This window comes from Pseudomonas sp. W2Oct36, from assembly GCF_041060465.1.
In the GTDB taxonomy this organism is placed as follows: Bacteria; Pseudomonadota; Gammaproteobacteria; order Pseudomonadales; family Pseudomonadaceae; genus Aquipseudomonas; species Aquipseudomonas graminis_B.
The window spans coordinates 1-115,343 of the sequence record NZ_JAUERW010000004.1; the positions used below are offsets into that span (position 1 = coordinate 1).

General features: G+C 62.1%; 90 protein-coding genes, 3 tRNA genes and 1 pseudogene (1 of these 94 running past the window's edge). 30 read left to right on the top strand and 64 right to left on the bottom strand.

The window, feature by feature from the left end; all coding sequences use genetic code 11:
• Positions 1-338 precede the first annotated feature (338 nt).
• From QWI18_RS07795 to QWI18_RS07830, 8 genes are all read right to left on the bottom strand, one after another.
• Positions 339-3,914, bottom strand: coding sequence for a glycosyltransferase (locus QWI18_RS07795; protein ID WP_369318565.1), 3,576 nt, complete (start codon positions 3,912-3,914; stop codon positions 339-341).
• Positions 3,915-4,034: 120 nt separating this feature from the next.
• Positions 4,035-5,624 (bottom strand): flagellar hook-associated protein 3, encoded by a 1,590-nt coding sequence (locus QWI18_RS07800; RefSeq protein ID WP_369318566.1) that lies wholly within the window; start codon positions 5,622-5,624, stop codon positions 4,035-4,037.
• 13 nt (positions 5,625-5,637) lie between these two features.
• Entirely contained in the window at positions 5,638-7,680 is a 2,043-nt protein-coding gene (gene flgK / locus QWI18_RS07805) for a flagellar hook-associated protein FlgK (protein WP_369318567.1), read from the bottom strand.
• A gap of 10 nt (positions 7,681-7,690) precedes the next feature.
• Positions 7,691-9,004 (bottom strand): flagellar assembly peptidoglycan hydrolase FlgJ, encoded by a 1,314-nt coding sequence (gene flgJ / locus QWI18_RS07810; RefSeq protein ID WP_369318568.1) that lies wholly within the window; start codon positions 9,002-9,004, stop codon positions 7,691-7,693.
• 11 nt (positions 9,005-9,015) lie between these two features.
• Entirely contained in the window at positions 9,016-10,125 is a 1,110-nt protein-coding gene (locus QWI18_RS07815; protein WP_065987268.1) for a flagellar basal body P-ring protein FlgI, read from the bottom strand.
• Positions 10,126-10,138: 13 nt separating this feature from the next.
• Positions 10,139-10,852, bottom strand: a complete 714-nt coding sequence (flgH, locus tag QWI18_RS07820) for a flagellar basal body L-ring protein FlgH (protein ID WP_065987267.1) — start codon at positions 10,850-10,852, stop codon at positions 10,139-10,141.
• Positions 10,853-10,949: 97 nt separating this feature from the next.
• Complete coding sequence (flgG, locus tag QWI18_RS07825; RefSeq protein ID WP_065987266.1) at positions 10,950-11,738, bottom strand: flagellar basal-body rod protein FlgG; 789 nt, start codon at positions 11,736-11,738, stop codon at positions 10,950-10,952.
• A 47-nt stretch (positions 11,739-11,785) separates the two neighbouring features.
• Positions 11,786-12,526: a flagellar basal body rod protein FlgF gene (locus QWI18_RS07830; protein WP_065987265.1), complete on the bottom strand. Its 741-nt coding sequence runs from the start codon at positions 12,524-12,526 to the stop codon at positions 11,786-11,788.
• Between the two features lie 271 nt (positions 12,527-12,797).
• Between QWI18_RS07830 and QWI18_RS07835 the strand changes: the two genes are divergently transcribed.
• Positions 12,798-12,977 carry a hypothetical protein gene (locus tag QWI18_RS07835; protein WP_065987264.1) on the top strand — a complete coding sequence of 60 codons (180 nt, stop codon included), beginning with the start codon at positions 12,798-12,800 and terminating at the stop codon, positions 12,975-12,977.
• Positions 12,978-13,349: 372 nt separating this feature from the next.
• Here QWI18_RS07835 and QWI18_RS07840 read toward each other — a convergent pair whose 3' ends face one another.
• The 7 genes from QWI18_RS07840 to QWI18_RS07870 all read right to left on the bottom strand — a co-directional run bounded on the left by QWI18_RS07840 (position 13,350) and on the right by QWI18_RS07870 (position 21,325).
• The gene (locus tag QWI18_RS07840) at positions 13,350-15,086 is read right to left on the bottom strand and encodes a flagellar hook protein FlgE (protein WP_369318569.1); all 1,737 of its coding nucleotides are present in this window, start codon (positions 15,084-15,086) and stop codon (positions 13,350-13,352) included.
• A gap of 255 nt (positions 15,087-15,341) precedes the next feature.
• Entirely contained in the window at positions 15,342-16,676 is a 1,335-nt protein-coding gene (flgE, locus tag QWI18_RS07845) for a flagellar hook protein FlgE (protein ID WP_065987262.1), read from the bottom strand.
• Positions 16,677-16,704: 28 nt separating this feature from the next.
• Positions 16,705-17,430 carry a flagellar hook assembly protein FlgD gene (locus QWI18_RS07850; RefSeq protein ID WP_065987261.1) on the bottom strand — a complete coding sequence of 242 codons (726 nt, stop codon included), beginning with the start codon at positions 17,428-17,430 and terminating at the stop codon, positions 16,705-16,707.
• 15 nt (positions 17,431-17,445) lie between these two features.
• A complete protein-coding gene (gene flgC, locus QWI18_RS07855; protein ID WP_065987260.1) occupies positions 17,446-17,889 on the bottom strand; it encodes a flagellar basal body rod protein FlgC in 444 nt (147 codons plus the stop codon).
• A 3-nt stretch (positions 17,890-17,892) separates the two neighbouring features.
• Entirely contained in the window at positions 17,893-18,300 is a 408-nt protein-coding gene (gene flgB, locus QWI18_RS07860) for a flagellar basal body rod protein FlgB (protein WP_065987259.1), read from the bottom strand.
• Positions 18,301-19,520: 1,220 nt separating this feature from the next.
• Entirely contained in the window at positions 19,521-20,348 is an 828-nt protein-coding gene (gene cheR, locus QWI18_RS07865; protein WP_065987257.1) for a protein-glutamate O-methyltransferase CheR, read from the bottom strand.
• A gap of 44 nt (positions 20,349-20,392) precedes the next feature.
• Positions 20,393-21,325, bottom strand: a complete 933-nt coding sequence (locus QWI18_RS07870) for a chemotaxis protein CheV (RefSeq protein WP_065987256.1) — start codon at positions 21,323-21,325, stop codon at positions 20,393-20,395.
• A 73-nt stretch (positions 21,326-21,398) separates the two neighbouring features.
• Here QWI18_RS07870 and flgA point away from each other — a divergent pair, with 73 nt between their 5' ends.
• The 4 genes from flgA to QWI18_RS07890 all read left to right on the top strand — a co-directional run bounded on the left by flgA (position 21,399) and on the right by QWI18_RS07890 (position 23,989).
• A complete protein-coding gene (gene flgA, locus QWI18_RS07875; protein WP_369318570.1) occupies positions 21,399-22,160 on the top strand; it encodes a flagellar basal body P-ring formation chaperone FlgA in 762 nt (253 codons plus the stop codon).
• A gap of 170 nt (positions 22,161-22,330) precedes the next feature.
• Complete coding sequence (flgM, locus tag QWI18_RS07880; protein ID WP_065987255.1) at positions 22,331-22,648, top strand: flagellar biosynthesis anti-sigma factor FlgM; 318 nt, start codon at positions 22,331-22,333, stop codon at positions 22,646-22,648.
• A 50-nt stretch (positions 22,649-22,698) separates the two neighbouring features.
• Positions 22,699-23,166 carry a flagella synthesis protein FlgN gene (locus QWI18_RS07885; RefSeq protein ID WP_065987254.1) on the top strand — a complete coding sequence of 156 codons (468 nt, stop codon included), beginning with the start codon at positions 22,699-22,701 and terminating at the stop codon, positions 23,164-23,166.
• 82 nt (positions 23,167-23,248) lie between these two features.
• A complete protein-coding gene (locus QWI18_RS07890; RefSeq protein ID WP_141695117.1) occupies positions 23,249-23,989 on the top strand; it encodes a flagellar brake protein in 741 nt (246 codons plus the stop codon).
• A gap of 250 nt (positions 23,990-24,239) precedes the next feature.
• On the opposite strand, the gene QWI18_RS07895 is transcribed toward QWI18_RS07890, so the two are convergent.
• Together QWI18_RS07895 and QWI18_RS07900 are read right to left on the bottom strand one after the other, a co-directional pair.
• Positions 24,240-25,718 (bottom strand): MFS transporter, encoded by a 1,479-nt coding sequence (locus QWI18_RS07895; RefSeq protein WP_369318571.1) that lies wholly within the window; start codon positions 25,716-25,718, stop codon positions 24,240-24,242.
• Between the two features lie 54 nt (positions 25,719-25,772).
• Positions 25,773-27,014 (bottom strand): glutamine synthetase family protein, encoded by a 1,242-nt coding sequence (locus QWI18_RS07900; RefSeq protein WP_369318695.1) that lies wholly within the window; start codon positions 27,012-27,014, stop codon positions 25,773-25,775.
• A 354-nt stretch (positions 27,015-27,368) separates the two neighbouring features.
• On the opposite strand from QWI18_RS07900, the gene vioA reads away from it, so the two are divergent.
• A complete protein-coding gene (gene vioA / locus QWI18_RS07905) occupies positions 27,369-28,487 on the top strand; it encodes a dTDP-4-amino-4,6-dideoxy-D-glucose aminotransferase VioA (protein ID WP_369318572.1) in 1,119 nt (372 codons plus the stop codon).
• 77 nt (positions 28,488-28,564) lie between these two features.
• Positions 28,565-32,095 carry a glycosyltransferase gene (locus tag QWI18_RS07910; RefSeq protein ID WP_369318573.1) on the top strand — a complete coding sequence of 1,177 codons (3,531 nt, stop codon included), beginning with the start codon at positions 28,565-28,567 and terminating at the stop codon, positions 32,093-32,095.
• A gap of 78 nt (positions 32,096-32,173) precedes the next feature.
• On the opposite strand, the gene QWI18_RS07915 is transcribed toward QWI18_RS07910, so the two are convergent.
• From QWI18_RS07915 to QWI18_RS07955, 9 genes are all read right to left on the bottom strand, one after another.
• On the bottom strand, positions 32,174-33,193 hold the full coding sequence (locus tag QWI18_RS07915; RefSeq protein WP_369318574.1) for a ketoacyl-ACP synthase III: 1,020 nt from the start codon (positions 33,191-33,193) through the stop codon (positions 32,174-32,176).
• A gap of 7 nt (positions 33,194-33,200) precedes the next feature.
• On the bottom strand, positions 33,201-33,842 hold the full coding sequence (locus QWI18_RS07920) for an acetyltransferase (protein ID WP_369318575.1): 642 nt from the start codon (positions 33,840-33,842) through the stop codon (positions 33,201-33,203).
• Positions 33,839-34,600 (bottom strand): SDR family oxidoreductase, encoded by a 762-nt coding sequence (locus QWI18_RS07925; RefSeq protein ID WP_192130010.1) that lies wholly within the window; start codon positions 34,598-34,600, stop codon positions 33,839-33,841. The genes QWI18_RS07920 and QWI18_RS07925 overlap by 4 nt, the downstream gene beginning before the upstream one ends.
• Positions 34,601-35,704, bottom strand: coding sequence for a 3-oxoacyl-ACP synthase III family protein (locus QWI18_RS07930; RefSeq protein WP_192130009.1), 1,104 nt, complete (start codon positions 35,702-35,704; stop codon positions 34,601-34,603).
• Entirely contained in the window at positions 35,701-36,771 is a 1,071-nt protein-coding gene (locus QWI18_RS07935) for an aromatic ring-hydroxylating dioxygenase subunit alpha (RefSeq protein ID WP_296311666.1), read from the bottom strand. Before QWI18_RS07935 ends, QWI18_RS07930 begins: the two co-directional genes overlap by 4 nt.
• A 112-nt stretch (positions 36,772-36,883) precedes the next feature.
• Positions 36,884-37,090: an acyl carrier protein gene (locus tag QWI18_RS07940; protein WP_065987337.1), complete on the bottom strand. Its 207-nt coding sequence runs from the start codon at positions 37,088-37,090 to the stop codon at positions 36,884-36,886.
• Between the two features lie 376 nt (positions 37,091-37,466).
• The gene (locus tag QWI18_RS07945) at positions 37,467-38,177 is read right to left on the bottom strand and encodes a class I SAM-dependent methyltransferase (protein ID WP_369318576.1); all 711 of its coding nucleotides are present in this window, start codon (positions 38,175-38,177) and stop codon (positions 37,467-37,469) included.
• A gap of 134 nt (positions 38,178-38,311) precedes the next feature.
• Positions 38,312-39,211, bottom strand: coding sequence for a phytanoyl-CoA dioxygenase family protein (locus tag QWI18_RS07950; protein ID WP_369318577.1), 900 nt, complete (start codon positions 39,209-39,211; stop codon positions 38,312-38,314).
• Positions 39,157-39,735, bottom strand: coding sequence for a methyltransferase domain-containing protein (locus tag QWI18_RS07955; RefSeq protein ID WP_192130006.1), 579 nt, complete (start codon positions 39,733-39,735; stop codon positions 39,157-39,159). The genes QWI18_RS07950 and QWI18_RS07955 overlap by 55 nt, the downstream gene beginning before the upstream one ends.
• 354 nt (positions 39,736-40,089) lie before the next feature.
• On the opposite strand from QWI18_RS07955, the gene QWI18_RS07960 reads away from it, so the two are divergent.
• The gene (locus QWI18_RS07960; RefSeq protein WP_369318578.1) at positions 40,090-43,653 is read left to right on the top strand and encodes a glycosyltransferase; all 3,564 of its coding nucleotides are present in this window, start codon (positions 40,090-40,092) and stop codon (positions 43,651-43,653) included.
• Positions 43,654-43,680: 27 nt separating this feature from the next.
• Here QWI18_RS07960 and QWI18_RS07965 read toward each other — a convergent pair whose 3' ends face one another.
• Complete coding sequence (locus tag QWI18_RS07965; protein WP_369318579.1) at positions 43,681-44,697, bottom strand: AraC family transcriptional regulator; 1,017 nt, start codon at positions 44,695-44,697, stop codon at positions 43,681-43,683.
• Positions 44,698-44,885: 188 nt separating this feature from the next.
• Here QWI18_RS07965 and QWI18_RS07970 point away from each other — a divergent pair, with 188 nt between their 5' ends.
• Both QWI18_RS07970 and QWI18_RS07975 read left to right on the top strand, forming a co-directional pair.
• Positions 44,886-46,070 (top strand): acetyl-CoA C-acyltransferase family protein, encoded by a 1,185-nt coding sequence (locus QWI18_RS07970; RefSeq protein ID WP_369318580.1) that lies wholly within the window; start codon positions 44,886-44,888, stop codon positions 46,068-46,070.
• Positions 46,071-46,082: 12 nt separating this feature from the next.
• Positions 46,083-46,934: a 3-hydroxybutyryl-CoA dehydrogenase gene (locus QWI18_RS07975; RefSeq protein WP_369318581.1), complete on the top strand. Its 852-nt coding sequence runs from the start codon at positions 46,083-46,085 to the stop codon at positions 46,932-46,934.
• A gap of 256 nt (positions 46,935-47,190) precedes the next feature.
• Here QWI18_RS07975 and QWI18_RS07980 read toward each other — a convergent pair whose 3' ends face one another.
• From QWI18_RS07980 to gabT, 6 genes are all read right to left on the bottom strand, one after another.
• Positions 47,191-49,572, bottom strand: coding sequence for an RND family transporter (locus QWI18_RS07980; RefSeq protein ID WP_192130001.1), 2,382 nt, complete (start codon positions 49,570-49,572; stop codon positions 47,191-47,193).
• 26 nt (positions 49,573-49,598) lie between these two features.
• Positions 49,599-50,564, bottom strand: coding sequence for a YCF48-related protein (locus QWI18_RS07985; protein WP_296311210.1), 966 nt, complete (start codon positions 50,562-50,564; stop codon positions 49,599-49,601).
• A gap of 477 nt (positions 50,565-51,041) precedes the next feature.
• The gene (locus QWI18_RS07990; RefSeq protein WP_369318582.1) at positions 51,042-51,998 is read right to left on the bottom strand and encodes an omptin family outer membrane protease; all 957 of its coding nucleotides are present in this window, start codon (positions 51,996-51,998) and stop codon (positions 51,042-51,044) included.
• Positions 51,999-52,175: 177 nt separating this feature from the next.
• On the bottom strand, positions 52,176-52,664 hold the full coding sequence (locus tag QWI18_RS07995; protein ID WP_003174918.1) for an Lrp/AsnC family transcriptional regulator: 489 nt from the start codon (positions 52,662-52,664) through the stop codon (positions 52,176-52,178).
• 44 nt (positions 52,665-52,708) lie between these two features.
• Positions 52,709-53,353: a 2-haloalkanoic acid dehalogenase gene (locus tag QWI18_RS08000; RefSeq protein ID WP_065987331.1), complete on the bottom strand. Its 645-nt coding sequence runs from the start codon at positions 53,351-53,353 to the stop codon at positions 52,709-52,711.
• Between the two features lie 61 nt (positions 53,354-53,414).
• Positions 53,415-54,719 carry a 4-aminobutyrate--2-oxoglutarate transaminase gene (gene gabT / locus QWI18_RS08005; protein ID WP_192129998.1) on the bottom strand — a complete coding sequence of 435 codons (1,305 nt, stop codon included), beginning with the start codon at positions 54,717-54,719 and terminating at the stop codon, positions 53,415-53,417.
• Positions 54,720-54,934: 215 nt separating this feature from the next.
• On the opposite strand from gabT, the gene QWI18_RS08010 reads away from it, so the two are divergent.
• The 4 genes from QWI18_RS08010 (at position 54,935) to QWI18_RS08025 (ending at position 58,267) form a co-directional block, all read left to right on the top strand.
• A complete protein-coding gene (locus tag QWI18_RS08010; protein ID WP_369318583.1) occupies positions 54,935-55,861 on the top strand; it encodes a 2-hydroxyacid dehydrogenase in 927 nt (308 codons plus the stop codon).
• A 708-nt stretch (positions 55,862-56,569) separates the two neighbouring features.
• On the top strand, positions 56,570-57,703 hold the full coding sequence (locus tag QWI18_RS08015) for a colicin E3/pyocin S6 family cytotoxin (protein ID WP_369318584.1): 1,134 nt from the start codon (positions 56,570-56,572) through the stop codon (positions 57,701-57,703).
• A 7-nt stretch (positions 57,704-57,710) separates the two neighbouring features.
• Complete coding sequence (locus QWI18_RS08020; RefSeq protein ID WP_065987231.1) at positions 57,711-57,950, top strand: pyocin S6 family toxin immunity protein; 240 nt, start codon at positions 57,711-57,713, stop codon at positions 57,948-57,950.
• A 59-nt stretch (positions 57,951-58,009) separates the two neighbouring features.
• Entirely contained in the window at positions 58,010-58,267 is a 258-nt protein-coding gene (locus tag QWI18_RS08025) for a pyocin S6 family toxin immunity protein (protein WP_192129995.1), read from the top strand.
• A 634-nt stretch (positions 58,268-58,901) separates the two neighbouring features.
• On the opposite strand, the gene QWI18_RS08030 is transcribed toward QWI18_RS08025, so the two are convergent.
• The 12 genes from QWI18_RS08030 to QWI18_RS08085 form a co-directional block, all read right to left on the bottom strand.
• Entirely contained in the window at positions 58,902-59,984 is a 1,083-nt protein-coding gene (locus QWI18_RS08030; protein ID WP_369318585.1) for a tartrate dehydrogenase, read from the bottom strand.
• A 20-nt stretch (positions 59,985-60,004) separates the two neighbouring features.
• On the bottom strand, positions 60,005-61,465 hold the full coding sequence (locus QWI18_RS08035; RefSeq protein ID WP_296309987.1) for an NAD-dependent succinate-semialdehyde dehydrogenase: 1,461 nt from the start codon (positions 61,463-61,465) through the stop codon (positions 60,005-60,007).
• Positions 61,466-61,582: 117 nt separating this feature from the next.
• Entirely contained in the window at positions 61,583-62,752 is a 1,170-nt protein-coding gene (argE, locus tag QWI18_RS08040; RefSeq protein ID WP_296309985.1) for an acetylornithine deacetylase, read from the bottom strand.
• Positions 62,749-63,903 carry an FAD-binding oxidoreductase gene (locus QWI18_RS08045; RefSeq protein ID WP_192135814.1) on the bottom strand — a complete coding sequence of 385 codons (1,155 nt, stop codon included), beginning with the start codon at positions 63,901-63,903 and terminating at the stop codon, positions 62,749-62,751. The genes argE and QWI18_RS08045 overlap by 4 nt, the downstream gene beginning before the upstream one ends.
• Entirely contained in the window at positions 63,900-65,291 is a 1,392-nt protein-coding gene (locus QWI18_RS08050; RefSeq protein ID WP_296309982.1) for an NAD(P)/FAD-dependent oxidoreductase, read from the bottom strand. Before QWI18_RS08050 ends, QWI18_RS08045 begins: the two co-directional genes overlap by 4 nt.
• Positions 65,273-65,581 carry a (2Fe-2S)-binding protein gene (locus QWI18_RS08055; protein WP_369318586.1) on the bottom strand — a complete coding sequence of 103 codons (309 nt, stop codon included), beginning with the start codon at positions 65,579-65,581 and terminating at the stop codon, positions 65,273-65,275. The genes QWI18_RS08050 and QWI18_RS08055 overlap by 19 nt, the downstream gene beginning before the upstream one ends.
• Entirely contained in the window at positions 65,578-67,419 is a 1,842-nt protein-coding gene (locus QWI18_RS08060; RefSeq protein WP_369318587.1) for an ABC transporter ATP-binding protein, read from the bottom strand. The genes QWI18_RS08055 and QWI18_RS08060 overlap by 4 nt, the downstream gene beginning before the upstream one ends.
• Position 67,420: 1 nt before the next feature.
• Positions 67,421-68,296 carry an ABC transporter permease gene (locus QWI18_RS08065; protein ID WP_065987221.1) on the bottom strand — a complete coding sequence of 292 codons (876 nt, stop codon included), beginning with the start codon at positions 68,294-68,296 and terminating at the stop codon, positions 67,421-67,423.
• Positions 68,293-69,249, bottom strand: a complete 957-nt coding sequence (locus QWI18_RS08070; protein ID WP_065987220.1) for an ABC transporter permease — start codon at positions 69,247-69,249, stop codon at positions 68,293-68,295. Before QWI18_RS08070 ends, QWI18_RS08065 begins: the two co-directional genes overlap by 4 nt.
• 12 nt (positions 69,250-69,261) lie before the next feature.
• Positions 69,262-70,899 (bottom strand): ABC transporter substrate-binding protein, encoded by a 1,638-nt coding sequence (locus QWI18_RS08075; protein ID WP_296309972.1) that lies wholly within the window; start codon positions 70,897-70,899, stop codon positions 69,262-69,264.
• A 106-nt stretch (positions 70,900-71,005) separates the two neighbouring features.
• On the bottom strand, positions 71,006-72,280 hold the full coding sequence (locus QWI18_RS08080) for an FAD-binding oxidoreductase (protein WP_192135804.1): 1,275 nt from the start codon (positions 72,278-72,280) through the stop codon (positions 71,006-71,008).
• A gap of 43 nt (positions 72,281-72,323) precedes the next feature.
• Entirely contained in the window at positions 72,324-72,992 is a 669-nt protein-coding gene (locus QWI18_RS08085; protein ID WP_369318588.1) for a haloacid dehalogenase type II, read from the bottom strand.
• A 520-nt stretch (positions 72,993-73,512) separates the two neighbouring features.
• On the opposite strand from QWI18_RS08085, the gene QWI18_RS08090 reads away from it, so the two are divergent.
• Positions 73,513-74,364, top strand: coding sequence for a GNAT family N-acetyltransferase (locus QWI18_RS08090; RefSeq protein WP_369318589.1), 852 nt, complete (start codon positions 73,513-73,515; stop codon positions 74,362-74,364).
• A gap of 21 nt (positions 74,365-74,385) precedes the next feature.
• Positions 74,386-75,099 (top strand): cupin domain-containing protein, encoded by a 714-nt coding sequence (locus QWI18_RS08095; protein WP_369318590.1) that lies wholly within the window; start codon positions 74,386-74,388, stop codon positions 75,097-75,099.
• Positions 75,100-75,741: 642 nt separating this feature from the next.
• Here the strand turns inward: QWI18_RS08095 and QWI18_RS08100 are convergent.
• Positions 75,742-76,626 carry a LysR family transcriptional regulator gene (locus QWI18_RS08100; RefSeq protein ID WP_369318591.1) on the bottom strand — a complete coding sequence of 295 codons (885 nt, stop codon included), beginning with the start codon at positions 76,624-76,626 and terminating at the stop codon, positions 75,742-75,744.
• A 95-nt stretch (positions 76,627-76,721) separates the two neighbouring features.
• Between QWI18_RS08100 and QWI18_RS08105 the strand changes: the two genes are divergently transcribed.
• The 5 genes from QWI18_RS08105 to QWI18_RS08125 all read left to right on the top strand — a co-directional run bounded on the left by QWI18_RS08105 (position 76,722) and on the right by QWI18_RS08125 (position 82,530).
• Positions 76,722-77,867 carry a DSD1 family PLP-dependent enzyme gene (locus QWI18_RS08105; protein ID WP_192135796.1) on the top strand — a complete coding sequence of 382 codons (1,146 nt, stop codon included), beginning with the start codon at positions 76,722-76,724 and terminating at the stop codon, positions 77,865-77,867.
• Positions 77,857-78,291, top strand: coding sequence for a RidA family protein (locus QWI18_RS08110; protein WP_369318592.1), 435 nt, complete (start codon positions 77,857-77,859; stop codon positions 78,289-78,291). The genes QWI18_RS08105 and QWI18_RS08110 overlap by 11 nt, the downstream gene beginning before the upstream one ends.
• The gene (locus tag QWI18_RS08115) at positions 78,288-79,469 is read left to right on the top strand and encodes an FAD-binding oxidoreductase (protein WP_065986151.1); all 1,182 of its coding nucleotides are present in this window, start codon (positions 78,288-78,290) and stop codon (positions 79,467-79,469) included. The genes QWI18_RS08110 and QWI18_RS08115 overlap by 4 nt, the downstream gene beginning before the upstream one ends.
• Positions 79,466-80,311 (top strand): GNAT family N-acetyltransferase, encoded by an 846-nt coding sequence (locus QWI18_RS08120; RefSeq protein WP_369318593.1) that lies wholly within the window; start codon positions 79,466-79,468, stop codon positions 80,309-80,311. Before QWI18_RS08115 ends, QWI18_RS08120 begins: the two co-directional genes overlap by 4 nt.
• A gap of 755 nt (positions 80,312-81,066) precedes the next feature.
• Positions 81,067-82,530: an aldehyde dehydrogenase family protein gene (locus QWI18_RS08125; protein WP_369318594.1), complete on the top strand. Its 1,464-nt coding sequence runs from the start codon at positions 81,067-81,069 to the stop codon at positions 82,528-82,530.
• Between the two features lie 238 nt (positions 82,531-82,768).
• Here the strand turns inward: QWI18_RS08125 and pepN are convergent, their stop codons facing one another.
• The 6 genes from pepN to QWI18_RS08155 are packed head-to-tail and all read right to left on the bottom strand — an operon-like array spanning position 82,769 to position 89,342.
• On the bottom strand, positions 82,769-85,465 hold the full coding sequence (gene pepN / locus QWI18_RS08130; RefSeq protein WP_369318595.1) for an aminopeptidase N: 2,697 nt from the start codon (positions 85,463-85,465) through the stop codon (positions 82,769-82,771).
• Between the two features lie 29 nt (positions 85,466-85,494).
• On the bottom strand, positions 85,495-86,325 hold the full coding sequence (locus QWI18_RS08135) for a DUF2797 domain-containing protein (RefSeq protein ID WP_192135784.1): 831 nt from the start codon (positions 86,323-86,325) through the stop codon (positions 85,495-85,497).
• Complete coding sequence (locus QWI18_RS08140) at positions 86,322-86,582, bottom strand: YeaC family protein (protein ID WP_074888021.1); 261 nt, start codon at positions 86,580-86,582, stop codon at positions 86,322-86,324. Before QWI18_RS08140 ends, QWI18_RS08135 begins: the two co-directional genes overlap by 4 nt.
• A 29-nt stretch (positions 86,583-86,611) precedes the next feature.
• Positions 86,612-87,484: a rhomboid family intramembrane serine protease gene (locus tag QWI18_RS08145; protein ID WP_296308699.1), complete on the bottom strand. Its 873-nt coding sequence runs from the start codon at positions 87,482-87,484 to the stop codon at positions 86,612-86,614.
• Positions 87,481-88,452 carry a metallophosphoesterase gene (locus tag QWI18_RS08150; RefSeq protein WP_192135774.1) on the bottom strand — a complete coding sequence of 324 codons (972 nt, stop codon included), beginning with the start codon at positions 88,450-88,452 and terminating at the stop codon, positions 87,481-87,483. Before QWI18_RS08150 ends, QWI18_RS08145 begins: the two co-directional genes overlap by 4 nt.
• Positions 88,452-89,342 (bottom strand): NAD(+) kinase, encoded by an 891-nt coding sequence (locus QWI18_RS08155; protein WP_037011709.1) that lies wholly within the window; start codon positions 89,340-89,342, stop codon positions 88,452-88,454. Before QWI18_RS08155 ends, QWI18_RS08150 begins: the two co-directional genes overlap by 1 nt.
• A 187-nt stretch (positions 89,343-89,529) precedes the next feature.
• On the opposite strand from QWI18_RS08155, the gene QWI18_RS08160 reads away from it, so the two are divergent.
• Complete coding sequence (locus QWI18_RS08160) at positions 89,530-90,516, top strand: DUF1853 family protein (RefSeq protein ID WP_369318596.1); 987 nt, start codon at positions 89,530-89,532, stop codon at positions 90,514-90,516.
• Here the strand turns inward: QWI18_RS08160 and QWI18_RS08165 are convergent.
• From QWI18_RS08165 to QWI18_RS08180, 4 genes are all read right to left on the bottom strand, one after another.
• Positions 90,479-91,762 (bottom strand): arsenical efflux pump membrane protein ArsB, encoded by a 1,284-nt coding sequence (locus tag QWI18_RS08165; RefSeq protein WP_192135770.1) that lies wholly within the window; start codon positions 91,760-91,762, stop codon positions 90,479-90,481. The genes QWI18_RS08160 and QWI18_RS08165 overlap by 38 nt on opposite strands.
• Complete coding sequence (locus tag QWI18_RS08170; protein ID WP_369318696.1) at positions 91,756-92,907, bottom strand: MFS transporter; 1,152 nt, start codon at positions 92,905-92,907, stop codon at positions 91,756-91,758. The genes QWI18_RS08165 and QWI18_RS08170 overlap by 7 nt, the downstream gene beginning before the upstream one ends.
• 372 nt (positions 92,908-93,279) lie before the next feature.
• Positions 93,280-94,620 carry an MFS transporter gene (locus QWI18_RS08175; RefSeq protein WP_065986141.1) on the bottom strand — a complete coding sequence of 447 codons (1,341 nt, stop codon included), beginning with the start codon at positions 94,618-94,620 and terminating at the stop codon, positions 93,280-93,282.
• A gap of 149 nt (positions 94,621-94,769) precedes the next feature.
• A complete protein-coding gene (locus QWI18_RS08180) occupies positions 94,770-95,786 on the bottom strand; it encodes a 1-aminocyclopropane-1-carboxylate deaminase/D-cysteine desulfhydrase (protein ID WP_369318597.1) in 1,017 nt (338 codons plus the stop codon).
• Positions 95,787-96,025: 239 nt separating this feature from the next.
• On the opposite strand from QWI18_RS08180, the pseudogene QWI18_RS08185 reads away from it, so the two are divergent.
• The 4 genes and pseudogenes from QWI18_RS08185 to QWI18_RS08200 all read left to right on the top strand — a co-directional run.
• Positions 96,026-98,341 (top strand): annotated as a pseudogene (locus QWI18_RS08185) (type VI secretion system Vgr family protein); the annotation flags it as partial.
• 162 nt (positions 98,342-98,503) lie between these two features.
• Positions 98,504-100,054, top strand: a complete 1,551-nt coding sequence (locus QWI18_RS08190; protein ID WP_369318697.1) for a DUF2235 domain-containing protein — start codon at positions 98,504-98,506, stop codon at positions 100,052-100,054.
• A 17-nt stretch (positions 100,055-100,071) separates the two neighbouring features.
• Complete coding sequence (locus QWI18_RS08195; RefSeq protein WP_369318698.1) at positions 100,072-100,689, top strand: DUF2931 family protein; 618 nt, start codon at positions 100,072-100,074, stop codon at positions 100,687-100,689.
• Positions 100,690-100,786: 97 nt separating this feature from the next.
• Complete coding sequence (locus QWI18_RS08200) at positions 100,787-101,425, top strand: DUF2931 family protein (protein WP_369318598.1); 639 nt, start codon at positions 100,787-100,789, stop codon at positions 101,423-101,425.
• Positions 101,426-101,520: 95 nt separating this feature from the next.
• Here the strand turns inward: QWI18_RS08200 and QWI18_RS08205 are convergent, their stop codons facing one another.
• Entirely contained in the window at positions 101,521-103,560 is a 2,040-nt protein-coding gene (locus tag QWI18_RS08205) for an FAD-dependent oxidoreductase (protein WP_369318599.1), read from the bottom strand.
• A 287-nt stretch (positions 103,561-103,847) separates the two neighbouring features.
• Between QWI18_RS08205 and QWI18_RS08210 the strand changes: the two genes are divergently transcribed.
• The 4 genes from QWI18_RS08210 (at position 103,848) to ilvA (ending at position 110,057) form a co-directional block, all read left to right on the top strand.
• Positions 103,848-105,488 (top strand): methyl-accepting chemotaxis protein, encoded by a 1,641-nt coding sequence (locus tag QWI18_RS08210; RefSeq protein WP_192135752.1) that lies wholly within the window; start codon positions 103,848-103,850, stop codon positions 105,486-105,488.
• 211 nt (positions 105,489-105,699) lie between these two features.
• On the top strand, positions 105,700-106,851 hold the full coding sequence (locus tag QWI18_RS08215) for a carbon-nitrogen hydrolase family protein (protein WP_296310953.1): 1,152 nt from the start codon (positions 105,700-105,702) through the stop codon (positions 106,849-106,851).
• A 3-nt stretch (positions 106,852-106,854) separates the two neighbouring features.
• Positions 106,855-107,895, top strand: coding sequence for an AraC family transcriptional regulator (locus QWI18_RS08220; RefSeq protein WP_369318600.1), 1,041 nt, complete (start codon positions 106,855-106,857; stop codon positions 107,893-107,895).
• A 608-nt stretch (positions 107,896-108,503) separates the two neighbouring features.
• Positions 108,504-110,057, top strand: a complete 1,554-nt coding sequence (ilvA, locus tag QWI18_RS08225; RefSeq protein WP_369318601.1) for a threonine ammonia-lyase, biosynthetic — start codon at positions 108,504-108,506, stop codon at positions 110,055-110,057.
• Between the two features lie 219 nt (positions 110,058-110,276).
• Here ilvA and QWI18_RS08230 read toward each other — a convergent pair whose 3' ends face one another.
• From QWI18_RS08230 to purF, 7 genes are all read right to left on the bottom strand, one after another.
• Positions 110,277-111,155, bottom strand: coding sequence for a DUF2242 domain-containing protein (locus QWI18_RS08230; protein WP_369318602.1), 879 nt, complete (start codon positions 111,153-111,155; stop codon positions 110,277-110,279).
• 261 nt (positions 111,156-111,416) lie between these two features.
• The gene (locus QWI18_RS08235; RefSeq protein WP_192135746.1) at positions 111,417-112,682 is read right to left on the bottom strand and encodes a 3-phosphoshikimate 1-carboxyvinyltransferase; all 1,266 of its coding nucleotides are present in this window, start codon (positions 112,680-112,682) and stop codon (positions 111,417-111,419) included.
• Between the two features lie 196 nt (positions 112,683-112,878).
• Positions 112,879-112,955, bottom strand: a tRNA-Asp gene (locus QWI18_RS08240).
• Between the two features lie 122 nt (positions 112,956-113,077).
• Positions 113,078-113,154, bottom strand: a tRNA-Asp gene (locus QWI18_RS08245).
• Between the two features lie 74 nt (positions 113,155-113,228).
• A tRNA-Val gene (locus QWI18_RS08250) sits at positions 113,229-113,304 on the bottom strand.
• A gap of 162 nt (positions 113,305-113,466) precedes the next feature.
• Complete coding sequence (locus QWI18_RS08255) at positions 113,467-114,678, bottom strand: O-succinylhomoserine sulfhydrylase (protein ID WP_065986404.1); 1,212 nt, start codon at positions 114,676-114,678, stop codon at positions 113,467-113,469.
• Positions 114,679-114,699: 21 nt separating this feature from the next.
• Positions 114,700-115,343, bottom strand: the 3' end of a protein-coding gene (gene purF, locus QWI18_RS08260) for an amidophosphoribosyltransferase (RefSeq protein WP_065986403.1). Its footprint extends 865 nt past the window's final position; only the last 644 of its 1,509 coding nucleotides appear in the window; its start codon lies off the right edge, out of view — the gene reads right to left on this strand; its stop codon occupies positions 114,700-114,702.

Below are 115,343 nucleotides of genomic sequence, written 5' to 3' on the forward strand. Positions count from 1 at the left end.
GCCGGGAAGACGTCAGGCGTCACGCCGCAGGATTGAGGGTGCACATGCCGGCCTCTTCCCGGCTGAAGCCGGTCCTACATTCACGCCGCGTCCCGTCAGTGGGATTGGGGTGAACGCGGGTAGGACCGGCTTTAGCCGGGAAGACGTCAGGCGTCACGCCGCAGGATTGAGGGTGCACATGCCGGCCTCTTCCCGGCTGAAGCCGGTCCTACATTCACGCCGCGTATCGTCAGTAGGACCGGCTTTAGCCGGGAAGACGTCATTCGTCACACCGCAGGGTTGAGGGTGCACATGCTCGCCTCTTCCCGGCTGAAGCCGGTCCCACTAAAACAGCGCGGCTAATCCGCCAGCCAGCCGTTGACCCAGTGCTGAAGGTTGTCGCCGCGCAGGACGTAGTCGCGCATGACCACTTCTTTCAGCTCATCGCCCATGCGGTAGCTGGCGTCGGGGTCGGCCAGGTGCATGCGGATCGCTTCGAGCCATTCGGCGGTGCTGTTGGTCATAACACGAGTACATGGCAGGTAGCCGTCGTAGGCCCGGGTGTCGGTGCAGATCACCGGGTAGCCGCAGGCGCCGTATTCCAGCAGGCGCAGGTTGCTTTTGCAGTCGTTGAAAATGTGGTGTTCCAGCGGCGCCAGCGCGAGGTCAAGGTTCAACGCCGCCAGTTTTGCCGGATAGGCCAGCAAGCCCACGGACGGATGGAACTCGTGCACGTACGGGCGCAACGACTCGGGGCACATGCCGAAGAACACCCACTCGACCTGATCGGCGAGCTCGCGCACGACCTCGGCGATGATCTCCAGATCCCCGGCATGGCTGGTCCCGCCGCCCCAACCGACCCGAGGCTTTTTCGAAGTGCGGCGCTGGCTGCGCAGGCCGGTCCAGAGTTGCGACGCCAGCATGTTCGGCACCACGCGGATGTCGTGGTGCATCCCCGACAGTGCATCGGCCAGCGTCACCGTCGAAACCACCACCCGATCACAGAGGCTGGTGCCCAGACGCACCATCGCTTCCATGTTCGATGGCATGCTGCGCAGATGGCCGTTCTTTTTCGGCACGCTGATCACGTAGTCGTCCAGCTCGTAGATGCGCCGGGCGTTGGAGTACGCCTTGAGGCTGGCGACCTGATCGATGGAATTCTGGCTGTAGCGGCACTGAACGATGATCACGTCCGGCGACTGACGCTCCAGCTCGATGATCGACGGCAGGTCGTAGCTCATCCGTCCGCCGATTCGGCCGTCGGCCTCCAGCTCCAGAAACGGCTGGGACACGCGGTAGTGACCCACCGCCGTGCTGTTGACCGGGATCGCCAGCACATTGGGCAAACGTCGCGATGAATAAGGGTTCCAGCCTTTTTTAAGGCCGGGTTCCAGGCTGTAGAACGAACCGGTCAGGCGCAGGTTGGGGTTGTAGGCCGGGTCACGGGCGAGGATCGGCAGCCAGCGTTTGTAGAAGGCGTGTTGATCGTCGACCTGGGATTGTTTATCGCGGACCTGTTCCGCCGGTGTCGAGGCGCCGATCGCCAACACCGCACGGGGTGCCCAGACCACCAGATGACCGGACTCCCGCACGCGCAGGCAGAAATCCACTTCGCTCAGGCTGCCGCTGAACTCATCGCCGTTCAGGCCGCCGAGCTGCTCGAACAACGCGCGCCGCACCAGCAGACAGTGCCCGCCCACCGCACTCAGGTCCTGGGCCGCCTGCAACCGCAGCAGATGACCGGGCGCGTGCAGTGGCTCGCCAAAAAACGCAGGGCCGGCCGGGCCGTGGTAACCCAGAATCAGCCCGGCCTGGAGAATGTAGCCTTCGGGGGTGAACAGCTTGGCGCCGACCACGCCCACTTCTTCGCGCCGCCCGTGATTGACCAGTTCGCCCAGCCACGCGGAGTCGGCGACCACCGCATACACACTGAGCATCAGCAAGTGCTCGCCCCGGGCATGGCCAGCGGCGAAGTTGCGCACATCGGCGCCATTGCCCTGCCCTTCGTAATGCAGGACGCGCAGGGTGTCGCCACCGATCTGCTGCATGTCCGCCAGCCAGGACCGAGCCTCCGGCTGTTGACTGGCGCAGTCGACGATCAGCACTTCGAAATGATCGTAAGGGGTCTTCGACAGCAGCGACTCGACGCAGCGCTGCAACGCCGCCAACTGGTCCTGATGGACGATGATGATCGAGACGAGCGGACGCGCGTCACTCAGGTATTCCACGTGATTGAGCCACTGCCCTTCCACCTCGTGCAGCTGATGAGCAATGCCCATGCGCTGCAGATGTGCGCGGAGCACCGGGGCGTTTTGCGCCATGACCTCATCCAGCGCCAGCCACGCCTGAAACGGGAACTGCGACTCGACGAGGATTTCCGAAACGTGCTGAACCACCACGCCGTGGGCTTCAGTCAGGCGCCAAATGGCGTCATGGGGCGCGAGTTCGCCGTAGGCCGAATCGAAACCGCCGAGCCTGACCAGCGCATCGATCTGAAACGCCAGAACGCGACCGACGTAGGGATAACTGCGCAGCAGGTCGAGGTTGAAGTCAGGCCGGAACACCGGCTCGGCCGATTCGCCTTCATGCAACGCGCCTTCGTCGCCGTACAGGCACAGCACGTCAGGCGAGTGGGCCGCGCGTTCGGCAAGGATCAGCAACGCACAATCGGTCAGCCGATCCCCCGCCCGCAGCAAGTAACACCAGTCGCCCCGCTCAAGCTGGGGCAACGGGTCATTGAGTTGCGCCAGCCAGTCGGGCTGCAGCGGCAAGGTGAACACGCGGCCGTCGAGCACGGGCGTCTCGCAGGCGCTGGACAGCACCAGGGTCAGTTCGGCGGCATACAACTGTGCGTCGAGACTGCCAAGGGTCATGGCGACTCCGGCGGCACTGGCATGCTCGTCGAGCACCACCGCCACCATCTTCGGCTGCGACGGCCAGGTGGCGACGTTATCCGCCACGCGCAGCCGATCGGCGCCAAACAGGGTTCGGAAGCTCAGCCACTGCTGGTACAGCTCGGCAAAACTTTCGCTGTCGGTGCCGACTCGCCACGGCAAGGAGGCCTGTCGGTCACCGAGCATGCGGCTGAGGGGCAGCTCTTGCCAGACGCGAGGCTGCACCAGCGCCTCGGTCAGCGGCACAAAGCGCACCCAGCCATATTCGGGGGCGTCTTCGCCGGTCCGCGCCTTGAGCATCTTGCCCAGCCATTGCCGCTCGTCGCTGATCAGGTCCCTGACCCACTGCTGGCGGCTCAAACGGTCCGGGTGCAAACGTTCGGCGCTGAGAACATCGTTGAGCATGACCATGTTGCCGCGCTTGAGCAGGCACACGTAGAGCACGAAATCCACCAGCGCGGTGAAGCCCTCGCCGACTTCCCTGAGCGCCGGCAGAATCACCTGCACGTCGCTGCGGCGCATCAGTGAGCTGCTGAATCCGCCGAGAAAGTTGGTGGGCGAGATATCGAACACCGAGAGCAGGTCGGCGCCGTAGAACACCGAACTGGACTCGGCGAGCGGCGCGTTCTCGATGCGCACCGGCAACTGAACGTCCTGGGGGTCGCAGAAATAACGCTGGGCCAGCACCAGGCTGACGTCGTCATGTTCCACCAGAATGCTCGCCTGACGCGCGACGGCCGCCGGAAACAGCCGATCGTCGTCGCAGAAAAATTTGATGAACTCACCCTGCGCTTCCTGCAGGCACATCAGCAAATTGCCGACGAAGCCCTGACGCTTGGGGTTGCGCACATAACGCAGCGTGACCGCGCTTGAGTCGAGGTATTTTTCGACCGTGCGCTGGATCTCGTCGGTCGCGCTGTCGTCGCAGACCACCACTTCAAGGGGCCGATAGGTCTGGGCCAGGGCGTCCAGCAGGGCTCGCTGGAAAAAGCGCGGGTTGTAGGCGGGAATGACGAGGCTGACGAGGGGAGCTGAATTCACGGGCGGGACTCACGAGCGGCGCCGCACCCCGGGGAGAGGATCGGCATAACCGCTGACAATACGGTTGACGCTCAACGGTGGCGACACCTGTTGGTCAGGTGTCGCGCGCCGCTGGGCCGATTACAGCTTGCTGAACAGGTTCAGCGCGGACAGTTGGGTGAACACCAGCTGCGAGGCTTGCAGCATGGTTTTCTGCAGGGTCAGACGGGCGATGGCATCGACCGGGTCGGACGCGGTGATCGTGCCCGATTCGGTGGTGCCGTTGTCGATCATGGTCTGGTTGGTCACGCTCTGATCGGTCGCGGTCTTGGCCCGGGCACCGCCTTCGCTGGTGGCATTGATGATCTGCTCGGCCGCACTTTTCAGGTTACCGATGGTGGAGGTCATCGTGGCCTGCAGTTTCTGCTGGGCAATCGGGTCGCCATCGACCTTGCCGTTGAGCGCCGTGATGACCTTGGACAAGGTGTTCAGCACGTTCTGGCTTTGCTGGGTCGAAGACTGCGCGGTGAACTGGTCACCTGCCGCCATCGCCGGCGGCGTGCCGCTGAAGGTGAAGGTCACGCCGGAGGCCGTCGCCGTGTTACCGCTCAGCGTGCCGGTGGACACCGCTTTGCTGGTCGCCGGGTCATAGGGCGCTGCGTACAGATTGAAGTTGGTGGCATCCGTGAAGCGCACGACAGCGCCGCCCGACGGGAAGGTTTTGTCGAACGCGGCCTGATCGGTCACCAACGAGCTGGTGATCACATCGGTCGAGGTGTTCGCCGGCAGACGCGAAGTGCTCACGGTGCTGGGGGAAACACCCAGCTGGAAGGTGTGATCCTTGACGGCCGCGTCGGCGGCGCTGGTGCTTGCGTACTGATCTTTGGTCAGGTTGATGTTCAGGTTCAGTTCCAGGCCCCGGAAGGTGATGGCCTGGTTCGCCGAATTGGTGGACGCAAACTTGCCGGCAGCCGACGCCTCACCTGTCACATCCTGGTTGTTCTTGTCCAGTATGGTATAGGCCGTGCTGCTGGTGAAGGAGATCTTGTAGGGCTGGCCGGCGGTGAAACTGGTGTCGTAGGTGGCGGCATTGCTGACGCTGCCGCCGGACAACGAGATCACGCCGTCATCCGCGCCAGCGACCAGGGTCGTTGAGGTGCGCGTGGTGTTGGTCGCTTGTTCGAATGCATCCCAGCCGGTGGTGTTGCTGGCCATGGAGATGCCGGTGCCAACGGCCAGCAGGTTGCGCGTCTGGTCGCCCTGATAGCTGTAGGTGCCGTCGGAGCTGACGGCGTATGGCGCGGTGGTGCCCTTGGACCCGGAGAACAGGTAGGTACCGTCGGCGTCCTGGCTGTTCATCAGGCCGAGAATTTGCCCCTGCAACTCCTTGAGCTCGGAGGCGTTGGCCTGGCGGTCCTTGTCGGTGAACGAGGTGTTCGCCGCCCCCAGTACCAGCTCTTGCGCGCGCTGAATCGCCGAGGTGATCGACGTCAACGCCGTCTCGGTCTGCACGACGGTGGTATTGATCGTGTCGATGTTGGATTTGTACTGATTGAGCATCGTGCCCTGCTGCTGCAACTGCAGCACACGGCCCGCGCCGACCGGATCATCGCCGGCCGTGTTGAGCTTGACCTGGCTGGCCACTTCGTCACCGGTTTTGGTGACGTTGGCGTAACTGCGCGAGTAGTTCGTGGCGCTGGTTTCGTAAAACTGGGTCGTTGAGATACGCATGGATTACGATTCCTTAAAGACTGTTGATCAGCGTGCTGAAAATGGCTTGAGCAGCTTTGATGATCTGCGACGAAGCGGTGTAGTACTGCTGATACTTGACCAGGTTGGCGGCTTCTTCATCCAGCGAAACACCGGAAACGCTGTCGCGCGCACTCTTGGCCTGGGTAAGGACGGCGGTGGTGGCCGTCGAATCATTCTTGCCCTGCGCCGCCTTGCTGCCGACGGTGGTAATCATGTTGGCGTTGGCGCCGCTCAGGCTCATGCCCGTGCCATTGCCGGCTGCGCTGTCGAGGGTCTGTTTGGTCTGCAGGGTACCGACCGAGGTCGCGTTGCGGTTGTCCAGAGACCCGGCGCCGGTCATGGCGATGCTGTAGGTGTCGCCACTGTTGGCCGAGCCGGCGAGGGTCATGCCGAACTTGAACGACTGCGCAGCGCCCGACGAGTCGGTGTAACCCACTTCCAGACTGATGTCGTTGGACTGGCCTGGAACAATTGAACCCTTGATCGCATTACCGGATTTGTCTTTGACCTCCGCGCCCTGTGCATCGACCAGCGAATAGCTCTGAGCACCATTGGTGACATCGCCCATGAGCAAACGCATCGGCGTCGAGGCCGTCAGCGCGTTACGCAGATCGGCCGTCGCGGTCGGGTTGTAGATGTCGGCCTGGGTCGACAAGACAGGCTGGGTGAGCGTGCCCGAGCCTTTGCTCACAATGGAGCTGCCGGTCAGCGGACTGGCCGAGGCGATGGCTTTCGGGTCGGTCATCACCACCTTGATACCGTCGGCACCGGTCTTGGTCGGGCTGATCTTGAAGCTGTCACCCTCGGTGGAGGTGCCATTGAATTTCAGCGAGAAGCCGTCGATGACCGGCGCAGTGGTGGCGCTGGTGTTGTACGAACCCATGTCCCTGCCGTCCGGCAGACGCTTGACGCTGTACTGGCCGCTGGCATCGGTGAAGGTCACCTGGTAATCATTGGTCTGCAGCGCGGCGCTGTTGGCAATGGACACCGCGAAGTTGCCCGAAGACTGATCGTTGGTGGTGTTGGCAAGGCTGCGCTGGCTGGTCAGGCTCGGGTCATTGACGCTGATAAACAGGTTGCTGCCGAAGTTGCCGTTGGCGTCCACACCCTGGTTGAGCTGGCTGTTGATCTGGTCGGAAGCGACCACCGCCAGACGGCCCAGCTCGCTGGCGGCCGGCTGCAGCACGTCGCTGCGATAACGCAGCAACCCGCCAAGCGAGCCACCGGTTACCACGCTGGAGACATCAACTTCGTTGTTCTGATATTTCAGTTTCAGCGCATACACGCTGGGGTCGCTGTCACTGGGCGCGGCGCTCAGGGTATTGGCGGTGGTGCCGGTGACCAGCGGCTGGCCGGTGCCGATGTACACGTCATAGCTGCCGTTGTTTTCAACGACCTTGGCGCCGACCAGTTCATTGAGCTGACGTACCGCCTCGGTCCGCGAATCGAGCAGCGTGTTGGGCTGACCGCCGGAAGCCTGGGTCTCGGTGATCTGCTTGTTGAGGACGGCAATGGACGACGCCAGTGCATTCACCTGCCCTGTTGCCGTGGTCAGCTGGGTATTGATGCTGGCGTTCTGGTCCTTCATCTGCGCCGAGATGGTGTTGAACTGACCGGCCAACGCCGATGCACTGGTCAGAAATGTCGTGCGCGCAGCCGTGTCAGTCGGCCCGGACGCCAGAGCGCTCAGGTCAGTGAAGAACTTCGCCAGCACGGTGCTCACGCCGGTCGAGCTGTCCGACAGCATCGAGTCGAGCTTGCTGGCCTGGCTCAGGTACGCGGTGGCGTCGGCGTTGAGCGATGTGCTGGTCTGCAATTGGTTATCGAGGTAGCCGTTGTAGATGCGGCGCACGTCGGACAACGTCGTACCGGTGCCGATGAAACCGACGCCGATGTTCTGCTGAGCCCCGGCGGCGGTCATCACTTGCTGACGCGAGTAGCCCTGCGTGTCGACGTTGGCAGTGTTGTTGCCGATCGTCGTCAATGCTGCGCTGCTGGCGGTGAGTCCCGAAAGCCCGATTGAGATCAGTGACATGGTTCAAACCTTATAAAGTCGTGGAAGAGCCCGAGGCGGATGCGTAGGTCTGGTAACTCTTCATCTGTTTCGCTATCTGAGAAATCTTGCTGGCATAAGACGGGTCGGTTGCGTAGCCGGCCTTCTGCAGCTCTTTCACAAACTGTTCCGGGTTATCGGCGGATTTCAGGGTTTCTTGATAGCGATTGTTGTTCTGCAGGAAGCTCACCAGGTCGTGGAAGCTGCTGGCGTACGAGTCGTAGGCGCGGAAGTCCGCGGTTTCCTTGACCATCTGGCCGTCGCGGAACTCGCTGGTGATCGCACGGGCTTCCGGCCCTTTCCAGCCGCCCTGTGCCTTGATGCCGAACAGGTTGTGGCTGCTGCCGCCATCGGACTGACGCATGATCGATTTGCCCCAGCCGGTTTCCAGCGCCGCCTGGGCCACCAGCACGCTCGGATCGACACCGATGCGCGCAGCGGCGTCCTTGGCCAGCGGCATCATCGTGGCGACGAAGTCATCACGGTTGGCGAATGCACTCTTGCCCGGCGCGAGCGGCGTCTGCACGCGGCTGCGCACATAAGCGTCGGCGTCGGCGGCGTACTGCGGCCCGACCGTCCAGTCGCCATTTTCCTTGGAACCTGCGCTTTTCGCGGCGGCCACGGCATTGGAGACGGCAATGCGGTTCTTCAGTGTGGTAGCGCTGGTGCTCGCGTCCTGGCCGGCGGCGGTGGCGGTGGCGGTGTTCGGGACGATGCCGGCCATGATGCGGTCGCTGAGTTTGCTCGGCAGCGACAGGCGACGGGAATTGAGCGCCGCCACGTCGCTATGCACGGTACCGTCGCCGGCCTCCGGCGCGGTCACCGAACGGGTGGCCCACAGCGGACGCTGGGCAATGCGCGTGGCCAGGCCGGCCTGTGCAGGCGCGTCGGCTTTGCCGTCGGCCTTCGCCTCCGTTTTGCCGCCGGCGACAAGCCCGGTGCTGGCCGGCGCAATTTCGGCGCCTTTGTTTTTCGACAGCTGACGCATGAGCACGTCCTGCAGACCAATACCGCCACCCTCGCGTGACATGCTCACCGACAGTTGCTGGTCGTACATGTCCTGATACTGCCGCGTCGCCGCGGTGTTCATCGGGTTGTCCTTGGCCAGCACTTCGTTGGCCGAACGCATGGCCTTGAGCATCTGGCTGACGAACAGCGACTCGAATTCCTGCGCGACTTTCTTGAGGTTGCCCTCGCTGTCGCGATCACCGGTTTTCATGGCAGTCAGACGGTTGAGGTCGGTATACGCCCCTGAATCACCTGAACCTGCCTTTGAGACAGTCGTGCCGCCGCTTGGAATGCTCATGAGTCTGCCTCTTAAATCACGATCAGGTCGGCTTGCAACGCGCCAGCCTGTTTCAGTGCTTCGAGAATCGCCATCAAGTCGCCTGGCGCTGCGCCCACCTGGTTAACCGCGCGGACAATTTCATCCAGCGTGGTGCCCGGACCGAACTTGAACATCGGGTGCATTTCCTGCTGGGCGTTGATCTTCGAGCGCGGGACCACAGCGGTCTGGCCGTTGGAGAACGCGCCCGGCTGGCTGACCACCGGATCTTCAGTGATGGTCACGGTCAGGCTGCCGTGGGTGACGGCTGCCGGCGAGACCTTGACGTTCTGGCCGATAACGATGGTGCCGGTCCGCGAGTTGATGATGACTTTGGCGGAGGTCTGGCCCGGATCGATTTCCAGGTTTTCCAGCACCGACAGGTAATCAACACGCTGGTTGGGGTCCAGCGGCGCGGTCACCCGCACAGAGCCGCCGTCCAGCGCTTGAGCGACGCCAGGGCCGAGCATGTCGTTGATCTTGTCGACGATGCGCTTGGCGGTGGTGAAGTCGTTGCGATTGAGGTTCAGGGTCAGCGAGTTGCCCTGGTTGAAGCCACTCGGCACGGCACGTTCAACCGATGCGCCGCCCGGGATACGGCCGGAAGACGGAACGTTGACGGTGATCTTCGAACCGTCGCGGCCTTCGGCATCAAAGCCGCCGACCACCAGGTTGCCCTGGGCCACGGCATAGACGTTGCCGTCGATACCCTTCATCGGGGTCATCAACAGGGCACCGCCGCGCAGGCTTTTCGAGTTACCGATGGACGACACGGTGATGTCGATCTGCTGGCCCGGCTTGGCGAACGGCGGCAGGTCGGCGTACACGGCCACGGCCGCGACGTTTTTCAGCTGCACGGTGCCAGAACCTGACGGCACCTTGATGCCGAACTGCGAGAGCATGTTGTTGAAGGTCTGCAGGGTGAACGGCGTCTGGGTGGTCTGGTCACCCGTGCCGTTGAGCCCCACCACCAGACCGTAACCGATCAACTGGTTGGTCCGTACGCCGGAAATGCTGGCGATGTCCTTCAGGCGCTCGGCGTGGGCGCCCAGTGCGGTGGTGAACAGCAGCGCTGCCGCTATCAGTTGCTTGAACGTGATCATGGCTATCCCGCTATCAGAAAGGGAACAACGGGCTGAGGAAGAATCGGTCGAACCAGCCTGGCTGACTGGAATCGGCAAACGCGCCTGTACCGGAATAAGTGATGCGTGCATCGGCGATACGGGTCGACGACACGGTGTTGTCGGTGGCGATGTCGTCGGCGCGAATCAGGCCGGCGATGCGCACCAGTTCGTCACCGGTGTTCAGGGTCATCCACTTCTCGCCGCGCACCAGCAAAATGCCGTTAGGCATGACGTCAGCGACTGTCACGGTGATCGAGCCGGTCAGGCTGTTGCTCTGCGCGGCCTTGCCGTCGCCCTTGGTGGCGCGGTCGCCGGTGTAGCCGGCGTCCAGGCTGAGATTGCCGCCACCGACCGGGTTGTTGGTGCTGACGCCAGCGCCAAACAGCGAGGTCAGACCAAGGCTGGTTTTACTGGTCTTGCTGATCCCGGAGCTGGCGGCTTTGCTGGCGGCCATCTTCTCGGAGAGCGTGATGGTGATGATGTCGCCGACCCGATAAGCCTTGCGATCGCCATACAGGTTTTGCTCGAAACCGGCCTGATAAATCGATCCGTTGCTGGCCGCTGAAGGCAGCGGCGTGCGCGGCAACACCGGCGCGTAATAAGGGTCATTGGGTTTGGCCGCAGGCGCAACGCAGCCGGTCAGCAGCGCGATACCGCACACAGGAGCTGCCAACAGGGAAAGCCGCAATACAGAGAGCCGTTTCATGACACTTAAAACCTCGCGGTGTAGCAGGCGTTTTTCAGGCGCCCCTCGTAATTGATCAGGTGTTTCACAGCAGGACATCAGGCGTTTCAAGAGCGGCTTACAGGTTCTGGGTCACGTACTGGAGCATCGAGTCAGCGGTCGAGATCACTTTGGAGTTCATCTCGTAGGCACGCTGGGTGGTGATCATGTTCACCAGCTCTTCAACGGTGCTGACGTTGGAGTTTTCCAGGGTGTTCTGCTTGACCACGCCCAGACCGTTGAGGCCCGGAGTACCGACCTGCGGAGCGCCGCTGGAAGCGGTTTCCAGATACAGGTTGCCGCCCTGGGATTGCAGGCCGGCCGGGTTGATGAAGTCGGCGGTCTGCACGTTGCCGATGATCTGTGGGGTCGCGGTGTTGGCCGAGGTGGTGATCGACACGGTACCGTCTTCACCAACGGTGAAGGTCTGCGAGTCTTGCGGCACGACGATCGCCGGCTCCAGCGCGTAGCCGTTGGCGGTCACGATCTGGCCGTTGCTGTCCAAGTGAAACGTACCGTCGCGGGTGTACGCCAAGGTGCCGTCAGGCTGACGGATCTGGAAGAAACCGCGGCCGTTGACCGCCATGTCCAGCGGCTGGTTGGTGGTCTGGAGGCTGCCGGCGGTGAAGTTTTTCTGGGTGCCGACGATGCGCACACCGGTACCCAGTTGCAGGCCCGATGGCAGCTCGCTGTCCTGAGTGGACTGGGCGCCTGGCTGACGCTTGATCTGGTAGAGCAAGTCCTGGAATTCCGCGCGGTCGCTTTTGAAACCGGTGGTCGAAACGTTGGCCAGGTTGTTGGAAATGGTCGTCAGGTTGGTGTCCTGGGCGGCCAGACCGGTTTTAGCAACATAGAGTGCCGGAAGCATGTTTGAATCTCCTCGAGCGCCTGTTTATCGGCGCAAGCTGTCAGTCATTAGCCCATTTGCAAGACGCGAGCCATCGACTCGTCATCCTGCTCGGCGGTCTTCATCATCTTGATGTGCAGTTCGAATTGGCGGGACAGCGCCAGCACCGAGGTCATCTCGTCAACGGCGTTTACGTTGCTGGCCTGCAGAAACCCGGACTCGACCTGGACGTCTGCATCGGCCTGGGCCGGCCTGCCGCTCTTGGTGTGCATGAGACCGTCAGGGCCTTTTTCCATGGTGGTCTGGTCGCCCTTGACCAGCTTGATGCGGTCAATCTGGGCCATGACCTGCGGGCTCTCACCCAGCGAACGAACGCTGATGGTGCCGTCGGCGCCGATCTCGATCTGCTGCTGCGGAGGCACGGCAATCGGCCCGCTGTTGCCCATGACCGGCAAACCATTGCCATCACGCAACACGCCGAGGGCGTCGATGTTCATGCTGGAGGTGCGGGTGTAGGCTTCACCGCCGTCGGCTGTCTGCACCGCCATCCAGCCATTGCCTTTGACGGCGACGTCCAGATCACGACCGGTGTCGACCATCGCGCCCTGGCTGAAGTCGGTCCCGGGACGTTCGCTCATGGCGTACGCCCGGGACGGGTTGACCTCGCCGAACACGGGCATTGAGCGCGCCTGCTCGAGGTCGCGCTGAAACCCGTTGGTCGAAACGTTCGCCAGGTTGTTGGCATGGGCCTTTTGGGCGATGGCGTTTTCCGACGCTCCGCTCATGGCCACGTATAGCAACTTGTCCACAGTCTTCCTCCTCCGACAGACGCTTGCCGCCTGTAGCTGTACTGAACAGGTCATAGCAATAATCGAACCAGTTTTTCAGCGGTGATACAAAGCGTTGATTCTTCAATGATTCCGGCCGGATTTGTCGGACTGGGATCCGGTTTGAGCCGCTGCGCGACAGCGGACCGCCGGTTTCCTGCAAATCGACGGCAGCGAGCGCCAGAAAACTCTCCATGGGGTGCGAAACTTGCAGCGTTTTGTGAATTCGCTTCAGTCACTACGGAAAACCGTCATGGGTCTGCGCACCGCCCTGCTCCTTACATTGATTGCCTGCTCGTTTGCCGCCTGGGCGGCGCCGGCACCTTATTTCCTCTGGCAAGGCGCCCACCGCACGGTCTGCGCCCAGACCAGTCCCGGCGAAGGCTGGACGCGGATCAGCGCCGCGTATGTGAAGTCGGATTGCTCGATTTGAGTTGTTTCGTTTGGACCGTGACGGACTGATCGTCTGACACGCCGCCTTCCCGGCTAAAGCCGGTCCTACGTTCGCGTTCACACGCAATCTCACAGACTGCGCACAGCTTTTGTAGGACCGGCTTCAGCCGGGAAGAGGCCGGCTGGGCTGCCGGGATTGATTGTGGGAGTGAGCTTGCTCGCGAAGGCGGTTTGTCTGTGATGAATCAACCGCCCGACACGCCGCCTTCCCGGCTAAAGCCGGTCCTACGTTAGCGTTCACACCCAATCTCACTGATTGCGCACAGCTTTTGTAGGACCGGCTTCAGCCGGGAAGAGGCCGGTGAGGCTGCCGAGGTTCATTCCAACATCGTGATTTTCGGCGGGCGCGCAATCAGGTCGCGCGTATCAACGTCTGCATCAGTTCCGCCTCCGTCGACAGGGTTTTCGAGTTCGCCTGATAAGCCGTCTGCGCCTGGATCAGCTCGACCAGCTCATTGGTCAACGTGACATTGGAGCCTTCCAGCGAGTGCCCGATGACACTGCCCAAGGTGCCGACACCCGGCATGTCGTAATTGGCCACGCCAGAGGCCAGGGTTTCGACCCAGCGCGTGTCGCTCACCGGCTGCAGCCCCTGGTTGTTGGCGAAGCTGGCGAGCATGACCTGACCGACATTGCGGTGCAGGCCATTGCTGAAGCCGATCATCAGCATGCCGCTCTTGTCGATCGTCAGCTGGTTCGCCTGCCCTGCCGTGTGGCCATCGATCACGATGTTGCTGCTGCCGGTGGCGGCGTTGTGCTGACTGAGCTTGTTGAAGTCCATGACAATGCCGTCGGCATTTCCCACGGCGCCATTCGCGCCCCAACGCCCGCCCGGCTTGTTGCCGTCCAGCGGTTTGGCCGGCACCCAGCCTTCGAGGGTCAGGGTGTTGTTGGCGGCGGTCAGCCATTGACTGCCGATCAGCGATTGCAGCGAGCCGCCGGAGTCGAACAGCATGCTCGCCGTCGAGAGCGCTGTGCTGGTCGGGTCCTGCGGGTTGCGCCCGTCAATCAGCGTATGCATCTTCCAGCTGTTGCTGCCGTCTTTGACAAAATACTGGGTCATTTCGTGGCGCATGCCGAGGCTGTCGAACACGCCATAGGTGGACGCCTTGGTGTAGGTGGTGATGTCCGCAGGATTGAAGGTCGGCACGGGCCGCGGCATGAGCGGATCGGCCGGGTCGAGCACGGGCAGGCCGCCGTCCAGCAACGGCAGTGAGATCGGTCCTGGAGACGGCGCGGGGCTTGCGGTCCAGGTGCCGTTGACGTTCACCGCCGGGCGCCATGTCTGCAGGGACAACTCGGTGTCGGAAATCATCTTCACCGCCGCCGTCGGGCCGGTGAGCGAAAGCCTCCCCGCCGCAGACACCTGCAAACCGATCTCCAGCGGCGCGGTGCTGGTCGGGTCCAGCGGATTGACGCCGTCAACGAGAATGTACGACGTCCAGTTGTCGTCTTCAGTCTTGACGAAGTACTGCTTGAGCTCGTGATCCGTTGGCGGAACACCGGCGTCCTGAATCAGCCGCCCGGTAACCCGCGTGTAGGTAGTCGGGTCGCCAGGGTCGAAGCGCGGAATGGCGCCAAGTGACGCCGACGCCGCGTTCAGGTTGAGGGTCTGCTCCATCTTGCCCGTGGCCTTGGGCGACATGTCGGCCGCGTCGATCTTCAGATCCGTACGAACGCCGCTGATCACCTCCCCGGCGTCTGTCACCCCGTAGCCTTGCAAGCGGCTGCCGTGGGCGTCGACGACAAAATTCTGCGCATCCTTGATGAACGCCCCGGACCGGCCGTAACTGATGGAACCGGCGTCACTCATGACAAAAAAACCGCTGCCCTGAATGCGCATGTCGAGCGCCCTGCCCTCGCTGGTGATGACCCCGCCGGGCGCAAAATTCTGCGAAACGTTGGCCACTTGCACCCCATCCCCCGAGGCCGTGCGGCTGCCGCCGAGCATAGAGGAGGAATAGACCGCCGAGAACTCGGCGCGAGAGGATTTAAAACCGGAGGTGTGGACGTTGGCGATGTTGTTGCCGGCCACTTCCATGCGCTTGTGCGCTGCGTGCAAACCTGAAACCGCTGTGTTGAATGACATGAACACTCCCTGAGTCGTTGTTCAACGACACGCTCGTCGATGCATCGAGATCGCGGGCAAAGGAATGCAATCGAACGGGCCGCATAAACGGCGCCGCTCAATGGCATTTATTTGTCAGCGAACTTGATTCTCGCAAAGACGACAGTAGGAAGTTTCCAGTTGTAGAGTGGGATGGCTCTCGATATTTGCGTCAAACAAAACCATAAAAAAAGCCCCTCAGAGAGGGGCTTCGTTGACCGTGTCCAGCGACCGTTATCAGGTCATCTGAATGATGGTCTGCATGATGGTGCTCTGGGTCGAAATGGTCTTGGCGTTTGCCTGGTAGTTGCTTTGCGCCTTGATCAGGTTGACCAGCTCACCGGTCAGGTCGACGTTGGATTCTTCCAGCGCCTGCCCGGTCAAGTAACCCAGCGTACCCGACTGTGGAGCGCCCGTGACCGGGATGCCCGACGAAGCCGATTCGCGCCAGTTGGTGCCGCCCGCCGGGGACAGGCCCTGAACGTTGGCGAAGTTGGTCAGCGACACCTGACCGATCACCTTGGACTGACCGTTGGTGTAGGTCGCGAACATGTTGCCGGTGGCGTCGATGTTCATGGCCGTGATCTGGCCGGTGGCGTAACCGTCCTGGGTCTTGCTGATCGCACCCGACACGGCGTTGGTCTGGGTGGTCGCCAGCATGTTGAGCTTGATCCCGCCCGCGTTCGCGGCCGCACCATTGCTCGCCCAGGTGGTGGTGCTGCCAACCGTTGTCTTGGCGGCCGGCACCCAGTTGTTGATGGAGAAAACACCGTCCGTACCAATGCTCACGTTGGGCGAGTTGGTGGTGTCCGGGCTGCCGGTACCGCTGGTGATCAAGCCACCCGACGAATCGAAGGTCACTGCGGTCGCGTCAGCGGTAGTGGACGTTGGATCGTTGATGCTGCGGCCATCGACCAAGCTGTACATGGTCCAGGTATTGGTGCCCGTCTTCGCGAAATACTGGTCGAGGGTGTGCTGGTTACCCTGACTGTCGTACATCGGCGTGCTGTAGGTCGTGGTGTAGCTGCTGGTGTCCGACGGCGAAAATGTCGACACCGTCGGCACGGTCGACGAGGAGTTCAGGTTGGAGGCGACGGTGATCAAACTGGTGCTTTTCGGCGCAAGGTTCGACGAATCGACGCGCAGGTTGCTCAGCACGCCCGTGGCGACATTGCCCTGACCGTCAACGCTGTAGCCCTGCAGATTGTTGCCCGATTCGTTGACGATGTAGCCATCGGAATCGGTGTGAAATGCACCGGCGCGGGTGTAGAGCTTCTCGCCGTTGTTGCTCATCATGAAGAAGCCGTTGCCGTTGATCGCCAGGTCCAGGCTGCGACCGGTCCCGGTGTTCAGCGTGCCCTGGGTGAACTGCTGAGAAACGGCGGCGGTGGTGACGCCACTGCCGGTGTTGGTGCTACCGGAGGTGCCGCGAATCGATTGGGCGTACTGGTCAGCAAACTCCGCACGGGAAGATTTGAAACCGGTGGTCGCGACGTTCGCAATGTTGTTGCCGGTGACGTCCAGACTTTTGTTTGCGGCGTAGAGCCCACTAAGACCAACATTGAAAGACATGATTAACTCCTGCGCCGTCTAGTCGGCTCTAAATTCCGATTTGCTTGATTTTTGCCAGTGCCACCTGGGTGCCGCCGGCGAGGTTCAACGTCATGTCAGAGCCCGTTGTGCCCATGGTCACGCTGTTCACTGTCGCCGGCAGATAGGTGCTCAGCTGAGTGGCGGTGCCGTTGAGGCTGCCGTTGGCGACGAAACTGTAATTGCCCGCTGCCACCGCTGCGCCGCTGTCATCCGTGCCATCCCAGCTAAAGGAGGTGGTACCGGACGCTTGAGTGCCCAAGTCGATGGTGCGCACGACGTTGGTACCGGTGCTGTCGTAGACCTTCACCGTGGTGTCGGTGCTGGACGATGGCAGCACCACCGAACCTGTCATCGCCTTGCTGGTGTCGACGTAGGTCGAACCGGCGTCCACGGTCACCGAGCGGCCAACCAGCGACGAGGCCTGCAACGCCTGGGACGACTGATACATGGTGCTGATCGAGTCGACCGAGGTGCTCAGGTTCTGCATGGTTTCCAGGCTGCTGAACTGAGCCAGCTGGGCCACGAACTCGCTGTTGTCCTGAGGATCGAGCGGGTTCTGGTTCTGCATTTGCGTCACGAGCAATTGCAGGAATGAATCCTTACCCAGGGAACTTGAGCCGGTGAGGCTGCTGGTGTCGGTGCTGGATTTGGTGCTAGTGCCTGTGGTCCCGGGGGTCGTGCTTTGCAGCCCTTTGAGGAACGTCGAGGTAGCGTCTGTGCTTGAGACCGTCATGGATTTCGCCCTTTATCACTGACCCAGGGTCAGGACCTTCTGCATCATTGTTTTCGCGGTATTCATGATTTCCGCGTTGGTCTGGAACGAACGGCTGGCCGAGATCATGTCGGCCATCTCGTTGACGACGTTGACGTTCGGGTAATAGACGTAGCCGTTTTTGTCAGCCGAGGGGTGGTTTGGCTCGTAACGTGCTTCGAGGTTTGAGGCGTCTTCGATGATGCCGGAAACCTGTACGCCGGTGCCGGCCTGGCCCTGGTCTTCGAACAGCGAGGCGCTGCCGCCGGATTCCTGACCCTGGAAGACTGTGGCGAACACCGGATGGCGGGCGCGGTAGGTCTTGTCCATGCTGGAGGATACGGTTTCGGCGTTGGCGATGTTGCTGGCCACGGTGTTGAGACGGGTGTTCTGGGCACTCATGCCGCTACCGGCAATATTGAAAACACTGGACAGGGACATGGATTACTCTCCGCGCAGGGCTGCAACGAGCCCTTTGAATTTGCTGTTGAGCAAGGTGAAGCTGGCCTGAAAACCGATGGCGTTTTCGGCGTAGTTGGCATTTTCGACCTGGGAGTCGACGGTGTTCTGGTCCAGCGACGGCTGCGACGGGGTGCGGTAGAGCAGGCTGGCTTCGCCATCGCTCATGCCTTCGGCTTCGATGTGACGGCTGTTGGTCATGTCGAGGGCGAAGTGGCCGTTTTTGCTTTTGTCGCTTTCGGCGGCCAGGACTTTGGAGAAGTCAAGGTCACGGGCCTTGTAGTTGGGGGTGTCGGCGTTGGTGATGTTGTTGGCCAGCACTTCAGCACGCTGGGCGCGGAAGTTGAGCGCTTTTTCGTGGATGCCGAGGGCGTTTTCAAAACTGATGCTCATGTCGGGACCTTTGAGGGCTGACCAGATGTACGTGCAGGAGTTATAGCAAGGTGCGTGCCACTTGCTGAAAGTGCCGTTTTTAGCGGGCCGCAGGGGTCTTGGTGATGGGGGATGACAGAAAAGCGGCAAGGGATTTCCGCTCGATGGGAGAAAAGCGGCAAGGGCGGTGCCGTTTTTTTGCCGTTACATGGGTCCGTGCTCGGCCCTGCTGACCGGTTAACAGCATCTGCCTAACGGCAGATATTTCGCCTTCGGCGAGTTACTTGGAAAAGCACCCCAAGTAACCAAGGGTGCCTGCTCCTGGTTAGGCCCCTCGTACCTCGGGGTTCCCTCACTCCGACGACGCTCCGTGGGCCCGCGCCGAACGGACATCCATGTCCTGACGGCGCTCTCGCGGCATCCATGCCGCTCGGCCCACTGCGCGTCGTCTGCGTTCGGCCTGCACCCAAGTCGCGATTGTCGTCGTCTGGGCTGGCTGTGCACGAAGATCAAGAGCAGATCAAAGGCTTCCCGGCTGAAGCCGGTCCTACTAATACACCGCGTGCAGTCAGTGATGATCGTTCCCTCGCTCCGCGTGGGAATGCCGCTCCGGACGCTCCGCGTCCCGCAGACGACGCACATTCAGGCCGTGGAAGTGACGCAGAGCGTCACGGGATGCATACCCACGCAGAGCGTGGGAACGATCAGATATTTCTGACACGGCGCGCACGTCGTAGGACCGGCTTTAGCCGGGAAGCCTTTGATCTGCTTCTGATCTGCTTCTGATCTGCTTTTGATCTTGATCTTCATACGCAAAAGGCTCAAACACCGCAAAACGCGACTTGGGTGCAGGCTGAACGCAGGTCTCGCGCAGTGGGCCGAGCCGCAGGGATGCGGCGAGAGCGCCGTCAGGACATGGATGTCCGTTCGGCGCGGGCCCACGGAGCGAGACCGGAGTGAGGGTATTCCGACGGAGGAGGAACCCAACCAGGAGCAAGCACCCTTGGTTACTTGGGGTGCTTTTCCAAGTAACTCGCCGAAGGCGAAATATCTGCCGTGAGGCAGATGCTCTTGACCTTGACGTAATAAGCCGCACCGCGCTCTCGGGGACAGATTGATTTACGGTGAAGCGCTGTAAATAAATCAGTCCCCTTAAAAATGCTAGTCCCCTTAAAAATGCTTAAAAATGAACATAAAAAAACCCGCCTAAGCGGGTTCTAATAAAGCGAAAGCGCAGCCAATCACTTGGCCTGATAAATAATCCCGGGACTGCACTGCACCATCTGATAGTGATCCGGCAAGCCGTTCAACGCCTCAGACGCCCCAAGGAACAAATACCCCCCCGGCTTCAAAGTCGAATGAATGCGCAACAGAATGTCCTTCTTCACATCCGCCGAAAAATAAATGAGCACGTTCCGACAGAACACGATATCGAACTTGCCCAACGCCGCATAACTGTCCAACAAATTGAACGAACGGAACTCCACACGGCTCTTGATCGGCGCCTTCACCGTCCAGCGCCCTGGCGTCTTCTGATCGAAGAAACGCTGCAGACGGTCCGGCGACAAACCCCGGCCGATGGCCAGACTGTCGTACTCACCTGTCTTGCAATTGTTCAACATCAAACCCGACAAATCCGTCGCCACAATCTGCACACCCGACTTCAACTGCCCCGGGTTACTGCGCTCGAACTCATCGATAGACATCGACAGCGAATACGGTTCCTGCCCCGAAGAACAGGCCGCCGACCAGATGCGCAAACGCTGGTTGGGGCTGGCCTTCATCGCCTCAGGCAAGACCTTGTTCTTCAGCACCTCGAAGGGGTACGTATCGCGAAACCACAACGTCTCGTTGGTCGTCATCGCATCGACCACCTGCTCGCGCAAGCCACTGCGCGGCTGGGTCTGGATACGCTGGATCAGCTCGCCCAACGACTTGATGGACTGCTGCTCCATCAACTTGTTGAGGCGGCTGGAGACCAGATACTGTTTATTTTCACCCAGCAAAATGCCACAGGCTTTTTCCAGGAATACCCGGAACTGATCAAAATCCAAATTACCTGTAGACATGCCGCCCCTCAAATCATGTGAACAGCAAGGAGGAAAATCCCTCCTCAGCTGATATCCGCCGCCTTGATACGATCCACTACCCTCGCCGCCAGATCATCCGGCCGGAACTTGGCCAGGAAATCATCAGCGCCGACCTTCTTGACCATCGCCTGGTTGAACACGCCCGACAGCGAGGTGTGCAACACGATATGCAGCTTCTGCATGCGCGGGTCGCTGCGAATCTCCGCAGTGAGGGTATAGCCATCCATCTCCGGCATTTCAATGTCGGAAATCATCATCAGGAATTCTTCTTCAGGCTTCTTGCCCTCTTCCACCAGTTTGCGCAGGTAATCGAGTGCCTGACGACCGTCATTCAATGCCGTGACTTCCACGCCGACGGTTTGCAGGCAACGCGTCACCTGTTTGCGCGCCACCGAGGAATCATCGACCGTCAACACGCGCAAGGACAACGCCTTGTGCTGCACCTCCGCCGTGACCACGCCGACCGAGATGTTCTCGGAGACCGGCGCCACTTCGGCGAGGATCTTCTCGACGTCGATGATCTCCACCAACTGATTGTCGAGACGCGTCACCGCCGTGAGGTAGTGATCGCGGCCCGTGCCCTTGGGTGGCGGATGAATGTCTTCCCAGTTCATGTTGACGATGCGTTCCACCGCATGCACCAGGAAGCCCTGAATCTTGGTGTTGTACTCCGTGATGATCACGAATGAATTGGCAATGTCAGACAGCGGCTTGCCGCCGGTCGCCAATGCCAGATCGAGGATCGGGATGGTCCCGCCACGAATGTTTGCCACTCCGCGCACAATCGGACTGGATTTGGGCATGTGGGTAAGTTTCGGGCACTGAAGCACCTCTTTTACCTTGAACACGTTGATCCCATACAACTGCTTGCCGTCCAACCGGAACAGCAACAGTTCAAGGCGGTTCTGCCCTACCAGTTGAGTGCGCTGGTTTACTGAATCCATCACACCAGCCATGCACCACTCCTCCCAAAACGACCAATTGCGCTACCGGATCGGTAAGCGGCACGGGCCTTGCTATTTACTCATCATGAACACACAAACGACAGTATCCCGACGCCCGGCACCCGCAACCCGCAGCTTTCTCTGCGTGCTGGTCGCGCTGTGTCTGTTGTTTGCTGCCAGCCTGAGCCGCGCAGACAACATGACCCTGCCTGAAACACTTATCGGCGTGACCCAGGGCTTTCTTGAATTCACAGTTGAAGACTACATGTCGACCAACCAAACCGCCGGCCGCTACGAGATCGAAGTCAAGCAGCTGGATCCGCGTCTGCGTATGCCGCTGTGTGACAAGGATTTGACAGCATCACTGGAAAGCCCGGCCCAGCCCATCGGCCGCGTCACCGTTAAGATACGCTGCGAAGGCACCTCGCCGTGGACGGTGTTCGTGCCGGCCCAGGTCCATCTTTACCGCAATGTGGTCACGGCCGTGCGGCCAATGAAGCGCGACGCGATCGTGACTGAAAACGATGTGGCGCTGCGCGAACGTGACGTGAGCCTGTTGGGGCAAGGCTTCCTGGATTCAGTCGATCAGGCAGTCGGGCAGAAAGTTGTCCGACCAACGGTCATCGACCAGATCCTGACGCCCGTCCATCTCGACCAACCGCAAATGGTCCACAAGGGCGATCAGGTCGTCATCAGCGCGCGCAGCGGTTCAATGAGCGTGCGCATGCCGGGCGAGGCGTTGTCCGACGGCGGTTTCAACGAGCAAATACGGGTGAAGAACCTCAATTCGCAACGGGTGATCAAGGCCAACATCGTTGCGCCCGGGCAAGTTGAGGTTGCTATGTAACTCACATGTGAAGGTAAGACCTCTGGCGCTGCGCTTGCGCTTTTCCTACACTCGGAACCCCAGTGCTCCGCGCGACGTCCATTCGAGACTGTTTTCGCGCGAGCCCTAAAGTTATTCCGGGTATGGCCGAAACCAAGGCAAGCGTCCTAGAACCCAGAGGTTTTTCAATCATGGTCATCGACTTCAATCGTTTGAATAGCTCCACTCCCGTTGGCGGTACAACACGTACGGCCAGCACGAAGGAAGCCAGCAAAACCGAAGCTACGGCAGCGGTCAGCGGCACCTCGAGCGTGCCCGGCAGTGGTGAGGCAGTACATTTGAGCAGCGAAGCTCAACAGTTGCAGAAGATCAGTGATTCGTTGCGTGATCAGCCTGTCGTCAACAGCGCCCGTGTGGCTGAGTTGAAGCAGGCGGTCGCCGACGGCAGCTATAAGGTCGACAGCAATCGTGTTGCTAGCAAACTGCTTAACTTCGAAGCCCAGCGCTAGCCCCAGGTCTGCGCAAGGGGCTTCTGGACGCTTAAACACCAGGGCATGCGATGCAAGACACTACATTGCTTCAACTGATCACGGACGACATTGCGCCAACCCGGCATCTGCTGGACATCCTGAAGGCCGAGTCAGTGGCGCTTCACGGGCGCAATATGGTCGAGATGGAACACATCCTGGCGCAGAAACAGGCGCTGGTGATCGTGCTCGAGCAGCATGGACGCCGACGTACCCAGCTGATGACCAGCCTGGGTCTGCCCGCCAATCGTGCGGGACTCGAAGAAGTGGCGAAACATTCGTCAGTGGGTGAAGCCCTGTTAACCGCAGGTGATGAACTCAGCACACTGATGAGTGAATGCCAGGCCGCCAACGAACAGAACGGCAGCCTTATCCAGCTCCAGCAACTCACCACGGCACAGCAGTTGAGGATTCTCAACGGCGGCGATACCCCGACGCTGTATGACAGCCGCGGTTCGACGTCGGGCAAGGCCAGGCCACGTCCGCTCAGCCAGGCGTAAGTTCTTGTATCAAGGTGCGCACCGTGGTGGCAATATGCCGCACGCTGAACGCTGCCGTTATTTGCCTGGAGATGGATAGACCGTGAATGCCTCAAGCGCGGAAGATGTTCCGCAGCCCCCGAAGGTACTGACCACCCCGTTGGAAATCGCCGCCAATCTGCGGCTGCTGATGGAAAGTCATGACCCGTTGATCATCACGTTTCACGAGCGCACCCAGCGGTTTCAGAGCTACGTGATCGACGTCAATCGCGACACCAACGAGATGATTTTCGACGAGATGATCCCCCGTGACGGTGAGCGTTTCCTCGCCAGCGGTGAGCCCTTCCGGGTCGAAGGTTTTCACGACGGCGTGCGCATCGCCTGGGAAAGCAAAGACCAACTGACCGTCATTGCAGAGCCGCGCAGCTATCGCGGGCCTCTGCCCCAAGAAGTCGTTTATCACCAGCGCCGCAACGCGTTCCGCGCGGCGCTCAAACTCGCGTCCCTGATCGATGTCGAGATCGGTGGCGACCGGCTTAAATTCCCGTTGCGCGGTAAGCTGCTGGATGTCTCCGCCACCGGCTGCAAGCTACGGTTTGAAGGCGATGTCTCGGAGCGCATGCAATTGGGTCAGGTCTATGAGCGGTTCATCGCTTCCCTGCCCTTCGGCAACATGACCACCCCGGTGGAACTGCGCCATCTGCACTTCGAAGAAAGAATCAACACTACATTCGCCGGTGTGCGCTTTCACAACATGAGTGGATTGGTGCAGCGCCAGGTCGAGCGTTTTGTGTATCAACTGCAGCGCGAAGCGCGACGCTTCGACAAAGACGACGATTTCTGACCGTTGTCGGTGGCTCGGCTGGCGTGTTTCAGGGCGTGCCGGCGGGTGAAGCAGGACCGTCCTCAGACGGGAATAGACGCTTGAGTACACCCTCAATTTTGCGGTGTAACGAAGGATGCCTTCCCGGCTAAAGCCAGTCCTACTGAGGGGACGCGGTGTGACAGTGGGACCGGCTCAGCCGGGAAGACGTCCTCGTGGCCACCCTCGGTTTTGCGGTGTCGCGGCGGTCTCGGGAGGGACCGCCCCCCCATCACAAAGGCCGATCCACCCCAACATCCCGACGCACCTCAACCGCCTCCTCCGGCCCAGCCGCACTAGGTTCAGCAGCCACTTCCTCATCCATAATCGCCACCGGCCGCACAACGCCCTCACCCGACGCCACAACCCGCTCCACCATCTCTGGCTGTACTTCTGCATCGGCCGCCGCATCCGGCGCAACCTCTGACGAAACCTCTGGCTCGGGCTCAACGTCCTGCATCTGATCCTGCACCACCTGTTCATCCACACGCGGGTCAAGGGCGACCACCAGCGGCGAGCTGGACATGCTGTCGGGCATTGCAATGTGGTGCAGCGGGGCGTCTTCGACCTGGTGCAGGTTGGTGACGGCTTTCGGACGGATACGCAGCACTAGCACCAGCGCCACGAAGCAGACAAAGGCATAGAGCATGTTGCTGCCGAACATCTTCATCAGCACGCCGGACACCAGCGGGCCGATACTCGCGCCGACGCCATAGGTCATCAGCAGCATGGCGGTCAGCGACACGCGCCGCTCGCCTTCGACGTGGTCGTTGGAAAACGCCACGGCCAACGGGTACAGCGAAAACTGCAGCAGGGATGCCAGGAAACCCACCGCCAGCAGCAGCTCCATCGGCACACTCGGGAGGATCGCCAGAGGCAGCGATGCCAGCACCAGCAAGCCGGCGACGCCACGGATCAGCCAGGCACGGTCATAGCGGTCCGAGAGTTTGCCCAGCGGGCCTTGCACGATAAGGCCCGCGCCGATGCAGCTGGCCATGAACAGACCGACATGCTCGGTGGACAGTCCCTGTTGCGCGGCATACAGCGGCGCCAGGCCGTAGAACGAGCCGATGATCATGCCGGCGCTCAACACCGTGGTCAGCGACTGCGGCACACGGCGCATGAAGAACAGCGGCTCCAGCGGTGCCGGGTGCATGGGCGCCGGGTGAATGCTGCGGGTCATTGCCACCGGCACCAGGCACAGCGCAAAGCACATCGCCACGAGCATCAGCAGTTCAGGGCCGAGCTGCGGGTGGATGACCAGAATCAGCTGGCCGAGCACCAGCCCCAGGTACGAGGCGATCATGTAAAGGCTGAACACGGTACCGCGCTGCTTGGGCGAGGCCTGCTCGTTGAGCCAGCTCTCGATGACCATGTACTGGCACATCATGCCCAGGCCGACGATCATCCGCAGGAAGATCCACGCCGGGAGATAGTCGAACAGCCCGTGGCCCAGCACCGCGGCGCCGACGATACCGGCGCACGTGGCGTACGCACGGATGTGCCCGATCCGGCCGATCAGCCGGTGGCCGATCTTGCCGCCCAGGGCCAGACCGACATAGTTCGCCGCCATCAACGCACCCACCCACAGGCCATCGACCTGATCGGCGGCCAGACGCAAGGCAAGGTAGGTGCTGAGCAGGCCCGAGCCGATCAACATCATCAGCGAGGCAAAATACAGCGCTCGAAAGGACTTCCAGATTTGGCGCATAGCTTTCCAAAAGACGGAAACCCTCGGTTTCAGAGGATTTCCGAACAGCGATTCTTAAGCCTGAGCGGCCAGAATGCGGCGCTCCCAGGGGGTGATTTCGTTGAAGAAGCTGGTCAGTTCCAGGGTCTTCGACGCGACGTAGCCTTCGATGAATTCGGCACCAAACAGTTCCTTGGCCAACGTGCTGCGAGTCAGACGTTCCAAGGCAGCGTGCAAGGTACATGGCAACGACAGATTATCGGGCACGACGAACTCACCTTGAATCGGTGGCGACGGTTCGAGCCTGTGCTCAATACCATGAAGCCCCGCAGCCAGACTGGCCGCAATGGCCAGATACGGGTTGGCGTCGGCGCCGGGCAGACGGTTCTCGACCCGACGGGCGACCGGTGCGCTGGCCGGAATGCGCAGGCCCGCCGCGCGGTTGTCGTGGGACCAGCAAGCATTGTTCGGCGAAGCAAACGGATGGCACAGGCGCTGATAGGAATTGACGTTCGGCGCGAACAGCGCGGTGAAGTCGGCCATCGCCGCCTGCTGCCCACCGATGAAGTGATGGAACAGCTCGGTGGCCTCGCCCTGATCGTCGCTGAAGATGTTCCGGCCGGTGGCGGTCTCGACCACGCTCTGGTGAATGTGCATTGAGCTGCCGGGGGTGTGCGCCAGCGGTTTGGCCATGCACACCACGATCAAGCCGTGCTTGAGCGCGACCTCCTTGAGCATGTGCTTGAACAGGAACGTCTGGTCGGCCAGCAACAGCGGGTCGCCGTGCAGCAGATTGATCTCGAACTGGCTGACGCCCATCTCGTGCATGACGGTGTCGCGGGGCAGACCCAGCGCCGCCATGCAGGCATAGACCTCTTTGAAGAACGGCCTCAGGCCGTTGTTGGAAGTGATGCTGAACGCCGACTGGCCGTCTTCGCGACGACCGTCCAGACCGACCGGCGGCTGGAAGGGCTGGCTTGGATCGGAGTTGGGCGCGAAGACAAAGAATTCCAGTTCGGTCGCCACCACCGGTGACCAGCCATGGCGGGCATAGCGGGCAATCACCGATTTGAGCTGACCGCGGGTGGACAGCGGTGACGGCTGGCCGTCGAGTTCGTCGGCGTCGCAGATCGCCAGGGCGCGCGGCTCATCGCTCCACGGCAGACGATGGGTCTGCTGCGGGTCGGCGATCAGGGCCAGGTCGCCGTCGTCGCTGCCGTAGAATTTCGACGGCGGGTAGCCGCCCATGATGCACTGCAGCAGCACACCCCGCGCCAGCTGCAACCGACGGCCTTCGAGAAAGCCCTCGCCGGACATCACCTTCCCTCGTGGCACGCCGTTCAGATCCGGCGTGACGCATTCAATTTCATCAATGCCCATCAGTCGCTGCGCGAGTGAATGGTGGTCATCGCTGCTCATGACTCAAATCCTTTTTCGTGGGGCACGCCGCAGTGCGGCAAGGCGTACAAAATAAGCGTCGGGCGTTCGGAATATCAAGCGCATCTTTGCAGCACGGCGGGTTGGCCGGGTTCTTGCTTTTTCGGTGCCATAGCGCCGCAAACGCCATTTCGATGACGGCGAGCGTTCGACGACGCCAGCCAACACAGCGCGGGCGTTCCGCCGTGCGTCCACGAGCACAGCCCGCAGCGCGTCAGAGAGCACAGGAAGCTTATGAGTAAAACGATCCCGGTCACCCAGCCTTTGCTGCCGCCGCTGGAAGAGTTCATGCCTTATCTGCAGCAGATATGGGACAGCAAGCGCCTGACCAACGCAGGCCCGTTCCATGAAAAGCTGGAGAAGGACCTGGCTGCGTACCTGGGCGTCGATCATTTGTGCCTGTTTTCCAACGGCACACTGGCGCTGCTGACCGCATTGCAGGCCTTGCGCGTGACTGGCGAAGTCATCACCACGCCCTACTCGTTTGTCGCCACCGCCCATTCGCTGCTGTGGAACGGGCTCAAACCGGTGTTCGTCGACATCGCGCCGGGCACCTTCAACCTCGACCCAGACCGCATCGAAGAGGCCATCACCCCGGCAACCACCGCGATCATGCCGGTGCATTGCTATGGCATGCCGTGTGACGTCGACCGCATTCAGCAGATCGCCGACCGTTATGGCCTGAAGGTGATTTACGACGCCGCTCACGCCTTCGGTGTGCAGCACCAGGGGCAGAGCCTGTTGCGCAACGGCGACCTGTCGGTGCTCAGCTTCCACGCCACCAAAGTCTTCAACACCTTCGAAGGCGGCGCGATCATCTGCCCCGACGCGAAGACCAAAAAGCGCATCGATTACCTGAAGAACTTCGGTTTTGCCGATGAAGTGACCGTCGTCGCCCCCGGCATCAACGGCAAGATGAGCGAGATCAACGCCGCGTTCGGCCTGTTGCAGCTCAACTACATCGACGGCGCGCTGGAACGCAGAAAGCAGATCGACACGATGTACCGTGAAGCCCTGACGCAGATACCCGGCATCGATTTGCTCTGGAGCCCCGGCGAGCACCACAACTATTCCTACTTCCCGGTGCTGGTGAGCGACGCCTTCCCCATCAGCCGCGACGCCTTGTTCGAGCGCTTTCGCGAGCAGGACATTCTGGTCCGGCGCTATTTCTATCCGCTGATCTCGTCGTTCCCGATGTACCGCAGCCTGGAGTCGGCCAAACCGGACCGCCTGCAGGTGGCGAGCGATGTGTCGAATCGGGTTCTATGCCTGCCGATCTTCGATAGCCTGACCCCGAATGAATTCGCCCGCATTATCGCGATCATGCAGACGGTGCTGGCCGAGCACCGCTGAGCCGCGCCCACATTCACATCGCCGGTCCGCACCCATGAGCGCAAACCGGCGCCCGTCATCCGTCGCAAGGTAACCCGATGAGCGCTTCACGCCTGGTCAGCATCGTCATTCCCGCCTACAAACCCACGTACTTCGAGTTGGCGCTGCGCAGCGCATTTGCCCAGGACTACGATCAGCTGGAGATCGTGATCTGCGACGACTGTCGTGACGGCGGCATTCGCGCGCTGGTGGATCAGTTGACGCCGGAAAGCCCGTTCCCGATTCGTTATTTCTTCAACGAACAGTCACTGGGCGAAGCGCTGAACGTCGCGCGCGGCATCAAGGAGGCGCGCGGCGCGTACATCAAGTTTCTCTACGATGACGACCTGCTGGAACCCGAGTGTGTCAGTGCGCTGGTCGAGCTGCTGCATGGCCATCCGGACATCACCCTCGCGGCGGCAACCCGTCGCCTGATCAACGAAAACGGCGAGTTCCTGCGGGAGAACATGCTGACGGTGTTCCCGTTCAAGGAAGACGTGGTCATCCACGGCCCGGAGCTGGTGGCCCTGCTGTCGGAACTGCCGTTGACGTTTATGGGCGAACCGAGTTCGGTGATGTGCCGGCGTGACAGCGCGCTCGCCTATGGCCAAGACCTGATGGCGCTCAAGGGTCTGCCGATCCACTGGCTTGGCGATATCACCCTGTACGTCAAACTGCTGCGTGAGGGCAATCTGGCGTTCATCAGCCGTCCGCTGTCGCGCTTTCGCATGACCGACACCCAGAGCAGCAGCATTGCGCGGGCCACGCCGCAGATCGCCAAAGAAGGTCACGCCAACTATTACCGCATCACCAAAGAGCTTGAGTGGCTTCGCCCGCTGGCCGACAACGGCGACGTCAAGGTCGCGCCGCTGCATGATCGGGAGAACTTCGTCCCCTTCAATCTGCGTGCTTGGTTCTTGCAGAAGTCGGCAACGGAGGTCCGCCACGACCAGATCCAGGAGTGGGCCTGGCAGCGTCGCCCCGCCGGGCCGCAGAAGCCGCACATCGTGCAGTACTTCCAGCAGCACAACGGCGCGCCGACCTTCGCGATCATCGTCTCAGATCTGCATAACCGCCAGCAGGCACTGGTCAAGACCCTGGTCAGTGTCGAGGCGGCCACCCGCGGCTGGATGCCGCCACGGGTGTTCGTGCTCTACGACGGCAGCCGCGAGACGCCGCAACAAGTGGCGGACAACCCGGCTGTGTATGTGCCGGTCACGGGGCGCAACTGCGCAGCGGCGCTCAACCGGCTGATGGATGAGCAAGGCTTCGACTGGTTTCTGATGCTCGATGCCGGCGCGACAGTCAATGTCGCCGGGCTGTTCAAAGCGGCGGTCAAAATCAGCGAAGGGCCGACCACCCGGGCCCTGTTCGCCGATGAAATTGCCCAGACCCAGGACGACACGTCGGAAGTCATGCTGCGGCCGGACTTCAGCCTCGATTACCTGCTCAGCTGCCCGGGGGTGACCAGCAAGCACTGGATCTTCAACCGCTACTCGGTCATTGATGCCGGGCGGTTCGATGCGCACTACCCCCAGGCGCTTGAACTGGACCTGATCCTGCGCCTGATCGAGCACGATGGCATGGGTGGCCTCGAACACATTGCCGAGCCCCTCGTCACCCATCAACCGCAAGCGCGGGAGTCGAACCTCGATGAAGCGCGAACGCTGCAGCGCCACTTGCTTGCCCGAGGCTATGAAAACGGCCAGGTGATCGAGACACGCCCTCGGCAGTACCAGATCAAGTACGGCCACGCGGGTCAGCCCAAGGTCTCGATCATCATTGCCACTCGGGACCAGATCCTGCTCCTGCAGCGTTGCGTCGAGAGCATTCTGGAAAAGACCACGTACCCGAATTACGAGATCCTCATCGTCGACAACGATAGCCAGACGTCTGAGGCCATTGACTGGCTGAACGGCGTCGCGGCCATGGGCCTGGAGCAGGTGCGGGTGTTGCGCCATCCGGGCGAATTCGACCGCTCGGCCCTCTACAACAGTGCGGCACGCGAGGCGACCGGCGATTACGTGTTGCTGCTCGACACCAGCACCGCGGTGTTGCACGGCGACTGGCTCGACAACCTGCTCAATCATGCGCAACGGCCCGAAGTCGGCATCGTCGGCGCAAAACTGCTGGCGCCGGACAACACGATCCGCCACGCGGGCCTGATCCTCGGCTTGCACGAGCCTGTCACCCCGATCTTCAGCGGCCAGAGCGGCGCCAGCGAGGGCTACATGCAGCGGCTGGCGGTGGATCAGAATTACAGCGCGGTCAGCGACGCCTGCCTGATGATCAGCCGGGCGCTGTTCGAAGCGGCGGACGGGCTGGATGGCGGTGAGCTGAACACCCGTTATCGCGGCGTCGACCTGTGCCTGCGGGTGAAGGAATCCGGGCGGTTGATTGTCTGGACGCCCCACGTGGTGCTGCTTCACGAACCCCGAGCTGAAGACAGTGCCCGGATCAAAGCACCAGACGAACAGGCAAACCCTGCGCTGTACCGCAAATGGCTGAAGTACATCGCCCATGACCCGGCGTACAACGACAACTTTTCGGCCCGCGCCCAGGGCTTGCAGCTCGAAATCAATACGGCACTGACCTGGCGGCCGCTGTCATGGCGGCCCGTGCCGATCGTGCTCTCGCACCTGAACGACCTCTGCCCGGCGAGCCAACGCCTGAACGGTGCGCTGGATACCCTCGCTGACGCACTGCTGATCGAGCCTGTGTCCGTGCCTGATGTCCTGACCCTCGGCGAGTTCGCCCGCCTGCGCCCGGAAGCAGTGATCCTCCAATGCCCCTCGAGCGAAGCGTCCCTTGACGACATCCGCACGATCAAGGCGCACACCCAGGCGCTGCGCCTCTGCGACATGGATCAATACCCGCCGTCAGCCGAGCGATTGCCCGGCGCGCCTTTAGCCCAACAACTGCGTGACGGTCTTCAGACCAGCCTTGCACTGATGGACAAGGTGGTGGTGTCCAGCCCAGGGCTGGCCAATGAACTGAGCGCGCTCCATCCGCACATCGAGGTCATCGAAACCCGCTTGAGCGAACGCTGGCAGCGGGTGCAGTGCCATTCGCTGCCCCATGACAAGCCACGGGTCGGCTGGGTCGGCACGCAGGCGGAAGTAAACGATCTGGCGCTGATTGCGGACGTGATCGAAGCATTCGCCGACCGGGTCGAGTGGATCATCATGGGCCCGTGCCCGCAGGCCCTGCGCCCTTATGTTCATGAATGGCGCAGCCCGGTGGAAGGTGTCCTGTATCCCGGCGTGCTGGCGTGTCTGGACCTGGACGTCGCCCTGATTCCCGCTGACCACGATGTGTTCGGCGAACACAGAAGCTGCCGCCTGGCGCTGGAGTTCGGCGCCTGTGGCTACCCGGTCATCGCCACCGACGTGCAGGGCCTGCGCAACAACCTGCCGCTGACGCGGGTGCAAAACACAACGGCCGCCTGGACCGACGCCATCGACCAGCACCTCAACGATCTGGACGAATCAAAACGACTCGGGCAGGCCTTGAAACAACGCGTGATGAGTGACTGGACGATGGATGAGGCGTATCTGCAGCGCTGGCGCCAGGTGTTGCTGGACCGCTGAATAAAGAAGGGCTCCTTCGTGGAGCCCTTTTTGTACCGGTGAACAGGCACTTTACGCGCTTGAGGGTGACCCATTCGATTACCAGCGAATCACGCACCCACCCCACGAATACCCCACGCCGAAACCCACCGCCGTGATCACGCTGCCGGGTTGCACCTGGCCTTTCTTCAGCGCCTCTTTCAGCGCGATAGGAATGCTGCACGACACCGTATTGCCGCAGTGCTTGAACTCGGTGATGAATTTCTCCGGCGGCAGCTTCAGCCGGCGGCGCAGGGCTTCGAGCATGAACTGGTTGGCCTGGTGAAAGACGAACAGGTCGGAATGTTCGACCGTGAATTGCTCGTCGAACAGGGAGGCGAACAACGCCGGGACCCGCGTCATGGAGAATTCGAAGATCGCCGGGCCGTTCATGTACAGGTCCGCGTCCGAACGGACATTGCCGCTGTCGTCTTCGTACTCGGCAGGCATCTGTTCGGGATCGAACGGCCGACGGGCAGCGCCCATGGGCACGATCAGGTTGTTCGCCCCGCCGCCGTCGCTGCCATAGCGAAAACGATCGAGGCAAGGCCCCTCCTCGTCCGACGCCTTGATCAACGTCGCAGCCGCCGCATCGCCGAACAGCGTGCGCACGCTCTTGTCCCGGGGGTTGATGTAGCGGCTGTAGGTTTCGGCGGTGATCAGCAGCACGTTCTTGCACTGTCCGGATTCGATGAAACCTTTGGCAATGCCCAGCCCGTAGATAAACCCCGAACAACCCTGATTGAAATCGAACGCGGCGCAGTGCTGCGGCAGTTGCAGGCGATGCTGCAGGATGCAGGCGGTGGCCGGGAGCATGTGATCGGGGCTTTGGGTGCAGTAGATCAGGCAGTCGATCTGCTCGCGCGGCGTGGCGCTGGTGGCGAAGAGTTTTTCGCAGGCGCGAAACGCGAGGTCCGAGGCGGTCTCGTCGTCGGCAACGATGTGCCGCTGACTGATCCCGGTCTTCTGGAAAATCTTGTCGACGTCCCACTCCGGAAATGCGTCGGCCAGCATCTGGTTGTCGAGCACGCGCTCAGGCAGTTCGTATTCGATCTCGGCGATTCGAGCGTAGGTAGGCATGTCGTTTTTATCCTGAGATGCACTTGGCCGGCACACCGAAAACCACGCTGCCGGGTTTGACCGCCCGCAGCACCACGCTGCCGGCGCCGACCACAGCCCCTTTGCCGACGCGCACCTTGGGCAGCACGGAGGCGCGCGAACCGAGGAACACTTCGTCTTCCAGCACCGCGCCGCCGGTCAGATCACAGTGCCCGCTGAGGGTCGAGAACTGGCCGATGACGGTGTCATGGCCGACGGTACACAGCGAATTGATCGTGACGAAATCGCCAACGACCAGGTCCACCGACAACACTGAAAACGGGCAAACCAGCACGCCCCGCCCGATGGTCACGTTCTCGCCGACGATCGCCGTGGGGTGAATCAGCGTGAAAAACGCCGCGCCCTTGGACAGCAGCTTTTCCACCACGTATTTCTTGTCAGCGGGCTTGCCGATGGCGCAGAGCAGCAGCTCATCGTCGGCCGGTTCGTAGGCGTCGATGGTCGAGATAATGTCGGCGTAATGACTGAAGCGATTGAGGGACAGGCTGCCATCATCGATGAAGCCGCCGATGACGTAATCCGGGTTGTGCTCGACCCAGTCCTTGAGCCAGGAATGGACCTCCCGGCCCAGACCGCCTGCGCCAACGATAAGGAGTTTTTTGGTGTTCATTCGACCAGGTACCCTCCATCGACAACCAGCGAAGTACCCGTGACCCAGCGCGCGGCCGGTGACAGCAGATAATTGACGGCGTAGGCCACGTCCAGCGGATGACCGAGCCCCAGCGGATGTTTGCGTTCGATGGCGGCCATGGCGTCTTCGCCGACCAGGCCTTCGAGCTTCTGCGCCATTTCGGTCTTGATCACGCCAGGTGCGATGGCGTTGACGCGGATGCCTTCCCGCGCCAGCTCAAGGGCGGCGGCGCGGACCATGGATTCGACCGCGCCCTTGCTCGCGCAGTAACCGATCAACGCGGGTTGAGCGACCTGAGCCATGACCGAGGACAGCATGACGATGCTCGACGGGTTGCGGCACACGCCTTTTTGCCGGAACGCCTTGATCAGGGAAAACCCGGACGTGACGTTGGTGGCAAAGATGGTTTCCCAGTGGTCCAGGCCCATGGCCCGAATCGGCAACGGTAATTGCACGCCCGCGGCATGCACCAGACCGTCGAACGGCGAGCCATTGCGGGACAGGCCTTTCAGCCAGGCGGAAACATCGCCGCCACCCAGAAAATCGAACACCTCGACCGAGTGACCTTCGCCGTGCAGCTGGCTGAGGGTTTCCTCCAGGCGCTGAGTGTCACGGGCCACGGCGACGATGCGCGCGCCCTGCCGGCTCAGCCAGATGGCGACTTCACGGCCGATCCCGGAGGACGCGCCCGTGACCAGGATGGACATGCCATCCAGTGAGAAAGGATTGCTCTGCACTTACGCCTCGCTACTGTCTGTGCCGACCAGGGTCAGCGGGCTGATCCACGTGTTGTCGAGATCGACGACGCACCCGGCCCACGAATACCCCACGCCGAAACCGGCGAGCAGGTGCTGGCCGTGCAGGGTCGATCCGCTGTCGGCCGTGGCCGCGTTGGCGCTGAGACTCAACGCCAGGGGAATCGACGCGCTGCTGGTGTTGCCGACGTTCTGCAGATTGAGCACGACCTTTTCCGCCGGCAATTTAGTCTTCTTCGCCAGGTGCTCCAGCATGAAGCGGTTGGCTTGGTGGAACACATAGTTGTCGATGGGGCGTTGCTGCTCCTCGGCGTGTTGTTCCAGCGTACGCACCAGCCCCGGCACGCGGGCCAGGGTGAAGGCGAAGATCTCGGTGCCGTTCATGTACAGGTCGAACGGCCCGCGCACGTTGTCTTCACGGGTGGAGCCATCGGCCCCCTTGCGGTCACGAAACCCGCCGCCGGGGACGATGAGGTTCTTCTCGCCACGGCCGTCGGTGCCGAGCACGAACGGTACGCCCGCAACAGTACTGTCGTGGTCGAGGAGCGTGGCGGAACCGGCATCGCCAAACAGCGCGGCCACCGAGCGATCACCCGGCGCCACCAGTTTGCTGATGGTGTCGCCGACCAATAGCAACACCCGTCGGCTGCCGCCACCGGCGATCATCGCCGAGGCCATCCACAGCCCGTAGACGTAACCCGAACACCCCATGTTCACGTCGAGCGCTGCGGTGGTCACCGGCAATCCAAGGCGCCGCTGCAAGGTGCAGGCGGTGGCCGGGAGCACGTAGTCCGGGGTCTGGGTGATGAAGATCAGCGTGTCGATGGACGACTTGTCGATGCCCATATCAGCCAACAGACGCTCGGCCGCCTCGACACACAGGTCCGAGGTGCACTGGTCCTGCACCACATGCCGGCGTTCGATGCCGGTGCTGGCCATGATCTTGGCGATGCTCTCGTCGCCGAAGCGCCCGGCCAGGTCAGCGACATCTGCCACGGCCTTGGGCAGCGCGCAGGCGATGCCCCTGATTTTGACGTTGGCAATGCTGCGCACTGCGTCAGCGTTACTGCCCGTGACGCTACTCATACCCGTTCCTCGCCAACCGTTGTAGCGGCACCGGCCTGTCGTGCCCACTCCGCGCAGGACGCCCGAAAATGCAGAAGCTTGGCTTCCAGCGAGCTGTAATAACGCGGGGCATGCCAGGACCAGGTGTCGCCAGGAATTCTCTTGCAGATAGTGTGATCTTCTTCAAACACGGTCCGGTTGTTGTCGGCCGTGGAGGTCATGAACGTGGACACGATCTCGTCGTATCGCTCGGACGCGGCCCGCAGCGGGTACAGCTGGCTGGTGAACCAGGTCCGGTCGGGTTGGCCAGAAGGAAAGAAATTCTGCATCGACCACGAATAACCGTAGGTCGAGGACAGCATCGAAAACGGATACAGAAAAAGGCTCACGTACCCTGCGTAGGCCTCCCGAGGGGCGAAAAAGCGCGACAGGCTTTGCAGCCGTCGGGCGACTTTTTCATTCTCTACCGGGGCGTACCAGATGGAGTTCTCGCCGTAGAACACATTCTCGCCGATGCCCAGTTTCAGGGTCGCCAGGGTGTCCCGGTGCACGAGGGGGATGTGGTACGGCTCGAGGGCGTTTTCCAGGGAAATTGGCCAGTCGGCTTCGAAAACGTAGCGATTGAAGTCCGCAGGCTTGTTCAAATTCGGCGTTGTCTGCTCAAGCAGCGTGAAGATGTGCTGACCCAACTGGTCAAGCAGCGACGCCCGGGGCTCGATGGCAAAAAACACCAGCTCGCCGCAGGTCGCCAACTTGAAGAAGTTCAGGCTGGCGCTGCCGATGTCACAGCCGACAAAACGCTTGGCGTCCGGGATGCGCAGCTGTCCGGCGGCGTAGTTCCAGCCGTGGTAGGGACACAGGATCCGCTGCTGGCCGGCGTCTTCGGTGAAAAACCGCGTCCCTCGGTGGGGGCAGCGGTTGTCGAAGGCGATCAGATTGCCCGCATCGTTGAACACCACGACTTCGAAATCCAGCACGTTGAAGCGCACAAAATCCTTGTCGTCGGCCACCTGCGACTTCAGGCAAAGCGGATGCCAGTAGGCTTTCACCAAGTCCGGCGCGATCCGTTGTGAGGCTGTGCACGTCATGAGTCTGTCCAGAAAACGGGGGACACGCTTCAGAGCGCCACACCGAGGGCCGCATGGCTGCCCGGATGATGAAACGCTTACGCCTGGAAGCGCTGGATTCGGATACCGGGGGTTATTCCGAAACGAGCGTAATGACGTCCCGGACGGTTTCGCACTTGTTCAGGCGCGAAGCCGAAATCGTTTTCTCCAGGCGCTCGTCGACCAGGGCCATGAAGGTGACCAGGGCAATCGAATCCCAGTCCAGCGGCTGGTCGACCTTGAGGGTGCCCTCATCGGCTTCCATCGCTTCTTCGATCAGCGCGACGACTTGCTCTTCCAGTGCCACTGCTTGCTCTACCATCTCTCGCCACTCCACAGAACTTGATCGGACGCCTTCGCCGATGCGTGGTGGGACTGAAGCAAGTTCCGAACCAGAACCCGAAAAGCAGGTGGCGGAGCCCTGAATACAAGGGCTGCAGGCCATGTGAGTAAAAACGCGGAATTCAGGCGAGACAAAAAAACGGCGCGCTTGAGATGCGACCAGGCCGTTGTATCTGGATTGACTGCAGCCAACGACGTAGGTCAGGCGTTCTGCGATCAATTGTGGGAGCGAGCTTGCTCGCGAAGACGCCGGTACACCCCGTCAATCTCCAGCGGCGAAATGCCGTCTTTGCAGGCCACTATTGTGGCCCGCGCTGGATCAGCGCCCACCGTCATTACTCTGCAGTTCTTTCGTCACCGATTGTCGCGCCACGCATGTGAAACACCAGCATCGTGCCTTCGATGTGGTACAGCTCCAGACTGCCAGCCAGCTCTTCCAGGTAGCGAGTCAGCTCCGGGAATTGCGGGTTACCGTAGTCGTGCCAGACGATGCAACTGCTGTCGCCACCCAGCATCTTCAGCGAGTTTTCGGTGTCGCGCTTGACGTACTCATACTCGTGGTTGGCATCGACGAAGATGAAGTCGAACTTGCCCGCGTAGGGCGACGGATCGAAGGCCATGGAGTCCTGCAGAATCTGCCGAACCATTGCCTTCTTCGGCGACTGATTGTACTTGCGGCTCGACAGCACGGCCTTTTCGGCAAGCAGTTTGTCATCGCCCTGGAACACGATACCGTCGGTGTCCGGCAGGTCCAGCGTGTAAATGCGTGGCTCGCTGTCGCCGTTGTCCGGCAGGTCTTCCAGCACCAATCGGGTGGTGCGCCCGTCGAAGGTGCCGAACTCGAAGACGAAGTCCGGCTTGATGGCGCGGACCAGCTTGAGCAGCATGACCGACTCAAATGCCGTCAGGCTGCCTGCGCCGTCGGCGGGGGGCATGAAGAATTTGACCTCTTCTTCCCGGCCGTCCTCGATGCTCAGCACACGGTAGGGCCGAATGTGCATCAGCGCTGAAGGGGCGTACGTCCGGGTCGCGAGACAGGTATCCATTTTCTCTCCTCAAGTCGGGTCTGGCGCTGAGCAATGCGCGGTGCGCAGAGGCCGATAAGCCTCGTCAGCTTTAACAATGTTCGGGGTCAATAACGACTGATCACGGCAACGCGCGAACCGTACGCCGCATTGAGTCATTCGGTGGTACCGCTCGCCCTGTGTACGGCGTCGGCCTTCAACTGCGCCAGTTCTTTCTCGTAGTTAACGATTTTCAGAATGCGCGAGTTAACGAAGTGGCGGGTGATGTCCTTCGGCGAAAAAAAGACATCGGTCTGCCATTCGCCGCAGATGAGTTCTTGCCCGGTAGGGTCGTCGGCCGGCTGAATAATCATGTCGGCCAAGATGCGATCAACCCCTGAAATATTCGGTCCCGACTCATGCCACAGGCGACTGTCCATGATCACGAAATCGCCCGGCGCCAGTTCGGGGGTGACGGTCGGCCACTGCACATCGAAACTAGCTGGATTGATTTCACCGGCATCGCCGAGCGAGCCCAAGGCATGGGAGCCCACATGAAAAGTCATGCCGCCGTTGTCTTTGTTCACCGCACTGATTGCCACAAAAACGCTGCACTTGTTGCTATTGCCAGCGTGATAACAACTGTCCTGGTGCAGGAACACTTTGTTGGCACTCAGCGCGTCTTTGATGACAAAGCGATGGTTATACAACGCGATGTGCTCGCCCATGAGCGGTTTGAGCGTCGAGGCAAAAACCGGCTCGCGGTACATGTGCGCGAGGCCTTCAGGCAATTGTTCGTTGAGCGATACCGGGTTGGCGCGATTGACGTCCCGCCCCTTTTCCAGCACCTCCCTGTAAAAACGTTTCCACTCGTTCTGCCATGCATCAACCACGTCCCGGGGCACGGCATTACGCACCACAAAAACGCCCGTCTTGCGAAACACGTCAACGTCGAATGCCTCGGACGAGAGCCGGGGAATCAGCGCGTCGAGGGATTTCACGCTGTTGTGCACGGCGTTGTTCATATGAAGCGGAACGTCAGTTCGCTGTCTTTGGTTTCCTTGAACTTGTTGCAACGGGCAAGGACGTTATACCGAATCGGGAACAGTTCACGGTCCGGGGATTCAAGGATATCGATCTCGACGATATCGAAATCGCGCAGCAACGCATTCCAGCCATGTTCGGTGATGCGCCAGCAGTCCGGGCTCGGGCCATGGATGCGCCAGTTCAGCGGTGCGGAAATCAGCAAATAACCCTCGTGTTTGAGGATGCGGCGAATTTCCTTGATGGTGTCGAACGGGTTCAGCGTGTGCTCGATGACTTCCATACAGACGACGCAGTCATAGGCGCTGTCGGCAATGAATTCGTTCTTGCGGGTTATATCGCCAACAAGGGTCGGGCCATAAGTGTCAACGATGTCGAAGGTATCAACGGCAAACTGGGTGAAGCTTTCCCTGACCAGCGAACGTTCCTGGGGGCCGACTTCCAATAAACGTCCGGTCTGTTCGTGGAGCAACTCGGCGGTCTTCTTGACGAAGTGCTGCAGGTGATCACGGGCCAGCTGGAAGGTGTCGTTATCGAATTTCGAAGGTGTCGCCATGATAAGTCCCGCTGTCTGCCTGGGGCAGTGATTGGAAGATAACCGGCGTTAAGCAAAGACGCCTGTCTTTCGAGTATCGGCATGAATCCGACGATCATTAATCTACTCAAGCACGCTTTCCATCAGGCCTCAAGACCTATCACGCGAGCACAACTGGCCACCCCCACAGGGCCACTAATTGGCCAGTAACTTCGAGTTTCACGACGAAACCTGATGCCCATCCGTTGGCCGGGATATTGCTTCACCGGATGTTCATGCCCGAGGCGTCATTTTCATGACGGGTCGCTTGCGCCCCCCGTTCTCCTGTCAATGCGCCGATGTTCGAGGCACGTTTTTTAACTACCGGATACCCCCATGGATTCTCAACGACTGGTTAGCGTCGTCATCGCCGTCTGCCGCACCGAGTTTTTTGAAACCGCGCTGAGCAGCGTGATCGGACAGACCCACGATGCCATTGAAATCGTGATCTGCGACGACGCCACCGACGGTCTGGCAGAAACCGTGACGGATCTGTACCGGGCGTCGTGCCAGTGGCCGATTCGCTACCTGCGCAACGAATCTCCACTGGGCGCTGACGCCTGTTTCAACCGCGCCGTTGCCGACGCTTGCGGGCGGTACATCAAGTTCATGGCCGGTGACGCCGTGCTGGCGCCGGACTGCATTCAGCAGATGGTCGCGGCGCTGGAGGTCAATCCTCAGGCCTCACTGGTGGCGGCGCACCGCCAATGGTTGAACGCCGAGGGCGCGGCGCTGCAAGAGAATCTGGCGACCCGTTTTCGCGTCAGCGAGCCCACGGTATTCAACGGGCCTGACATCGTCGGGCTGCTGGGGGGGTTCACCTGCGATTTCATCGGTGAGTTGAGCGGCGTGCTGTGTCGCCGCGACGACCTGTTGGCGTTGGGCGCCGACCTGTTCGCCCTCAACGGCGAGTCCGTGGGTCCGCTGGGCAATCTGGCGCTGTACGCCACCTTATTGCACGACGCCGAACTGATCATGCTGCCCGCCACGCTGACGGGCACGCGCATCGCGCCGCAGCAGTTGACCCAGCAGGGCATCGAAATTGTTGGCACGGACAGCGATCATCTGCCCGCGTTTCACCGGCTGATCCGTGAAGCCGGGTGGGCCAGCACCTCGCTGGACAACGGCTGGGTCGGCGCCCGCCCGTTGTCGGCGACCCAGGGCTTTACCGATTTCAATCTGCTCGCGCAGTTGTCTGCGCCGTTGCCGCAACGGCTCAACCCGCAACAGGTCGAGGCCTGGCTCAGTCATCGCGTCCCGACGCCCGAACAGCAAACGCAGATCGACCGGCACCTGGCCGACGTCGGCGCGCCTTCGCTGTTGGTGGTGATCAAGGATTTTGCCAACGCCCCGGAGAAAGTTCAGCGCAGCCTCGACAGCCTCGACAGCCTCGCTTCCCACAGCGCCCTGCACCCGGCCATGAACGTGGTGGTGTTGACGGACGCGACCGTGCTCCCGACCCTCGCCCTCGGAGTTCGATTGAACACGGTGGCCATCGGCAACCTGAACACCGCCGCACTGCTCAACCAAGTGATTGAAACCCAGCGTTTCGACTGGCTGATCGTGATCGACGCCGGCACCCAATTCACGCCATTCGGCCTGACTGCCAGCGCGCTGAAGCTGCTCGAATCCCCGGACGCCCGCGCTGCTTTCGCCGACGAAATGCACCGGCGGCCTCGGGGTGGTCTGAGTTCGGCCATGCGCCCGGACTTCAACCTCGACTACCTGCTGAGCTACCCGCTGCTGACGGCGGGTCACTGGCTGTTCCGACGGGAGACGATTCTGGCCGTCGGCGGCTTCGACGAACGCTTCGCGGATGCTGCTGAATTCGACCTGATCTTGCGGTTGTATGAGCGTGAAGGCGCCGGGCAGATCATCCACATCAGCGAACCCCTGCTGGTCTGTGACCTGCCGGAAGCGGTGGACAATCCCGACGAAATCGAGACGCTGCAGCGCCATCTGCAGGTGCGCGGCTACCCCCAGGCGACCATCGAACACACCCTGCCCCGCCGCTACCACGTGCAGTACGGCCACAGCGATCAACCGTTGGTGTCGATCATCGTCCCGACCAAGGATCAGCTGCCGTTTTTGCAGCGTTGCGTCGAAACCCTGCTGCACATCACCCGCTACCTGAATTACGAACTGCTGATCGTCGATAACAACAGCGAGACCCCCGAAGCCCTTGAATGGCTGGCGCGCATCGACGCGTTGGGCTCGGCGCAGGTGCGCGTGCTGCGCTACCCGCATCCGTTCAACTATTCCCGCATCAATAACGTCGCTGCGGCCCAGGCCAAGGGCGAGTACTTGGTGCTGCTGAACAACGACACCGCCATCGTCCACAGCCGTTGGCTCGATGAACTGCTCAATCACGCGTTGCGCCCTGAGGTGGGCGTGGTCGGCGCCAAGCTGCTGTTCCCCAACGGACGCATGCAGCATGCCGGCGTGCGCTTGGGCATGGACGGGCCGGCCGGTCATCAGCACATCGGTGAGCCCGGTCACATTCAGGGCTACATGCAGCGCGTGCAGGTGGATCAGGATTTGAGCGCGGTGACGGCGGCGTGCCTGATGGTTCGCCGCTCGATCTACGAGGAGGTCGGCGGGCTGGATGAAGAGGCCTTCGTCGTGTCTTACAACGATGTCGATCTGTGCATGAAAGTCGGCGCCCGCGGCTACCTGAATGTCTGGACGCCCCATTCGGTGTTGATTCACGAGGGCAGCGTCAGCCAGACCCACGTCGACACCGCCACGCAGCAGGCCAAGCGCAAGCGCTTTGTCGGTGAGCAACTGGCGATGTACCGCAAATGGCTACCGACCCTGGCGAACGACCCCGCCTTCAACACCAATCTGTCGTTCGACCTGCAATCGGTCGAGCTCGAACTCAACATGCCGCTGGTCTGGCGGCCAATGGCCTGGCGCCGCGACCCGGTGGTGCTGGCCTACCCTGAAGGCCTTTGGGCCTCGCCCCACGAACGGGTGATCGCGCCGTTCGAGACGCTGCAAGCCGCCGGTGTGGTGGACGGCATGCTCAGCAGCCAGCCGCTGTCGATTCCTCAGGAAGGACGGCTCAAGCCGAAGGTCGTGGTGTTTCAGGCCCGGCTCGACGCCGACCACCTGCAAACCATCGCCCGCGCCCAGCTGCTGCCGGATGCCTTCGTCGTGCTCGACATCAATGACCTGCAACTGGGTTCCCGGACGCCGGGCGAAGACCCGTTCGCCTTCGATGCCGAGTGCGTTGACCTGCTGCAGAAGAGCCTCCATCAGGCTCATCGCGTCATCGCTTCGACCCAAGTGCTCGCTGATATTGCCGGGGAGTTTCACGCGGACGTTCGATTGCTGCCTTCGCGCCTGTCGCCGCAGATCTGGGGCAACCTCGTCTCGAGCCGTGGAGTGGGTGGCAAGCCGAGGGTCGGTCTGGTCAGTGATCGCTGGCAGCCACAGGATCTGCATATGATCCTTGCCGTGGTCGAGGCGCTGGCAGAAGAGGTGGAGTGGATCGTGCTGGGCGATGACCAGGGCGTGCTGCGCCGCCATGCCCATGAATCCCATGACCGGCCGCCCGCCGAGCATTACGCCACAGCCGTCGCCGGACTGAACCTCGACCTGGCCCTGCTTCCCGCCGTGGATAACCTGTTTGGCGCCTGCAAGAACAACATCACCCTGCTGCAACTCGGCGCCTGCGGTGTGCCGGTGATCTGCAGCGACGTTCGCGCCTACGCGGGGGATTTGCCGGTGACGCGGGTGCCCAACACGCTGGAGGCCTGGGTGAACCTGGTTCGCGCCCACACGATGGATCTGGCCAGCGCGGCGCTGCTGGGCGACGACTTACGCAAACAAGTGCTTCGCGACTGGATGTTCGACGACGCGGCTGCTCAGGCCTGGCGCGAGGCATGGTTGCCCTGAGACCAAAGGCGCCTCATCAGTCCTCAGTCATGGGTGATTGGCGGTGTGCTTTTTGCGGTAGCCGCCCGGACTCTCCCCCGTCCATTTCTTGAACGCCCGGTGAAACGCGCTGGGCTCCTGAAAACCCACCAAGGATGCGATCTCCACGACGCTCAGTTCGGTGTCGCGCAGCTTCTGCTGGGCGATGCCGCGGCGGACGTCGTCCTTGATCCCTTGAAACGCACAGCCCTCACGCTCCAGTCGACGGCGGAAGGTGGTGGCGCTGAGTTTCAGCTCATCGGCCATTTCCAGCAGCGTCGGCCAGTGCCCGTAATGGCTGTTGCGCAGGCGCTGATAGACCTGCGCCGCGAGCCCGCGCTGGTTGCGATAGCGAATGACCAGCCACTGCGGCGCGGTGCGCAAAAATGATTTGAGCGACGGCAACGACTGCACCACCGGCAGACGCAGATAGTGGCTGGAAAATTCGATCTCGGTGCGCGGCTCGCCAAAGCTCAGGTTGAACCCCCACAGCAGTGAGTCGTCGCTGAGGCGCTCACGGCGCTGGCGAAACTGCGCGCGGTCGATGCTGATGCGGCGCCCGCCGAGCCAGCACAACAGGCTGATCATCAGCAGCAGAAATGTCTCTTCACCGAAGCGCTGGCGGACCGGGTCGTCTGTCGTAGTGTCCACCGCGAGCACAGCCCGGGCGCCGCGAACGATGAGGCTGCCGCGAAAGTCGCGCAGGAACAGACCGAAATTGCTCAGGCACTGGCGCAGGGCCTTCTCCAGAGTGGGTGCCTGAATCAGCCCCCGGCAAATCAGGGCGAAGCTGCCCAAGGGCATGCCGTGGGAATCGAGGCCGAAAAACTCGTCGCCCAGTTCCTTGATCTGAATCAGCCACAACGCCGCGAACGCACTGGCCGACACCCGCGCCGTGGGGTCGTCGAGCAGTGCCATGTCGATGTCTGCTGCTTGCAACACGGACTGCAAGCGCAGCGGCTGGTCGCGCAGCCCGTGGACGATCAACTGGACGAAGTAGATCGACACTGAATCCTTTTCCCGCATGACCGCCTTTCCCTTTTTGAATGGTGCACCACGGATCAGGCGCTGATGGTAAAGAACGCCAGCCCATCTGGACAGTTTCGGCATAGGCCCGTCCCGAACGCCGATCTAGACTTGCCCGCAGTCAGCACCGGCCGAAACGCCGTTTTTGCGGTGCTGCCCCACAATTCCAATACCTGTCAGGAGTCCCCATGAGCACACCCGAAGTTTTCGTCGTCAGCGCACTGCGTACCGCCATCGGTGGATTCGGCGGCTCCCTCAAGGAGGTCTCACCCATCGAACTGGGCACCCAGGTCAGCCGCGCTGCGCTGGCCACGTCCGGGATCGCACCGGAACACATCGGCCATGTGGTCATGGGCCACGTGATCCCGACTGAAGTCCGCGACGCCTATCTTTCCCGCGTCATCGCCCTGGAAGCGGGCCTGACCAAAGAAACCCCTGCCATGAACGTCAACCGCCTGTGCGGTTCGGGCCTGCAGGCCATCGTGTCGGCGGCGCAATCGCTGATGCTCGGCGACGCCCAGGCCGTGCTGGCCGGTGGCGCCGAATCCATGAGCCGGGGTGCCTACATCATGCCCCAGGCCCGTTGGGGTGCGCGCATGGGTAACGTGCAGGCGTACGACTACATGCTCGGTGCGTTGCACGATCCGTTCGCCAATATCCACATGGGCATCACCGCCGAGAACATCGCCGAGCATTACGGCATCACCCGCGCCGACCAGGACGCTCTGGCGCTGACCAGCCAGCAGCGCGCCGCCCACGCCATCGCCGAGGGCCGTTTCGAAAGCCAGATCGTGCCGATCGAGATCGCCACGCGCAAAGGCACCGTGACCTTCGCCCAGGACGAGCACGTGCGCGGCGACGTGACGGCCGAGCAGCTGGAGAAGATGAAAACCGCGTTCAAGAAGGACGGCACCGTCACGGCCGGCAACGCCTCCGGCCTGAACGATGGCGCAGCGGCGCTGGTCATGGCCAGTGGCGACATGGTCCGCGAGCACGGTCTCAAGCCGATGGCGCGTCTGGTGGCCTATGCCCATGCAGGGGTTGATCCGTCGATGATGGGCCTGGGGCCAATTCCCGCCAGCCGCAAAGTGCTGGAACGTGCCGGCCTGACGGTGGCGGATCTGGACGTGATCGAATCCAACGAAGCCTTCGCCGCCCAGGCCTGCGCCGTTGCCCGTGAGCTAGGCTTTGATCCGGCCAAGGTCAACCCGAACGGCTCGGGCATTTCCCTCGGCCATCCGGTGGGCGCCACGGGCGCCATCATCGCCACCAAGGCGATCCACGAGCTGCACCGGATTCAGGGCCGCTACGCCCTGGTGACCATGTGCATCGGCGGCGGTCAGGGCATCGCCGTCATCTTCGAACGTGTGTAAGGAGGCTTGTCGATGAGCATGCAACACATCGCCGTGATCGGCGCCGGCACCATGGGCAACGGCATCGCGCAGGTGTGCGCGGTGGCGGGTTTCGACGTGACCCTGCTGGACATTTCCGACACCGCACTGGAGCGCGGCATGGCGACCGTGCGCAAGAATCTTGAACGGCAGGTGACCAAACAGACGGTGGCGGCCGATGTCGCCGAAGCGGCCCTGCGACGCATCAGCGTCACCACGGACTACGGCCAGTTGAATGGCGCGCAGCTGGTGATCGAAGCGGCCACCGAGAATCTGGAGCTGAAGCTGCGCCTGCTCAAGCAGATCGCCAGCCATGTCGACCGCGAGTGCGTGATTGCGTCGAATACGTCGTCGCTGTCGATCACGCAACTGGCGGCCAGCGTCGAGCACCCGGAGCGGTTCATCGGCCTGCACTTCTTCAACCCGGTGCCGATGATGAACCTGATCGAGGTCATTCGCGGTTTGCAGACGGCGGACACCACCCACATCGCGGCGATCAAGCTGGCCGAGCGGTTGAACAAGACCGCCATCACTGCCGGCAACCGGCCTGGGTTTGTGGTGAACCGGATTCTGGTGCCGATGATCAACGAGGCGATTCTGGTGCTGCAGGAAGGTCTGGCCACCGCCCAGGACATCGACGACGGCATGCGCCTGGGTTGCAACCAGCCCATCGGCCCGCTGGCGCTGGCTGACCTGATCGGGCTGGATACCTTGCTGGCGATTATTGAGGCGTTCCTCGAAGGCTTCAACGACAGCAAATACCGCCCTGCGCCGCTGCTCAAGGAAATGGTGGCGGCGGGGTATCTGGGCCGCAAGACCGGGCGTGGGTTTTTTGTTTATAACTGAGTGAACGCGGATGTAAGACAGCGTGCTTCTGGTAGGACTGGCTTTAGCCGGGAAAGCGTCGGTCGCCACACCGTAAATTTTGCGGTGACAACACCGACCTCTTCCCGGCTGAAGCCGGTCCTACTAGCACTGAAAGGGGACTGATTTATTTACAACGCTTCACCGTAAATTAATCTGTCCCCGATCCACAAATCTTGCGTGTGCAATACCGGCCTCCTCCCGGCAGAAGCCGTTCCTACCAGGGCACCGGGTGTGGTCAATGGGAAAACAACGAGTTCCCGACCTTGCCCGCCATCTTCTCCGGTCTGATCAGGAACCTGGCCAGCGCTGGCAACAGCCACAGGGCGCCGAACATGTTCCACAGCAGCATGAAGGTCAGCATCAGGCCCATGTCGGCCTGGAACTTGATGGCCGAGAAGATCCAGGTGCACACCCCGATCGCCAGGCACAGGCCGGTGAACAACACCGCCTTGCCCGTGGATTTAAGGGTCTGGTAATACGCTTCCTGCAACGGCAGCCCCGCCCGCAGGAAACTCTCCAGTCGGCTGTAGATGTAAATCCCGTAATCGACCCCGATCCCCACCCCGAGCGCCACCACCGGCAGCGTCGCGACTTTCACGCCGATGCCCATGAACGCCATCAGCGCGTTGCCCAGCACCGACGTCAGCACCAGCGGCAGGACGATGCACAGCGTCGCCGCCCATGAACGGAAGGTGATCATGCACATCACCGCCACGCACACGTACACAAGAATCAAAATGGTCAGCTCGGCCTGCTTGATGACCTCGTTGGTGGCCGCCTCGATCCCGGCGTTACCCGCCGCCAGCAGAAACTCCAGGCCATCCCTGTTGTTCTGTTGAGCAAACTCCTGCACTGCATGCACGGCCCGATCCAGAGTTTCGGCCTTGTGGTCATTGAGGAAAATCAGCAACGGCGCCAGGGAACAGGTGTTGTTGTACAAACCGTCAGCGCGGGAAATCGAGCTGTTGAGCACGTCCTTGTTGCGCGACAGCGACTCCCATTTCAAATTGCCCTCGTTCATCCCCTTGATGACCTGCTTGGACACGGTCACCAGCGAAATCGCCGATTGCACCCCCGGCGTGTTCTCCATCTTCCACGACAGCTCGTTCATGGCCGACAGCGTCTGATACGCCGAACACCCCTCGGGCGGCGTCTTGACCATCACCACCAGCACGTCGGAGCTGGTCGAGTAATTGTTGATGATGAAGCTGTTGTCCTGGTTGTAGCGCGAGTCTGGCCGCAGTTCCGGCGCGCCCTGATCGAGGTCGCCGATCTTCAGGTTATGGCCGTACCAGAGACCGCCGACCAGCGCGACAAGGGCCAATGTCACTGACACGCGGGCGACTTTCGGCGCGGCGAAGTTCGACAGCAGACGCCAGAACGGGTGCTCACGCACGGCATCCTCTTTACTGCGCACCACCGCTTTTTTGCTGATGCCAACGTAGGAAATCGCCACCGGCAGGAGGATCAAGTTGGTGAACACGATCACCGCCACGCCGATGGACGCGCCGATGGCCAGCTCGCGGATCACGCCGATGTCGATGATCAGCAACGTGATGAAGCCGACAGCGTCGGCAAGAATGGCGATCATCCCCGGCAGGAACAATTGGCGAAAGGTCCGGCGTGCTGCGGTAAGCGCACTGTCGGCATCGCTGGATTGCAGGGCGATGCCGTTGATCTTCTGCACGCCGTGGGAAATACCGATGGCGAAGATCAGAAAGGGCACCAGCATCGAGTAGGGATCAAGCCCGAAACCCACTACATGCATCAGGCCCAGCTGCCAGATCACCGCGATCAACGTGGTGCTCAACACCGCGATGGTGCTGCGGGCGCAGCGGGTGAACCACATCAGCAGGACCAGGGTGATCAGGAAGGCGATGCCGAAGAACATCACCACCATGATCAGCCCGTCGATCAGGTCGCCGACCTTCTTGGCGAAACCGACGATGTGAATCTCGACGTTGGGGTTCTGTGCTTCGTACTTGTCGCGAATCTTCTCTTCGAGCTGGTGGGAGAACTGACGGTAATCCAGCGGCAGCAGTTTGCTCTGGTCGTTGGGGTCCGGGTAGAACTCCTGCAGCGGCACATCGACGATGCTCGACTTGAAGTTGTTGGAGACCAGTCGCCCGACCTGCCCGGACTTGAGGACGTTATTGCGCAGCTTGTCGAGGCTCTGTTGCGAACCGTCGTAGCTCTGCGGAATGACCTCGCCGCCGGCAAAGCCCTCCTCCGTCACCTCGGTCCAGCGCACGCTGGGGCTCCACAACGACTTGAGCCCGGAGCGGTCGACGCCGGAAATGTAGAAGACCTCGTCGTTGATCTGCCGCAGAGTCTCCATGTAGTCCCTGGAGAAGATGTCGCCCTGCTTGGCCTCCACCGAGATACGCACGGTGTTGCCCAGGTTCGCGAGGTCGTTGCGGTGTTCCATCATGTTCTGAACGAACGGATGCCCCAGCGGGATCATTTTTTCGAAGCTGGTGGACGGGCGCACCAGCGTCGCTTGCCAGAACAGGAAGATGCTGACCAGCAGGCAGATGCCGATCACCGTCTTGCGGTTGTTGAAAATCAGCTGTTCCAGGCGCGTCGGCCTGTCGTGAGGGTGTTGAAGGTTGCTCATGGAGACGTGTCCTCGCCTGCTTGTTCTTATTGTTGAGCGCCGTCAGCGCCCGTTGGCGAGGTGACGCGAACGCCGCCCTGTCCCACCAGAACCAGATTGCCTTTGTCGTCCTCTGCTACGCCCGACAAGGAAAGCCGGTCCGGGCGATTGGCAACCGTGAAGCTTTGGCCATCGTCCGTACTGCGCATGACGCTGCCGCCGTTGCCCACCAGCACGATGGAGTGGTCGGGCATCAGCGAGGCATTGGCGATGCTGAACTCCAGCGGCCCGCGCTCACCCTGCAGCGGGACGGGCTCCCACGTGGTACCAAAATCGGTCGAACGAAACAGATTGCCGCGCAGGCCGTAAACCACGAGCGTGTTGGATTCAGCAGTGCCTACCGCGCCGAACAACGAGCCCTGGTAAGGGCCTTCAAGTTTCTCCCAGGTCTGGCCATCGTCCGGGGACCGAAACATGCTGCCCTGTTCACCGACCACGAACAGGCCCGCGGCCTTCACGTACGCAATGCCATTGAGGTGAAACTGGTCCTCGTTGTCCAGGCGGTCGCCGATGTCTTCCCAGTGCTGGCCGCCGTCGGTGGTTTCCAGCACCGCACCATAAGCACCGACGGCAATCCCGATGGTGAGGTCCTTGAACCAGACATCCAGCAGCGGTGCTTCGCGTTTGAGGTCTTCGAACTGTTTGGTCCAGGTGGCGCCGGCATCGCTGCTGGCGAGGATCTGCGCATCGTGGCCCACCGCCCAGCCGTGTTGCTCATCGACGAAATACACCGCCGTGAGCATCTGGCGCGTCGGCACTTTGGCCTGGGTCCAGGTTTTGCCCTGGTCGTCGGAATAGAGAATGTGGCCGCGATCCCCCACCGCCACCATGCGCTTGCCGGCATGGGTCACGTCCAGCAGCAGACTGCGGGAGGCTTTTGCGGATTCGAGGGCATAGACGGCGGAATCGCCAGCGCTAGCAGGGGCTTCAACGGGCGTGCTGTCAGCGGGCATGCCATTGGCGGGCGTGCCATTGGCGGGCGTGCCATCAGCGGCCAGGGCTGCGCCGCAGAAGATCGGAGAGATAAGGAGCGACAGAGCCGCATGGAGAGGCAGGCTCTTGAAAAGCGTCCGGGCGCTGGAATGGCCCCGAATGACCGCAAACCGAGTGCGCCGAATGACGGGCTCACGCATGGAGCTACCCCTTCCTTTATTTTTATTAGGTTCTTCTGGAGGCCATTTGAACCGCGCGGGCGCTCTAGCCTGCACGCGACGCTGGCTTACCGAAGCGAGCCCATCCTAGTCAGCTTTGGAAACGTATGACAATCGACATGACGTTATCTTTTGTTAAGCCACGGAGCCCTGATTGGCGCGTTATCACTGGGACTGATTGAGCTCACCTACTGCGCGTGGCGTAGCTGAGCCGTGGCCCCTCAATTCAGGCGTAAACCGTGCCGGGGATCTCGGCGCCAGCACGGTGTGGGGCATGGCTCAGAAGGCGTAGGTGAGCGCCAGGGTGGACATCGTCGTCCTGGCGGACTGACTCCCCGCGTCGCCCGCGATACGGAAGCGATCGCCGCTGTGAGTGTCCTTGATCAGCGTGCTGCCTTTCGCCTCGGCGTATACCTGATGATCCACACCCGCCCGTAACGAAAGCTGCGGACTCACGCGGTAACTGAGCGCAACCGCGAGGCTTTGCATACGGCCGTTGTTGCCATAATCGCCGTCATAGGTGACGCCGCTGACATGATGGCGGTCGTGATCTCGCGCCCGGACCCACTGGCTGTATTTGAACTTGCCTTCCAGCGTCCAGTTGCGGAACTGGTAGAGACCGACCAGCCCCAGGTAAGGCGTGTCGTAGGTCTGCTGATAGGAACTGCCTTTCTCCCCCGCCGGGAATTCACCCGACTCATCCCGAAACCCATCCTCTGAAGAGTAGGTATACCGCCCGCCTCTCGCCTGCCAGCCGAACTGGCTGCGCTGATAACCGAGCATCACGCCGAGGGCGAGAGCATCACGCTTGAGCGCCCAGGCGGTGGCGGCGAAATCGGCCTGCCAGGCTTTGCTGACCTGAGTGTCCGGGTGATCGGAGTAGTCACTCCAGCCGGCGTTCTCGTCATCCCAATCATAATCCTTCAGATGCCCGTCACCCTTCGCCACCCGCGTCCAGCCGTTCAGATCGAAGGATAGCCAGTTCACCGGCTGGTACTTCAAGCCCAGATGCAGCGTCGGTACCTGCTTCATGCTCCAGTTCAACTGGCTGAGCTTGCGACCGTTATCAGCGTCGTACACCTTTTCCCGCGCCTGACCATTCAGCAGACCGACACCCAGGCTCACCCCAATCGCCCCCAACTGAAACTGCTCCTCGCGGGTTGTCTGCGACTCGGCCAACGCCTCGGTTCCGAACGCAGCCAGCCCCAGCCACAACAGCGTATTCCTGCCCTTCATCACCCACTCCGCATTCTTCTTATTGGGAATTTTGTCCAGCGCCGCACGCCGCTGGACAAGGAGCGAAAGGATGAAGCGCCGCGAAGGAAATCTCTGCCGGGCGGTTCTGAAGGAACTGCGTGAAAGCTAAACGTTGGCGTTGGGAAATTGCCTACAAAACGGTTGAAGGTCTGTTTATTAGTGACGCAACAACTTGCGCAACGGCACCCCATCCTTCAGCACCGGCGACTTGATGACGATGTAGCTGAAGTACTTCGAAATCCCGATGTTTTTGTCGAGCAGGCTTTCCACCACTTCCTGGTAGTGCTGGATGCTGCGGGTCATGAAGCGCACCAAGTAGTCGTACCCGCCGCTGATCAGGTGGCATTCTAGGACTTCGTCGACCAGGCGGATGTTGGATTCGAACTTGGCGAAGTCTTCGCGCTTGTGGTCGCTGAGGGTGATTTCGGTGAAGACGGTGACCGAGTCGGTGATCTTGGCCAGGTTCAGATGCGCTTTGTAGCTGGAGATATAACCCGCCGATTCCAGCCGCTTGACCCGTTGCAGGCACGGGCTGGCGGACAGGCCGACGGCATCGGCGAGGCTGACATTGGTCATCCGGCCGTCCTTTTGCAGTTCGACCAGGATGCTGATGTCGATCCGATCCAGTTTCACGAGCCCTTCCATCACGTACCTCTTGACTGCCGTTGTAAGACAATCTTCTAGCAAAATCAGCGCCGTAAAGACAGCTGATGCTGCGCCACCAGGTCGGCCATGCTGTTGATGCAGTACTCCGCCGCGCAGGGGGAAGGCTGACGTGCCCGGTGGCGGCCGATCAGGCAGCGGTCCAACGCGGCGTAAGGGTCGACCGATGGCCGGGTTACGTGCAGGACCGGTTGCACCTGATCACCCTGATCCGTGAGCCATTGCGGACCTTCGGCCAGGGAAATGAAATCTTCCGGTGCAATTCCCAGCCGTTCACAGAGCACGCCGCGATCCTCGGCATCGCGGTCGCCGCGCACCAGCAATCGATAGAATTTGCGCAGGTACAGCATCGCCCCGGGCGCGTCTTCGAACAGCGACCAGTTACCCGCCGAACGGGCGAAGCTCATGCCCTCCTCCCAACTGGCGTGCAGGCCCCACTTTTCCGCCAGTTGGCGATGGGCGAAACACAGCATGCCGCTGAAGCCCAGCTCGGCGAAGCGCGGATACAGGCTGGCGACGACCGCGTTGAATTCGGCCAGCACTTCGTCCCTGGCCGGTTGCCCGCCGCGGCTGTCGAGCAGCGGTTGCAGCGCTGCCCAGACGCCGGAATCGCGATCCACCAGCACTTCATCGCAATCGATCAGCAACGCTCTGTATTCAGTCAGCCCCAATTCTGTCAGCCCCATGTGGATCGAACCTCCTGGATGCATCTGGCCCGTTGCGGGCAAAGCGTCACTTCACATTCGAGTTCAAGACCCGTGCCAAGGCGGCGTCGAGGATCTGCACGGCTTCGTCGACCTGGGCTTCTGTCGTCACCAACGGCGCGAGGAAGCGCAGCACGTTGCGGTAAACGCCGCATTTGATGACCAGCAAGCCACCGGCGCGGGCTTCGTCGATCACCCGTGAATTGAGGTCGGCATCCGGAGTACGCGCCGCGTCATCCTTGATCAGTTCGATCGCCAGCATGAAACCGGTGCCGCGCACGTCGCCGATGCGCGGGTAACGCGCCTGCAGACCGATCAGGCCCCGGCGCAGGCGTTCGCCCAGGAGTTGGCTGCGCGCCAGCAGGTGTTCTTCCTCAAACGCATCGATCACCGCCAGCCCCGCCGCGCACGCCAGGGCGTTGCCGCCGTAGGTACCGCCGAGGCCGCCGGGCAGCGGCGCGTCCATGATGTGCGCCTTGCCGACCACGCCGGACAACGGCAAGCCACCGGCGAGGCTTTTGGCGACGGTGACCAGATCAGGCTGGATGCCAGCGTGCTGGTAGCCGAACCAGGTGCCGGTACGGCCAAAGCCGGTCTGGATTTCGTCGAGGATCAACACGATGCCATGCTTGTCGGCCAACGCGCGCAGGGCCTGGAGAAACTCCGGCGGCGCGGTGAGGAAACCGCCGTCGCCCTGCACCGGTTCGATCAGAATCGCAGCCACTCGGTCCGGTGCCACTTGGGTGGCGAGCAATTCATTCAGCGCGGTGATTGCGTCAACACTGCTGACACCGCGATACGCGTTCGGGTACGGCGTGTGGAACACCTCCGGCGCAAACGGCCCGAAGTTCTGTTTGTAGGGTTGGCTCATGCCGGTGAGCGTGGTGCCGAGCAAGGTGCGTCCATGGAAGCCGCCACGGAAGGCGATGACTGCCGAACGGTTGGTGTGGGCACGGGCGATCTTCACGGCGTTCTCCACCGCTTCAGCGCCGGAGGTGAAGAACGCGGCCTTGTAGGCTTCCTTTCCGCCGATCATTTCACAGAGGCGCTGCGCCAGGTCGAGGTAAGGCGTGTAGGCCGCCACCTGAAAGCAGGCGTGGGAGACTTTCTGCAGTTGCGCCTGCACGGCGGCGACCACTTTCGGGTGGTTATGGCCGATGTTGAGCACGCCGATGCCGCCGACGAAATCCAGGTAGCGCTTGCCGTCCACGTCCCACAATTCGGTGCCCTGGGCGCGGTCGATCACCAGCGGGTGCGCAGTGACCAGACCACGGGGCACGAATTGCTCGCGCTGACGGAGCAAATGAGGGGTTTCGTCGACTTTGCTGTTCATGGCATTTCCCATCGTGAGTCGGGCAACCCGGAGGCGGTTGCGATGCTGATCAGGTTACGGCGTGCGGGCAACGCACTTAGCCGAACTTGGCCCGTGAGAAATTCGGATCGACTGTTTTGGCCCCGCCTTTCAACAGATCCTGCGCCGGGCTTGGAGGATGATGTGGGCTAGCTCCCTACCCCTTCCCTTCAGCCTCCCTTTAGCAGGAGAAGCCCATGGCCTTGCTCTACAAAGCCGACCCCGCGCGCGCGCCACACTGGCAGAGACTCTTCGCCGAACATGCACCGGACATCGAATGGCGCGCCTGGCCGGACATCGGCAATCCCGAAGAGGTCGAGTACCTGGCGGCCTGGCAGGCGCCGGATGACCTGACGCAGTTGCTGCCGAATCTGAAGGTGCTGTTCGCGCTGTCGGCCGGGGTTGATCAGCTGGATCTGTCGCGCTTGCCGGCGGATCTGCCGGTGGTACGGCTGCTGGATCCGGGCATCACGCGGGGGATGTGTGAATACGCGACGTGGGCGGTGTTGAGTCTGCATCGGGATATGCTGCGGTATCGCGAGCAGCAGGCGGCACGCTGTTGGCAGGCCCATCTGTTGCAACCGGCGGAGAAACGGCGCGTGGGGGTGATGGGGTTGGGCACCCAGGCGCAGCAGATTCTGGCGACGCTGGCGCCGTTCGGGTTTGCCTTGTCGGGTTGGGCGCGCAGTGTCCATGAGATTGAGGGGGTGGACTGTTTTGCGGGTCAGGCGCAGTTGTCGGCGTTTCTGGGGCAGTGCGATATTTTGCTGTGCGTACTGCCGTTGACGGAGCAGACGGAGGGGATTCTGGACCGGAACCTGTTTGCGTTGCTGCCACGGGGCGCAGGGCTGATCAATATGGGGCGCGGCGGGCATCTTGTTGAGGAGGATTTGCTGGAGGCGCTGGAGAGTGTGCAGTTGGGGGGCGCTGTGCTGGATGTGGTGCAGGTGGAGCCGGCGGCGGCTGATCATCCGTTTTGGGAGCATCCGCAGGTGGTGTTAACGCCGCATGTGGCGGCGATGACGCAGCCGGCGAGTGCGTTTGGGGTGTTGCTGGAGAACATTCGGCGGTTTGAGCGGGGGGAGCGGATGGTCGGTGAGATTGATCGAAATCGGGGCTATTGAGTCCCGTTTTTAGATCACAAGCCAGGTCAAGATCACAAGCGTCTGCCTAGGGGCAGACCGTTTCGCCTTCGGCGAGTTACTTGGAAAAGCACCCCAAGTAACCAAGGGTGCCTGCTCTCGGTTTGGCCCGACTTCGTCGGGTTCCCTCACTTCGACGACGCTCCGTGGGCCCGCGCCGAACGGACATCCATGTCCGCAACGGCGCTCTCGCCGCATCCATGCGGCTCGGCCCACTGCGCGTCGTCTACGTTCGGCCTGCACCAAAGTCGCGATTGGTGTCGTCTGGGCTATTTGCGTATGAAGATCAAAAGCAGATCAAAAGCAGATCAAGGGCTTCCCGGCTAAAGCCGGTCCTACAGGGATCGCCGCCGGTCCCACTCACGCTTATAGGGGACTGATTTATTTACAACGCTTCACCGTAAATTAATCTGTCCCCGGTCCGTTAGTGTGGCACCTGACGTCTTCCCGGCTAAAGCCGGTCCCACTGACACAGCGCATGCTTTTAGTGGGAACGGCTTTAGCCGGGAAGACGCCATTCCAGTCGCCAACAATTATGTGATGTTCAACACGACACCTTCTCTGGGAAAGCTAGCACCACTCACAGCGGAAACTGTCCGCCCCGCAACATCCCGTAACCCCCACGCCGTTGACCCCCGTCGACCCGACCGCATCCTCCGCCGCCTCAAATTGGCAGGCATCAACAAGGTCATGTTCAAGGGCGACAAAAAAGATCCCTTTGGGGACGACTCGATTTTCAAAGGGCTTCCCAACGGAGGTGCGTCGTGGGCCGCATGGAACTCGCCTCCCGAACCCGTGCGGGTGCCCACTCCGATGCCAGAGCGCTGGCCGGCCCCGAAGGAGCGCACCGACAACGTCTTCGCCAAATCCTGTACCGGGGAATGGTGCAGCACTGACGCCGGCACTGAGGTAGAGCCCGCCTCCAACTTCGGCGCGATCATGATGGCGGGCGCCATGCTCCTGCCCTCCGCCTCCGACGCTATTGCCGCCGCACTCGGCGCAGACATGGGACTGGGCCGCATGGCCGGCGGCGGCATCATGCAACGCAGCCACACGTGGCTGCTTCGCGGCGCAGGCGGCCCGGCGAGTTTGTTCATCGTCGGCATGCTCCCGGCGAAGATGGGTGACGGCACGCTGTACACCGACGACGAATTGCGCAAACTGACCCAGGCGACAACGCGGGTGCGCTTCCAGCTGCGTCGTGATGCAGAAGGCGAGTTGCAGATCTACGGCATCCATTCCAAAGCATCCGGCGACGACTCGGTCCGCACCGTGCAAGCCCGCTGGAACGCCGACAAAAGCGCGATGGAAGCCCATCTCGACGGCATCACCATCCTCATGACGCCCCGCCGGGGCCGACACGGGACGCTGGAACCGCTGGTCTACCCTGAAAACAGCGACGCGCGCTTAGGCACCATCCTCGTCCACCCGATCCCCGACGACACCGACAGCCAGCTCGAAGGACTCCCAGGCGACGACATCACTGCTGAAGACTGCATCCTCGTCTTCCCCGCTGACTCGGGGCTGAGGTCGATGTATGTGGTCTATGCGCGGCCGTTTAATGGGGATCATGGGTATCATCCGCCTCCGCTGGACCTCCCAGGCTTTCCAGACGCCAAAAAAGCAGACAGTAAAACAATGGTCCAGGGTGGTGGAGCGAAGCGACGACGCTGGAAAGATCCCAAAGGCCGAATATTTGAGTGGGATAGTCAGCACGGGACTGTCGAAATGTATGACAAACAAGGCAAGCACCTGGGGGAGTTTGATCCTCAGACCGGCGAGCGAACCAAGCCGGCCAAGCCCGGCCGTAAAATTGAAAAGTGAGAGTTCTATGTTCCTCTATATATTTGGATTTTTGCTCGACAGCACCGAAGACGACTCGCTGAAATTTGAAATGAAGATAGATCCGTCGTTGAATGACGAAATCGTAGCGCGGCTCGGCCATGCAAGCCTAAACGCGATGGCGGAAGGTGACTGGCCGCTGACAAACGAGCAGGTCACAATGCTGTCTTCAATCACGGGACGCCAACTTCCGACCGATCTGAAGCTCCTGATAGGCGTCGTAGCGTGAGCACAGCACGGGGCCAACCACCCTCTGGATAACTTAAATGATTGGTGAAGTCACCTCATATGGCATTCATGCTGATACAGGGCTTTTACCCTGAGCCGGACCCGGACAACTCGCTTCAGTACGAGAAGGTGGTACCGCAAGCACTCGAAACAAACGTGCTTGCCGCGATGGGCTGGACGACAAAATCAGACGTACCCCCGGGCATAACAGAGCTTAGCCAGGAGCAAGCAGTGATGGTGCTCAAAGCGTTAGATGAGCGAAAAAAGGCGCAATTGATTTACTGCATTGCGCTTTACAGAAATGAACCTGCCAGTTAGGCACTCAATGCGGGATTAATTTACGGTGCAGCGTTGTAAATAAATCAGTCCCCCTTAAGCCAGTCCCCCTTAAGCCCACGCCAGGTCAAGATCTAAGGCGTCTGCCTAGGGGCAGACTGTTTCGCCTTCGGCGAGTTACTTGGAAAAGCACCCCAAGTAACCAAGGGTGCCTGCTCCTGGTTTGGCCCGACTTCGTCGGGTTCCCTCACTCCGACGACCCTCCGTGGGCCCGCGCCGAACGGACATCCATGTCCTGACGGCGCTCTCGCCGCATCCATGCGGCTCGGCCCACTGCGCGTCGTCTACGTTCGGCCTGCACCAAAGTCGCGATTGGTGTCGTCTGGGCTATTTGCGTATGAAGATCAAAAGCAGATCAAAAGCAGATCAAGGGCTTCCCGGCTAAAGCCGGTCCTACTGAGATCAAAACCTGTAATCGGTGAGCCAGACACATGCAGATCGTTCCCACGCTCCGCGTGGTAATGCAGCCCCAGACGCTCTGCGTCCCTGTGGGACCGGCTTTAGCCGGGAAGAGGCCCGCGCAATCGATATTAATTTCTCGGTGTGGCATCCGACGCCTTCCCGGCTAAAGTTGGTCCCACAAACGTCAACAGCCAGTCCTGCAGAAACCCCGGCCCTAAACCAATCTCCCGGCAATCGCCGCCCCTACGTCTTGCGTCGACCCCTTGCCGCCCAGGTCCGGGGTGATCGGGCCTTGCGCAATCACGTCTTCAATCGCCTGCAAGATACCGTCATGGGCCGCGCGGTAGCGGTCGTCGCCGTTGCCGAGGAAGTCGAGCATCAGCGCGCCGGACCAGATCATCGCGATGGGGTTGGCGATGTTTTGCCCGTAGATGTCCGGCGCGGAGCCATGCACCGGTTCGAACAACGAGGGGAAGCGCCGTTCCGGGTCAAGGTTGGCCGAGGGGGCGATGCCGATGGTGCCGGCGCACGCCGGGCCGAGGTCGGACAGGATGTCGCCGAACAGGTTCGACGCCACGACCACGTCAAATCGGTCCGGCTGCAGCACGAACCTCGCACACAGGATGTCGATGTGCTGCTTGTCCCAACTCACTTCGGGGTAGTTCGCTGCCATCAGTGCCGTGCGTTCGTCCCAGTACGGCATGCTGATGGAGATGCCGTTGGATTTGGTCGCGGCCGTCAGCTTTTTACGCGGGCGGGTCTGGGCGAGTTCGAAGGCGAATTTGAGGATGCGGTCGACGCCACGGCGGGTGAATACCGATTCCTGCAGCACGAACTCGTGTTCGGTGCCTTCGAACATCTTGCCGCCCACCGAGGAATATTCGCCCTCGGTGTTTTCCCGGATCACCACGAAGTCGATGTCCCCCGGTTTGCGGCCGGCCAGCGGACAGGGCACACCGGGGAACAGGCGCACCGGGCGGATGTTCACGTATTGGTCGAAGTCACGGCGAAACTTGAGCAGCGAACCCCACAGGGAAATGTGGTCCGGCACCTTGTCGGGCCAGCCGACGGCGCCGAAGTAGATCGCGTCATAGCCCTTGAGCTGCTCGAACCAGTCGTCGGGCATCATCTTCCCGTGGGCGAGGAAGTAGTCGCAGTGGGCCCAGTCGAGCACGTCGATGCTCAGGTTCAGTTCCCATTTCCTGGCCGCCTGTTCCAGGACCCGCAGCCCTTCCGGCAGGACTTCCTTGCCGATGCCGTCGCCCGCCATCGCGGCGATTCTGAATGCCTTGCTCATGGTGCGCCCCTCGGGATGAATCAGTTCAAGCCGCCGATGTGGAAGGCTTTGACTTCAAGGTACTCGTCCAGGCCGTACTTGCTGCCCTCGCGGCCGAGGCCCGATTGTTTGATGCCGCCGAAGGGCGCGACTTCCATCGAGATGATCCCGGTGTTGAGCCCGACCATGCCGAATTCCAGCGCCTCGCCGAAGCGCCACGAGCGTTTCAGGTCCTGGGTGAAATAGTAGGCGCCCAAACCGAACGGGGTGGCATTGGCCAGGGCCAGCGCTTCGGCTTCATCAGTAAAGCGCATCAACGGCGCCACCGGGCCGAAGGTTTCCTCATTGGCCAGCAGCATGTCGGCGTGGGCGTCAGCCAGAACCGTGGGTTGCACGAACTGGCTGTCGCCCGTGGGAATCCCGCCGCAGAGCAGTCTGGCGCCCTGACTCAAGGCATCGTCGATGTGCCGGGCCACCTTGGCGACCGCCGCCGGGTTGATCAGCGGGCCGATGGTCACCCCCTCTTCCAGGCCGTTGCCGACCTTAAGTTTGCCCACCTCTTCCACCAACCGCGCGGCGAAACGGTCGTAGATGCCCGCCTGCACCAGGATGCGGTTGGCGCACACACAGGTTTGCCCGGCGTTGCGAAACTTGCTGATCATCACACCGGCCACGGCCTGTTCCAGGTCGGCGTCGTCGAATACCACAAATGGCGCGTTGCCGCCCAGTTCCAGGCTCAGGCGCTTGATGTGCTCGGCGCTCTGGCGCATCAGCAGGCGCCCGACGGCGGTGGAGCCGGTGAAGGAAATCTTGCGCACCGCCGGGTTACCGGTAAGTTCTTCGCCGATGCCGGCGGGCAATCCGGTGATGACATTGAACACGCCGGCCGGAATACCGACGCGCTCGGCCAGCACCGCCAGGGCGAGGGCCGACAGCGGCGTGAGGTCCGACGGTTTGACGATGATCGGGCAGCCGGCGGCCAGGGCCGGCGCGCATTTGCGGGTGATCATCGCGTTGGGGAAATTCCATGGGGTAATCGCGGCGCAGACGCCCACGGGTTGCTTGAGGGTCAGCAGGCGGCGGTCGCCAGTGGGGGCCGGCATGGTTTCGCCGTAGACCCGGCGCGCTTCCTCGGCGAACCATTTGACGAAGCCGGCGCCATAGCGGATTTCGCCCTTGGCCTCGTTCAGCGGCTTGCCCTGCTCGCAGGTCATGATCAGCGCGAGGTCATCGAGGTTGTCGATCATCGCCTGAAACCAGCGTTCCAGCAGCGCCGCACGTTCTGCCGCCGGGCGCGCGCGCCATGCGGGCCAGGCACGTTCGGCGGCGTCGATGGCGCGGCGCGTGTCGACCGCGTCCATGGCCGGCACCTGGCCCAGAAGATCGCCGGTGGCGGGGTCGCGGACGTCGAGGGTGGCGCCGCTGTCGGCGGCGATCCACTCACCGTTCACGTAGGCGCGTTCAGCCAGCAGGCCGGGGTCTTGCAAGCGATTCTTGAGCATGGTCGAGTCCTGATCCGAGACAGATTCCAGTCTAGGGATCCGGCCCGGACGAGGATGCCGAAAGCGCCTTCAAACCAGCGTGCCGTGCTGAAATTCACGTCAGGACGGCAGGCTCTGCTACGCCTTCAACGAGCCCAGCAAGCCTTGCAAAAACCGCTCGCCGGCGTCCATCTGGCTGACTTCGATGAACTCGTCCGGCTTGTGCGCCTGCTCGATGGAACCCGGGCCGCACACCACCACCGGCACGTCGAGGCGCTGCTTGAACAGACCGCCTTCGGTGCCGAAGGAGACCTTGGTCATGCCGGTGTCCGCCGCAGCGAATTGCTTGAGGAAGCTCACCGCTTCGACGGTCGGGTGGGTGTCTAGGCCGGGGTAGACGTTGATGGTTTCGATCTCGATGGCCGCGACGCTGGAAAGCTTCTGCGCCTCACGCACGATCACTTCGGCGCGCTCGCGCATCTGCTCGATGAACTGCTCGAGGTTGTCGGCGGGCAGGTTGCGCACCTCGAAATCCAGGGTGCACAGGTTTGGCACGATGTTCAGCGCCTTGCCGCCGCTGATCTGCCCGACATGCACGGTGCTGTAGGGCACGTCGTAGTCGGTGTCCTGGGCGCCGTGTTGTTGCAGGTGTTGCTGGCTTTCACGCAGGGAGGCAATGAAGTCGCAGGCCACGTGAATGGCGTTGACCGAGCGCGGCGCCAGGGACGAATGCGCCTCCTGGCCCCGGCAATAGGTCCGGTAGGAGCCCTTGCCCTTGTGGCCCAGTACGAATTGCATGTTGGTCGGCTCGCCGATCACGCAGAGAAACGGCCGCACCGGCGCCAGGTGCAGCACGTCGAGCAAACGCCGCACGCCGACGCATCCGATCTCCTCGTCATGGGACAGGGCCAGTTGCAGCGGGCGGTTGAGTGGGCGTGTGAGTGAGTGCTCTGCCGCGTCGAGCATGGCGTCGATGGCCAGCGCGATGAAGCCCTTCATGTCGCAGCTGCCACGGCCATAGATGCGCCCGTCCTGCACAGTGGCGGCGAAGGCCGGAAAGGTCCACGCCTGCCCCGCCGCCGGCACCACGTCGGTGTGCCCGGACAGCAACACGCCGGGCTGGTCTTTCGGCCCGGTGCTGGCAAACAGGTTGGCCTTCTTGCCACTCTCGTCCTTGACGATCAGCGACTCGATGCCCTTGCTCAGCAGCAGGTCGCGAACGTAGTCGATCAGGGCCATGTTGGACTCCGACGACACCGTTTCGAAGGCCATCAGCCGTTTCAGAATATCGAGAACGCGGGGTTTCATGAGGCGTGGCTCCGTTGCGCAGCAGGAAAGGCAAAACGTCTGATGGAGAATGCCTCGATCGGGGTCGTGGTGCGACCGGTGTCGAGCAGTTCGGCCATCACGTCACCGACGCCGGGGCCGAGCTGAAAGCCGTGGCCGCAGAAGCCGAAGGCGTAGAACAAGCCGTCGACGGTGCCGCTGGGGCCCATGATCGGCAGCGAATCCGGCAGGTAGCCTTCGATGCCGCTCCACACGCGGATGATGTTCAGGTTTCCAACGCCCGGCAGCAGCCGGCGCATCTGTTCGGCCTGATTGAGGATGCTGCGCGGCTCGACAGCGGCACGACGGTTGAGCATGTCGGGCTTGCTGCGAAAGCCGCCGCCGATGACGATGTTGCCACGGGGAATCTGGCGGAAGTAGATCACCTCTTCGGCGATCTTGGTGTACACGCCGATCACCGTCGGCAAGGCGTAGGGCACCGGCTCCGTAACCGCCATCTGCGGGCCGTGGGTGTCCAGCGGCACCGGCTCGCCAAACTGCGCCGAGAGCTTCTGGCCCCAGGCGCCGGCGGTAATCAGCAGCTGCGCGGCGTGGAACTGACGGCCGTCGGTGGTGGTGACGTGAAAGTCTCCGCCGACCTTCTCGACCTCGGCCACTTCCGTACGCTCTTCGATCTGCGCGCCCAGACGTCGGGCCGCGCGGGCAAAGGCTGGCGCAGCGAGGCGTGGGTTGGCGTGGCCGTCGTGGGGGGCGTAAGAGCCGCCTTTGACATCAGCGCCGAGAAAACCAAAGCGCTCGTGCAGCTCGGCGCCACGGTAGATTTTCAGGCCCAGTTGTTCGGCTTCCGGCGCAGCGGCGTAGGCCTCCAGCTCGGCGATTTCGTCTTCGCGGTAACACACGCGCATGTGCCCGCTGGGGATGAATTCGAGGTCGTCGTCGATCAGTTCCGGCAGCCGTTTCCACAGCGCCCACGAGCGGTTGGCCAGGGCCAGTTGGCCGAGAAAACGCCCTTGCCGGCGCACGTTGCCAAAGTTGACGCCGCTGGCGTACTGGCCGATCTGGTCGCGTTCCAGCAGGATCACCGACTGCCCGCGCCGACGCAGAAAAAACGCCGTGGCTGAGCCCATCAAGCCGCCACCGACAATCACCACATCTGCTTTTTGCACGCTCATGGCGACACCTCCTCGATGAGCATCGACAACGGTTTGACCGGCGCCTGCCCGCGCTGGCGACCGACTTCCTGCACCTGCACGCCGGCTTCTGCGGCGATCACTTCGGCACCCGCTTGCGAGCAATAACGCCCCTGGCAGCGGCCCATGCCGACCCGGCTGAAGGCCTTGGCGCGGTTGACTTCACAGGCGCCCTTCTCGTTGACCGTGCGGCGCAACTCTCCCGCCGTGATCATCTCGCAGCGGCAGACGATGGCGCTGTCGGGCAAGGCCTTCGCTTGTTCGCCGGGCCAGGGAAACGCTTCGGCCAGGCCCAGACGAAACTGGTCCATCACCGCCAGCGCCTGCTGTTGCTCATCGCGCAGCCCGGCATTGAATGGCTGCTTGAGGTCTTCGAGCACTGCCAGGGCCACTCGGCGCCCGGCGTGCTCGGCGGCATCGGCGCCACGAATCTTCGCACCATCACCGGCGGCATACACGCCGTTCACCGAGGTACGGCCGGCCTCGTCCGTCGCCAGCCACCATTGGCTGGAGGCGTCATCGAAGGCCATGGCGCAACCGGCCAGATCACCGAGCTGGGTTTCCGGGCGCAAGTGATAACCCAGCGCGACGGCGTCGGCCTGCACGGTCACGGCCTTGCCACTGCCGGTGGTGAAGCGCACGCCTGCCACGCCATTGGCGCCATCGCCCAGTACCTCTAACGGCTTGACGCCGAAATGCACGGGCACTTTCGCCCGGTACAGCTGCGCCAGAAATTTCATGCCAGTCCACAGCAAACCCGGTCGCGCCAACAGTTTGGGCAGGGCTTTGAGGCGCAGGCTGAAGGGCGAGGTATCAAGAACCGCCGCCACAGTCGCGCCGGCTTTGACGTACTGGCTGGCGACCAGGTACAGCAAGGGCCCGCTGCCCATGAACACCACGCGATGGCCGATGGACACGGCCTGATTCTTTAACGCGATCTGCGCCCCTCCCAGGCTGTAGGTGCCTGCCAGTTGCCAGCCTTCGATGGGCATCAGGCGGTCGGTGGCGCCGGTGCAGAGGATCAGCGCGTCGTAGTCCAGCGTGCTGTGGCGGCCCTGATTGGCGCAGCACAATTGCCCCGGCGTGAGGTTCCAGACCAGGGTGTCGGGCCGGTAATCGATGGCGCCGCGCAGACGATCGAAGGTCTGGTGAAGGTCTTTGGCCTTGTCGGCTTCGCTGCCATACAAGGTGCTGTAATCGCGGGTGAAACCGTCCGGCTGGCGGCGGTAGATCTGCCCGCCGTCGCGGCGGTTTTCGTCCACCAGAATCGGTTTGATGCCGGCCGCCAGCAAGGTTTCGGCGCAGCGCACGCCGGCCGGGCCCGCACCGACGATGACGACGCGATGGGTGCTCAGCTGTGCAGTGGCCATGTCGCCTCCGGTTGTGTGGTGACGATGTCCAGGCCGTCGCGGACTTCGTTGGAGCAGGCGCGCAGGCGTTCACCGCTGCGGGTCCAGACCCAGCAGTCCTGGCACGCGCCCATCAGACAGAAACCGGCGCGGCGGCCGCTGTCGAATTCCGACTGGCGCAGCGCGGTGCCCTGGGTCAGCAACGCCACCATCAGCGTGTCGCCCTGCAACGCTTCGACCGGCGCGCCATCCACGGTCAGGTTGACCGTCGGCCGGCCTTGTTCGGCCAGCCTCACAAAACGCCCTTTCATGCATACGCTCCAAAGCTTGTGGGGGTAACGCCGCGCTGGGTCGCCAGCAGGTCGGCGCCGTCGCGGTGGCAGAGAATTTCGCTGCCGTTGTCCAGGGTGCGGCGGTTCGGCGCGGTGCGGTTGCACAGGCCGTCGACGCGCATCGGGCAGCGATTGAGAAAGGTGCACAGCTCCGGCAGGTTGGCCCGCTCGCCTATCGGCGGCAGCTCGCCATGGGTGGCGCCGCAGGTTTCCAGCCAGCCCTGACGCAGTTCCGGCACCGAGTGGATCAACAGGTCGGTGTAGGGATGGTACGGCGCTTCAGCAAAGGATTCGCGGCGGCCGGCGTGGACTTTGTGGCCGCTGTACATCACCACGATGTCGTCGCACAGCGCGCGCACGGTGGAGATGTCGTGGCTGATGAACAGGTAGGACACGCCCAGTTGCTGGCGCAGGTCGCGCAGCAGTTCGAGGATCGCCGCGCCGACCACGGTGTCGAGGGCCGAGGTCACTTCATCGCAGAGAATCAGGTCCGGCTTGGCTGCCAGTGCACGGGCCAGATTGACCCGCTGTTTCTGGCCGCCCGACAGTTCATTGGGTCGGCGATCAGCCATGTCTCGCGGCAGGCGCACCAGGTCGAGCAGCTCACCGATGCGCGCCTGCAACGCTGCGCCCTTGAGGCCGAAGTACATCTTCAGCGGACGGCTGAGGATGGTCGCCACGCTGTGCATCGGATTGAGCGCGGTGTCGGCGTTCTGGAAGACCATCTGAATCCGGCGAAACTGCTCCGGCGTGCGCTCGGACAGGCTCCCGCCCAAGGGCTGGCCGTTGAAGGTCAGGCCGCCGAGGGCCGGGGTCAGCAGCCCCGCCACCACCCGCGCCAGGGTGGATTTTCCCGAGCCGGACTCACCGATCACGCCAATCGCCTGGCCCCGCCGCACGGTGAGGTCGATGTCTTCCAGCACGCGGATCGCCGGCATGCCGTGCAGGTTTTTGTTGCCGTAGCCGGCGGTCAGGCCGCTGATGGTCAGCAGCGGCGCCTCTTCAGCAACGCCACAGGGCGGGCGAATCCGCGTGTCAGGACGCGCGGCGGCGAGCAGGCTGCGGGTGTATTCGTGGGCCGGTGCCTTGAGCAGCGGCGCGGTGGCGCTTCTTTCGAGAATTTGCCCGCCGTTGAGCACGACAATCTGGTCGGCCATTTGCGCGACCACGGCGAGGTCGTGGGACACGTAGACCGCCGTGGCGCCGCGCTCACGCACCACACGCTTGAACGCCCGAAGCACGTCGATCTGGGTGGTGACGTCCAGGGCGGTGGTCGGTTCGTCGAGCACCACCAGCAGCGGGTCGCTGATCAGTGCCATGGCGGCCATCACCCGTTGCAGTTGCCCGCCAGAGACCTGGTGCGGGTAGCGACGCCCGATGCGTTCCGGGTTCGGCAGGGCCAGGTCGCGGAACAGGCCGATGGCCTTGGCTTCCAATTCGGCGCGTGTGCCGAGGCCATGGATCAACGGCCCTTCGACCACTTGGTCGAGAAGTTTTTTCGCCGGATTAAAGGCGGCCGCCGCGCTCTGGGCAACGTACGAAACGCGATTGCCGCGCAAACCCTGAAGCTGTGTTTCGTCAAGGGCGAGCATGTCGTGTTCGCCGACCTGCACCACGCCGCCGGACAAGCGGCAGCCCCGTCGCGCATACCCGAGCAAGGCCAGGGCGATCGTGGTCTTGCCGGAGCCGGACTCGCCGATCAGGGCCAGTACTTCGCCCTTCTCCAGGGCAAAACTCACGCCCTTGACGATCTCCACCTCGCTGCCCGGATCACCGGCCACCACGCGCAAGTCTTCGACGCGAATCAACTGGGTCATATCAATGGCCTCCTGCGCGTCGACCGCGTCGCGATGACAGGTAGTCGATCAGCAAATTGACGCCGATGGTCAGCGTGCCGATGGCCAGCGCCGGAATGATGATCGCCATCGCGCCCTGATTGAGGCCGCCGATGTTTTCCCGCACCAGCGAGCCAAGGTCGGCGTCCGGCGGCTGCACGCCGAGGCCCAGAAAACTCATGCCGCTGAGCAACAGCACGATGTAGCCGAAACGCAGGCCGAGGTCGGTCAGCACCGGGTTAAGCATGTTCGGCAGGATTTCCCGGCACGCGACGTACAGCTTGCCTTCGCCCCGGGTGCGCGCCACTTGCACGTATTCCAGCGCCTCGATATTGACCGCCATGCTGCGGGCCACACGGAACGAACCGGGGATGTAGCTGATCACCGCCGTGCAGATCAGCAGCGTGACCGACGAGCCAAAGGCCGAGACCATGATCAGCGCGAGCATTTTGCTGGGGATCGAGATGAACGCGTCCATGATGCGGCTGATGATTTCGTCCAGCCATTTTGGCGAGACCACCGACAGCAGCGCGCAGCCGGTGCCGAAGAAGCTGGCCAACAGCGCCGCCACCAGCGACAGCCCGACGGTGAAGCGCGCGCCCACCAGCACCCGGCTGAGCATGTCGCGGCCCAGGTAATCGGTGCCGAACGGATGCGCCAGGCTGAAGCCTTCGAAGATGTTGTCGGAGATCACTTCGCCGACCGGGTGCGGCGCCAGCCACGGGCCGAACAGCGCCACCAGCAGCCAGATCACACAGACGGCAGCGCCGACCAGTCCCAGCCAGGACGGGTTGCCGGAGACCTTGGCCAGTGCCAGGGCCGAAGACGCAGGCCTGGATTTCGCAATGAGCGGGTTCATTGGTTTCTCAGCCTCGGGTTGGAGAGGATGGCGCAGAGGTCGGCGAGCAACACCAACGCCAGATAGGCCGCGCAGAACAGCATGGTGCAGGCTTGCACCAAGGCCATGTCGCGGTTGGTCACGGCATCCACCATCAGGCTGGCAATGCCGGGGTAGTTGAAGATGGTTTCGACGATCACCACCCCGCCGAGCAGGTACGACAGGCTCAGGGCGATGGCGTTGGCAATCGGCCCGATCGCGTTGGGCAAGGCGTGGCGCAGCACGATGCGGATCGGGCTGACGCCTTTAAGGCGGGCCATTTCCACGTACGGGCTGTCGAGTTGGTCAATGACGGCGGCGCGGGTCATGCGCGCCATCTGCGCGACGATCACGCAGCACAGGGTCATCACCGGTAACGCGTAGGTGCGCAGAAATTGCAGCGGTGAAGTGATGTCGGTGGCGTAGGACAGCGCCGACAGCCAACCGAGGTTGACCGCGAAAATCAGCACCGCCAGGGTCGCCACCAGAAACTCCGGCACCGCGACCATGGCCAGGGTGATGAAGCTCAGGCAGCTGTCGATGCGCCCGCCCCGGCCCATGGCCGAACCGATGCCGAGGATCAGCGCCAGCGGCACCGACACCAGCGCCGTGGCGGCCGCCAGCATCAGCGTGTTGGGCACCCGCCCCGCCATCAATTCACCCACCGGCATGGCGTTGGACACCGACTGGCCCATGTCGCCGGTCAGCAGGTTCATCAACCAGTGCAGATAGCGCAACACGCCGGGTTGATCCAGCCCCAGTTTCAGGCGAAGCGCCGCCACCTGTTCAGGGGTGGCGAACTGGCCGAGGGATTGCTGCGCCGCGTCGCCCGGCAGCACGGCCGTGATCGCGAACACGACCATGGACACGATCAACAGGGTCACGACCCCGGCACCGAGGCGCCGGCAGATCAACCACAGCGTATGGCTATTCATTGCACTGCCTCCTCAAGCGTCCAGCCACACCTGCTCGGCGAACATGTAACCCATGAAGCCGCCCAACGGGTTGGAGTCGTAGCCCTTGATGCGCTGGTCCACGCCGTCGATGTTGCTGATGAACACCGGCACGCCGATGCCACAGTGGTCATGGACCAGAGTCTGCATGTCGCCGTACATCTTGGCGCGCTTGGCGTCGTCGGTTTCGCCCCGGGCCAGCATCAGTAACTGGTCGAACTGATCGTTCTGCCAGCCGGACTCGTTCCACGGCGCCTTGGACTGGAAGAACTGCGAAAACATCACGTCGGCGTTCGGTCGCGGGTTGATGTTGCCGAAGCTCAACGGGTGCTTCATCCAGTGGTTGGACCAGTAGCCGTCGCTCGGCAGGCGGTTGACGTCCAGCTTGAGCCCGGCCTGTTTCGCCGATTGCTGCAGCAGCACGGCGATGTCCACGGAACCGGTCGCGGCAGGCGACGCCATGACGGGCATGGTGATGCTTTCCATGCCGGCTTTCTTCAGCAGGAACTTGGCTTTTTCCGGGTCGTAGACCGTCTGCGGCAAGTCGGTGTTGAAGTAGCGCGAACCCGGCGCAATAGGGTGATCGTTGCCGACCACGGCGAAGCCACGGAAGACGGCGGACTTGACCTGTTCGCGGTCCAGCAGCAGTTTCATCGCCTGGGTGAATTCCGGGCTTTTGCCGGGGAGCTGGTCCTGGCGAATGATCAAGTCGGTGTAGTTACCCGACGGTGCGTCGACGACGCGGTGTTTCGGGCTGGCGGCAATGCGCGTGGTGGAGCGCGGGTTGACCTCGTTGATCATGTGCACGTCGCCCGACAACAGCGCGTTGACGCGCGACGGTTCGTCGGCGATGGCGATGAATTCGATCTCGTCGAGGTACGGCAGGCCCGGCTTCCAGTAGTTCTTGTTGCGCACCGCCACCGAACGCACACCCGGCTTGAACTCGCCGACGGTGAACGGACCGGTGCCGATGCCTTTGTTGAAGTCGGTGGTGCCCTCCGGAACGATTAGCAGGTGCGACACGGCGAGAATGGACGGCAGTTCGGCGTTCGCGGCGCTGAGGCGAATCTGCACTTCGTTCGGGCCGGAGGCCTTGATTTCGGCGAACTGTTCCATCAGCGGCATGACTTTGGAACCGGTGAGCGGGTCCTTGTGGCGGCTGAGGGAGAACACCACGTCGGCGGCGCTGAGGCTTTTGCCGTTGTGGAAGGTCACGTCCTTGCGCAGCGTAATGGTCCACAGCGTGGCGTCAACGTTGTCGATGCGCTCGGCCAGTTCCAGCTGCGGCACCAAGTGCTTATCAAAACGGGTCAGGCCGTTGTAGAACATGTAGTGACGGGCATAGTCGGTGGACAGCGCGCCCTTGGCCGGGTCGAGGGTGTCGGCGGTGGAACTCGACATGCCGGCCACACGAATCTTGCCGCCCGGCTTGCCTTTGCCGCCGGCGGTGGCTTCTTCGGCGAACAGTTTGCCGGCGCTGCCAAACAGGCTGCCCGCCCCCGCTGCGGCGACGCCGGCCAGGCCGAGCATCTGCAAGGCGTTGCGCCGCGACATGCCGCGATTGAGGCCTTCGAATACCCGCAGGCTGTCTGGGCCGGAGATAAGCTCGGGGGTGTCTTTGTGGTCAGTCATATCAAGGCTACCTGTCGATGATCGGGATATTCGAGTGCTCACGGATGTCCGGAGCGTCCTGGAAACGCAGACGACGGTGACGCTACAGCGGCGACTTAGTGCGGCTTCAGTGCAGATAGTCCTGCAAGCGGTAGTACGCGCCCACGAACGGCAAAAACCAGGGCTTGCCGAAGTGCCCGGGGATCGCCGGCCATTCCAGTTCACGCCACGGATTGGCCGCCGCGTTGCCGGCCATGACCTCGGCCATGACCTGGCCCATGTGCACGGACATCTGCACGCCATGGCCGCTGTAGCCCATGGAATGGAACACGCCGCCGTGCTGGCCGGCGCGGGGCAGACGGTCGGACGTCATGTCCACCAGGCCGCCCCAGCAGTAATCGATTTTCACGTTGGCCAACGCCGGGAACATGTTCAGCATCGCCGCCCGCAGCACCTTGCCGCTCTTGGCGTCGGACACGCCGTCGGACATGGCAAACCGTGCACGGCCGCCAAACAGCAGGCGGTTGTCCGGGGTCAGGCGGAAGTAATTGCCGATCATGCGGCTGGTCACGTACGCCCGATGCTGCGGCAATAACTCGTCGATCAGCGCTTGGGGCAAGACTTCCGTGGCGATGACAAAACTGCCCACCGGCACGATTCGCCGGCGATACCAGCCGAGGTCACCGTGCTGGCAAGCGCCGGTCGCCAGCAACACTTGCCCGGCGTGCAGCGAGCCCTTGGCGGTGTTGACCTGATAACCGCCGGCCTGGGGCTTCCAGTCCTTGACCGGGGTGTGTTCGTAGACCATTGCGCCGCTCCGGGCAGCCGCTTCCGCCAGGCCGACACCAAAGCGGCCGACGTGCATCTGCACGCCATTGCGCTGCAACAACGCACCATGGAATTGCGTCGAGTTGACCTCGGCACGGGTTTGCTCGGCATTCAGCAGCTCGACATCGGCGTCCACCTCCCGGCGGATGAGCTCGCAGGTGCGTGCCAGGCCTTCGTAATGCAGGGGTTTGGCCGCCAGCTTGAGCTTGCCGTTGCGCACCAGGTCGCAGGCAATCTTTTCCTGCTCGACCAGCGACACCACTGTTTGCACCGCGCGTTCATAGGCCTGGTAATAGGCACGCGCCTTGGCCGTACCGAGACTGGCGTGCAGACCGGCGTAGTCCTGCGCCACGCCGGTGTTGCACTGCCCGCCGTTGCGCCCCGAGGCTTCGCCGATCACGCGACCGGCGTCCAGCACAACCACGCTGGCACCCTTGAGCGCCAACGCTCGCGCCGCCGACAGGCCGGTGAACCCGCCGCCGATCACCGCCACGTCGACCTGACCGGGCAAGCCGCCGAGTTGGGCACCGGTGAAGGCCGGTGCGGTGTCGAGCCAATAGGATTCACTGCCCATCTTTAACCCCTTATGTCTTAACCGGCATGCCGCAGCGTTTGACTTACAGGCCCACCAGCGCCGGAAGCCCGCCGATGTCGGTGATCTGCTGGTACTCGAAGAACGCGTTCGCCGGCACTTCATGACCACGGGCCACGAACGCCTTGTGCTTGATCTTCATGTCGTGGGCCGACATCAGGTCGTAACGGAAGCTCGAAGACACATGCAAGATGTCTTCCGGGCCGCAGCCGAGGTTGTCGAGCATGAACTCGAACGCGGCCAGACGCGGCTTGTAGGCCTGGGCCTGTTCGGCGGTGAAGACCTTGTGGAACGGCGCGCCGAGCTTGTCGACGTTGGACATGATCTGGCTGTCGCTGGCGTTGGAGAAGATCACCAGGGGAATCTTGTCGGCGATCTTCGACAGACCCGCCGGCACGTCGGCATGGGGGCCCCAGGTCGGCACCGCGTCGTAATACAGCTGGCCTTCATCGCAGTATTCGACGCCCCAACGTTTGCAGGTTCGGGCCAGGGCAGTCTTGAGGATGACGTCGTACGGCTGCCAGTCGCCCATGACTTGGTCGAGGCGATAGGCCGAAAAGTCTTTGACGAACTGGTCCATCTGTTCAGGCTTGACGCGGTCGGCGAAGAGCTCGCGGGTCATGGTGCCCATGTGAAAGTTGGTGAGCGTGCCGTAGCAGTCGAACGTGATGAATTTGGGACGAAGAAAGCTCATGGAGTGCGGTCCTGAAGTCAGTTGAGTGTGGCAAGCGTTCGCGGCCCTGACGGCGCGGCGGCTTCGTTGCAGCACAGGTTCATTACATCACTGTGAAATCAGCATATGCCGTCTAAAACGCCCCGTGCTCAATACAAACCACCGTTTTGGTGGCTGGCCTCAGCAGAGTTTGCGGTGCGCGCCAGCCTTGGGCAGGGCCAGTGTTTGTGCGCTTTTAGGGGGCTTTTGTGATGAGGAGGCTCAAGGATGCGGGGTTGAAGCGGCAGAAAGTATGGCGTGGGGATATTGAGTGCACTGATCGTTCCCTCGCTCCGCGTGGGAACGATCATCGGGGCTGAAACGATAAAATCTCCCCTTGGCATTTGCTGCCGCCCTCGCCCCGGATTTAAGTACGAAGTAGGGTCGCGTCCCTCGGCGCGGGACGAATCTGCCGAATATCCCAAGCCCTCTTGTCAGCCCTTACATCAGGTGGGATACAGGCGTTCAGCGCTACTTGAATAATGCATAACGGAGCCTCGCCATGTCCGCCCTGCCACACCCTTCTTATACCTACCGCTCCATGACCGTGGCCGACCTGACCGCCGCCCATGACCTGTCGGTGCAACTGAAATGGCCCCATCGCCTGGACGACTGGGCAATGTTGCACCGGGTCAGCGACGGTTTCGTGGTCATGGATGGCAAACGCCTGATTGGCAGCGCCTTTGTCTGCCCTCAAGGTGATTTCGCCACCATCGGCCTGGTGATCGTCAGCAACGATTATCAGGGCCAGGGCATTGGACGCCGCTTGATGGAGAGGGCCCTCGCCGCGTGCGAGCCGCGCACGCCGATCCTCAATGCCACCGTCGCCGGCAAGCCGTTGTATGCCAGCCAGGGTTTTGTTGAGTTTGGTCGGGTGCAGCAGCATCAGGGCCAGGCGCAGGTGCCGGCGCTTGATGAGCTGGCCGACGGCGAAATCTGCCGAGCCCTCGGCGCTGACGATCAGACCGCCCTGCTCAACCTCGCCAGGAGCGCCAGCGGCCTCGACCGCCGCGATGTGTTGCGTGACCTGCAAGTCGAGCACGCCATGGGCATCGAGCGTGACGGTCAGCTGCGCGGTTTCGCCCTGCTGCGGCCATTCGGGCGCGGGCGCTGCATCGGGCCGGTGGTGGCGGAAAACATCCAGCAGGCCAAGCACCTGATCGGTGTGTTGCTTGCGCAGGTGCCGGACACCTTTGTGCGCATCGACATCCCCGTGTCCTGCGGCCTGAGCGACTGGCTCGAAGCCGCGGGCCTGAAGAACGTCGACACCGTGGTGCAGATGGCGCGGGGCACCGCGCCCGAGGCCAGCCAGGGCGTCCAACCTTTTGCGCTGATCACCCAGGCGATCGGCTGACTTTGCTACGGAGCGTTAACCATGTCATCTCCCGGTATTTTGCTGTTGGCGCGCGCTGATGGCAGCGGCGTTGCGACGTCTTTCAACACGGCGCCGTTGGGCGCGCTTGATCCCTTTGCCGAGGCACGACAGGTGGCGTGGCGCGGTGATGACGGGGTGTCGGCCGGGCTGGTGCGGCTCACCGGCGATGCGTTGATCGAAGACTTCCCCTACAGCGAGACGCTGGTGGTGCACGCGGGGCATGTGGTGTTGAGCAGCGCGGAGCAGACGCTGGAGTTGGGCGTCGGCGCGAGTGCGGTGATTGGCCGTGGCAGTCGGGTGGCGGTGCATGCGAGCAGTGGCAGTGAGTGGGCGTTTTGTGCGGTGGATGTGGAGAACGCCCCTGCGCGGCCCGGTTTGACGCTGTTGCCGGCGCATTTGTGGCTGGAGCCGTCTGCGACGCTGGAACCGCCGATTTTGATCGGGCCTGCGCCGCAGTGTCGGGCGTTGAGTCTGTTCGAGGATGAGGTGACGGCGCTGAAGGTGGGGATTTGGGATTCGACGCCTTATCAGCGCCATGGTCGTGCGCATCGGTTGCATGAGTTGATGCATCTGTTGGAGGGGAGCGTGACGCTGGCCGATGGTGAGGGGGGTGAGGTGACGATTCATCCGGGGGATACGGTGTTCGTGGTGAAGGGGGCGTTTTGTGCGTGGACGAGTACGGTTTACGTTCGCAAGGTCTATGCGGTGAAGTGACCTCGGCGGTCTTTGGAGCAAGATCAAGATCAAGATCAAGGGCGTCTGCCTAGGGGCAGACTGTTTCGCCTTCGGCGAGTTACTTGGAAAAGCACCCCAAGTAACCAAGGGTGCTTGCTCCTGGTTTGGCTCCTCCTGCGTCGGAGTACCCTCACTCCGACGACGCTCCGTGGGCCCGCGCCGAACGGACATCCATGTCCCGACGGCGCTCTCGCCGCATCCATGCGGCTCGGCCCACTGCGCGTCGTCTGCGTTCAGACTGCACCCAAGTCGCGATTGGTGTCGTCTGGGCTTTTTGCGTATGAAGATCAAAAGCGCGCTTACGCTTGGTAGGACCGGCTTTAGCCGGGAAGCCTTTGATCTTGATCGTTCCCACGCTCTGCGTGGGAATGCATCCCATGACGCTCCGCGTCACCGCTCTGGCTGAAAGAACGCCCACTCATTGTTGACCGGCTTCAGCCGGGAAGAGGCCAGTCTGGACGCCATCAATTGTGCGGTGTAACGCCTGACGCCTTCCCGGCTGAAGCCGGTCCTACTGCGCGCGCAGTGTGTTTTGTGTGGGACCGGCTTTAGCCGGGAAGAGGCCAGTCCCAGCGCCGAGGATGTTGCGGCATGACGCCTGATCCCCGATCAAACCGACGCTCACACCTTCAACGCATCTTCCAGAAACGCCACCAACGCTTGCACCCTGGGGCTGCGGAGTTTGCGGGAGGGTACGAGGAGGTTGACGGGGGCGCTGTCGAAGTTCCAGTCGGCGAGGACGCGGACGAGGTTGCCGCTGGCGATGGCGTCGCTGACGTCCCATTGCGAGCGCAGCACCAGGCCCAGGCCTTGTTCGGCCCAGCGGCGGGCGACGCTGCCGTCGTTGGTGAGCAGGGCCGGTTCGACGCGCAGGGTTTTTCGGGCGGGGCCTTTGCGCAGGTGCCAGAGGGTGACGTCTTCGTCGTTTTCACGGATGCAGATGCAGCGATGGGCGCTGAGCTGGTCCGGCGTGGTCGGCTCGCCGTGTTCGTGCAGGTAGGCCGGGCTTGCGCACAGCCAGCGTTCGTTCGGTGAGAGTGGCCGCGCGGTCCACAGGCTGTCGTTGAGGTGGCCGATGTGGATCACGGCGTCGCTGTCGTGCCGATCCGGCCAAGGGGTTTCGCGCAGGTCGAGGTGCAGGCACAGCTGCGGATGCAGCCGGATGAAGCGCGCCAGCAGCGGTGCCAGTCGCTGTCGTCCGAAACCGAAGGGCGCCGCCAGCCGCAGCGTGCCCACCAGCCTTTCGTCCTTTTGCCGGAAGGATTCCGGGAGCGCTTCCAGCTGCTCCAGCAACAGCGCGCTTTCCCGGGAGAAGCGTTCGCCATCGGCGGTCAGGCTCAGGCGGCGGGCGTCGCGGTTGGCCAGGGTCAGGCCCAGCAGGGTCTCCAGTTTACGCAGGCGCATGGACAGCGCCGGGGGCGAAACATTGAGGGCTCTGGCCGCCGCACTCAAGGACTCCGCACGGCTCAGGGCGACCGCCAGGCGCAGGTCTTCGATGGAGATCATTCACTTTTACTTAATGATTGATGAGACTGGATTGAACCACACCTTAACGACAGCTGAGTAGAGTCCACCCTGTCCCTCGCCACCCGAGTTCCGTCATGTCTACGCCGATTGCCTCTCTCGACACGCCCGCCGCGCTGGTAGACGTCCCGCGCATGCAGCGCAACATCCAGCGCATGCAGCAACGCATGGACAGTCTCGGCGTGCGCTTGCGTCCCCACGTCAAGACCAGTAAATGCCTGCCGGTGATTCAGGCGCAGATCGCTGCGGGTGCCAGCGGCGTGACAGTGTCCACCCTGAAGGAAGCCGAACACTGTTTTAACCAGGGCATTGGCGATGTGCTGTATGCGGTCGCCATCGCTCCGGGCAAATTGTTCCAGGCGCTGGCGTTGCGGCGCGCCGGTTGCAACCTGAGCGTGCTCACCGACAGCGTTCAGGGCGCACAGGCTATCGTCGCCTTTGCGCGTGAGCACGACGAATCCAACCCCGTCTGGCCCGTCTGGATCGAGGTCGACTGTGACGGCCATCGCTCGGGCCTCGCCGCTGAAGACCCGGCACTCATCGAAGTCGCGCGCATCCTCAGCGAGGGTGGCGTGCAACTGCGCGGCGTGATGACCCACGCCGGTTCCAGCTACGACCTCGACAACCCCGAAGCCCTGCAGGCCCTCGCCGAGCAGGAGCGCGCCCTCTGCGTCCGCGCCGCTCAACGCATCCGTGAAGCCGGGATCGACTGCCCGGACGTCAGCATCGGCTCCACGCCCACCGCGCTATCAGCTCTGCGCTTGGACGGCGTGACCGAGGTGCGTGCCGGCGTGTATGTGTTCTTCGATCTGGTCATGCACAACATCGGCGTCTGCCAGGCCGACGAGTTGGCCCTGAGCGTGCTGACCACGGTGATCGGCCATCAGCAGGACAAGGGCTGGATCATCACCGACGCCGGCTGGATGGCCATGAGTCGTGATCGCGGCACCCAGCGTCAGCGCCACGACTTCGGTTACGGCCAGGTGTGCAGCGAAGCGGGGGAATGGATCGAAGGGGCGTTGGTTACCGGCGCCAATCAGGAGCACGGGATCATTACCCTGGGTGGCGACGACAGTGCCGACCTCGCCGCGCGCTTCCCTATCGGCAGCCGGCTGCGCATTCTGCCCAACCACGCCTGCGCCACCGGTGCGCAGTTTCCGGACTATCACGCCCTCGACGCGGACGGCGCGGTGCACACCTGGGGTCGTCTGCATGGCTGGTGATCTCGACATTATTCACACGGCCGACGCAGCAGCGCCGGGCGGGCACTATTCCCAGGCCGTGGCCTACGGAGGCGTGGTCTACGTGTCCGGGCAATTGCCGGTACGCGCCAATGGCGAGCACAGCGCCGACCAACCGTTCGAGGTGCAGGCCTCCATTGCCCTCGACAACCTGGTCGCGATCCTCCGGGAAGCGGGCCTGGGCCCAAGCGATTTGCTGAAAGTCACGGTCTACGTGGTGGGCATTGAACACTGGCCGGCCTTTGACCGACTCTACGCGCAGTACCTGGGCCAGCATCGGCCCGCCCGCGCCGTGGTGCCGGTCCCGGTTTTGCATCACGGTTACCTGATTGAAATCGAAGCGGTCGCCCGTGACCCACGGCACCGCGACCTGGAAGCCCGGGGCGTACAAGAGGAGTCTTCATGAACCCGCAAAAAAGCGATGTGCTGGTCATTGGCGGCGGCGTCATGGGCGCCTCGTCGACGTTTTTCCTGCAGCGGCGCGGCCGCTCGGTGACGCTGCTGGAGCGCGACCAGATCGGTCAGTACGCCAGCGGCGTGAACTTCGGCAATGTGCGGCGGCAAGGGCGCTATCTGGGCCAGCTCGAACTGGCGAACCGGTCGTGGGGTTTGTGGAAACGCTTGCCGGAGCTGATCGACGATGACCTGGAATTCATCCCCAGCGGGCACATGCGTGTGTGTTACCGCGAGGACGAAATCGCCGAGCTGGAGGCTTACGCCGCGGCCCCGGAAGCCGAGCAGCTGGACCTGAAAATCTATCGCGGCGCCGAGTTGCACACGCGATTTCCTTTTCTTGGCGCAGAGGTCAAGGGCGGTTCCTACGCGCCCCACGACGGTCACGCCAATCCGCGTCTGGCGGCACCCGCCTTTGCCCGCGCGGCCCGACGCCTCGGCGCACGCATCGAAGAACGCACCGAAGTCGCCGACGTGCAAAAAGTCGGCGGACAGTTCCACGTCACCACCACCGACGGGCAATTGTTCGTCGCCGAGCAGCTGTTGATCACCGCCGGCGCGTGGGCGACCAAGCTGTCTCAACAGTTCGATGAGCCCGTGCCCCTGGAGCCGAACGGCCCGCAGATGTCGGTGACGGAGCCTGTGCCCTACGCCTTGCCGACGGTGATCGGCGTGTTCACCAAGATCAAGGAAGAGGTGATCTACTTCCGGCAGATTCCCCGCGGCAATATCATCATCGGTGGCGGCGCCCGCTGCGCGCCGGACATGGTCAACCGTCGGGCATTTTTCAAGCCTGAAAGCCTGCTCAACCAGATGCGCCAGATGAAGCGGCTGGTGCCCGGCGCCGAGAAACTCAACATCATCCGCACCTGGAGCGGCATCGAAAGCTACACGCCGGACTCGCTGCCGGTGATGGGCCCCAGCGGCATGGTGGACGGGCTGTTTTACGCCTTCGGCTTCTGCGGCCATGGCTTTCAGCTCGGCCCCGGGGTCGGCGACGTGATGGCCGAACTGATCAGCACCGGCAGCACCAGCACGTCCATCAGCCCCTTCGACATCCGCCGGTTTACTCAGCCATCACTCGTACCGCAATTGGCGACCAGCCTTCTCAGCACAGGAAAACTCATATGAGCGACGCCTACGTTTACCGCACGGCCAAAGCGGAGGATATGCCCGCCGCCCACGCGCTCTCGGTGCAGTTGAAGTGGCCCCATCGCGAGGAAGACTGGGCAATGGTGCAGCGCACGTCCGAGGGTTTTGTCGCTGAACACGAGGGTCAGTTGGTGGGCGTGGCGTTCGCCTGCCATCAGGGGGCTTATTCCTCGATCGGGTTGGTGATCGTCAGTGATCAGCACCAGAGCAAAGGCCTTGGCCGGCAGTTGATGAACCTGTGCCTGGACGCCGCCGCGCCGCGCACGCCGATCCTCAACGCGACTGAATCAGGGGCGCCGCTGTACGTGAGCATGGGCTTCGTCGAATACGCGCGCATTCAGCAGCATCAAGGCGTGCCGCACATGCCGCCGGTTCTGGCTGCGACGGGAGACGCGTTGTGTCGTGAGGTGACGCAGGCCGAATACCCGCAGGTGATTGAACTGGCCAGTGCCGGCAGCGGGCTGGACCGCACGGCGGTGCTCAACGATCTGCTGCCGACGGCGGAGTGCGTGGTGGCCGTTGAGGTGCAAGGGCAACTGAAGGGATGCGCCCTGCTCCGCCAGTTTGGTCGCGGGCATCTCATTGGGCCGGTGGTCGCGCAGGATCTGGCGCAGGCAAAACAGATGATCACGCACCTGCTGGGCCTGATCCCCGGCGCGTTTGTGCGCTTCGACATTTTGGCTGATTGCGGGCTGGTGGACTGGCTGGAGGGGATGGCGCTGCCGTGCGTCGATCGCGCGCCCCGCATGGTGCTGGGTGAGCCGCCGGAGTCACGGGATGGCATTGCCCAGTTTGCGATGGTGACCCAGGCGATTGGGTGAACGTTGCCAGGCACGCCGCGATGGGTAGGACCGGCTTCAGCCGGGAAAGCGTCAGGCGTCACGCCGCGAAATTGATGGCGCTCGCACTGGCCTCTTCCCGGCTAAAGCCAGTCCCACTAGTTGAACGCGGTCGGCCTGTAGGACCGGCTTCAGCCGGGAAAGCGTCGGGCGTCACACCGCAAATTTGATGGCGTTCACACTGGCCTCTTCCCGGCTGAAGCCGGTCCTACAAAAACAGACCGCATGCATCCCGCCAATCAGGCAGCGTACGCAATCCCCTGTGGGACCGGCTTTAGCCGGGAAAGCGTCAGGCGCAACACCGCAAATTTGATGGCGCTCGCACTGGCCTCTTCCCGGCTAAAGCCGGTCCTACAAAAACAGACCGCATGCATCTCGCCAATCAGGCAGCGTACGCAATCCCCTGTAGGACCGGCTTCAGCCGGGAAAACGTCAAGCGTCACGCCGCGAAATTGTGGGTGCTCATGCGGGCCTCTTCCCGGCTGAAGCCGGTCCTACAAAAACATATCGCGTGCATTCAGGGTATCCGGCATGACCTCGACTGTAGGACTGGCTTTAGCCGGGAAGACGTCAGGTGTCACACCGCAAAACGGATGGCGTGGACCCCGGCGGATTCAGCAGATTCTCCCTTGCAGACCGCAACTACGGCATCTTTTGCCTGGGCCGGTTTGTTAGCGTATCGAGACGTCAGGACTCGCTGTTCGCAGCCCTTATCACCGCTCCAGGGAGCTAGCTGGATGACCTCACACCCTTCAAACACCCACGGCATCGAGCTGCATAACGCCGGGCAGTTTTACATCAACGGCGAGTGGACTTCCCCCGCGGTTCCGGCCCTTCTGCCGGTGGTCAATCCCGCCACTGAAGAGGTGGTCGCCGAGGTCGCGCGGGGGTCGGCGGAGGACGTTGATCGGGCCGTCGCAGCAGCGCGTGCCGCCTTCCCTGGCTGGTCAGCAACGCCGGTCAAAGAACGCGCAGCGATCCTGAGCAAAATCCACGCATTGATCCTTGAGCGCACAGAGCCCCTCGCCCAAGTCCTCTCACTGGAGATGGGCGCGGCCATCAGTTTCTCCCGCGCCATGCAGGTGCCACTTGCCGCCGAACACGTGCGGGTTGCCCGGGATCTGCTCTCCACTTACCCCTTCAGAACCGTCGAAGGCACCACAGCCATCGAGCGCGAGGCCATCGGCGTTTGCGGTCTGATCACGCCGTGGAACTGGCCGCTGTACCAGATCACTGCCAAAGTCGCGCCGGCCCTCGCCGCCGGCTGCACCGTGGTGTTGAAACCCAGCGAACTGTCGCCGTTAAGCGCCCTGCTGTTCGCCCAACTGGTCCACGACGCCGGCCTGCCCCCCGGCGTGTTCAATCTGGTCAACGGCAGCGGCGCGGACGTCGGCGCCGCCATCGCGGCGCACCCCGACATCGACATGATCTCCATCACCGGCTCGAACCGTGCCGGCGCCCTCGTCGCGCAAGCGGCGGCAGTGACGGTGAAGCGCGTGACCCAGGAACTGGGCGGCAAGTCGCCGAACGTCATGCTGCCTGACGCCGACTTTGCCAAAGTCGTGCCCTTGGGGGTGATGTCGGCCTTGCGCAACGTCGGCCAGTCGTGCAGCGCACCGACCCGCATGATCGTGCCCCGCGCCCGCCTCGCTGAAGTCGAAGCACTGGCGGCCGCCACCGCCAACGCGTTGATCGTCGGTGACCCGCAATCCTCTGAAACCCAGCTCGGTCCGATTGCCAACGAAGCCCAGTTCAGCCGCGTTCAAGCCATGATCCAGGCCGGCATCAGCGAGGGCGCGAAACTGCTGTGCGGCGGGCCGGGCCGCGTGCCGGGGTTTGAAAAGGGTTATTACACCAAGCCGACGGTGTTTTCCGAAGTGGGTTCGGCGATGCGCATCGCCCAGGAGGAAATCTTCGGCCCGGTGCTGTGCATCCTCGCCTATGACTCCATCGACGAAGCCGTGGCCATCGCCAACGACACGGTCTACGGCCTGGGTGCCCACGTGCAGGCGCAGGACCTGGAACTGGGCCGCGCCGTCGCCTCGCGCATTCGCGCCGGGCAAGTCCACCTGAACCACCCGGCGTGGGATCCCATGGCGCCCTTCGGCGGCTACAAGCGCTCGGGCAATGGCCGGGAATACGGCGTGATGGGGTTTGAGGAGTATCTGGAGACCAAGGCGATTATCGGTTTCAACGCCTGATCGCCCGCTCGCCGGAATCATTGGACAACTCGCATTGTGGGACCGGCTTCAGCCGGGAAGGCGTCATTCGTCACACCGCAAAATGGATGGCGCACAAACCGGCTTCTTCCCGGCTAAAGCCAGTCCTACCAAGGTGTCGCGTACAAGACAGCTCCGCAGCCGCTGAAACCATAAATCAGCATCCACAAAAAAAGGGCTGTCCGCGCAAACGGACAGCCCTTTTCAACATCCGCCCGATTTACGCCAGGCTTTTGCTCACCACTTCATACACGTCCGGCGACAGCGGGCCGGAGGCGAGAATGCGCTCCAGTTCCGCTTTCATCAGCGCTTGGCGCGCGCTGTCGTATTTGCGCCAGCGGGTCAGCGGCGCCAGTTGACGGGAGGCGATCTGCGGGTTGAAGCCGTTCAGCTCGATAACCAGATCGGCCAGGAAGCGATAGCCCGAACCGTCCGCCGCGTGGAAGTTGATCAGGTTCTGCCCGGCAAAGGCGCCGATCAGGGCACGCACCTTGTTCGGGTTCTTCATGGTGAACGCCGGGTGCTGCATCAGCGCTTTCACCCGCTTCAAACCGCCCGGCAAGGTGCTGCCGGCCTGCACGCTGAACCACTGATCCATGACCAGCGCGTTGTCCTTGAAGTTCTCGGCAAACACTTCCAGCGCCTTGGCTTTCTCGGCCTCGAACGGCGAGTTCACCAGCACGGCCAGCGCGGTCAGGCGCTCGGTCATGTTGTCGGCGGTGTCGAACTGGTCGATGGCGGCGGCCAGGACTTCCGGCTTGCCGGTCTGCATCAGGTAAGACAGGGCGATGTTCTGCAGCGCACGGCGAGCGAAGTGCTCGGACGCGGCCACGTACGGCGTCTGCTTCGACAGCTCGCGATTGGTCTGGTAACGCTGCCACAGGGCGTCGCTCAGGCTGTCGGCCAATTGCTGGCGGGCAAACTCCCGCGCGGCGTGGATGGCGTCGACGTCAGCCACTTCGCTGATCTCGATCAGATACGCCTCGCCCGGCAGCGAGAGCATTTCCGCGACCATGGCCTGATCCAGACTCTCGTCCGTCAGCACCGTGTGCAGCGCGGTGATCAAACGCTGATCCATGACCAGCGATTCGCCCTTCTGGTGCTGGCCGATCAGGTCCTGCAGCACTTGCACGGACAGTTGCTGACCGGCATCCCAACGGTTGAAGCCATCGCTGTCGTGCTGCATCAGGAACATCAACTGATCGCGGTTGTACGGGAAGCTCAGTTTCACCGGCGCCGAGAACCCGCGCAGCAGCGACGGCAGCGGCTGTTCATCGATGTCGATGAAGGTGAAGGTCTGCTCGGCTTCGATCACCGAGAGCACGCGGGAGGTGTTCACCGCCGGTGCCTCGCCGTGCAGGCGCAGAGGGAGTTCCTGACCCTGGGCGTCCAGCAGACCCATGGCGACCGGGATCACGAACGGCAGTTTCTGATCGCCCGGCTGGCCCGGCGTGGTTGGCGTGCTCTGACGGAAGGTCAGGCTGTAGGTTTTCGCGGCAGCGTCGTAGGACTCGCTGACCGCCAGACGCGGCGTGCCGGCCTGGGAGTACCAGCGCTTGAACTGCGTGAAGTCGACACGGTTGGCGTCTTCCATGGCCTTGACGAAGTCGTCGCAGGTCACGGCCTGGCCGTCATGGCGCTCGAAGAAAAGGTCGCTGCCCTTGCGGAATCCTTCCACGCCCAACAGCGTGTGGATCATGCCGACCACTTCCGCGCCCTTCTCGTACACGGTCAGGGTGTAGAAGTTGGAAATCTCGATGAAGCTGTCAGGGCGCACGGCGTGGGCCATGGGGCCGGCGTCTTCGGCGAACTGGTGGGTGCGCAGGTAAGCCACGTCCTGAATGCGCTTGACCGTGGCCGAGTTCATGTCCGCCGAAAAGCCGGAATCACGGAACACCGTGAAGCCTTCCTTTAACGACAGCTGGAACCAGTCGCGGCAGGTGACGCGGTTGCCGGTCCAGTTGTGGAAATATTCGTGGGCGACGATGGCTTCGACGCGCTGGTGGGCGGCATCGGTCGCGGTTTCGGCGCGGGCCAGCACGGCGCTGGAGTTAAAGATGTTGAGGCCCTTGTTCTCCATGGCGCCCATGTTGAAGTCGTTGACGGCGACGATCATGAAGATGTCCAGATCGTATTCGCGGCCGTAGACCTCTTCGTCCCAGCGCATGGACTTCTTCAGGCTGTCCATGGCGTGCTGGCATTTGTCGACGTTTTCCGGCTCGACGAAGATGCGCAGCGTGACCTTGCGCTGGCTCATGGTGATGAAGGTGTCTTCGATGCACCACAAGTCACCGGCCACCAGCGCGAACAGGTAGGCCGGCTTCTTGAACGGGTCTTCCCACGTTGCCCAGTGACGCTGGGTGTCATCGGAGGGGCCGGCGGCGATCAGGTTGCCGTTGGACAGCAGGATCGGGAAGGCCTGCTTGTTGGCGCTGACGGTCGTGGTGAACGTGCTCATCACGTCCGGGCGGTCGAGGTAATAGGTGATCTTGCGGAAGCCCTCGGCCTCGCACTGGGTGCAGAACATGCCGCTGGATTTGTACAGGCCTTCCAGCGCGGTGTTGGTTTCCGGGTGGATCTTCACGGTGGTGTCGAGGGTGAAGGTCTCGGACGTCGGCTGCACGGTGAGGCTGTCGGGGGTCAGCTGGTAGCCGTTCTGTGCAAGGTCGCCCTCGGACAGGTCGACATCCGCCAGCTTCACCGACAGCAGCTCAAGCTGCTGGCCGTCGAGTTCCAGCGGTGGCAAGGCCGCGCCTTGAGCGAGCGCGGCGCGGTCCGGGTTGCGGCGCATCACCAACTGCGCGTGGACCAGCGAGTGGTCGTCGAACAATTCGAACGTCAGGTGGGTCTCGTCAATGAGGTACTCAGGCGCCTGATAATCCTTCAGGTAAATCATTTTCGGCTGGTCTGTGCGCATGCTGTTGTCCCTTCTTCTGCTAATACGGGCTACTGATGCACGGCGAGTTGATACGCCGTGTATTTGCGAATATTGATCACGCCGGTGTCGAAGATCAGGTACTGCCCTTTGACGCCCAACAGGGTGCCTTCGGCGACCGGATTCTTGTCTAGGTTGAAGCTGACGATCTTGGTCGGGTAGGCCTCTACCGGGTATCGGATCTCGATAGGCTCGACATCGTTCATCACCTGAATGGCCTGCAAGCCAAAGCGCATTTGCAGCGCGACCAGGCCTTCGGCGCAGGACTCGAACAGTTGCTGACGAATCGCCGCCAGATCAACCGCCGGTGCGTCGCCCTTGAGCAGCGCGCGCCAGTTGGTGCGGTCGGCCACCTGGCTGCGGAACAGATCTTCCACAAAGCCGGACTGCTGCCGGGTGGCGCAGCGCACGATCGGCAACGCCTGACTGGCGCCCTGGTCCAGCCAGCGCGTTGGCAGCTGGGTGGCGCGGGTGATGCCGACTTTGACCCCCGACGAGTTGGCCAGATAGACCACGTGATCGGTCATGCAGAACTGCTCGCCCCAGGCCGGATCGCGGCAGGTGCCATGCTCGTGATGGCAGCGCTCCGGGCTCATGATGCACAGGTCGCACTGCGCCAGCTTGAGCATGCACGGGTAGCAATAACCCTGGCTGTAGCTGGTTTTGGTGCGCTTGCCGCAATGGCTGCAATGAATCGCACCCAGAAACTCCAGGCGCACGGTCTTGCCGATCAGCGGGTTGACCGGGATCTGTGAATCACCCAGCCGGAACGCATATTCCACCCGCGAAGCCTCAAGCCGCGCGGACATTTTGTTGACGGAGCCTCTGCCGATTTCAATCAATGAATGGAGTCCGATTTGAACAGGATATTGGGTACCGGCGCCGACTTCGACGCGCACTCTTGCGGGCCCATGTAGCCGATGCGCTGGTCCTCGGGCACGTTGCGCACTTCCCAGGCAATCAACGCCTGCAGCGACAGCTCACGTTGTTCCTGGGTCAGCTTGCGGCCGTCGGACCATTTGCCGATTTCCACCGCCAGCTTCAGGCTTTCGTAGACGTCCGGGGTGATGTTTTCGATCATTTCGACAAAAGAGGACATTGGGTTCTCCCAGAATTAAGCGGCCGATTTTAATGTTTGCGGCGGGCCAGTGCACCGCCCACAAGACCTGTAGCACAACCGATGATCAGGCCGCCGACATGGGCGCCGTTGGCGATTTCGCCAAACCCGAGCACTCCGACGACACCGGACAGGCACACCACCAGCCAGATCAGCATCATCCCCAGAACACCGCGTGGTAAACGATACATGGGGTTGGGGGCGAGCAATTGAAAGATCCAGCAATGGCCAAGCAGCCCATACAGTACGCCGGACAGGCCGCCGAACAGACTCGGGCCGCTCCAGAAATACTGGACGTAGTTGGAAAACGCGCTGAACGCCAGGGTCAGGCCGAGCAACTGCCAACTGCCCTGGCGCATTTCGATGCGTCGGCCCAGCTCCCAGAACCACAGCGCGTTCATCACCAGGTGCAGCAGGCCGAAATGAATCAGCATTGGCGTGACAACGCGCCACCACTGCCCCGCTGCCAGGGACGTTTCCACCGGCAAAAAGCTGATGTACTCGCCGTTGACGCGGAAGTCGTTGAAGGTCAGTGAGCTCAGGGCCTCGAAGTTATCGCCGAGCAAGGTCACGCCGGCGACGATCAGGCACAGCAGCAAGATCACGCTGGTGACCGGGCTGTTGCGCACCTGGACCAGCGGACTCGGCCGGCTCACGGCCACCACCTCGCGTCCCGGCGGCAACTGCGCGGTCGGGTCGCCTTCAGGGTATTGCTGATACAACTGACGGACGTCATCGGCCAGTTGCGGCGCATCGGGCACCCACAGCACTTGCTCGCCGGCCTCCTCGCTGACCCGATGGGGCACGTTGAGGCGCCGCAGCAACTCGACGAAACCACTCAGGTCGGTTTGGAGGGGCAAACGCAATACAGCAACCGGACTCATTGACCCATCTCCGGTCGGGTAACGTCGACCCAGACGAACTTGTCCGGGTCGATCTGGGTTTCTTGGTCCAGCCGGTAGGCGACCAGCTTGCCGTAGAGCACGGCGCTGTAGTCGAGGCAGGCCAGATTGGGGCGGATCGGGGCGGGAATGCCGCTGCGCCAGTAGTGGCCGACGAACAACAGCGGTTCATCGGCGCCGTACCGCAGCAGCGCGTTTTTCTCGCTGGGGGACAGCGGCCGCCGCGCCACCGGCTCCGGCAGCGCGTCAGGCTGAAACACCACGTCGCCATAAGTCTGCGGGTCGTCTTCCCAGAACTTGGTGCGGAACGAGCCGCGGGTCAGGCCGTCGCCACCGGTCAGGGTCATGCCGTGGGGCAGGCGCATGTCGGTGCCGCGCAGCAGGCGATCAAACACGGCGCAGGCAAAACTACCGGGCTCCGCCGACGCCTGCACGAAGGCCTGGTCGATGCGACCGTCGCCGTGAACGCTGCGCAACGGCTCGATCAGGCTGGCATCCCAGCAAGCGTGGACCACGCGGAAGCGCTCGGCGTCGATGAACAGCGGCAATTGGTAAAACCATTTGAGGAAGTCGTTCCAGTCACCGGGATGCTGCTCAAACTGCGCCAGGGTTTCGCCCAGCAGACGGGCATGGCGCGGCGTGTGCTCGCGCACCCATTCATGGCCGCTCTCAGGCGGTGCCGGGGTGCTCCAGCCCAGCGCGTTGAATTCATGGTTGCCCATGATGCAGAACGCCTGGCCGGCTTCGACCATGTCACGGACGATGTGCAACGCCTCGCGAATGCGCGGGCCGCGGTCGATGATGTCGCCGAGGAACACGGCGATGCGCTCAGGGTGGCGCCACACGCCGGCCTGGAAGCGGTAACCAAGGGTGTCGAGCAAGTGCTCAAGGGTCTGGGCACAACCATGCACGTCACCGATCAGATCGTAGCCACGCGCGGGATCGAGCATCAGTCGCTCCCGCCGCCAAGCCGACTGCCCCAACCGAGTTTGGTCCGGCAGACTTCGTAGTAGTTGTGGTCGAGGGGGTGAATGAGTCGCAGCTTCTGCGGCTTCTTTTTCACGGTCACGGTGTCACCCGGCGCGCAGGTGAAGTGGTTCTGGCCATCGCAGGAAACCTGTGGGTAGATCGTCATGTCCTTTGAGACAACGATTTTCAGCTCACTGTTTCCGTCGACGACAATCGGCCGGCCGGACAGCGTGTGCGGGTACATCGGCACGATGACGATGGCGTCGAGCTTGGGGTGCATGATCGGCCCGCCCGCCGACAGCGCATAGGCGGTGGAGCCGGTCGGCGTGGCGACGATCAGGCCGTCGGCCTTCTGGCTGCAGACGAACTGGCCGTCGATGTAGATTTCGAATTCGATCATCCGGGTGGATTTGCCGGGGTGCAGCACGACGTCGTTGAGGGCGTCACCCTGACCGATCGCTTCACCGTGACGGCGCACTTCGGCCTGCAGCAGGAAGCGGTTTTCCACCAGATAGTGGCCGTCGAGAACTTCGGCGACTTTGACTTCCAGCTCGTCGGGGCGAATGTCGGTCAGGAAACCCAGGCTGCCGCGGTTGATGCCCAGCACCGGCACATTGTGCTTGGCCAGCGCACGGGCGGCGCCGAGCAGGCTGCCGTCGCCGCCGACGACGATGACCATGTCGCAGACTTCACCGAGCATCTTGCGCGAAGAGGTCTGCAAACCATGCCCCGGCAAGACCTCGGCGATGGCGTCTTCGAGGATCACATGCAGGTGCCGCGATATCAGGAATTTCTTGAGTCGGCGAACGGTCTCCACCACCTGGGTACTGCCCAGGCGACCAATGATGCCGATATTTCGAAATTGCTCCATGGGGCTCCCGCAGGCTTGATGCGTGTAAAGAACGCGATTATGGGCGAAGGGGTCGGGGGCGGCAAATGGGCTCTTTAAGCGCACCCTTCAAGCAGCGCCTTTCAGGCATGCCTGAGCTGACCTGTCGCATCCGACGGCGACGATGAAGCGGTGGCCGCGAGCGCCCATCACCCGCTATCCTGCCTTGATGAATAACCCTTTCCCGACCCTGACCGCCCTGCCCCGTCAGCTGCGTACGCACACCGTACGTGACCTGGCGTGGGTAATCCTGTCGCCGCCCCTGCTGACGGAAACCCAGTGGCCCCAGCGTCACCCGCTCAGCGGCAGTGACTGGGTGCAGCAGCCCGAAGCGCTTGAAGCTTTTTTAACGCAGCTGGACAGAGACGACAGCGCCCTCAACGAATGGCTGGCGAGAAGCTCGACGCGCCGGCTAGGGCTGTATTACGAGCGGCTCTGGCAATTCGCAATCCAGCACGCGCCCGGCGTCGAGCTGCTCGCGGCGAACCTGCCGATTCAGGGCGAAGGCCGCACGCTGGGCGAGCTGGACATGCTGCTGAGGGATAAGGATGGCGTTCACCATATTGAATTGGCGATCAAGCTGTACCTGGGGCAGCAGGATCAGGACGGCGAAAACCCGGCCCACTGGCTCGGCCCCGGCGCCCTCGACCGGCTGGATTTGAAGCTCGCGCACCTGAACCAGCATCAACTGCCCATGTCAGCGCGCCCCGAGAGCAGCGCCGTTCTTGCTGCGCGGGGCGTGGTCACCTTCAGCGCTTCGCTCTGGCTGGGGGGTTATCTGTTTTATCCATGGGCCGGTGCGGGCGCGTCGCCACAAGGGGCACACCCTGAGCATCTGCGGGGACAGTGGCTGCATCAAAAGGACTGGCCGGGCTACGCAGAAAACGCTATGGAGGGCCGCTGGCAATGGCTGCCGCGGCCTGCCTGGCTGGCGCCTTCGCGCTGTGACGCGCCATGGACCCCTCGCCAGCTTAAGGACTGGCTGGAGGCCCTGGACCCGCTCGGGCCGGCGCAACTGCTGGTGCGCCTGACCCGCCATGCCGACGGCCACTGGGAAGAGGCCGAGCGGTTGTTTCTGGTGCCCGACCTGTGGCCGAACCTGCCGGACTCTCGCCGCGTTATAGGCTCAGTCGCAGCACCAGCGCCGCGAGGGTGACCAACAGCACCGGCACGGTCAGCACGATGCCGACGCGGAAGTAATAGCCCCAGCCGATGGTCACGCCCTTCTTCGCCAGCACGTGCAGCCACAACAACGTCGCGAGGCTGCCGATCGGGGTGATTTTCGGGCCCAGGTCGCTGCCGATCACGTTGGCGTAAATCATCGCTTCCTGCAGCAGGCCATGTGCCTGACTGGCCTCGATGGACAACAGGCCGATCAGCACCGTCGGCAGGTTGTTCATTACCGACGACAGCAGCGCCGTCAGCACGCCCGTGCCCATGGCCGCGCCCCACAAACCATGTTCGGCGAAACGATCCAGCCAGGTCGCGAGGTAGTCGGTCAGGCCCTGATTGCGCAGGCCATACACCACCAAGTACATGCCCAGGGAGAAAATCACGATCTGCCACGGCGCGTCTTTCAGCACCTTCCGCGTGGAAATGCGGTGGCCTTTGGCGGCAATGCCCAACAGGATCACGGCGCACACAGCGGAGATCGCACTGATGGGAATTCCCAGCGGCTCCAGGGCGAAGCAGCCCACCAGCAAGATCCCCAGCACCCACCAACCGGTCATGAAGGTCGCGCGGTCCTTGATCGCCGAAGACGGCTCGTCCAGTTGCGAGGCGTCGAAGGTCTTCGGGATGTCGCGGCGAAAGAACAGCATCAGCACCGCCAGGGTGGCGGCAACGCTGACCAGATTCACCGGCACCATCACCGACGCGTAGCGGTTGAAGCCGATGCCGAAATAGTCGGCAGAGACGATGTTGACCAGGTTGGAGACCACCAGCGGCAGGCTCGCGGTGTCGGCGATGAACCCAGCCGCCATCACGAAAGCCAGGGTGGTCGCCGGCGAAAAACGCAGGGCCAGCAGCATCGACATCACGATCGGGGTGAGGATCAGCGCGGCGCCGTCATTGGCGAACAACGCCGACACCAACGCGCCGAGCAGCACGATAAACGCGAACAGCCGCCGGCCCTTGCCGTTGCCCCAACGCGCCACGTGCAGCGCGGCCCAGTTGAAAAACCCGGCCTCGTCGAGCAGCAGGCTGATGATGATCAGCGCAATGAACGTCCCGGTTGCGTTCCAGATAATGTGCCAGACCTGAGGGATGTCACTCAGGTGCACCACCCCGAAAAGCAGCGCGAGGACGGCGCCAAACGTTGCACTCCAGCCGACACCAAGGCCCTTGGGTTGCCATATCACCAGGGTGATGGTGACCAGAAAAATCGCGACGGCTATCAACATCTTTTTGAAGTTCTCGGAAGCAGGATGGCGAGGATGCCTAACAGCGGCAGGTAGGAACACAGCGTGTAGACATAGACGATGCCGTGAAGATCCGCGAGGTGACCCAATAAGGCTGCGCCGATGCCACCGAAGCCGAACATCAGGCCGAAAAAGATGCCAGCGATCATGCCGACGTTGCCCGGCACCAGTTCCTGGGCGTAGACGACGATGGCGGAGAACGCCGAGGCCAGAATGAAACCGATGATCACGCTGAGCACGCTGGTCCAAAACAAGTCAGCGTAAGGCAGCGCGATGGTAAACGGCGCCACGCCCAGAATAGAGAACCAGATTACCGCTTTACGGCCAATGCGATCGCCAATCGGCCCGCCGAAGAATGTGCCCGCCGCCACCGCCGCCAGGAACATGAACAAGTGCAGCTGGGAGCTGGCCACGGACAGCTGGAATTTGTCGATGAGGTAAAAGGTGAAGTAGCTGGTGAAGCTGGCCATGTAGAAATATTTGGAGAACACCAGCAGCGCCAGCACCACCAGCGCGCTGGTCACCCGACGTTTCGACAGCCCGTGGGTCGCTGCTTGCCCGGCCTTGATCTTGAACAGCGCCAGGTGCGCCTTGTACCAGCGGCTGATGGCGTAGAGCAGGCCCACGGAAAACAGCGCCACCAGCCCGAACCAGGCGATGTGGCCCTGACCGAACGGAATGATGATCGCCGCCGCCAGCAGCGGCCCGATGGCGGAACCGCTGTTGCCGCCCACCTGAAAGGTCGATTGCGCCAGACCAAAGCGCCCGCCAGAGGCCAGCCGGGCAATGCGCGAGGCTTCGGGGTGGAATGTCGACGAGCCGATGCCGATCAGGCCCGCGGCGAGCAGGATCAGCGGAAAACTGCCCACGGTCGCGAGCATCATGACGCCGCCCAAAATGCACAACGAACCGACCGGCAGCACCAACGGATTGGGATGGCGATCGGTGTAATAACCGACCCAGGGCTGCAGCAGGGACGCCGTGACCTGAAACGTCAGCGTGATCAAGCCGACCTGGGTAAAGCTCAGGCCGTACGAGGCCTTCAGCATCGGGTAGATCGAGGGCAGGATCGACTGGATCAAGTCATTGAGCAGATGCGCCAGGGCCACCGCACCAATGATGCGCATGACCAAGGGGCTTGATTGCGTAGATTGCGGGGCGGGAACGGGTTGGGTATCGGTCGCGGGCACGGTTGCAGGGCTGGTAACGGCCATCGGGTTCATCCATCGAACGTTGATGCGCCGTGGGACTCGTTACAGAACATGTCAGCGGCACAAGGGGCCGCCAATGTGCCATTTTTTGGGGCGCCGCTGCCATATTTTGTTGCTGATTTGTCTGATGGGTGACGTAGTGTCAGGACACCTGAAGCTTTTGACACCACTCTCCTGTCAATCAAACGCAAACCCTGTGGGAGTGAGCTTGCTCACGAAGACGGCCTGCAATCCGCCCAACATCCAGCAGGCACACCGCCTCCTTGGCAAGCAAGGTGGAGCCCCCAGTCAAACCGCCGTCTGCAATCTCCCCCGCGCCGTCAACGAACCTTCCACCTCATGCAGCGATACTTTGGACGTCTCCGGCAAGGCCAGCCCTCCCGCCAGCGCCAGCAGCGCGATGACGATCAGGTAAAACGCCGGCGCCAGGTTGCTGCCCGTCGCGCCGATCAGCCAGGTCGCCATCAGCGGCGCCGTTCCGCCGAAGATTGTGTACGCCATGTTGTAGGTGATCGCCGAAGCGGTGTAACGGGTACGCGTGGGAAAGGTCTCCGACAACAAAGCCGCCGTCACCACACCGCACAGGACAGCGCCGATCGCCAGCAACATCACACCGACGATCGAGGCCACAAAAGAACCGGAACTGGCCATCAAAAACGACGGATACACCACCACGATCAGCAGGACGCAGGTGCTGAGCACCGTCTTGCGTCGCCCGACCTTGTCGGAAAACGCCCCGGCCACCGGACAGATCGCGGCGGCGAACAGCAAGGCAATCAACGACACCAGCAGCGCGGTCGCACGACTCAGTCCGCCAGCGACCTGCAAGTACGTCGCGAAGTAGGTGGTGAACATGTAGAACGACAGCGCCGTCAGCGACACGAACGCGCCGAGGCAGCAGATCGCCGCGCCGTGATTGCGCAGGGTTTCCTTGAGCGGCGAATGAGCCACCGCGTGTTCCTGCTTGACCGCCTGAAAGGCCGGTGTTTCGTCCAGTTTCCAGCGCAGGTACAGCCCGACCAGCCCCAACGGCGCGGCGATCAGAAACGGCAGCCGCCAGCCCCAACTGCCCATGGCTTCGGTGCTCAAAGAGGCCTCCAGCGCGTAGGCAATGATCGCCGCCGCCGCGAAGGCCGAAAAGGTCGACACCGGCACGAAACTGCCGTACCACGCCCGTTGCGTGCGTGGCGCGTGCTCCATCAAGTAGGCACACGCCCCCGCGTATTCTCCCCCGGCGGAGAAGCCCTGAGCGCAACGGATGAGGGTGAGCAAAACGGGTGCCATCACGCCGATTGCGGCGTAGGTCGGCAGCAGACCGATGATGGTCGTCGCCCCGGCCATCAACAGAATGGTGAACGCCAGCGTGCGCTTGCGGCCGATGCGGTCGCCCAGCATGCCGAAGAACACCCCGCCCAAGGGACGAAACGCGAAAGCCACGGCGAACACCGCGAAGGTTTTCAAGAGCGCGGCGCTGGCGTCGCCGCTGGGGAAGAACTGCTGGGCAATGGTCGTGGCCAGAAAGCCGTACACCGCGAAGTCGAACCATTCGACAAAATTGCCGATGGCGGCCGCCACGATGACTTTTCTCAGGGTGGCAGGATCGACCTGCTCAAGGACGGGAGTGGTCATGGAAACCTCGGCGCGCGTGGGAAAGATCCGATTATCGGCACAGCGCCCTGCCCGCCCGACTCCAGAAATGCCGCCGACGTACTCAGGACCGACCTGTCGGGGGTGTGGGCCGCAGGATTCGTGCCAGTGCCCGGATGCGCGCTCCGGCGTCAGGGATGTGCGTGCGCAGCATCGAAGGTTCGCTTGCCCTGCAGTCCGCCGGTGTGCAGGAAAATCAGCCGCGTGCCCTTGGCGATCCGGCCCGCGACCACCTCGTCATGCAGGGCAAGCAATGCCTTGCCGGTGTACAGCGGTTCGAGGGGGATACCGGCTTCGGCTTCGTGCCGCGCAATGAAATCCAGCAACGCGGGATCGGTCTTCGCAAAGCCGCCACGACTGGCGTCGAGCAAGCGGTAACCCTGGGGCTTTTTGCGGTCTACCCCCACGTCCGAGCCTGTCGGTCGCGGACTCATTCTGCCCGAGGGCGCCACAGTCCCTGTGGGAGCGAGCTTGCTCGCGAAAGCTTCAACAATCCCCTCCACATTGCCCTCAACCCCATGACCTTCGGGCACCGCCATCGCGCCTATCACCTCATGCTGCCCCGCCTCCGCCAGTGCCAATCCCGCCAGCGTTGTGCCGGTGCCACACGCCAGCCACCAGCAATCGTAATCCTCCCACCCCAAATCGCCGAGCTGGCTGCGCGCCTGTTCGACGATTTCAGCGCAGCCCAACGCGCCGTCTAGCCCGCCTCCGCCCTCGGGCACCGGAAACAGATGCGGATAACGCTCGCGCCACGGCACCCAGAAATCCGCGTCATGGCGCGCGCGATACCCGGCGTAACCCAGCCAGTGCAACTCCATGCCGAACGCCTGTACATCCAGCACCGTTGGCGTCTCGACCGCATGCCCCCGCAACAACCCGACCGTGGCAAAACCAAAGCGCTTGCCCGCCGCCGCCAGCGCATGCAGGTGATTGGAATGCGCGCCGCCCAGGCTGATAACACCCCGTGCACCGGCTCGCTCAGCCGCCGCCAGATGGTGCTTGAGCTTGAACCATTTATTGCCGCTGATCAGGGGATCGACAAGGTCCAGCCGCAGGATCGCCGCCTCCACGCCCGCTGCCTGGAGCCAGTCAAAATTGAGCGGTTGCAGCGGTGCGGGAGGCAGTGGTGAGGAGAGAGGGAACATGAAATCGATCGGGCAATGGACGGTGCGAGAGTCTAGCACTCGTCGGGCGGGGTCTCGATTTAGGAGGCCGTGTAGGGCATTTCCTGATCTCCATTAGGACGCGTCCGGTTCGTGTTTTGCCTATGGAATGACGCTTTGAAATGCCTCATCTTCGCCCGCTTCAGCCCCTGTCATGGATGAGTTGATCGGTTCTTTATGGACCGGTCGGGGGCGCATTCTCCTGCCAGGGACGCTCATTCATGCTCACCGTATTACCGCCTTTCTTCGATCACAGTCGCCACAAACTTGTTATTCATCGTCTGCCCATTGCGCTCGATGTTCTTGCCTTCGAGGGCGAGGAACAGCTGAGTCAGCCGTTTCGTTACCGCGTTGAATTTACCTCCATCGAGCAGGACATCGGCGCTGAGCGGATGCTGGGGCAGGAAGCGCAGTTCAGTCTGCATGCTGCGGCGCATACGTTGCCGGTGGCGATTCGTGGGGGGCGGGTGCCTCGGGTTGAAGCGTTGCGGACGCTGCATGGTGTGGTGACGGGTTTTAAGCGGCTTTCCGGTTCGGCTGATGAGGCGCGTTATGAAGTGACGCTGGAACCGCGACTGGCATTGCTGGGGCGTGGAAAGCAGTTCCGGATTTATCAGCATCAGTCGGTGCCGCAGATTGTCGAGAGCATTCTGCGCACACGGCATGATTTTGAGGGGCAGGATTTTCTGTTTTCGCTGGTGCGGGAGTATCCGAAGCGTGAGCAGGTGATGCAGTACGGCGAGAGCGATCTGGCGTTTATTTCGCGGCTGCTGGCCGAGGTGGGGATCTGGTACCGCTTTAGCAACAATGAGCGATTGGGTATTGAGGTCGTCGAGTTTCACGATGATCAGCGGCATTACGTTCGGCCGCGTGTGAGCTTGCCGTTTCGGCCGCAGTCGGGGTTGGGCAGCAGCGGCCAGGATGGGGGTTGGGGGCTGCAGGTCAGTCATGAGGTGGTGGAGCAGAGCGTTCACTTTCGGGCCTATCACCATCGGGATGCGAACGCATGGCTGGATGCGGATGTTGATCAGACGCGCGGGGATTCCACCACTTACGGCGAGGCGTATCACTATGCCGAGCCGTACAAGGTGCTCGGCGAAAAGCTGGATCAGGATGAAGATTTAGAGGGTGAAAGCGGGTTTTTCTACGCCCGGTTGCGGCATGAGCGGTATCTCAATAACCAGACTCGGCTGACCGGGATTAGCAGCAGTGCTACGTTGGGATTGGCTCAGGTGCTGGCGATTTCCGGTGGGGCGCCGCAGGCGTTTGAACCGGGTGCGGTGATCACTCGATTGCGGTTGCATGCTGCGCGGGACCGCAGTTTCGAGCTGAGTTTTGAGGCGGTTCCGTATTCCGAGATCGTGTGCTTTCGGCCGCCGCTGCTGGCCAAACCTAAGATAGCCGGCACTGTTCCGGCCCGTGTCACCAGCTCGCTGGCCAACGATCCATACAGCCACATCGACCGCGAAGGCCGCTACAAGGTCAGCTTTCTGTTTGATCGCGACAGCTGGAAGCTGGGTGAGGAAAGCCTTTGGCTCAGACTTGCCCGGCCTTATGCCGGCGATACCCATGGCCTGCACCTGCCGCTGATCTGTGGCACCGAGGTGGCGATTGCCTTCGAGCAGGGCGACCCGGACCGGCCGTACATCGCTCACGCCCTTCATGACAATCGCCATTCTGACCATGTGACGCTGCTGCGCAGCGATTACAAACGCAACGTCCTGCGCACCCCTGCCAACAACAAGCTGCGCATGGAAGACGATCGCGGCAAGGAACACATCAAACTCAGCACCGAACACAGCGGCAAGAGCCAGCTCAACCTTGGGCATCTGGTCGACAACGAGAAGGATAAGCGCGGCGAAGGGTTCGAGTTGCGAACGGACGGTTGGGGCGCGATTCGGGCGGGGCGCGGGCTGTTTATCAGTGCGGATGAACAGACCAAAGCTCACGGTCAGCAGCTCGACATGGACGCGGCGATCGACCAGCTTGAAACCGCGCTTTCCTTGGCCCGCACCATGGCCCAGGCCGCGCGAAGTGCGGGTGCTATCGCCGCCGATACGAGCGGCCAAACGCAACTGAACGACGCGCTAACTCACCTCACCGAGCCCGGTCTGCTGCTGCACGCACCGGCAGGCATCGGCATGGTCAGCCCCGAAGCGATCTGCGTTTCCTCCGGTCGCGAAAGCGTCGCCATCACCTCATCACGCTCAACCGACCTCAGCGCCGGACGCAACATCACCGGCACCGCCGAAGGTGCGATCAGCCTGTGTGCCGTCACCAAGGGTCTGCAAGTCAAAGCGGTTCAGGGCGACGTCAAGCTTCACGCCCAAAGTGCCGCACTGCACGCGCTCGCCCAAGACGACATCAAGATTGAAAGCCTGGCCGGCCGGATCGAAATCAGCGCCCCGGAAGAGCTCCTCCTGAATTGCGGCGACGCATTCATCCGCATCAAGGATGGCGAGATCGAGCTGGGCGCGCCGGGGAATATCTATCACCGGGCCGCTTACGTGCTGAAGGCCGGTGCTACCACGCTTACGACGCCGGTGACGCCAATACCTTATGGCTATGGGGCGGGGTACACCCTGGTCGATGCGCAAAAGGCCGCTGCGCGCTTCGTCCGGTACCGGATCACCACGCAGGACGGAGAAGTATTCAACGGCGTGACCGACAAGGACGGCAAGACCATGCCCGTCCACACGATGCTGCCCGGACGCGTGGCGATCGACTTTCCGGAGCCCGAAGAATGGCTGAAGCCGCGCCCCACACCTGAACCTGAGGAGGAAGAAGAGGAAGAGGAAATCACCGAAGGCATCACCTTGCGAATCGGGTTGTTCTTTGACGGGACGGGAAATAACCAGAGCAATGCTGCGGCGACGGCGCAGTGCCGACGGCAGGATCTTGAGAGCTTTAGCAGCGAAGAGCTTGAAAGCATTGCGGCGACGTGCAAGCAGTACGGGTTTGGAGAGTTTGACGGTAGTGCGTTTAACAGCGCGCCTAATAACAGTTACGGGAATGCACCGAGCAATGTGGCGTATTTGTATAACTTGTATCCGGATAACACCGCAACACCAGTCGGTAAGGATTCAGAGATTGGTTATATCAGGGCGTACATCGAAGGCATCGGCACCCGTAGCGGCGGCGAGGATGACGTGCTGATCGGGCAAGCTCTCGGGCAAGGTGAAACGGGCGTGGTGGCGCGGGTCAAAGAGGCGCCTACGTTGATCGAAAGACAGTTAGAGCAGTTCCTCCAAATCAATCCCGGCACAGCTATTCGCACCGTTGAATTCGACGTCTTCGGTTTCAGCCGCGGAGCCGCGGCTGCACGGCATTGCGCTAACGAAGTCCTTAAGCCTCATCGTGGGGTATTCAGCGAGCTGCTTGTCGGGGGGCGCGCTAGTCTATTAAGAAGTTTCGACTCGGCCGCTGATGTATGCATCAATTTGGTCGGCCTGTTCGATTCCGTTGCAGCCATCTCAGACCCACTACATGGCGACTTCAGCCCAGGCAATGACATTAATCGTGGCGTCAATCTCTACCTGCCACCTGACTGCGCTCGGCAGGTTATCCACCTTCAAGCGCTCGACGAATATCGCGCCGACTTTTCTCTCAATAATGTTCACCACACGCACCTTCAGATAGGTCTGCCGGGCGCTCACTCCGATGTCGGCGGGGGCTATCTCCCACGCGCGCGAGAAAAGTTGTGGATGACGCAGCCCTGCATAGCCAGCGTTCCGACCGGTCAAAGGGTTGAATCCCACGCCGCCTGGGCCCGTGCAGAGGCGGACGCCAAGGCATTGCGCGAATCAGGCGTGGCGCGCGATGGCTACGTTGCGGTGAAAGCCTGGCCTGCAGCAACTAACCCTCGCGGCAAAGCTGAGCCGGTCATGCAGGACTACTGGATAACCGTAATCCTTGAACGCCCGGTGCATGGCGAACTGAGCCTGATTGCATTGCGTGTCATGCGTGATTTGGGTGAACGTCATGGGGTGCCATTTGACGTGATCACCGATACGGATAAACGCTTCAAGTTGCCGGACGAACTCATGCCTATCGCCAAGCGAATCTTGCAGCGGGTAATGACGGACCGGCTTGTAATATTTGAGCCTGCGCAGGAGGCATTGCTACGAGCGCGTTACATCCACCTGTCCGCGCACTGGACCCCCGAGGGCCCCTTTTTATTCAGCAAACCAACACCGCTGAATCGCAGGAACGTGCATCTCAACCGTCCGCAAAAAGGTTATCCAGAATGAAGCGCCTTATCTTCGCAATGGGGCTGCTTATTAGTCTGAGTGCTTGCGCAAGTGTACCAAGATTGCCGCCTGCCCCGAGGTTGCCATATCCAGCCTGGTACATAGGTTTCGCCGCCCCGAAGCACATGGAAGTCTGGGTTGAGAGCGTCGACGTACTGGACACGCGTCGACTCGCATTCTTTAAGGTGCACGGCGGGGTCGCAAGTTATACAGGGAAAGTCCAGGGCTGGCACCAAGGGGGAACAGGAGGCAAACCTATAAACAACGTTGACTTGCCAGAGCTGATCTTTTTGCGATGGCAGTCACTAGTAGAGCCGCAGGCTTACAAGATCAAAATACAGATACCACAGTGGGTGCGAGATGAGATGGTTCGTCCGGAACGAGCGTTTTGTCTGGTCCCAAATGATTGGAAGGACGACTACCGGAATGTCATAACCTTAGGCATGGCCCCAGCAGGGATCGTCAAAGTATGGGTTGGTGGGCCATGCCTGGGGTTCAAAGAAGTCGGCCGCTACCTAGCTAAAGTCGAGCCCCTCGGCCCCAACCAAGACGGAAAAGGGCTGTTTTACCGAGCACCAAATCCAGAAGCACAAGCCTGGATAGATCAGCACGGCATTCCCTATGGCAGTTGGTAACTCGGCCATGAGTGCTAACAAGGAGCATCACGGCACGCCACGGCTAGCGCACTTGCGGCTTTGTTCAAGGCTTCCATTTGTAGACCGGGTTTCCCAAATGAGGCGTCTGGTCTTTGCGGTCGGATTCCTGATCAGCTTGAGTGCCTGTGCAACGGGAGGGTCAGTACCCCCGCCCGTCAAGCTGCCCTATCCGGCGTGGTATGTAGGCTTCGCCGCGCCAAGGCACATGGAGGTGTGGGTAGAAAGCGTCGATGTGCTCGATCAGCGGGGATACGTTTTTTTTAACGTACATGCCGGAGTCGCCGGTTACACGCGAAAGCCCGAGGGCTGGCACAAGGGCACATCTGGCGGAAAACCCATCAACAACGTTGACTTACCAGACCAACTTCTTCTGCGCTGGCAGTCACTAGTGGAGCCTCAGGCTTACAAAATCAGCATCCGGATACCGCAGTGGGTACGCGATGAGATGGTGACGCCACTGCGCGTGTATTGCCGCAGTTCAAAAGAATGGATGGACGACTACCGTTTCGCGATTACGCTGGGAATGGCTCCGGGAGGTATCGTGAAAGTTTGGGCTGGTGGGCCATGTCTGGGTTTCAAGGAGGTCGGCCGCTACCAAGCTAAAGTCGAGCCCCTCGGCCCCAACCAAGACGGAAAAGGGCTGTTTTACCGACCACCAAACCCAGCAGCCCAAGCCTGGATCGACCAGCACGGAATCCCCTACGGCAGCTGGTAATCCCCCTCAACCGCCAGAGTCCCCTCAGACCCTGGCGGCACGCGATCCAACCCCGTCAAGCCCACCCGCAACATCACCCGTCAGAAACCAGCTCCTTACAACCCCGCCGCCAACCGCGACCCCTGATCAATCGCCCGTTTGGCATCCAGTTCGGTCGCCACATCAGCCCCGCCAATCAGATGCACGCTCTGCCCCGCCGCCTTTAGCCCGTCATACAGTTCACGCAGCGGATCCTGCCCGGCGCAGATCACCACGTTGTCCACCGGCAGCAGTTTCTCCTCGCCTTCCGCGCCGATCCGAATGTGCAAACCGGCGTCGTCGATCTTCAAATATTCCACGCTGTTGAGCATCTGCACCTGTTTGTTCTTGAGCCCCGTGCGATGAATCCAGCCGGTGGTTTTGCCCAGACCGTCGCCGACCTTGGTGGCCTTGCGCTGCAGCAGGAAGACCTGACGCGCTGGCGCATGGGGATGAGGCTTGATCCCGGCCACGCCGCCCCGCGCTTGCAGCTGGGTGTCGATGCCCCACTCGTCCCAGAACGCGTCGCGATCCAGGCTGGTATAGACGCCCTGGTGCACAAGGTATTCCGACACGTCAAAGCCAATGCCGCCCGCGCCGATCACGGCGACGGACTTGCCAACCGGTTTGCGGCCGAGGATCACGTCGAGGTAGCTCAACACTTTGGGGTTGTCGACACCGGGGATGGCGGGCGTGCGGGGCGCGATCCCGGTGGCCAGAATCACTTCGTCAAAGCCCTTGCCAAGCAGGTCATCGACAGTGACGCGGGTGTTCAGGCGCAGGTCGACGCCGGTGGTCTGCAGCTTGCGGCCGAAGTAGCGCAGGGTTTCGAAGAACTCTTCCTTGCCCGGAATGCGCTTGGCGATGTTGAACTGCCCGCCGATTTCGCTGGCCGAGTCGAACAGCGTCACCTCATGCCCGCGCTGGGCCGCAACAGTCGCGGCAGCGAGGCCCGCAGGACCGGCACCGATGACGGCGATTTTCCGGACCTGGGTGACCGGCAGGTAATTGAGCTCGGTTTCATGACAGGCGCGAGGGTTGACCAGGCAACTGGTGAGCTTGCCGCCGAAGGTGTGGTCGAGGCACGCCTGGTTGCAGCCGATGCAGGTGTTGATCTCGTCGCTGCGACCGGCCGCGGCCTTGTTGACGAATTCCGGGTCGGCGAGAAACGGGCGCGCCATGGAGACCATGTCGGCGTCGCCTTCGGCCAGCACCTGCTCGGCGACCTCGGGGGTATTGATGCGGTTGGTGGTGATCAGCGGGATCGACACCGAGCCGCGCATTTTCGCGGTCACTTGGGCGAACGCCGCGCGCGGCACCTTGGTGGCGATGGTCGGAATGCGCGCTTCGTGCCAGCCAATGCCGGTGTTGATCAGCGTGGCGCCCGAACGCTCGATGGCCTGGGCCAGTTGCACCACTTCTTCCCAAGTGCTGCCACCCTCGATCAGGTCGAGCATCGACAGGCGATAAATGATGATGAAATTCGGGCCGACGGCTTCACGCACACGGCGCACGATCTCCACCGGCAGGCGCATGCGGTTTTCGTAGCTGCCGCCCCAACGGTCGGTGCGATGGTTGGTGTGGGCGACGAGAAACTGGTTAATGAAATAACCTTCAGAGCCCATGATTTCGACGCCGTCGTACCCGGCGGTCTGCGCGAGGCTCGCGCAAGTGACGAAATCCTGAATCTGCTTCTCGATGCCCTCTTCGTCCAGCGCTTTGGGTGTGAACGGGTTGATCGGCGCCTGGATCGCGCTCGGTGCCACCTGCTTGGGGCTGTAGGCGTAACGCCCGGCGTGAAGGATCTGCATGCAGATCTTGCCGCCTGCTTCGTGCACGGCGTTGGTGACAACCTGATGATTGGCCGCCTCCTCCGGCGTCGACAGCTTGGCCGCCCCCGAATACACCCCGCCTTCAGCGTTCGGTGAGATACCGCCGGTGACCATCAGGCCGACCCCGCCCCGAGCGCGCTCGGCGAAATACACCGCCATGCGCTCGAATCCGCCCGGCTTCTCTTCAAGCCCGGTATGCATGGAGCCCATCAGTGTGCGGTTGCGCAGCGTGGTGAAACCCAGGTCCAGGGGAGCGAGCAAGTGCGGGTAGTGGGGGGCGGCCATAAAAACTCCATCGAGCATCGTCACGGGGTGCGGGCGCTCTGTGGCGCCCGTCGAATCAGTCAGGGCCTTGGACGAGCACCCGGTACATGACGCAAACAGTAAACAGCAGCCCGGCCATGCTCAATGACTGGAAGTGACAAATCAATGATCAAGCAGTGCACCACATCGTTCGTCGGGCCACCCTCCAGACTTGGACGTCGCCGCCGATAGCACCATGACGACCTTGCCGTACTTCCCTGATGTCTGAGCAATGTCCTTCTTCTCAACACCTCGGCAGGACGCAACTAATGAGCTGGATCAATGATGCAAAAATTTCAACCAAGTTGATCACAGGCTTCGTGCTGTGCGCATTCATCACCTTGGGAGTAGGCGTGCTCGGAAGCCGTGGCGTGTCCGACCTGTCGGAAAGCCTGAAACTGGTGTTCAGCAATAACCTGGTGTCCGTCGCAAAAACCGGCGAGGCCAGAACCAACGCCGTAGGGCAAAGCCGCGATCTGTATCGGTTATACACGGCCACTGCCGCCGGCATGCCCCAGGGCGTGAGGGACGAAGTGATTGCCTCAATGAACGCCAATCAGCAGCAGAGCGAAAAAGCGTTCGCCGAATACCGCAAGACCCCGCTCGCCGACGATGAGCGCGCGGCGGGCGATCAGATGGAAAAGGACTGGCCGATCTACCAGGCGCTGGTCCAGAAATACCTCGGCCTCATGAAGGCCGGCGACCTTGATAGCGGCCGCGCGTTGTTGTTCGGCGATCTTCAGACGGCCTACAACGTGGTGCTCGATGAGCTGACCCTCATAGTTAACTCCAATAACCGGCAGATTGGCGAAGGCGCCGAGGATGCCGCCCGCATGGAGTCCTCCGCCAAGACCGCGCTGTACATCGGCATCGGCATTGCCTTTCTGGCGGCGATTCTGCTGGGCATGTTCATCAGTCGTCTGATCAGCCGTCCTATTGCTTATGCGGTCGCAAGCGCGCGGAGCATCGCCGGCGGTGACCTGACGCAACCCGTCGTCAGCACCGGCCGCGATGAAGCCGGGCAATTGCTGACGGCGCTGGGCGAAATGCAGGGCAGCCTGAAAAGCACCATTCAGCAGATTGCCGATGCGTCCAATCAACTGGCCTCCGCCGCAGAAGAGCTGACCACCGTCAGCGATAACGGCAGCAGAGGGTTGGTCCGCCAGAACGACGAAATCCAGCAGGCCGCGACCGCCGTCACGGAAATGACTTCCGCTGTGGAAGAAGTGGCGCGCAACGCCGTGTCCACGTCCGACGCGTCCCGAACCACCAGCAAACAGGCCAGCGACGGCCGTGACCAGGCCCGTGGCGCGGTCGAAGCTATTAACAGCGCGACCACCGAAATCGCCACCTCGACCAACATGGTCCGCGACCTCGCCGTGCAGGTGCGGGACATCGGCAAAGTCCTGGACGTGATTCGCGGCATTGCCGAACAAACCAACCTGCTGGCCTTGAACGCCGCCATCGAAGCCGCCCGTGCCGGTGAACAGGGCCGAGGCTTTGCCGTGGTTGCCGACGAAGTCCGGGCCTTGGCTGCACGCACCCAGGCCTCAACCGGTGAAATCGAAGGCATGATCAACAGCGTCCAGGCCAGCGCCGATCAGGCGGTGGGGGCGATGGGCAAAAGTCAGGCGCTGGTGACCGACACCCAGGCGCTGGCCCAGGCAACGGGGCGCGCACTGGAGCAGATCGCCGACGGCATCGCCCAGATCAACGAACGCAACATGGTCATCGCCACGGCCTCCGAAGAGCAGGCGAATGTCGCGCGCGAGGTGGACCGCAATCTGGTGAACATCCAGGACCTGTCTACCCAGACGGCGGCCGGTGCGCACCAGACCAACGCATCGACTCAGGATCTTTCCCGCCTGGCCGTTTCGTTCAACACGCTGGTCAGCCGCTTCCGCCTGTAAAACGCATCGCCCGTGATGCCTGCAAATCGCAGGCATCGCGGTTGATCCATACAGCGCAGGCGGCCGCCGATGCCGCCTCGCTTGAACCCATTCGCCGAATGGCCGCTCTGGCCGTTGGCAAACCTTCTCCAAAGCAGCGTTTTGCCGTAGCCTTCCGGCAACGTCATCGCGCCCTGCGCGCGTTCTTCCCAGAGGCAGCTCTCCTTTCTTCATGCGCAAAGTTCTCGGCTCACTTACCGCTGCGGTGCTGGTGATTCTTCTCGTCAGCTACGGGCTGTGGACGGGCAAACGTCATGTCGGGCATTACCTGACAGACCTGCGCATTCAGCTGGTGATCAACGACGGGCAACCCGGCGAACGCGGCAACCTGCTGGGCATTCAGCCCGAGTTGTTCCCTTCCGATTATTCGAGTGCCAAACGCCTGCATCGCAAGCTGGCGTCGTACCTGGTCCAGGCCCGCGACCATGGGCTGCTCAACGATAAAACCATTGTGGTACTGCCCGAGCACATCGGCACCTGGTTGTTGGCGGTGGACGAAAAAGCCCAGTTCTACCAGGCCACCACCTTCGACGAGGCGATGAACTGGCTGGCGTTCAGTAATCCGCTGCTGTTCATCGACGCAGTGATTCACGCGCGGGGGAGCAGCCGCTTCGAGGACGCACGCCTGCGCATGAAGGCGCACAGCATGGCGCAGGATTATCAGAACGTATTCGGCGGGCTGGCGAAGGAATTCGGCGTGACGCTGGTGGCCGGCTCGATCGTGCTGCCCAGCCCGCACGTGGAAAACGGCGAACTGCACATCGGCCGCGGCGCGCTCTATAACAGCAGCCTGGTGTTCGGCCCCGACGGCCTGCCCTTGGGGCAACCGCAGCGTCAGTTGTTCCCGGGCTGGAACCAGCGGGGTTACATCCGTCCTGGCAAGGACGCGCCGCTCAACGTGATCGACACCCCGGCCGGCCGTTTGGCGACATTGATCGGCAGCGACAGCTGGTACCCCGACAATTACGCGCGACTCAACGCGAGCGGCGTCGAGCTGATTGCAGTACCGGCCTACGTCGCCGGCACGTACGGCTGGACGCAACCCTGGCGCAGCGACAAGCATGACGCGCTGGCGGCCCATTTGAATCTGGGGGCCAAACCGATCACACAGGGTGAAGCCTGGCGCCGACTGGCCCTGACACCGGCCAGCACGGCGAAGGCCGGCGTCAGCGTGTTCATGGGCGGCCAGTTCTGGGACCAGGGCAGCGCCGGCCACAGTTTCGCCAGTCGCGGCGGGCAAAGCGTCGCCGAGCAGTCCATCAGCGCTGCCCCGAAAGGCGTTCGCCCCGGGCATGGCGCCCGCCTGATCAATCTGTGGTTGTAATCGATGACCTCCCCTCGTGTGCGTCTGGGCGATCTGTCCGTGGGGTTCGTCCACAGCCTCGCCGACGCTGTTCGCAACGAAGGCCAGGACCCGCAACCGCTGCTGCAGCAATACGGCCTGGATGCCGCACGACTCGGTGAGGGCGGCGCCCGGCTGTCGATCCCGCGCTACATGCGCCTGGGCCATGGGGCCATCGAGCTGACCGGCGTGCCTGCCTTGGGCCTGCGGATGGGCCAATCCAGCCGTCTGAGCCACGCCGGTCTGGCGGGCATCACGGCCGCGCAGGCGCCGACCGTGCGCGAAGCGGCGCGCACGCTGATTCGTTTTGAACCGCTGTACGGCTCGAATTATCGCGGCCAGTCGAGCCTGCACGAAGACAGCGACGGCGCCTGGCTGCGCTTCTATTCCATCAGCCCGTACAACGGCTACAACCGCTTCGTGGTGGATTCGATCCTCAGCGGCTGGCTGCACCAGCTGTCGACGCTGAGCGGGACGACGCTGATAGCCGAACGTCTGGAGATCGAGTTCGACGCCCCCGCCTACGCCGCTGAATACGCCGCGCTCTGCGAGCAGCCGGTCGGTTTCGCGGCGGGCGTCAATCAGTTGCGCCTCAACCAGCGTCAGCTGGGCCTGCGCAACCCCGACCACGTGCCGAGTACCTGGCGGCATCTGCTGCAGGTGTGTGAACGGGAACTCGAACAACTCACCCGAACCCGCAGCCTGCGCGAGCGCATCACCCAATTGCTGGGGCCGTTGTTGAATGGGGGGCGGGAGCCGGATCTCGAAGAAGTGGCCGCGCGACTGAAGCTGCCGACCTGGACCCTGCGCCGCAAGCTGGCGGACGAGGGCACACAGTTCCGTGCGATCCTCAATGACACCCGGCGCGACCTCGCCATGACCTACATCCGGGACACCGAACTGGCCTTTGGCGAAATCGCCTACTTATTGGGATTTGCGTCAGCAGAAGCCTTTCAGCGGGCCTTCAAACGCTGGACCGAACAGACGCCCGGTGCGTTTCGTCGCAGCCAGCGCAAGTCACTCTGACTGGCAGGCGTGGGTTTTCCTACAACTCGGTGGCGTCTTCTGCGGGTTCCAGCGGGTCCATCTCGTAGGCCTGGTATTCCAGCAATTCTTCTTGGTACTCGTCCATTTTTGCGCCCTCGTGGCGAGTTCTTGTGATCGGTGGTGTTCTTGTGTCGCTGAGTCATTCAGCTGCAGATTCACTGACTACGAACCCAACCCTAAAGTGCCCTCATGAACAAAAAATGAAGGCCCGTTGAACAGTAGACGCGCGCGGATAAACGGCGACGGCCCAAGGGATTGTTAGCCTTGTCTGGGTCTGGCATTTGTTTTTTCCTGACTGTCAGTTTTTGAGCGATGACGGCGTCGCCCACTTGACGACTGCGCCGTGTTCGCCATAGTCTCGACGCCATGAACGCATCCCAGCATTTCTTCGGCCCGATAATTATTACCGCCATTCCAGTCATGGCGGGTTAGCCGACGTTTGCACCCAACCCGCCCTAGAGGCGGGTTTTTTCTCTCTGTCTCCCGGGCCAAAAACCACATCAGGAGCCAGACATGATCATTCGCCCTTCCCTCGCCTGCTTCGCCGCCCGCCTGATCATCCCAAGCCTTCCGACGAGGCCCTCACGATGAGTCAGCCACCGGCCTACCCGCTTGTTCAGGGCGACCTGCTCAATCACTACGTCAAAAAGATCCTTAACTCCCGCGTGTACGACGTTGCCGTGGAAACCCCGCTGCACGCCGCCCGCCAACTCTCCCAACGCCTGGGCAACAACGTGCTGCTCAAGCGCGAAGACTTGCAGCCGGTGTACTCCTTCAAGATTCGCGGCGCGTACAACAAGCTGGCGCAGCTGAGCCCGGAAGAACTGGCGCGGGGCGTGGTGACGGCGTCGGCGGGCAACCATGCCCAAGGCCTGGCGCTGGCGGCGAAGACCTTGGGCGTGTCGGCCACCATCGTGATGCCGAAGACTACGCCGGAGATCAAGGTCGAAGGCGTGCGCTCCCGGGGCGGAAAGGTCGTACTGCACGGCGACTCGTTTCCCGAAGCGCTGGCGTATTCGCTGAAGCTGGTCGAGGAACATGGCTACGTCTACGTCCACCCCTACGACGACCCTGACACCATTGCCGGGCAAGGCACCGTGGCGATGGAAATCCTGCGCCAGCATCAGGGGCCACTGGACGCGATCTTCGTCCCGGTCGGTGGTGGCGGGCTGATTGCCGGCATTGCGGCGTACGTGAAATACCTGCGCCCGGAGATCAAGGTGATCGGCGTTGAACCGGACGATTCCAACTGCCTGCAACAGGCCATGGCTTACGGCGAGCGGGTGGTGCTGCAACAGGTCGGCCTGTTTGCCGATGGCGTGGCCGTGGCGCAGATCGGTCACTACACCTTCGAGATCTGCAAGGATTACGTCGATGAGGTGATCACCGTCAGCACTGACGAAATCTGCGCGGCGATCAAGGACATCTACGACGACACCCGATCGATCACCGAGCCCGCCGGCGCGCTGGGCGTGGCCGGGATCAAGAAGTACACCGAACAGTACGAAGTCGCCGGGCAGACCTTCGTTGCCATCGACTCCGGCGCCAACGTCAACTTCGACCGCCTGCGCCACGTCGCCGAGCGCGCCGAACTGGGCGAGGGCCGCGAGGCAATCATTGCCGTGACCATTCCGGAACAGGCGGGCAGCTTCAAGGCCTTCTGCGAGGCCATCGGCAAGCGGCAGATCACCGAATTCAACTACCGCTACCACACCGACCGCGAGGCGCACATCTTCGTCGGCGTGCAGACCCACCCCGACACCGACCCTCGCAAAGCCCTGATCGCGAGCCTGACGGAACAGGGTTTTCCGGTGCTGGACCTGACCGACAACGAACTGGCCAAGCTGCATTTACGGCACATGGTCGGCGGGCATTCAGAGCGGGTGAGTGACGAGGTGGTGCTGCGTTTTGAATTCCCCGAGCGGCCGGGTGCGCTGTTCAACTTCCTGAACAAGCTGGGCGGGAAGTGGAATATTTCGATGTTCCACTACCGCAACCACGGTGCGGCGGATGGCCGAGTGGTGGCGGGATTAGTGGTGCCGGAGGATGAACGGCATCTGGTGCCACAGGCGCTGGCGGAGATTGGTTACCCGTACTGGGACGAAACCAGGAATCCGGCGTACAAACTGTTTTTGGGGTGATGCGGCTACGAATGACACCGAAGATCTGCAGGCCCAGCGCACCCTTGCGGGAGCGAGCTTGCTCGCGAAGACTTCAGTACAGCCATTAAATCTCCAGTGGCTGAAATGACCTCTTCGTGAGCAAGGTGGAGCGCCACCCCGGTCACTCCCACAGCTTTTGCGTTTGCTGCACGTGCGATGTCAGCACGCGGGACCTCTGCTGGGAATTAGCAGAATAACTCACTGCGCCGGCGTTGATTCTACCGCTGGCGCAGCGCTCGGCTCGGTGGTCGTTGCCGGCGCAGGCGTTGTGGCAGGCGCGGCCTCGGCAGGCGCCGCTGTTTCGGTTTTCAACGGTTCCGCCTCGGCAGGCGCAGGCATCGGCTCGCTGCTCTGCTCGGCAGCGGCCGCAGGTGGGGTCGCAGGGGTCGCCAGTGGCGCTGGTGCGACGGGCGTAGTGGGTGCAGGCGCCGCTGCAGCAGGTGCAGCGGCCGGCTTTTGCTCCGTCAACGCCGCCGGCTTGCCTGGCACCGGCTCAGGCATGCCCAGATCGGTTTTAGGCTTCTCTTCAATGTGTGCAGCCTTCTTTAATTCAGGCGGCAGGAAATTTTCCACCAGCGCGAAGAAGCGATCATAGAACTTGGGCGACGCCACGGTTTCACTGGCGACCTTGACCATCGAGTCGTCGGTCGAACCAATCGGCATCGAGACCGAGCCCAGCACGCCAACCCCCAGGCTGGCGGAGTTATTGACCTTCTTCAACGCATAGCGATCCTGCAGCGCATTGGCGAACATCGTGGTCCGTTTATCAGCACTGCCGTCCGGCGCACACACCACGTTGAAGCTGATCTCCATGTGGGTTTCGCCGGTTTGCTGAAAGCTCTTATGGCCGCTGATCACTTTCGGATCGCTGCTGGTAATGATGTAGCCCTGACTCAACAGCGCCCTTCGGGCCGCTTCGCAGGTGGCGGTATCCGAGACCGGGTAGCTGCGGGAGAATGTCCCGGCATCGTCGAAATTCTCATGCTCATAGACCGTCGGTTTCTTCGACGAGCAGCCTGCGGCAGCCAGCAGGGTGATGACCCAGCATGCGGTACGAAAGCTCAGTAATTTAGGCATCAAACATCCTGGGGCAATTGGTCGACTGAAAGTGGACCGGAGAAAACGCCGGTAAGTCTGCAACAAGCCTGCCATGGGATCAACGCAGAGTTTGCAACCGTGTGGATACATCGAAACGGCAACCGTGAACGGGGCCTGTACGCGTGGGCCTGTCAGGGCAGCGCAGGTTGCGCTGATCAGACTGAAACGGGGTCGGAAAAGTCGCCCCACCGGGCCTGGCGTCCATCAGCCGACGGCTGCAGGCCCGGCATGCCCTGCGCCTCAGACCTCGCCGTGCACCAGTTTGACGCCGAGGAATTCCAGCGCGCGCCAGTAGCCAGGATAGGTTTTGCCTACGCACTCCGGGTCCTGAATTCGCACGCCCGCCACTTTCAAACCGGCCAGCGCGAAACACATGGCAATGCGGTGGTCGGAATGGGTATTGATCAGCGCGTGACTGCTGGTGCCCGCCAGACTCGGATCAGCGGCAACCAACAGATCGTCGCCTTCTACCGAGGCCAGCCCGGCCCGAACCTGATTCAGACCATCGTGCAGCGCCTGTACGCGATCGCATTCCTTGACCCGCAGGTTGGCCAGGTCAACGAAGCGCACAGGCGTCTCGTTGAAGGCCGCCAGCACCGCCAGCGTAGGAATCGCGTCCTGCATCTGTGAGCCGTTTATGACCGCAGGCATCTTCGGAAACTGCGCGATCACTTCCATGGCCTTGGCGTCTGGCTGAGTGAACGCCTCCCCCGCCACGCCCAGGTCGATCTTGCCGCCGGTCAGCGCCTCGGCAGCCCACAAATAGGTTGCGGCCGAGGCGTCGGGCTCGATCTGATAATCGCAGGCGGTGTAACCCGTCGGTGCAACGCGCCACAACGCGTCATCCAGCACCTCGACCTCGGCACCGAACGCGCGCATGCAGGCGATGGTCAAGTCGATGTAACCGCGCGCGCCGATTTCCTTGCCGGTCAGCGCCACTTCAATCGGTGCATCGCCACAGGCCGCCACCATCAACAGCGCGGAGACGTACTGACTGGACAGGCCGCCGTCGATTTCGAAGCGAGTGGCGGTAATCGAACCCGTCCCGCGCACCACGACCGGAGGGCAACCGGTGGCGCTTTCCGCGATCAGGCCGCCTTTGCGTAGCGCCTCCAGCAACGGGCCGATCGGGCGCTTCTGCATGTAGTGATCGCCGTCCAGCGTGACGCTGCCATTTACCGTGCCGACCGCCGCTGTCAGGAACCGCACCGCCGTGCCGGCATTGCCGAGGAACAGCGCGTCCTGGGGGACTTCAAGTTGCCCACTGCTGGTGACGACGAAGCTGGTGTCGTCCGGCTCTTCGATGGTCAGGCCCATTTGCCGCAGGGCGTTGGACATATGGCGGGTGTCGTCGCTTTTCAGCGCGCCACGCAGGTGGCTGGTGCCCTTGGCAAGGGCAGCCAGGAGCAGCGCGCGGTTGGTGATGGACTTCGAGCCGGGCGGCGACACATGGCCCGTCAGCGGTACGCCCGGCGGGATGACAGTGATGGTTTGGTTCATGCCCATGGTCCAGCTCTCCAAATTCGAAATCAGGCACCGCACAGCGCCGCGTTAACAGCCGGCGATCATGGCATTTATCGCCGAGCTCTGCAGCATCCAGCGCGACAGGCGAAGCGTTCGCCAAATCGCAGGCACAAAAAAAGCGATCCTGGGATCGCTTTTTCTGTTGCTTCAAGGCGTTCAAGGGCCTCGAAGCGATGTATGGCGCAGCGGACGGGACTCGAACCCGCGACCCCCGGCGTGACAGGCCGGTATTCTAACCGACTGAACTACCGCTGCTTGTCGCACAGACTTTCATCTGCTTAACGCTGTTGAAACCGACCCTTGGGCCTGCTTCGTAAAACACTGAATGAAAACCTAGGCTTTCAATCTCGAACCGGGAAGACCCGATTCGGAAAATATGGCGCAGCGGACGGGACTCGAACCCGCGACCCCCGGCGTGACAGGCCGGTATTCTAACCGACTGAACTACCGCTGCGCATTGCGTGGACTTACGTCCTGCTGAATCTCAGTATCCTTCAGCGTCTGGTGTTGCTGTGAAACACTCAACGATGGTGGGTGATGACGGGATCGAACCGCCGACCCTCTGCTTGTAAGGCAGATGCTCTCCCGGCTGAGCTAATCACCCTTGCTTCGCTGAGGCCGCGAAATTTACGCAGGTGATGAACCTAAGTCAATAGCCTGCTTGAAGTTTTTTTAAAAAGAGCCATTTTTCGCAGCAAGCACGAAGCTGCACATCGCAAACAAAAAAGCGAGCCCCAGGGCTCGCTTTCGTGTTCGGACACCCTGCTTACAAGGCAGCCAGACCCCGTGCGAGATCCGCTTGCAGGTCTGCGACGTCCTCCAGCCCTACCGCGACGCGGATCAGACTGTCACGAATGCCGGCCGCCTCACGCTCTTGCGGAGACAGCCGACCGTGGGAGGTGGTGCTCGGATGAGTAATAGTGGTCTTGGTATCGCCCAGGTTCGCGGTGATCGAGATCAATCGCGTGGCATCAATGAAACGCCATGCGCCGTCCTTGCCACCCTTCACCTCAAAACTCACCACCGCGCCGAACGCCGTCTGTTGACGCTTGGCCAATGCATGTTGCGGGTGACTCTCGAGACCGGAGTAATGCACCTTCTCGATGCCCTCCTGCTGTTCGAGCCACTGCGCCAGTTCCAGAGCGCTCTGGCAATGGGCACGCATGCGGATTTTCAGGGTTTCGAGCCCCTTGAGGAACAGCCAGGCGTTGAACGGGCTCAGGCTGGGGCCAGCAGTGCGCAGGAAGCCGACGACTTCTTTCATCAGCTCGCTACGACCGACCACCACGCCACCCATGGCGCGGCCTTGTCCGTCGATGAACTTGGTCGCCGAGTGCACGACCACGTCCGCCCCCATGCGCAGCGGTTGCTGCAGGGCCGGAGTGCAGAAGCAGTTATCGACCACCAGCAGCGTGCCCTTGGCGTGGGCGATTTCCGCCAGCCCGTTGATGTCGACCAGCTCCGCCAACGGGTTGGAAGGCGATTCGACAAACAGCATTTTGGTGTTCGGCTTGATCGCCGCGTCCCAGCCGGACAATTCGGCGAGGGGGACGTAATCGACCTCCACCCCGAAGCGTTTGAAATACTTTTCAAACAGGCTGATGGTCGAACCGAACACGCTCTTCGACACCAGCACGTGGTCGCCGGCGCTGCAGAAGCTCATCACCGTGGCGAGGATGGCGGACATCCCCGTGGAGGTCGCCACCGCCTGCTCGCCGCCTTCCAGCGCGGCCATGCGCTCTTCGAACGAGGCCACGGTCGGGTTGGTGTAGCGCGAATAGACGTTGCCGGGGATCTCACCGGCGAAGGTCGCGGCCGCCTCGGCTGCCGTGCGGAACACGTAGCTGGATGTGAAAAACAGTGGATCGCTGTGCTCGCGTTCCGGCGTGCGGTGCTGACCGGCACGTACCGCGAGGGTGTCGAAACCGACGCCCTCGAGATCGCTGTCCAGTCGACCGGCATCCCATTCCTGAGTCATGCCGCCTGCTCCTTGTCTGGATTAATTATTGTACAGATCGATGATCGCGCTCACCGCCTGAGTCTTGACCTTGGAGGCGTCGTTGCGCGCCTGCTCGATCTTGTTCAGGTAGTGCTCGTCGATGTCACCGGTCACGTACTTGCCGTCGAAGACCGAACAGTCGAAGTTGTCGATCTTGATCTTTTTGCTGCCACTCACCGCCTCGATCAGGTCATTCAGGTCCTGATAGACCAGCCAGTCGGCACCGATGAGGTCGGCCACGTCCTGGGTGGAACGGTTGTGAGCGATCAGCTCGTGGGCACTCGGCATGTCGATGCCGTAGACGTTGGGGAAGCGCACAGCCGGGGCCGCGGAACAGAAATACACGTTCTTGGCGCCGGCTTCGCGGGCCATCTGGATGATCTGCTTGCACGTGGTGCCGCGAACGATGGAGTCATCCACCAGCATCACGTTCTTGCCACGGAATTCCAGCTCGATCGCGTTGAGCTTCTGGCGCACGGATTTCTTCCGCGCGGCCTGGCCCGGCATGATGAACGTGCGGCCGATGTAGCGGTTCTTGACGAAGCCTTCGCGGAATTTCACGCCCAGGTGGTTCGCCAGTTCCAGCGCCGCCGTACGGCTGGTGTCCGGAATCGGGATGACCACATCGATGTCGTGATCAGGAC

Excerpts from the sequence above, each read along its gene's own strand:
- QWI18_RS07800 (WP_369318566.1), bottom strand. The coding sequence starts at position 5,624 with ATGCGTATCTCAACGACCCAGTTTTACGAAACCAGCGCCACGAACTAC.
- flgK (WP_369318567.1), bottom strand. The coding sequence starts at position 7,680 with ATGTCACTGATCTCAATCGGGCTTTCGGGACTCACCGCCAGCAGCGCA.
- flgJ (WP_369318568.1), bottom strand. The coding sequence starts at position 9,004 with ATGAGCATTCCAAGCGGCGGCACGACTGTCTCAAAGGCAGGTTCAGGT.
- QWI18_RS07815 (WP_065987268.1), bottom strand. The coding sequence starts at position 10,125 with ATGATCACGTTCAAGCAACTGATAGCGGCAGCGCTGCTGTTCACCACC.
- flgH (WP_065987267.1), bottom strand. The coding sequence starts at position 10,852 with ATGAAACGGCTCTCTGTATTGCGGCTTTCCCTGTTGGCAGCTCCTGTG.
- flgG (WP_065987266.1), bottom strand. The coding sequence starts at position 11,738 with ATGCTTCCGGCACTCTATGTTGCTAAAACCGGTCTGGCCGCCCAGGAC.
- QWI18_RS07835 (WP_065987264.1), top strand. The coding sequence starts at position 12,798 with ATGGGTCTGCGCACCGCCCTGCTCCTTACATTGATTGCCTGCTCGTTT.
- QWI18_RS07840 (WP_369318569.1), bottom strand. The coding sequence starts at position 15,086 with ATGTCATTCAACACAGCGGTTTCAGGTTTGCACGCAGCGCACAAGCGC.
- flgE (WP_065987262.1), bottom strand. The coding sequence starts at position 16,676 with ATGTCTTTCAATGTTGGTCTTAGTGGGCTCTACGCCGCAAACAAAAGT.
- QWI18_RS07850 (WP_065987261.1), bottom strand. The coding sequence starts at position 17,430 with ATGACGGTCTCAAGCACAGACGCTACCTCGACGTTCCTCAAAGGGCTG.
- flgC (WP_065987260.1), bottom strand. The coding sequence starts at position 17,889 with ATGTCCCTGTCCAGTGTTTTCAATATTGCCGGTAGCGGCATGAGTGCC.
- flgB (WP_065987259.1), bottom strand. The coding sequence starts at position 18,300 with ATGAGCATCAGTTTTGAAAACGCCCTCGGCATCCACGAAAAAGCGCTC.
- cheR (WP_065987257.1), bottom strand. The coding sequence starts at position 20,348 with ATGTCTACAGGTAATTTGGATTTTGATCAGTTCCGGGTATTCCTGGAA.
- QWI18_RS07870 (WP_065987256.1), bottom strand. The coding sequence starts at position 21,325 with ATGGCTGGTGTGATGGATTCAGTAAACCAGCGCACTCAACTGGTAGGG.
- flgA (WP_369318570.1), top strand. The coding sequence starts at position 21,399 with ATGAACACACAAACGACAGTATCCCGACGCCCGGCACCCGCAACCCGC.
- flgM (WP_065987255.1), top strand. The coding sequence starts at position 22,331 with ATGGTCATCGACTTCAATCGTTTGAATAGCTCCACTCCCGTTGGCGGT.
- QWI18_RS07885 (WP_065987254.1), top strand. The coding sequence starts at position 22,699 with ATGCAAGACACTACATTGCTTCAACTGATCACGGACGACATTGCGCCA.
- QWI18_RS07895 (WP_369318571.1), bottom strand. The coding sequence starts at position 25,718 with ATGCGCCAAATCTGGAAGTCCTTTCGAGCGCTGTATTTTGCCTCGCTG.
- QWI18_RS07900 (WP_369318695.1), bottom strand. The coding sequence starts at position 27,014 with ATGTCCGGCGAGGGCTTTCTCGAAGGCCGTCGGTTGCAGCTGGCGCGG.
- vioA (WP_369318572.1), top strand. The coding sequence starts at position 27,369 with ATGAGTAAAACGATCCCGGTCACCCAGCCTTTGCTGCCGCCGCTGGAA.
- QWI18_RS07910 (WP_369318573.1), top strand. The coding sequence starts at position 28,565 with ATGAGCGCTTCACGCCTGGTCAGCATCGTCATTCCCGCCTACAAACCC.
- QWI18_RS07915 (WP_369318574.1), bottom strand. The coding sequence starts at position 33,193 with ATGCCTACCTACGCTCGAATCGCCGAGATCGAATACGAACTGCCTGAG.
- QWI18_RS07920 (WP_369318575.1), bottom strand. The coding sequence starts at position 33,842 with ATGAACACCAAAAAACTCCTTATCGTTGGCGCAGGCGGTCTGGGCCGG.
- QWI18_RS07930 (WP_192130009.1), bottom strand. The coding sequence starts at position 35,704 with ATGAGTAGCGTCACGGGCAGTAACGCTGACGCAGTGCGCAGCATTGCC.
- QWI18_RS07935 (WP_296311666.1), bottom strand. The coding sequence starts at position 36,771 with ATGACGTGCACAGCCTCACAACGGATCGCGCCGGACTTGGTGAAAGCC.
- QWI18_RS07945 (WP_369318576.1), bottom strand. The coding sequence starts at position 38,177 with ATGGATACCTGTCTCGCGACCCGGACGTACGCCCCTTCAGCGCTGATG.
- QWI18_RS07955 (WP_192130006.1), bottom strand. The coding sequence starts at position 39,735 with ATGGCGACACCTTCGAAATTCGATAACGACACCTTCCAGCTGGCCCGT.
- QWI18_RS07960 (WP_369318578.1), top strand. The coding sequence starts at position 40,090 with ATGGATTCTCAACGACTGGTTAGCGTCGTCATCGCCGTCTGCCGCACC.
- QWI18_RS07965 (WP_369318579.1), bottom strand. The coding sequence starts at position 44,697 with ATGCGGGAAAAGGATTCAGTGTCGATCTACTTCGTCCAGTTGATCGTC.
- QWI18_RS07970 (WP_369318580.1), top strand. The coding sequence starts at position 44,886 with ATGAGCACACCCGAAGTTTTCGTCGTCAGCGCACTGCGTACCGCCATC.
- QWI18_RS07975 (WP_369318581.1), top strand. The coding sequence starts at position 46,083 with ATGAGCATGCAACACATCGCCGTGATCGGCGCCGGCACCATGGGCAAC.
- QWI18_RS07980 (WP_192130001.1), bottom strand. The coding sequence starts at position 49,572 with ATGAGCAACCTTCAACACCCTCACGACAGGCCGACGCGCCTGGAACAG.
- QWI18_RS07985 (WP_296311210.1), bottom strand. The coding sequence starts at position 50,564 with ATGCCCGCTGACAGCACGCCCGTTGAAGCCCCTGCTAGCGCTGGCGAT.
- QWI18_RS07990 (WP_369318582.1), bottom strand. The coding sequence starts at position 51,998 with ATGAAGGGCAGGAATACGCTGTTGTGGCTGGGGCTGGCTGCGTTCGGA.
- QWI18_RS07995 (WP_003174918.1), bottom strand. The coding sequence starts at position 52,664 with ATGGAAGGGCTCGTGAAACTGGATCGGATCGACATCAGCATCCTGGTC.
- gabT (WP_192129998.1), bottom strand. The coding sequence starts at position 54,719 with ATGAACAGCAAAGTCGACGAAACCCCTCATTTGCTCCGTCAGCGCGAG.
- QWI18_RS08010 (WP_369318583.1), top strand. The coding sequence starts at position 54,935 with ATGGCCTTGCTCTACAAAGCCGACCCCGCGCGCGCGCCACACTGGCAG.
- QWI18_RS08015 (WP_369318584.1), top strand. The coding sequence starts at position 56,570 with ATGTTCAAGGGCGACAAAAAAGATCCCTTTGGGGACGACTCGATTTTC.
- QWI18_RS08020 (WP_065987231.1), top strand. The coding sequence starts at position 57,711 with ATGTTCCTCTATATATTTGGATTTTTGCTCGACAGCACCGAAGACGAC.
- QWI18_RS08025 (WP_192129995.1), top strand. The coding sequence starts at position 58,010 with ATGGCATTCATGCTGATACAGGGCTTTTACCCTGAGCCGGACCCGGAC.
- QWI18_RS08030 (WP_369318585.1), bottom strand. The coding sequence starts at position 59,984 with ATGAGCAAGGCATTCAGAATCGCCGCGATGGCGGGCGACGGCATCGGC.
- QWI18_RS08035 (WP_296309987.1), bottom strand. The coding sequence starts at position 61,465 with ATGCTCAAGAATCGCTTGCAAGACCCCGGCCTGCTGGCTGAACGCGCC.
- argE (WP_296309985.1), bottom strand. The coding sequence starts at position 62,752 with ATGAAACCCCGCGTTCTCGATATTCTGAAACGGCTGATGGCCTTCGAA.
- QWI18_RS08045 (WP_192135814.1), bottom strand. The coding sequence starts at position 63,903 with ATGAGCGTGCAAAAAGCAGATGTGGTGATTGTCGGTGGCGGCTTGATG.
- QWI18_RS08050 (WP_296309982.1), bottom strand. The coding sequence starts at position 65,291 with ATGGCCACTGCACAGCTGAGCACCCATCGCGTCGTCATCGTCGGTGCG.
- QWI18_RS08055 (WP_369318586.1), bottom strand. The coding sequence starts at position 65,581 with ATGAAAGGGCGTTTTGTGAGGCTGGCCGAACAAGGCCGGCCGACGGTC.
- QWI18_RS08060 (WP_369318587.1), bottom strand. The coding sequence starts at position 67,419 with ATGACCCAGTTGATTCGCGTCGAAGACTTGCGCGTGGTGGCCGGTGAT.
- QWI18_RS08065 (WP_065987221.1), bottom strand. The coding sequence starts at position 68,296 with ATGAACCCGCTCATTGCGAAATCCAGGCCTGCGTCTTCGGCCCTGGCA.
- QWI18_RS08070 (WP_065987220.1), bottom strand. The coding sequence starts at position 69,249 with ATGAATAGCCATACGCTGTGGTTGATCTGCCGGCGCCTCGGTGCCGGG.
- QWI18_RS08075 (WP_296309972.1), bottom strand. The coding sequence starts at position 70,899 with ATGACTGACCACAAAGACACCCCCGAGCTTATCTCCGGCCCAGACAGC.
- QWI18_RS08080 (WP_192135804.1), bottom strand. The coding sequence starts at position 72,280 with ATGGGCAGTGAATCCTATTGGCTCGACACCGCACCGGCCTTCACCGGT.
- QWI18_RS08085 (WP_369318588.1), bottom strand. The coding sequence starts at position 72,992 with ATGAGCTTTCTTCGTCCCAAATTCATCACGTTCGACTGCTACGGCACG.
- QWI18_RS08090 (WP_369318589.1), top strand. The coding sequence starts at position 73,513 with ATGTCCGCCCTGCCACACCCTTCTTATACCTACCGCTCCATGACCGTG.
- QWI18_RS08095 (WP_369318590.1), top strand. The coding sequence starts at position 74,386 with ATGTCATCTCCCGGTATTTTGCTGTTGGCGCGCGCTGATGGCAGCGGC.
- QWI18_RS08100 (WP_369318591.1), bottom strand. The coding sequence starts at position 76,626 with ATGATCTCCATCGAAGACCTGCGCCTGGCGGTCGCCCTGAGCCGTGCG.
- QWI18_RS08105 (WP_192135796.1), top strand. The coding sequence starts at position 76,722 with ATGTCTACGCCGATTGCCTCTCTCGACACGCCCGCCGCGCTGGTAGAC.
- QWI18_RS08110 (WP_369318592.1), top strand. The coding sequence starts at position 77,857 with ATGGCTGGTGATCTCGACATTATTCACACGGCCGACGCAGCAGCGCCG.
- QWI18_RS08115 (WP_065986151.1), top strand. The coding sequence starts at position 78,288 with ATGAACCCGCAAAAAAGCGATGTGCTGGTCATTGGCGGCGGCGTCATG.
- QWI18_RS08120 (WP_369318593.1), top strand. The coding sequence starts at position 79,466 with ATGAGCGACGCCTACGTTTACCGCACGGCCAAAGCGGAGGATATGCCC.
- QWI18_RS08125 (WP_369318594.1), top strand. The coding sequence starts at position 81,067 with ATGACCTCACACCCTTCAAACACCCACGGCATCGAGCTGCATAACGCC.
- pepN (WP_369318595.1), bottom strand. The coding sequence starts at position 85,465 with ATGCGCACAGACCAGCCGAAAATGATTTACCTGAAGGATTATCAGGCG.
- QWI18_RS08140 (WP_074888021.1), bottom strand. The coding sequence starts at position 86,582 with ATGTCCTCTTTTGTCGAAATGATCGAAAACATCACCCCGGACGTCTAC.
- QWI18_RS08145 (WP_296308699.1), bottom strand. The coding sequence starts at position 87,484 with ATGAGTCCGGTTGCTGTATTGCGTTTGCCCCTCCAAACCGACCTGAGT.
- QWI18_RS08150 (WP_192135774.1), bottom strand. The coding sequence starts at position 88,452 with ATGCTCGATCCCGCGCGTGGCTACGATCTGATCGGTGACGTGCATGGT.
- QWI18_RS08155 (WP_037011709.1), bottom strand. The coding sequence starts at position 89,342 with ATGGAGCAATTTCGAAATATCGGCATCATTGGTCGCCTGGGCAGTACC.
- QWI18_RS08160 (WP_369318596.1), top strand. The coding sequence starts at position 89,530 with ATGAATAACCCTTTCCCGACCCTGACCGCCCTGCCCCGTCAGCTGCGT.
- QWI18_RS08165 (WP_192135770.1), bottom strand. The coding sequence starts at position 91,762 with ATGTTGATAGCCGTCGCGATTTTTCTGGTCACCATCACCCTGGTGATA.
- QWI18_RS08170 (WP_369318696.1), bottom strand. The coding sequence starts at position 92,907 with ATGCGCATCATTGGTGCGGTGGCCCTGGCGCATCTGCTCAATGACTTG.
- QWI18_RS08175 (WP_065986141.1), bottom strand. The coding sequence starts at position 94,620 with ATGACCACTCCCGTCCTTGAGCAGGTCGATCCTGCCACCCTGAGAAAA.
- QWI18_RS08180 (WP_369318597.1), bottom strand. The coding sequence starts at position 95,786 with ATGTTCCCTCTCTCCTCACCACTGCCTCCCGCACCGCTGCAACCGCTC.
- QWI18_RS08190 (WP_369318697.1), top strand. The coding sequence starts at position 98,504 with ATGCTGCCCGGACGCGTGGCGATCGACTTTCCGGAGCCCGAAGAATGG.
- QWI18_RS08195 (WP_369318698.1), top strand. The coding sequence starts at position 100,072 with ATGGGGCTGCTTATTAGTCTGAGTGCTTGCGCAAGTGTACCAAGATTG.
- QWI18_RS08200 (WP_369318598.1), top strand. The coding sequence starts at position 100,787 with ATGAGGCGTCTGGTCTTTGCGGTCGGATTCCTGATCAGCTTGAGTGCC.
- QWI18_RS08205 (WP_369318599.1), bottom strand. The coding sequence starts at position 103,560 with ATGGCCGCCCCCCACTACCCGCACTTGCTCGCTCCCCTGGACCTGGGT.
- QWI18_RS08210 (WP_192135752.1), top strand. The coding sequence starts at position 103,848 with ATGAGCTGGATCAATGATGCAAAAATTTCAACCAAGTTGATCACAGGC.
- QWI18_RS08215 (WP_296310953.1), top strand. The coding sequence starts at position 105,700 with ATGCGCAAAGTTCTCGGCTCACTTACCGCTGCGGTGCTGGTGATTCTT.
- QWI18_RS08220 (WP_369318600.1), top strand. The coding sequence starts at position 106,855 with ATGACCTCCCCTCGTGTGCGTCTGGGCGATCTGTCCGTGGGGTTCGTC.
- ilvA (WP_369318601.1), top strand. The coding sequence starts at position 108,504 with ATGAGTCAGCCACCGGCCTACCCGCTTGTTCAGGGCGACCTGCTCAAT.
- QWI18_RS08230 (WP_369318602.1), bottom strand. The coding sequence starts at position 111,155 with ATGCCTAAATTACTGAGCTTTCGTACCGCATGCTGGGTCATCACCCTG.
- QWI18_RS08235 (WP_192135746.1), bottom strand. The coding sequence starts at position 112,682 with ATGGGCATGAACCAAACCATCACTGTCATCCCGCCGGGCGTACCGCTG.
- QWI18_RS08255 (WP_065986404.1), bottom strand. The coding sequence starts at position 114,678 with ATGACTCAGGAATGGGATGCCGGTCGACTGGACAGCGATCTCGAGGGC.